The organism is Mesorhizobium sp. LSJC269B00, from assembly GCF_000502815.1.
GTDB lineage: Bacteria > Pseudomonadota > Alphaproteobacteria > Rhizobiales > Rhizobiaceae > Mesorhizobium.
The window spans coordinates 113,885-229,227 of sequence record NZ_AYVN01000004.1 but is presented as its reverse complement, the minus strand read 5'-3'; the positions used below and the strand labels follow the sequence as shown (position 1 = coordinate 229,227).

98 protein-coding genes and 4 pseudogenes (2 of these 102 running past the window's edge) are annotated in these 115,343 nt (G+C 61.5%); 37 read left to right on the top strand and 65 right to left on the bottom strand.

Annotated features, from left to right (window positions below):
* Positions 1-436, top strand: the 3' portion of a protein-coding gene (locus X771_RS152905) for an AraC family transcriptional regulator (RefSeq protein ID WP_023687918.1). The gene continues 452 nt to the left of window position 1, outside the view; the window shows 436 of its 888 coding nt (coding positions 453-888); its start codon lies beyond the left edge, outside the window; its stop codon occupies positions 434-436.
* Positions 437-543: 107 nt separating this feature from the next.
* Positions 544-2,190, top strand: coding sequence for an acetolactate synthase large subunit (locus X771_RS152910; RefSeq protein ID WP_023687917.1), 1,647 nt, complete (start codon positions 544-546; stop codon positions 2,188-2,190).
* A 29-nt stretch (positions 2,191-2,219) separates the two neighbouring features.
* Here X771_RS152910 and X771_RS152915 read toward each other — a convergent pair whose 3' ends face one another.
* The 6 genes from X771_RS152915 to X771_RS152940 all read right to left on the bottom strand — a co-directional run bounded on the left by X771_RS152915 (position 2,220) and on the right by X771_RS152940 (position 11,210).
* The gene (locus X771_RS152915) at positions 2,220-3,590 is read right to left on the bottom strand and encodes an alpha-glucosidase/alpha-galactosidase (RefSeq protein WP_023687916.1); all 1,371 of its coding nucleotides are present in this window, start codon (positions 3,588-3,590) and stop codon (positions 2,220-2,222) included.
* Between the two features lie 21 nt (positions 3,591-3,611).
* Positions 3,612-5,279, bottom strand: a complete 1,668-nt coding sequence (locus tag X771_RS152920; protein ID WP_023687915.1) for an ABC transporter ATP-binding protein — start codon at positions 5,277-5,279, stop codon at positions 3,612-3,614.
* Positions 5,280-5,289: 10 nt separating this feature from the next.
* Positions 5,290-6,426, bottom strand: coding sequence for an ABC transporter permease (locus tag X771_RS152925; RefSeq protein WP_023687914.1), 1,137 nt, complete (start codon positions 6,424-6,426; stop codon positions 5,290-5,292).
* Positions 6,427-7,434: an ABC transporter permease gene (locus X771_RS152930; protein WP_023687913.1), complete on the bottom strand. Its 1,008-nt coding sequence runs from the start codon at positions 7,432-7,434 to the stop codon at positions 6,427-6,429. It abuts the gene before it with no gap.
* A gap of 99 nt (positions 7,435-7,533) precedes the next feature.
* Entirely contained in the window at positions 7,534-9,645 is a 2,112-nt protein-coding gene (locus X771_RS152935) for an ABC transporter substrate-binding protein (RefSeq protein WP_023687912.1), read from the bottom strand.
* Between the two features lie 98 nt (positions 9,646-9,743).
* Positions 9,744-11,210: an alpha-glucosidase/alpha-galactosidase gene (locus X771_RS152940; protein ID WP_023687911.1), complete on the bottom strand. Its 1,467-nt coding sequence runs from the start codon at positions 11,208-11,210 to the stop codon at positions 9,744-9,746.
* Positions 11,211-11,423: 213 nt separating this feature from the next.
* Between X771_RS152940 and X771_RS152950 the strand changes: the two genes are divergently transcribed.
* Positions 11,424-12,299 carry an AraC family transcriptional regulator gene (locus X771_RS152950; protein ID WP_023687910.1) on the top strand — a complete coding sequence of 292 codons (876 nt, stop codon included), beginning with the start codon at positions 11,424-11,426 and terminating at the stop codon, positions 12,297-12,299.
* 2 nt (positions 12,300-12,301) lie between these two features.
* Here X771_RS152950 and ugpC read toward each other — a convergent pair whose 3' ends face one another.
* The 7 genes from ugpC to X771_RS152985 form a co-directional block, all read right to left on the bottom strand.
* Positions 12,302-13,369: a sn-glycerol-3-phosphate ABC transporter ATP-binding protein UgpC gene (gene ugpC, locus X771_RS152955; RefSeq protein ID WP_023687909.1), complete on the bottom strand. Its 1,068-nt coding sequence runs from the start codon at positions 13,367-13,369 to the stop codon at positions 12,302-12,304.
* A 3-nt stretch (positions 13,370-13,372) separates the two neighbouring features.
* Complete coding sequence (locus tag X771_RS152960) at positions 13,373-14,221, bottom strand: carbohydrate ABC transporter permease (protein ID WP_023687908.1); 849 nt, start codon at positions 14,219-14,221, stop codon at positions 13,373-13,375.
* The gene (locus X771_RS152965; protein ID WP_023687907.1) at positions 14,221-15,144 is read right to left on the bottom strand and encodes a sugar ABC transporter permease; all 924 of its coding nucleotides are present in this window, start codon (positions 15,142-15,144) and stop codon (positions 14,221-14,223) included. Before X771_RS152965 ends, X771_RS152960 begins: the two co-directional genes overlap by 1 nt.
* 268 nt (positions 15,145-15,412) lie before the next feature.
* A complete protein-coding gene (locus tag X771_RS152970) occupies positions 15,413-16,690 on the bottom strand; it encodes a sugar ABC transporter substrate-binding protein (RefSeq protein ID WP_023687906.1) in 1,278 nt (425 codons plus the stop codon).
* A gap of 26 nt (positions 16,691-16,716) precedes the next feature.
* On the bottom strand, positions 16,717-17,913 hold the full coding sequence (locus X771_RS152975) for a PLP-dependent transferase (protein WP_023687905.1): 1,197 nt from the start codon (positions 17,911-17,913) through the stop codon (positions 16,717-16,719).
* Positions 17,910-18,644 carry a FadR/GntR family transcriptional regulator gene (locus X771_RS152980; protein WP_023668124.1) on the bottom strand — a complete coding sequence of 245 codons (735 nt, stop codon included), beginning with the start codon at positions 18,642-18,644 and terminating at the stop codon, positions 17,910-17,912. Before X771_RS152980 ends, X771_RS152975 begins: the two co-directional genes overlap by 4 nt.
* A gap of 121 nt (positions 18,645-18,765) precedes the next feature.
* Complete coding sequence (locus X771_RS152985; RefSeq protein ID WP_023687904.1) at positions 18,766-19,473, bottom strand: DJ-1/PfpI family protein; 708 nt, start codon at positions 19,471-19,473, stop codon at positions 18,766-18,768.
* A gap of 88 nt (positions 19,474-19,561) precedes the next feature.
* Here X771_RS152985 and X771_RS152990 point away from each other — a divergent pair, with 88 nt between their 5' ends.
* Entirely contained in the window at positions 19,562-20,509 is a 948-nt protein-coding gene (locus tag X771_RS152990; protein ID WP_023687903.1) for a GlxA family transcriptional regulator, read from the top strand.
* A gap of 62 nt (positions 20,510-20,571) precedes the next feature.
* Here X771_RS152990 and X771_RS152995 read toward each other — a convergent pair whose 3' ends face one another.
* The 4 genes from X771_RS152995 to X771_RS153010 all read right to left on the bottom strand — a co-directional run bounded on the left by X771_RS152995 (position 20,572) and on the right by X771_RS153010 (position 24,909).
* Entirely contained in the window at positions 20,572-21,351 is a 780-nt protein-coding gene (locus X771_RS152995; protein WP_023687902.1) for an SDR family oxidoreductase, read from the bottom strand.
* A 24-nt stretch (positions 21,352-21,375) separates the two neighbouring features.
* Positions 21,376-22,326: an L-arabinose ABC transporter permease AraH gene (gene araH, locus X771_RS153000; RefSeq protein ID WP_023687901.1), complete on the bottom strand. Its 951-nt coding sequence runs from the start codon at positions 22,324-22,326 to the stop codon at positions 21,376-21,378.
* A gap of 11 nt (positions 22,327-22,337) precedes the next feature.
* The gene (gene araG / locus X771_RS153005) at positions 22,338-23,849 is read right to left on the bottom strand and encodes an L-arabinose ABC transporter ATP-binding protein AraG (RefSeq protein ID WP_023687900.1); all 1,512 of its coding nucleotides are present in this window, start codon (positions 23,847-23,849) and stop codon (positions 22,338-22,340) included.
* 70 nt (positions 23,850-23,919) lie between these two features.
* A complete protein-coding gene (locus tag X771_RS153010) occupies positions 23,920-24,909 on the bottom strand; it encodes an arabinose ABC transporter substrate-binding protein (protein ID WP_023668118.1) in 990 nt (329 codons plus the stop codon).
* 245 nt (positions 24,910-25,154) lie between these two features.
* On the opposite strand from X771_RS153010, the gene X771_RS153015 reads away from it, so the two are divergent.
* Entirely contained in the window at positions 25,155-25,844 is a 690-nt protein-coding gene (locus tag X771_RS153015) for a FadR/GntR family transcriptional regulator (protein ID WP_245259915.1), read from the top strand.
* Between the two features lie 7 nt (positions 25,845-25,851).
* The gene (dgoD, locus tag X771_RS153020) at positions 25,852-27,000 is read left to right on the top strand and encodes a galactonate dehydratase (protein ID WP_023687898.1); all 1,149 of its coding nucleotides are present in this window, start codon (positions 25,852-25,854) and stop codon (positions 26,998-27,000) included.
* Positions 27,001-27,355: 355 nt separating this feature from the next.
* Here the strand turns inward: dgoD and X771_RS153030 are convergent, their stop codons facing one another.
* From X771_RS153030 to uxuA, 5 genes are all read right to left on the bottom strand, one after another.
* Entirely contained in the window at positions 27,356-29,008 is a 1,653-nt protein-coding gene (locus X771_RS153030; RefSeq protein ID WP_023687896.1) for an FAD-binding dehydrogenase, read from the bottom strand.
* A gap of 1,774 nt (positions 29,009-30,782) precedes the next feature.
* Complete coding sequence (locus X771_RS153040; protein ID WP_031199743.1) at positions 30,783-31,955, bottom strand: alanine racemase; 1,173 nt, start codon at positions 31,953-31,955, stop codon at positions 30,783-30,785.
* Positions 31,952-33,241, bottom strand: coding sequence for a D-arabinono-1,4-lactone oxidase (locus tag X771_RS153045; RefSeq protein ID WP_023687893.1), 1,290 nt, complete (start codon positions 33,239-33,241; stop codon positions 31,952-31,954). Before X771_RS153045 ends, X771_RS153040 begins: the two co-directional genes overlap by 4 nt.
* A gap of 194 nt (positions 33,242-33,435) precedes the next feature.
* A complete protein-coding gene (locus X771_RS1000000168100; protein WP_156033774.1) occupies positions 33,436-33,813 on the bottom strand; it encodes a hypothetical protein in 378 nt (125 codons plus the stop codon).
* Positions 33,814-34,121: 308 nt separating this feature from the next.
* The gene (gene uxuA / locus X771_RS153050) at positions 34,122-35,306 is read right to left on the bottom strand and encodes a mannonate dehydratase (protein WP_023687892.1); all 1,185 of its coding nucleotides are present in this window, start codon (positions 35,304-35,306) and stop codon (positions 34,122-34,124) included.
* An 82-nt stretch (positions 35,307-35,388) separates the two neighbouring features.
* Here uxuA and X771_RS153055 point away from each other — a divergent pair, with 82 nt between their 5' ends.
* On the top strand, positions 35,389-36,174 hold the full coding sequence (locus X771_RS153055) for a glucose 1-dehydrogenase (protein WP_023687891.1): 786 nt from the start codon (positions 35,389-35,391) through the stop codon (positions 36,172-36,174).
* Positions 36,175-37,239: 1,065 nt separating this feature from the next.
* On the opposite strand, the gene X771_RS153060 is transcribed toward X771_RS153055, so the two are convergent.
* Positions 37,240-38,769, bottom strand: coding sequence for an MDR family MFS transporter (locus X771_RS153060; protein ID WP_023696271.1), 1,530 nt, complete (start codon positions 38,767-38,769; stop codon positions 37,240-37,242).
* Positions 38,770-38,894: 125 nt separating this feature from the next.
* Here X771_RS153060 and X771_RS1000000168785 point away from each other — a divergent pair, with 125 nt between their 5' ends.
* From X771_RS1000000168785 to gspG, 6 genes are all read left to right on the top strand, one after another.
* Positions 38,895-39,536 carry an RHS repeat-associated core domain-containing protein gene (locus tag X771_RS1000000168785; RefSeq protein ID WP_084566757.1) on the top strand — a complete coding sequence of 214 codons (642 nt, stop codon included), beginning with the start codon at positions 38,895-38,897 and terminating at the stop codon, positions 39,534-39,536.
* Positions 39,537-40,011: 475 nt separating this feature from the next.
* Positions 40,012-40,251: a hypothetical protein gene (locus X771_RS153075; RefSeq protein WP_023696274.1), complete on the top strand. Its 240-nt coding sequence runs from the start codon at positions 40,012-40,014 to the stop codon at positions 40,249-40,251.
* Positions 40,251-40,664: an Imm70 family immunity protein gene (locus X771_RS153080; protein WP_023687886.1), complete on the top strand. Its 414-nt coding sequence runs from the start codon at positions 40,251-40,253 to the stop codon at positions 40,662-40,664. The genes X771_RS153075 and X771_RS153080 overlap by 1 nt, the downstream gene beginning before the upstream one ends.
* A gap of 303 nt (positions 40,665-40,967) precedes the next feature.
* Positions 40,968-43,094, top strand: coding sequence for a type II secretion system secretin GspD (gspD, locus tag X771_RS153085; RefSeq protein ID WP_023687885.1), 2,127 nt, complete (start codon positions 40,968-40,970; stop codon positions 43,092-43,094).
* Positions 43,091-43,594, top strand: a complete 504-nt coding sequence (locus tag X771_RS153090; RefSeq protein WP_023687884.1) for an A24 family peptidase — start codon at positions 43,091-43,093, stop codon at positions 43,592-43,594. The genes gspD and X771_RS153090 overlap by 4 nt, the downstream gene beginning before the upstream one ends.
* Complete coding sequence (gene gspG / locus X771_RS153095; RefSeq protein ID WP_023696276.1) at positions 43,594-44,040, top strand: type II secretion system major pseudopilin GspG; 447 nt, start codon at positions 43,594-43,596, stop codon at positions 44,038-44,040. The genes X771_RS153090 and gspG overlap by 1 nt, the downstream gene beginning before the upstream one ends.
* A gap of 46 nt (positions 44,041-44,086) precedes the next feature.
* Here gspG and X771_RS153100 read toward each other — a convergent pair whose 3' ends face one another.
* The 18 genes and pseudogenes from X771_RS153100 to X771_RS153185 form a co-directional block, all read right to left on the bottom strand.
* Entirely contained in the window at positions 44,087-44,797 is a 711-nt protein-coding gene (locus X771_RS153100) for a type II secretion system protein GspJ (protein ID WP_023687882.1), read from the bottom strand.
* Entirely contained in the window at positions 44,794-45,141 is a 348-nt protein-coding gene (locus X771_RS153105) for a type II secretion system protein (protein WP_023687881.1), read from the bottom strand. Before X771_RS153105 ends, X771_RS153100 begins: the two co-directional genes overlap by 4 nt.
* A complete protein-coding gene (locus X771_RS153110; protein WP_023687880.1) occupies positions 45,123-45,593 on the bottom strand; it encodes a GspH/FimT family pseudopilin in 471 nt (156 codons plus the stop codon). The genes X771_RS153105 and X771_RS153110 overlap by 19 nt, the downstream gene beginning before the upstream one ends.
* Complete coding sequence (locus X771_RS153115) at positions 45,590-46,807, bottom strand: type II secretion system F family protein (RefSeq protein ID WP_023687879.1); 1,218 nt, start codon at positions 46,805-46,807, stop codon at positions 45,590-45,592. Before X771_RS153115 ends, X771_RS153110 begins: the two co-directional genes overlap by 4 nt.
* A complete protein-coding gene (locus X771_RS153120; protein WP_023687878.1) occupies positions 46,807-48,450 on the bottom strand; it encodes a GspE/PulE family protein in 1,644 nt (547 codons plus the stop codon). The genes X771_RS153115 and X771_RS153120 overlap by 1 nt, the downstream gene beginning before the upstream one ends.
* Positions 48,447-49,634 (bottom strand): general secretion pathway protein GspK, encoded by a 1,188-nt coding sequence (locus X771_RS153125; protein ID WP_245262582.1) that lies wholly within the window; start codon positions 49,632-49,634, stop codon positions 48,447-48,449. Before X771_RS153125 ends, X771_RS153120 begins: the two co-directional genes overlap by 4 nt.
* The gene (locus tag X771_RS153130; RefSeq protein WP_023687876.1) at positions 49,631-50,194 is read right to left on the bottom strand and encodes a hypothetical protein; all 564 of its coding nucleotides are present in this window, start codon (positions 50,192-50,194) and stop codon (positions 49,631-49,633) included. The genes X771_RS153125 and X771_RS153130 overlap by 4 nt, the downstream gene beginning before the upstream one ends.
* Entirely contained in the window at positions 50,191-50,784 is a 594-nt protein-coding gene (gene gspM, locus X771_RS153135) for a type II secretion system protein GspM (RefSeq protein ID WP_023687875.1), read from the bottom strand. Before gspM ends, X771_RS153130 begins: the two co-directional genes overlap by 4 nt.
* Positions 50,785-50,786: 2 nt before the next feature.
* Positions 50,787-51,845 carry a PilN domain-containing protein gene (locus X771_RS153140; protein WP_023687874.1) on the bottom strand — a complete coding sequence of 353 codons (1,059 nt, stop codon included), beginning with the start codon at positions 51,843-51,845 and terminating at the stop codon, positions 50,787-50,789.
* 519 nt (positions 51,846-52,364) lie between these two features.
* Complete coding sequence (locus X771_RS1000000168090; protein WP_023696285.1) at positions 52,365-53,117, bottom strand: hypothetical protein; 753 nt, start codon at positions 53,115-53,117, stop codon at positions 52,365-52,367.
* A complete protein-coding gene (locus X771_RS153150) occupies positions 53,117-56,809 on the bottom strand; it encodes an RHS repeat-associated core domain-containing protein (protein WP_245262574.1) in 3,693 nt (1,230 codons plus the stop codon). Before X771_RS153150 ends, X771_RS1000000168090 begins: the two co-directional genes overlap by 1 nt.
* A gap of 325 nt (positions 56,810-57,134) precedes the next feature.
* Positions 57,135-57,302 (bottom strand): annotated as a pseudogene (locus tag X771_RS1000000169175) (VCBS repeat-containing protein); the annotation flags it as partial.
* Positions 57,303-59,647: 2,345 nt separating this feature from the next.
* Positions 59,648-59,998 (bottom strand): annotated as a pseudogene (locus tag X771_RS01000000164935) (hypothetical protein); the annotation flags it as partial.
* 71 nt (positions 59,999-60,069) lie between these two features.
* On the bottom strand, positions 60,070-61,272 hold the full coding sequence (locus X771_RS153165) for a mandelate racemase/muconate lactonizing enzyme family protein (protein WP_023687869.1): 1,203 nt from the start codon (positions 61,270-61,272) through the stop codon (positions 60,070-60,072).
* An 8-nt stretch (positions 61,273-61,280) separates the two neighbouring features.
* A complete protein-coding gene (locus X771_RS153170) occupies positions 61,281-61,607 on the bottom strand; it encodes an NIPSNAP family protein (protein ID WP_023687868.1) in 327 nt (108 codons plus the stop codon).
* Positions 61,608-61,666: 59 nt separating this feature from the next.
* On the bottom strand, positions 61,667-63,025 hold the full coding sequence (locus tag X771_RS153175; RefSeq protein WP_023687867.1) for a mandelate racemase/muconate lactonizing enzyme family protein: 1,359 nt from the start codon (positions 63,023-63,025) through the stop codon (positions 61,667-61,669).
* A gap of 56 nt (positions 63,026-63,081) precedes the next feature.
* Positions 63,082-64,248: a mandelate racemase/muconate lactonizing enzyme family protein gene (locus X771_RS153180; protein WP_023687866.1), complete on the bottom strand. Its 1,167-nt coding sequence runs from the start codon at positions 64,246-64,248 to the stop codon at positions 63,082-63,084.
* A gap of 54 nt (positions 64,249-64,302) precedes the next feature.
* Complete coding sequence (locus X771_RS153185; RefSeq protein WP_023681193.1) at positions 64,303-65,013, bottom strand: GntR family transcriptional regulator; 711 nt, start codon at positions 65,011-65,013, stop codon at positions 64,303-64,305.
* Positions 65,014-65,218: 205 nt separating this feature from the next.
* On the opposite strand from X771_RS153185, the gene X771_RS153190 reads away from it, so the two are divergent.
* The 6 genes from X771_RS153190 to X771_RS153215 all read left to right on the top strand — a co-directional run bounded on the left by X771_RS153190 (position 65,219) and on the right by X771_RS153215 (position 71,842).
* The gene (locus X771_RS153190) at positions 65,219-66,697 is read left to right on the top strand and encodes a sugar ABC transporter substrate-binding protein (protein WP_031202596.1); all 1,479 of its coding nucleotides are present in this window, start codon (positions 65,219-65,221) and stop codon (positions 66,695-66,697) included.
* An 81-nt stretch (positions 66,698-66,778) separates the two neighbouring features.
* The gene (locus X771_RS153195) at positions 66,779-67,738 is read left to right on the top strand and encodes a sugar ABC transporter permease (RefSeq protein ID WP_023681191.1); all 960 of its coding nucleotides are present in this window, start codon (positions 66,779-66,781) and stop codon (positions 67,736-67,738) included.
* Positions 67,735-68,625 carry a carbohydrate ABC transporter permease gene (locus X771_RS153200; protein ID WP_023687864.1) on the top strand — a complete coding sequence of 297 codons (891 nt, stop codon included), beginning with the start codon at positions 67,735-67,737 and terminating at the stop codon, positions 68,623-68,625. Before X771_RS153195 ends, X771_RS153200 begins: the two co-directional genes overlap by 4 nt.
* Before the next feature lie 124 nt (positions 68,626-68,749).
* Positions 68,750-69,847 carry an ABC transporter ATP-binding protein gene (locus tag X771_RS153205; RefSeq protein ID WP_023687862.1) on the top strand — a complete coding sequence of 366 codons (1,098 nt, stop codon included), beginning with the start codon at positions 68,750-68,752 and terminating at the stop codon, positions 69,845-69,847.
* A gap of 31 nt (positions 69,848-69,878) precedes the next feature.
* On the top strand, positions 69,879-71,042 hold the full coding sequence (locus tag X771_RS153210) for a mandelate racemase/muconate lactonizing enzyme family protein (RefSeq protein WP_023687861.1): 1,164 nt from the start codon (positions 69,879-69,881) through the stop codon (positions 71,040-71,042).
* Positions 71,043-71,065: 23 nt separating this feature from the next.
* Positions 71,066-71,842 (top strand): ribonuclease activity regulator RraA, encoded by a 777-nt coding sequence (locus X771_RS153215; RefSeq protein ID WP_023687860.1) that lies wholly within the window; start codon positions 71,066-71,068, stop codon positions 71,840-71,842.
* 39 nt (positions 71,843-71,881) lie between these two features.
* Here the strand turns inward: X771_RS153215 and X771_RS153220 are convergent, their stop codons facing one another.
* The gene (locus tag X771_RS153220) at positions 71,882-72,979 is read right to left on the bottom strand and encodes a DUF930 domain-containing protein (RefSeq protein ID WP_023687859.1); all 1,098 of its coding nucleotides are present in this window, start codon (positions 72,977-72,979) and stop codon (positions 71,882-71,884) included.
* Positions 72,980-73,511: 532 nt separating this feature from the next.
* On the opposite strand from X771_RS153220, the gene X771_RS153225 reads away from it, so the two are divergent.
* From X771_RS153225 to X771_RS1000000169725, 7 genes are all read left to right on the top strand, one after another.
* The gene (locus X771_RS153225) at positions 73,512-74,381 is read left to right on the top strand and encodes a LysR family transcriptional regulator (protein ID WP_023687858.1); all 870 of its coding nucleotides are present in this window, start codon (positions 73,512-73,514) and stop codon (positions 74,379-74,381) included.
* Positions 74,382-74,698: 317 nt separating this feature from the next.
* Positions 74,699-75,679 carry a cell division protein FtsZ gene (ftsZ, locus tag X771_RS0133860; RefSeq protein ID WP_023702103.1) on the top strand — a complete coding sequence of 327 codons (981 nt, stop codon included), beginning with the start codon at positions 74,699-74,701 and terminating at the stop codon, positions 75,677-75,679.
* Between the two features lie 453 nt (positions 75,680-76,132).
* A complete protein-coding gene (locus tag X771_RS153230; protein ID WP_023687857.1) occupies positions 76,133-76,774 on the top strand; it encodes a hypothetical protein in 642 nt (213 codons plus the stop codon).
* A gap of 183 nt (positions 76,775-76,957) precedes the next feature.
* Positions 76,958-77,929, top strand: coding sequence for an SDR family oxidoreductase (locus tag X771_RS153235; protein ID WP_023687856.1), 972 nt, complete (start codon positions 76,958-76,960; stop codon positions 77,927-77,929).
* Between the two features lie 263 nt (positions 77,930-78,192).
* Positions 78,193-78,510 (top strand): hypothetical protein, encoded by a 318-nt coding sequence (locus tag X771_RS153245; RefSeq protein ID WP_023687854.1) that lies wholly within the window; start codon positions 78,193-78,195, stop codon positions 78,508-78,510.
* 26 nt (positions 78,511-78,536) lie between these two features.
* Positions 78,537-78,728 (top strand): hypothetical protein, encoded by a 192-nt coding sequence (locus X771_RS153250; protein ID WP_023687853.1) that lies wholly within the window; start codon positions 78,537-78,539, stop codon positions 78,726-78,728.
* Positions 78,715-79,149 carry a GFA family protein gene (locus X771_RS1000000169725; protein ID WP_348524277.1) on the top strand — a complete coding sequence of 145 codons (435 nt, stop codon included), beginning with the start codon at positions 78,715-78,717 and terminating at the stop codon, positions 79,147-79,149. Before X771_RS153250 ends, X771_RS1000000169725 begins: the two co-directional genes overlap by 14 nt.
* 125 nt (positions 79,150-79,274) lie before the next feature.
* On the opposite strand, the gene X771_RS153255 is transcribed toward X771_RS1000000169725, so the two are convergent.
* The 4 genes and pseudogenes from X771_RS153255 to X771_RS153260 form a co-directional block, all read right to left on the bottom strand.
* A complete protein-coding gene (locus tag X771_RS153255) occupies positions 79,275-81,350 on the bottom strand; it encodes a response regulator (RefSeq protein ID WP_023687852.1) in 2,076 nt (691 codons plus the stop codon).
* Positions 81,351-81,360: 10 nt separating this feature from the next.
* Positions 81,361-87,190 (bottom strand): annotated as a pseudogene (locus tag X771_RS1000000169170) (HAMP domain-containing protein).
* Positions 87,191-87,373: 183 nt separating this feature from the next.
* Entirely contained in the window at positions 87,374-87,508 is a 135-nt protein-coding gene (locus tag X771_RS1000000169720; protein ID WP_280790991.1) for a hypothetical protein, read from the bottom strand.
* Positions 87,509-87,957: 449 nt separating this feature from the next.
* The gene (locus tag X771_RS153260) at positions 87,958-88,578 is read right to left on the bottom strand and encodes an isochorismatase family cysteine hydrolase (protein WP_023687850.1); all 621 of its coding nucleotides are present in this window, start codon (positions 88,576-88,578) and stop codon (positions 87,958-87,960) included.
* Between the two features lie 2 nt (positions 88,579-88,580).
* Here X771_RS153260 and X771_RS1000000169870 point away from each other — a divergent pair, with 2 nt between their 5' ends.
* Entirely contained in the window at positions 88,581-90,125 is a 1,545-nt protein-coding gene (locus tag X771_RS1000000169870) for a Ku protein (RefSeq protein WP_348524523.1), read from the top strand.
* Between the two features lie 656 nt (positions 90,126-90,781).
* Here the strand turns inward: X771_RS1000000169870 and X771_RS153275 are convergent.
* From X771_RS153275 to X771_RS0133845, 5 genes are all read right to left on the bottom strand, one after another.
* Positions 90,782-91,828: an ATP-dependent DNA ligase gene (locus tag X771_RS153275; protein ID WP_023696313.1), complete on the bottom strand. Its 1,047-nt coding sequence runs from the start codon at positions 91,826-91,828 to the stop codon at positions 90,782-90,784.
* A 128-nt stretch (positions 91,829-91,956) separates the two neighbouring features.
* On the bottom strand, positions 91,957-92,463 hold the full coding sequence (locus X771_RS153280) for a ferritin-like domain-containing protein (protein ID WP_023668075.1): 507 nt from the start codon (positions 92,461-92,463) through the stop codon (positions 91,957-91,959).
* A gap of 330 nt (positions 92,464-92,793) precedes the next feature.
* The gene (locus X771_RS153285; protein WP_023681173.1) at positions 92,794-93,213 is read right to left on the bottom strand and encodes an HD domain-containing protein; all 420 of its coding nucleotides are present in this window, start codon (positions 93,211-93,213) and stop codon (positions 92,794-92,796) included.
* 40 nt (positions 93,214-93,253) lie between these two features.
* Complete coding sequence (locus tag X771_RS153290; protein WP_023681172.1) at positions 93,254-93,664, bottom strand: DUF427 domain-containing protein; 411 nt, start codon at positions 93,662-93,664, stop codon at positions 93,254-93,256.
* A gap of 626 nt (positions 93,665-94,290) precedes the next feature.
* The gene (locus X771_RS0133845) at positions 94,291-94,611 is read right to left on the bottom strand and encodes a hypothetical protein (protein ID WP_023807304.1); all 321 of its coding nucleotides are present in this window, start codon (positions 94,609-94,611) and stop codon (positions 94,291-94,293) included.
* Positions 94,612-94,813: 202 nt separating this feature from the next.
* On the opposite strand from X771_RS0133845, the gene X771_RS0133840 reads away from it, so the two are divergent.
* Complete coding sequence (locus X771_RS0133840; RefSeq protein ID WP_023681170.1) at positions 94,814-95,389, top strand: GNAT family N-acetyltransferase; 576 nt, start codon at positions 94,814-94,816, stop codon at positions 95,387-95,389.
* A 79-nt stretch (positions 95,390-95,468) separates the two neighbouring features.
* On the opposite strand, the gene X771_RS153300 is transcribed toward X771_RS0133840, so the two are convergent.
* The 4 genes from X771_RS153300 to X771_RS153315 are packed head-to-tail and all read right to left on the bottom strand — an operon-like array spanning position 95,469 to position 97,841.
* Positions 95,469-95,801 carry a hypothetical protein gene (locus X771_RS153300; RefSeq protein WP_023681169.1) on the bottom strand — a complete coding sequence of 111 codons (333 nt, stop codon included), beginning with the start codon at positions 95,799-95,801 and terminating at the stop codon, positions 95,469-95,471.
* A 2-nt stretch (positions 95,802-95,803) separates the two neighbouring features.
* Positions 95,804-96,163, bottom strand: a complete 360-nt coding sequence (locus X771_RS153305; protein ID WP_023668067.1) for a hypothetical protein — start codon at positions 96,161-96,163, stop codon at positions 95,804-95,806.
* The gene (locus tag X771_RS153310; RefSeq protein ID WP_023668066.1) at positions 96,163-97,383 is read right to left on the bottom strand and encodes a divalent metal cation transporter; all 1,221 of its coding nucleotides are present in this window, start codon (positions 97,381-97,383) and stop codon (positions 96,163-96,165) included. The genes X771_RS153305 and X771_RS153310 overlap by 1 nt, the downstream gene beginning before the upstream one ends.
* The gene (locus X771_RS153315; RefSeq protein ID WP_245262569.1) at positions 97,380-97,841 is read right to left on the bottom strand and encodes a hypothetical protein; all 462 of its coding nucleotides are present in this window, start codon (positions 97,839-97,841) and stop codon (positions 97,380-97,382) included. Before X771_RS153315 ends, X771_RS153310 begins: the two co-directional genes overlap by 4 nt.
* A gap of 528 nt (positions 97,842-98,369) precedes the next feature.
* Here X771_RS153315 and X771_RS153320 point away from each other — a divergent pair.
* From X771_RS153320 to X771_RS153325, 3 genes and pseudogenes are all read left to right on the top strand, one after another.
* A complete protein-coding gene (locus tag X771_RS153320; RefSeq protein WP_023687846.1) occupies positions 98,370-99,155 on the top strand; it encodes an SDR family NAD(P)-dependent oxidoreductase in 786 nt (261 codons plus the stop codon).
* Between the two features lie 605 nt (positions 99,156-99,760).
* Positions 99,761-100,163: pseudogene (locus X771_RS1000000165885) on the top strand (SDR family NAD(P)-dependent oxidoreductase); the annotation flags it as partial.
* 90 nt (positions 100,164-100,253) lie between these two features.
* Positions 100,254-100,499 (top strand): hypothetical protein, encoded by a 246-nt coding sequence (locus tag X771_RS153325; protein WP_023687844.1) that lies wholly within the window; start codon positions 100,254-100,256, stop codon positions 100,497-100,499.
* A 191-nt stretch (positions 100,500-100,690) separates the two neighbouring features.
* Here the strand turns inward: X771_RS153325 and X771_RS0133830 are convergent, their stop codons facing one another.
* Together X771_RS0133830 and X771_RS153330 are read right to left on the bottom strand one after the other, a co-directional pair.
* Positions 100,691-101,107, bottom strand: a complete 417-nt coding sequence (locus X771_RS0133830) for a response regulator (protein ID WP_023696326.1) — start codon at positions 101,105-101,107, stop codon at positions 100,691-100,693.
* Positions 101,104-104,211: a CheR family methyltransferase gene (locus tag X771_RS153330; protein WP_023687842.1), complete on the bottom strand. Its 3,108-nt coding sequence runs from the start codon at positions 104,209-104,211 to the stop codon at positions 101,104-101,106. The genes X771_RS0133830 and X771_RS153330 overlap by 4 nt, the downstream gene beginning before the upstream one ends.
* A 146-nt stretch (positions 104,212-104,357) precedes the next feature.
* Here X771_RS153330 and X771_RS153335 point away from each other — a divergent pair, with 146 nt between their 5' ends.
* Positions 104,358-104,924 carry a response regulator gene (locus X771_RS153335; RefSeq protein WP_023668059.1) on the top strand — a complete coding sequence of 189 codons (567 nt, stop codon included), beginning with the start codon at positions 104,358-104,360 and terminating at the stop codon, positions 104,922-104,924.
* Positions 104,925-104,926: 2 nt separating this feature from the next.
* On the top strand, positions 104,927-105,217 hold the full coding sequence (locus X771_RS1000000168080; RefSeq protein WP_031197822.1) for a hypothetical protein: 291 nt from the start codon (positions 104,927-104,929) through the stop codon (positions 105,215-105,217).
* Positions 105,218-105,443: 226 nt separating this feature from the next.
* Here X771_RS1000000168080 and X771_RS153340 read toward each other — a convergent pair whose 3' ends face one another.
* The 4 genes from X771_RS153340 to X771_RS153350 form a co-directional block, all read right to left on the bottom strand.
* Entirely contained in the window at positions 105,444-105,707 is a 264-nt protein-coding gene (locus X771_RS153340; RefSeq protein WP_023681159.1) for a hypothetical protein, read from the bottom strand.
* Positions 105,708-106,046: 339 nt separating this feature from the next.
* Entirely contained in the window at positions 106,047-106,211 is a 165-nt protein-coding gene (locus tag X771_RS1000000168775) for a hypothetical protein (RefSeq protein WP_023681158.1), read from the bottom strand.
* A 244-nt stretch (positions 106,212-106,455) separates the two neighbouring features.
* The gene (locus tag X771_RS153345; RefSeq protein WP_023687841.1) at positions 106,456-107,949 is read right to left on the bottom strand and encodes a trehalose-6-phosphate synthase; all 1,494 of its coding nucleotides are present in this window, start codon (positions 107,947-107,949) and stop codon (positions 106,456-106,458) included.
* A 286-nt stretch (positions 107,950-108,235) separates the two neighbouring features.
* Positions 108,236-108,460 (bottom strand): hypothetical protein, encoded by a 225-nt coding sequence (locus tag X771_RS153350; protein WP_023687840.1) that lies wholly within the window; start codon positions 108,458-108,460, stop codon positions 108,236-108,238.
* 192 nt (positions 108,461-108,652) lie between these two features.
* On the opposite strand from X771_RS153350, the gene X771_RS153355 reads away from it, so the two are divergent.
* A complete protein-coding gene (locus X771_RS153355) occupies positions 108,653-109,123 on the top strand; it encodes a GFA family protein (protein WP_023687839.1) in 471 nt (156 codons plus the stop codon).
* A gap of 182 nt (positions 109,124-109,305) precedes the next feature.
* A complete protein-coding gene (locus X771_RS153360) occupies positions 109,306-110,190 on the top strand; it encodes an alpha/beta hydrolase (protein ID WP_023687838.1) in 885 nt (294 codons plus the stop codon).
* On the opposite strand, the gene ligD is transcribed toward X771_RS153360, so the two are convergent.
* The 3 genes from ligD to X771_RS1000000168075 form a co-directional block, all read right to left on the bottom strand.
* A complete protein-coding gene (gene ligD, locus X771_RS153365; protein ID WP_023687837.1) occupies positions 110,170-112,812 on the bottom strand; it encodes a DNA ligase D in 2,643 nt (880 codons plus the stop codon). The two genes, X771_RS153360 and ligD, sit on opposite strands and share 21 nt — an antisense overlap.
* Before the next feature lie 165 nt (positions 112,813-112,977).
* On the bottom strand, positions 112,978-113,271 hold the full coding sequence (locus tag X771_RS153370; protein WP_023687836.1) for a hypothetical protein: 294 nt from the start codon (positions 113,269-113,271) through the stop codon (positions 112,978-112,980).
* Entirely contained in the window at positions 113,268-113,492 is a 225-nt protein-coding gene (locus X771_RS1000000168075; RefSeq protein WP_156932538.1) for a hypothetical protein, read from the bottom strand. The genes X771_RS153370 and X771_RS1000000168075 overlap by 4 nt, the downstream gene beginning before the upstream one ends.
* Positions 113,493-113,685: 193 nt before the next feature.
* Between X771_RS1000000168075 and X771_RS153375 the strand changes: the two genes are divergently transcribed.
* On the top strand, positions 113,686-114,678 hold the full coding sequence (locus tag X771_RS153375) for a YihY/virulence factor BrkB family protein (RefSeq protein WP_023687835.1): 993 nt from the start codon (positions 113,686-113,688) through the stop codon (positions 114,676-114,678).
* 67 nt (positions 114,679-114,745) lie between these two features.
* Positions 114,746-115,048 carry a hypothetical protein gene (locus tag X771_RS17815; protein WP_023687834.1) on the top strand — a complete coding sequence of 101 codons (303 nt, stop codon included), beginning with the start codon at positions 114,746-114,748 and terminating at the stop codon, positions 115,046-115,048.
* A 92-nt stretch (positions 115,049-115,140) separates the two neighbouring features.
* Here the strand turns inward: X771_RS17815 and X771_RS153380 are convergent, their stop codons facing one another.
* A protein-coding gene (locus tag X771_RS153380) for a phospholipase D family protein (RefSeq protein WP_023687833.1) crosses the window boundary here: on the bottom strand, positions 115,141-115,343 show its 3' portion. 1,198 nt of this gene lie beyond the right edge of the window; the window shows 203 of its 1,401 coding nt (coding positions 1,199-1,401); its start codon lies beyond the right edge, outside the window — the gene reads right to left on this strand; its stop codon occupies positions 115,141-115,143.

Sequence of the window (115,343 nt, the reverse complement as noted above, 5' to 3'; positions counted from 1 at the left end):
CGACGAAGGTCCCGGCAGCGACGTGGTCATGGCTCGCCTGTCTGGGGCCATCGTCACGCGCGCCTTGCGCTCCGGTCTGGAAAGCATGGACAATCCAGGTTGGCTGAGGGGATTGCAGGACCCCGCGATCGCCAGAGCGCTCGCCACCCTGCATGAAGCCTATGGCCACGACTGGACGATCGAGACCCTGGCACGCGCGGTCGGGCTCTCCAGGGCAACCTTTGCCGCCCGCTTTCGCGATCTCGTCGGCGAAGCGCCCATGGCCTATCTCTTCGGCTGCCGCATGCGGCAGGCCAGCCGGCTGCTGCACGAGGGCAAGAGCCTGGGCCAAGTCGCCGAGGCGGTCGGCTACAGCTCGGAAGCCGCCTTCTCCACCGCCTTCAGGCGCCACGCCGGCGTCTCGCCCGGCCAATTCAGGAAACGGAAGGATCTGTAAGGCAGAGCGATATTGGCGGCGGCCGGGCCTCGCGGTAGGACTTTGCCAGCACTATGTCTGATCATATCCCGACGCGGTTCGCCGCCGCTTTGCCCAGGAGATGCTTCGTGCCCAAAGGTTCTGACCTGCTTGTTGCCGCCCTCGAGAATGAGGGCGTCGATCGCATCTTCGGCATTCCCGGCGAAGAAAACCTGGACGTCGTCGAATCCATCCGCAAATCCTCGATCCAGCTCATCCTCACCCGTCATGAGCAGGCGGCGGCGTTCATGGCCGCCACCCATGGCAGGCTCACCGGCAAGCCAGGTGTGTGCATCACCACGCTGGGACCCGGCGCCCTGAACCTGACGACGGGTGCCGCCTATGCGCTGCTCGGCGCCATGCCGATGATCATGATCACCGGGCAGAAGGGCATCCGCTCGTCGCGCCAGGCCCGCTTCCAGATCGTCGACATCGTCGCCGCGATGAAGCCGTTGACCAAGCTGTCACGTCAGATCATCTCGGCGAAGACCATTCCCGCCGTGGTGCGCGAAGCGTTTCGGATTGCCGAGGAGGAGCGTCCGGGGCCGGTGCATCTGGAACTGCCCGAAGACATCGCGGCCGAGGAGTGCGACGATGTCGCGCTGATCCCGCCGCATCCGGTCGAGCTTCCGCTGGCCAGCCCGCTGGCGCTCGACCGTGCCGCCGAGATGATCATCAAGGCGCAGCGTCCTCTGGCGATGCTGGGCGCCGCCGCGTCGCGGCCGCGCTCGACCTCCGACCTCGCCCAGTTCGTTATCAGGACCGGCATCCCCTATTTCACCACGCAGATGGGCAAGGGCACGGTGCCTGGCGGAACCGAGCTCTACATGGGCACCGCCGCGCTGTCCGAGCGCGACTATGTGCATGAGGCCATCGAACAGGCCGACCTCATCATCACTATCGGCCACGACACGATCGAGAAGCCGCCCTTCATTATGGGCGACAAGGGACCGAAGGTGATCCATGTCGGTTACCAGCCGGCCAATGTCGAGCAGGTCTATTTCCCGCAGACCGAAGTGGTCGGCGACATCGGCGCTTCGCTCAGGCTGCTTGCCGACCGGATCGAGGGCAAGATCCCCAACGCGCAGGCGCTACTGCCGCTGCGCGAAGGGATTTTGAGCCGCATTGCCATCCGCGCCACCGAAGACCGTTTCACGCCGCAGCGCTTGGTGCACGATGTGCGCGCGGTGATGCCGGCCGATGGCATCCTGGCGCTCGACAACGGCATGTACAAGATCTGGTTTGCGCGCAATTACCGCACGCGCGTCGCCAACACTTTGCTGCTCGACAACGCCCTGGCCACGATGGGCGCCGGCCTGCCGTCGGCGATGACGGCGGCGATGCTCTATCCCGGCCGCCGCGTCATGGCGATCTGCGGGGACGGCGGCTTCATGATGAACAGCCAGGAGTGGGAAACCGCCGTCAGGCTGAAGCTCAACCTCGTCGTGCTGATCATCGAGGACAATGCTTTCGGCATGATCCGCTGGAAGCAGGCGGTCGACCAGTTCCCCGATTTCGGCATGACCTTCGGCAATCCCGATTTCGTCAGATATGCCGAGGCCTATGGCGCCAAGGGAACCAGGGTCGGCGCCGTCTCAGAAATACAATCGACGCTTGAACAGGCTTTTGCCGGCGGTGGCGTCCATCTCGTCGTCGTTCCGATCGACTATTCGGAGAACGAGCGCGTGCTGGTCGAGGAACTGCGCCACCGGTTGCCGGCGCCACCGGAGGCCTGACGGTGGAGTAGATACCGCCGCAGCAGCGCTCAGGCGGCCCGGACCTTGGCGCTCCCACGCGCCCAGGCCGGCAGCCAGTCGCCATGTGTCGCCAGCAACTCATCGACCAGCGCCCAGATCTGGTCGAGATCGAGTTCGGCCGCCGTATGCGGGTCCATCATCGCCGCGTGGTAGATGTGCTCGCGGTTTTCGGTCATCAACGCCTGCACCGTCAGTTCCTGCACATTGATGTTGGTGCGTATCAACGCGGTGAGTTGCGGCGGCAGCTCGCCAATATAGGTCGGCTGGATGCCGGAGGCGTCCACCAGGCACGGCACCTCGGCGGCGCAATTGTCCGGCAGCGAGGTGATGCAGCCATTGTTGCGGACATTGCCGTAGATCACCGAAGGCTCCCCGGTCCACACCGAGTTCATGATCGAGGACGCGTATTCCTTCGATTGCTCGACCTCGATGCGGTCGGCCGAGCGATAGGCCTCGGCCTGGCCCTTCCAGCGCTCGATCTGTTCGATGCAGCGCTTGGGATATTCGTCGAGCGGAATGCCGAATTTCTCGATCAGGTCGGGGCGGCCTTCCTTGATGAAATAGGGCGTGTATTCGGCGAAATGCTCGGAGCTTTCGGTGACGAAATAGCCGAGCCGCGTCAGCATCTCGTAGCGCACCTTGTTGGGGCAGCGCGGGTTCCAGCCCGGCTTCGGCGCCCTGCCCTCGCGATAGGCGCGGACCAGGTCCGGATAGAGGTTGCGGTAAGAGCCATCCGGCTGCTGGTGCTCGAACTTCAGGTAGAAGGCCATGTGGTTGATGCCGGCCGAGCGGTAGCGTATCTCGTCGTAGGGAATGTCGAGATCGTGCGCCAGTTCCATCGCCGTGCCTTGCACCGAGTGGCAGAGGCCTACCTGCTTGATCTCAGGGTATTTCTCTGAGATCGCCCAGGTGTTGATCGCCATCGGGTTGACGTATTGCAGCATGATCGCGTCGGGGCAGACGGCCAGCATGTCCTCGCAGATCTTCCACAGATGCGGCACGGTCCGGAGGCCGCGCATGATGCCGCCGACGCCGAGCGTGTCGGCAATGGTCTGGCGCAGGCCGTATTTCTTCGGCACCTCGAAATCGGTGACGGTGCAGGGCTCGTAACCGCCGATCTGGAAGGCGACGACGACGAAGTCGGCGCCGGCGAGCGCCTTGCGTTGGTCGGAATAGGTCTCGGCCTTCGCCTTCACGCCCAGCGTCGCGATCAGCTTGTTGACGACGATGGCGCTCTCTTCCAGCCGCTGCGGATTGATGTCCATCAGCGCGATCGTCGCGCCTGACAGCGATGGGCGCTGCAGCACGTCGCCGACAATGTTCTTCATGAACACGGTCGAACCCGCGCCAATGAAGGTGATCCTGGGATGTCTTGCCACTATTAAACCTCCGGCACTTTGCTACGCCACGTCGAAGGCGGCCCTGACGAGCCGTTCGGTGTAGGCGGTCTTGGGATGGGTGAGGACCTCGTCGACGGGTCCCTGTTCGACGATCTTGCCGTTCTGCATGACGATGACGCGATGGCAGAGCGCGCGCACCACCTTGAGGTCGTGCGAAATGAAGAGATAGCTAAGGCCGCGTTCGTCCTGCAGCTTGCGCAACAAGTCGATGATCTGCGCCTGCACCGAAAGGTCGAGCGCCGATGTCGGTTCATCGAGCAGGATGAATTCGGGCTCCAGCGCGATGGCTCGGGCAATGGCGATGCGCTGCCGCTGGCCGCCGGAAAATTCGTGCGGGAACCGCGACAGGATATCGCCGGGCATGCCGGCGCTGACCAGGGCGTCGCGAACCCGACCGACCCGCTCGCGCCGTGTCGCGCCGATCCTGTTGACGACCAGCCCTTCCTCTATGATCTGGCCGATCGTCATACGCGGGTTAAGCGACGAGAACGGATCCTGAAAAACGACCTGCATGCGCGAGCGCAGCGGCCGCATCCCGGCGCGCGACAGGCCGTGGATCGGCTGGCCGTCGAAGCTGACCTCGCCGCGCTTGGCATCGGTGAGCTTGAGCAAGGCGAGACCGAACGTGGTCTTGCCGGAGCCGGATTCGCCGACCAGCCCCAGTGTTTCGTGGCGGCAAAGTTTCAGGCCGAGATCGTCGACGGCGACCAGTTCGCGCCAGTCCGGCTTCAGGAAGCTGCCATGGCGCAGCATGAAGCAGACGCGCATATCGCGGGCCTCGAGGATGGTGCCGCTGTTTTCCGGCAGCGACTGCGGCTTGCCGTGCGGCTCTGAAGCGAGCAGCCGCTTCGTATAGGCATGCTGCGGGTCGGCGAACAGCCGCTCGGTGACGTTGTGCTCGCACATCTCGCCATGCTGCATGACATAGACATAGTCGGAGAATTTTCGCACCACGGTGAGGTCGTGGGTGATCAGGATGACCGCCATCCTGAGTTCTTTTTGCAGATTGCGGATCAAATTGAGGATCTGCGCCTGCACCGTGACGTCGAGCGCCGTCGTCGGCTCGTCGGCGATCAGCACATCGGGGTCGTTGGCGAGCGCCATGGCGATCATCACGCGCTGGCGCTGCCCGCCCGACATCTGGTGCGGATACTGCTTGATGCGCGCTTCCGGCTCGGGGATCTGGACATGCCGCAAAAGCTCGAGCGCCCGCGCCCAGGCTTGCTTGCGGCTGAGCTTTCGATGCACTCTGATCGCCTCGACGATCTGACTGCCGACCGTATAGATCGGGTTGAGCGAGCTCATCGGCTCCTGGAAGATCATCGAGATGCGATTGCCGCGCAACTTGCGCCGGGCGCTCTCGGGGAATTTCAGTATGTCCTGCCCGCAATAGTGGATGGTGGATTTCGGCGACACGGTGGCCCGCTTCGACAAGAGCCCCATGAGGGCGCGCGCCGTCACCGACTTGCCGGAACCGGACTCGCCGACGATGGCGATCGTCTCGCCGCGATAGAGCTGGAACGAGACATCCTTCACTGCGTCGACGACGCCGTGCTCGACCTTGAAGGCGACCTCGATGTTGCGGGCATCGATGATGGGTTGGTCGTGGCGGCCGGCATGGTCGAGCCGGACGGCTGGTGCGAAGGTGGCTGCGAGCGCTACGGTCATCCCGGCCACCTCAATAGGGATCGACGGCATCGCGCAGGCCGTCGCCCAGCGCGTTGAAGGCAAAGACGGTGATCAGCACGAAGCCGACCGGCGACAGGATCCACGGATAGGTGCCGATGACCGAATAGGTAGCCGTGTCCTGCAGCATCAGCCCCCATGAGATCAGCGGCGGTTTCACGGCGAAGCCGAGGAAGCCGAGAAAGGCTTCGAGCAGCACCACCGTCGGGATGGCGATCGTCACGGCGACGATGACGTGGCTCATCACATTGGGAAAAATGTGCTGCATGATGATACGCATGTCGGTGGCGCCAACCGCCATGGCAGCGCGCACATAGTCGATCCGCGCCAGCGCCAGCGTCTTGCCGCGCACCTCGCGCGACATCTGCGCCCAGCCCAGCGCCGACATGACGATGATGACGAAGGCGAGGAAGACGTTGGTCGGCGCGGTCACCGGGATCAGCGTCGTCAGCGCAAGATAGAGCGGCAATTGCGGGAAGGCGAGCACCAGCTCGACGAAGCGCTGCATCCAGACGTCGAAGCGGCCGCCGAAATAGCCCGAGACCATGCCGACCGTGGTGCCGATGACGGTGATGATGAACACCACCGTCAGCGCTATCATCAGCGAGACGCGCGAGCCCTGGATGGCGCGCGACAACACATCCCGGCCGAATTTGTCGGTGCCGAGAAAATGCACCGGCTGGCCGTCGGCCGAAGCGAAGAAATGCCGGTTGGCGGGGATCAGTCCAAGCAGCCGGTAGTCGGCGCCCTTGACGAAGAAGCCGAGCAGGCGCGGATGCTCGTAATCCGGCCCGACGACCGGCTGGAAGGTGACCGGGTCGAGGTCAGCAGAATCCGCCAGCGCATAGACCCGCGGCTGGAGCACGAAATTCCCGTCTCTGTCGTGAAAACTCATCACTTGCGGCGGGGCGAAAGCGACATCGGTCACCTTGGGGTCCATCGGCGCGAAGAAATCGGCGAACAGCGCCATCAGCACCAGAAGCACGACCAGGATCAGCCCGGCCATGCCGGTCCAGGAGCGCCTCAGCCGGCGCCAGACCAGCGCCATATAGCTCTCATTGCCGCGTGGGGTCGCAATCGCGGTTGCTTCAGCCGGGGGCGGCGGCGGGGATGGGTCGCGCGCCAGCATCTAGCTCTCCCTGTACTGGCGTACGCGCGGATCGAGCAGCGCGAGCAGCATGTCGGCGATGATGTTGCCGACGATCAGCGTTGCCGACAGCACCATCATGAAGGTCGCCGTGACATAAACGTCGCCGACCGCCATCGAGCCGACGATGGCGGGCCCGACCGTCGGCAGCGCAAAGATGATCGCCGTCTCGATCTCGCCGGTCAGCATGTAGGGCAGCACCACGCCCTGATACATGATGAGCGGGTGCAGTGCGTTGGGCACGGCATGGCGCATGACGACGGCGCTGCCGGTCAGGCCCTTGGCCTTGGCCGTCTCGACATATTGCGCGTTCAGCGTATCGAGCAGATTGCCGCGCATGACGCGCATATTGTAGGCGAGCCCGCCGAAGGTGGCGATCGCCACCACCGGCCAGACATGCTTGACGAGGTCGGCGAATTTCGCCCACGACCACGGCGCGCCGCCATATTGCGGCGAGAAGAAGCTGCCGATCTCCGACACGTTGAACTGGAAGACCAGGAGATAGACGATGATCAGCGCCATCAGGAAGCGCGGCACCGTCATGCCGAGGAAGGAGATGGCCGACAGCACCGAGTCAATCCATGTGTATTGCCTCGTCGCCGCCCAGATGCCGAAGGTGATGCCGAGCACCGAGGCCAGCAGATGGCAGACCAGCGCCAGCAGCAGCGTGCGCGGCAGCCGCTCGCCGACCACTGCGGCGACCGGCTTGTTGTAATAGAGGCTGTAGCCGAAATCGCCGCGGGTGATGATGCCGGCGACCCAGTTCAGGTACTGGACGGGCAGCGGTTTATCGAGGCCGTGCTCGACCCTATAGGCCTGCGCCTGCGCGTCGGCTTCGGCAAAAGACGCCCCGCCCTGGTTGATGAGCTGCGAGCGGATATAGTCGGCATAGTCGCCCGGCGGCGCCTGGATGATGGCAAAGGTGACCAGGCTCAGGATGACCATGACCGGCACCGCCGATGCTATGCGCATGGCCAGGAATCGCAGCATCGGACCGTTTCTCCTCCTTGGATCTAATCTGTTGCCGCTGACCTTACTCCGTCCCGGCCGCGCGCGCAGCGCGGCCGGGCGTCAGCCAGGGGAGGAAACTCAGTTCGTCGGACCCTTGTCGCCGGGCTTGCCGGGAAGCTGGTCGGGAAAGAGTTCGTATTTCTGCTGCTTGTCGGCGGCGACGAAGACGCGTTCGCGCACGATCGAATCCTCGGCCCAGTTGAACATGAAGATCGGCGTTCCCTGCGGGATGTTGGAGAAGCGCTTGTTGATGATCAGGGCGCCGGGATATTCGGTCAGTCCGATATTGTAGACATGCTCCGTCGAGATCTTCTGGAACGTCTTCATCAGGCTGGCGCGCTCGTCATTGTCTGACGAGGAGACGAACTTGTTGACGATGTCGACAAGCTCCTTTTCGAACGGCATCAGGTCGACCACGCCGCTTTCGGGCGCGCGGTGATCCCAGCTGGTCTTGGGTCCGACGGGCGCGAGTTGCACGGTATTCTGCACGACGGAAGTCAGCTCCTGCTCGTTGCGCCTGATCAGCCAGTCGAAGCGGCCGGAATATTGCGAGGCATCACGCTGGGTGCCGTTGAGGCCGTTGAGCACGACCCTGATGCCAAGCTTTTCCATCTGGCCGACGACGCCTTCGGCGAGGCTCTTGTCAGTGCCGTAGTCATTGTTGACCAGCATCACGATCTCGACATTCTTGCCGCCGGCGGTCCCGGCCGGGAAGTTCACGAAGCCGTCGCCATCCGTATCCTTGAGACCAGCCTTGGCCAGTTCTGCCTTGGCGCCCTCGATGTCGAAGGGATAGTAGACGGTCGAGTTGCGGTCATAGAAGCTGGTGCCCGAGGAAAAGCCACCGGGGTAGATAGCGGTGAACGGCCCCTTGACCAGCGAGTCGCCGAGCGCCTTGCGGTCGAGCGCCATGGTGATGCCCTTGCGGAAGTCCTCATTGCGGTTGAGCTCGCGGATCGCCTGGCCGCGTTCGTCGGGATTGCCCCAGCCATTGGCGGAAAAGTTCATGCGCAGATTGTAGCCGATCAGGCGCGGGCCAAAGGCGAGCCGGGCCGGCGCGTCCTTCTCCGCCGCTCGCTTCAGCGAAGCGACGAAATTCTCCGGCTGCTCGAGGTTGGAGAAGTCGGCGGCCCCTGCCACCGCCTGCACGTCACGGTCGGCCCAGGTCGACAGCTTGTAGTGCAGTTCGTTGAGATAGGGCAGCTGGTTGCCCTTCTCGTCGACCTTCCAGTAGTAGGGATTGCGGCGCAAGACGATGATGTCGTCGGGCCTATACTCCACCGGCACCCAGGCGCCCATCACCGGAATGTTCATATATTCCGGCGGGAACGCGTTCTTGAACTGCTCGTAGGTATTCTTCGAGTACTTCGGATGCTGCGGCTTCAGGATATGCGCTGGGCCGGGGCAGAAGGTGCCGTAGGCCATGGCATAGAGATACTGTTTGGGGAAAGCGTCCTTGAAGGTCCACTCGACGGTGTAATCGTCGACCTTCTTCAGCGTCGTGCCGACACCGAAGGTTTCCGCTGTGGCGCCGTTCAACGGCGAGACATTGGGGTCGACGACCTCATCGTCCCAGTAGAACATGACATCGTCGGCATTGAAGGCAACGCCGTCAGACCATTTGGCGCCTTCGACCAGGTGCATGGTCAGCGTGTGGCCATCCTTCGACCAGTCCCAGCTCCTGGCGAGGTTGGGCAGCGGCTCGGTGTCCTTGGCCTCGACCTGGAACAAAGGCGCGGTGCGCGTCAGGCATTCCGAAAGGCCGATGTCGATGCCGCCCCATCCTTGGGTCTGGCCGGCGCCATAATTCCAGCCTTCCGGCCGGCCGCCAATGACGTGGCGCATGGTGTCGCCATAAACGCCGATGCCGTCCGGCATGTTGCCGGTCTTGAACACCAGCGGCTCCTTCGGCAGGCGATCCTTGACCGGCGGCAGCTTGCCAGTCTTGACGTATTTCTCGGTGACCCACTCGGGCTCGTGATATTCGGGCAGCGCCTTGAACTCCAGGATGGAATCGCGGGCGACGTATTTGATCTTGCCCTCGGCGGGAAACGCCGCCGGCGCCGGCGGCGTGGTCGGCTCGGACGCGTATGCACTGCCAAGCGCCAATGCCGAGACGCTCAGCGCCAGCCCGGCGAGAATGCCAATTCTTCGCCCGGCGAGAATGCCAATTCCACGAAAGTTCCTCATTGTGTTCCTCCCAGATGTTTCGACGTCTGCTGCTGCCCGCATCTATTCATGACGGCTGATTGGCGAACCGGCCTCCCGCTGTCCGCCTGCCAGCATTCTCAGCCGGCCTGTTTCAGGGCCGTTTTTTCGGCGCGCAGTTCCTCGATCGAGCGCACTTTGCGCCGCGCCGCACCCGCCCAGTCGCGGGTTTTCACCATCGATTTCGAAAGCCGCTCCTTGGCGGCCGGCACGGCATCGGCGTATTGCGGTAGCCAACGCGCCTGGGCGACGACCATCTCGTCGACCATCTGCCAGACCTCTTCCGGCGTCGACACCGCACCCACCAGCGGATCGTGCAGCACCGCGAGCTTGAGCAGGTCAATGTCGCCCGTAACAGCCGCATGCACCGACATCCGCTGAACGTTGATCGAAGCCATGCAGGTGGCCGCGCAGGCTTCCGGCAGCGTGATGCCTGACGCCATGTTGATGCCGAAGCGATCGACGAAACCGGGCGATTCGATGATCGCGTCCTGCGGCAGATTGGTGATGATGCCGGTGTTCTTGACGTTGAAGTGGCCGCGATAGACGCGGTTCGTCTCCAGCGCTTCGAGAATATGGCTGGCATGCTCGTTCGAGCGCTTCGATACGTCGAGCGGCTTCGACGCCGCTTCGAGGAATTGCGGATATTCCGTCTCGAACCAGTTGCGGGTTTCCGTGGAGTAGCGAAGATAGCCGCCGGTCTCGCCATGGATCCAATCGGACATGTCGATCCAGCGGGTGATTTCGTCCGGCCGCTTGCGATACCAGGGCAGATATTCGGAGAGATGACCGTTGCTTTCGGTGGAGTAGACGCCGAAGCGCTTCAGCACGTCGATGCGCAGCTTTTCCTGCTGCGAATAGACCGGATGCGCCTCGAAGGCAGCCACCAGTTCGTCCTTGCCGATCTTGCGGCCGTTGAGCCGCAAATCGATGAACCAGGTTTGGTGGTTGATACCGGAGCAGACATAATCGAGTTCGCTGTGCGACTTGGCGCCGAGCACTTCGGCGATCTGTTCGGCGCCGTGCTGGACACCGTGGCAGAGGCCGACCGTATCGACCTTGCCATATTCGATCGCCGCCCAGGTGTTCATCGCCATCGGGTTGGCATAGTTGAGGAATTTGGCGCCTGGCTCGGCGACCTCCAATATATCCTTGCAGAAGTCGAGGATGACCGGGATGTTGCGCTGGCCGTAGAGGATGCCCCCGGCGCAAATCGTGTCACCGACGCACTGGTCGATGCCGTATTTCAAGGGAATGCGGATATCGTCGGCATAGGCTTCGAGCCCGCCCACCCGCACGCAGCTGATGACGTAGCGCGCGCCTTCCAGCGCCTTGCGGCGGTCGGTCGTCGCCGTCACCCTGGTCGGCAGCTTGTTGGCCTCGACGATGCGGTCGAGGATCGCCTTGATCATTTGCAGATTGTGTTCGCTGAGATCGGTCAGCGCGAATTCGATGTCGCTGAATTCCGGGACGCACAAAATATCGGTGAACAGCTTCTTGGTGAAGCCCACGCTGCCGGCGCCGATAATAGCGATTTTGAAACTCATCACCTCACCTCGATGCATTCGAATGCCGGGTAAGGAGCAACAGGAAAGGGAATGGCGGCTCGCCTCGGCGCGCATGCCATTCGAGCCGGAATTCCGGCTCGTTCTCCTCCCCGCCCGCTCCTCGACCGCGGGTCTTTCGCGTTCTCAGGATTTGGATTATGCCGTTATTCCAGGGCGCGGCCAGAGAACGATTATGCTTTCGAGGGTAATTTTGTGCTGCATGATCTGATCGCCAACGGACAGTTGATGCGCACCATCTCGCTGCCGCGCGGCCGCCAGCGCCTGCATGCCATGCCAACCAGCACCGGCTATGAAGTACGCGAGGGCGTGACCTATGACTGGGATGGGCGCAAGCGCGGCCAGACACCGTTCACCGTGCTGCAGCACACGATCAGCGGCACCGGCCAGCTGCGCTACGAGAACCGCAACTACCGCCTGCAGGCCAACGACACGCTGCTGGTGCTGGTGCCACACAACCATCGCTACTGGCTGGAGAAGGGCGACCGCTGGGAATATTTCTGGATCTCGATGAATGGCGAGGAGGCGCTGCGCGTCCACAAATCCATACTCAGCGTCTCCGGCCCGGTGTTTCGGCTGCAGCCGGAGACGATCGATCATCTCGCCGATTGCAGCCTGCGCCTGATCAAGGGCGGCGCTTCGCCTGGCGCTGCTTCGGCAATCGCCTATGAGGCGGCGATGGCGCTTTACGACGATGTCTTCGGCTCGCACGCCTTCACTGAGAAACAGAGCGTCATGCAGCCGGTCATCGATCATATCAACGCCAATCTCGACAAGCCCTTGCCCGTGGCCGAGCTCGTCCAGATCAGCGGCCTCAGCCGCGCCCATTTCTCGCGCTGCTTCGCCGAGAGCGAAGGCGTTCCGCCGGCCGAGTTCGTGCTGCAGCAGCGGCTGCAGCGGGCGGCGAAGCTGCTAACCAAAGCCGATTTCCTGCCGGTCAAGGAGGTCGCCATCCTGTGCGGCTTCGAGGACGCCAACTATTTCTCGAAAGTCTTCCGCCGGCTCTACGGCATCAACCCGACGCAGTTCCGCACCACCGGCATGTATGCCAGCCTGGGCAGCCTTCGATAGGATTACCCGATGCGGTTGCCACTTGCGGGATCGAACAGATGCAGCGCCGCCGGATCGGCAGACAGCCGCACCTTATCGCCAGGCCGGATAGTGCTGCGTCCCATGACGAAGACACAAACCAGCTGGTTGGCGAGCCGGACATAGAACTGCGTCGACAGGCCGAGCGGCTCGACCACCTCGACCTCTGCCCTGAGCGGACCATCGTCGGCAAGCTGGATGTGCTCCGGCCGTAGCCCGACAGTAAGCACATCGCCATCCTTCAACGGCAAGCCATCAGGCAACCGCAGCTTCTGGCCGTCGGCCAGCACCGCGTCCACCTTGCCGCCCTTGGCCACTGTCGCCGGAAAGAAATTCATGCCGGGCGAGCCGATGAAGCCGGCCACAAAAGTATTGATCGGCCGATCGTAGAGTTCGAGCGGATGGCCGACCTGCTGCACATAGCCGTCATGCATGACGACGATGCGGTCGGCCATAGTCATGGCTTCGATCTGGTCGTGGGTGACATAGACCGATGTGGTCTTGAGCTGCTGGTGCAGCGCCTTGATCTCGGCGCGCATATGCACGCGCAATTTGGCGTCGAGATTGCTGAGCGGCTCGTCGAACAGAAACACTTTGGGATCGCGCACGATGGCGCGGCCCATGGCGACGCGCTGGCGCTGGCCGCCGGACAGTTGCCTGGGCAGACGGCCGAGGAAACTGTCGAGGCCGAGGCGCTTGGCCGCCGCCCCTACCCTGCCGTCGATCGTCGTCTTCTCCGCCTTCTTCAAAAGCAGGCTGAAACCCATATTCGACGACACATCCATGTGCGGATAGAGCGCGTAGGACTGGAACACCATGGCAATATCGCGGTCCTTCGGCGCGACATCGTTGACCAGCCGATCGCCGATATGGATCTCGCCGCCCGACACCTCCTCCAGCCCGGCAATCATGCGCAAAAGGGTCGACTTGCCGCAGCCGGACGGGCCGACCAGCACGACGAACTCGCCATCGGCGATCTCGAGGTCGACGCCGTGCAGGATGCGCAGCGAACCGTAATCCTTCTCGACGTTTTGCAGCGTGACGGAAGCCATCGATTATCCTTTGACCGCGCCGGCGGTGAGGCCGGTGACGAGATAGCGTTGCAGGAAGGCGAAGAAGATGCAGACCGGGATCAGCGCCAGGATCGACGCCGCCATCATCTGCCCCCAGTCCACGGCGAACTTGCCGATATAGGTGAGCAGGCCGACGGCAAAGGTCTTCTGGTCGTCGCTGGAGATCAGCATCAGCGCGAACAGCAATTCGCTCCAGGCGGCGGTGAAGACGAAGCCGAGCGTGGCGCCCATGCCGGGCAAGGTCAGCGGCACGATCACCTTGCGCATCGCCTGCGCCCGCGTGCAGCCGTCGATCATCGCCGCTTCCTCCAGATCCTTCGGAATGCCGTCGAAGAAGGACTGCATTAGAAAGGTGGCGAAGGCGGTGTTGAAGGCGGTGTAGATGATGATCAGACCAACCAGACTGTTGGTCAGGCCAAGCTCGCCCATGACGCGGTAGATCGGCGGAATGACCATCACCAGCGGGAAGGTTTGCGTCAGCAAAAGCATGATCGCCAGCGTTGCCTTGCCGCGAAAGGTGAAGCGCGACATGGCGTAGCCGGCGAGCGTGGCGATGACTGTCACCAGGGCCGCCGTCGACACCGAGACGATAACGCTGTTGAGGAAATAGCGGGGGAAGTCAGAGGCTTCCAGGACAGTGATGAAGTTGCGGAAGGAGGTCTGCGACGGCCACAGCGTGATGCCCTCGGAATAGAGCAGCCGCTCCGGCGTTACCGAAATCTTCAGCGTCCAGAAGATCGGAAACAGCGCAAAGATCATATAGGCGGCAATCGCCGCGTAGAGGCCGATGCCGCTGAAGATGCGCGAGGAGGTGGAGCGTCCGGCAATCATCAGACGTGCCTCACCAGCAAGCGGCGGATGGCGATCAGCGCGATCGCATAGGCGATCAGCAAGATCAAGAGCAGCACCGCCACCGCGGAGGCATAGCCCTTGTCCAGCGACTTGAAGGCACTGACATAGATGTAGACCGGCACCGTGCTGGTCGAGCCTGCCGGCCCGCCCTCGGTCATGACGAAGATCAGATCGGCGAAGGTCGCGATCCAGATCGTACGCAGCATGACGGTGATGACGATGGTCGGCGCCAGGAACGGCAGCGTCACCTTGGTGAAGCGCTGCCAAGGCGAAGCGCCGTCGATTGCGGCCGCCTCATGCAGTTCCGACGGGATCGACTTCAGCGCCGCCAGCAGCGTGATGGCGAAGAACGGAATGCCGAACCAGATGTTGGCGATGATCGGCCCCCACATGGCGGTCGCCGGATCGGACAGCACATTGGTCGGCTCGGCCTTCAGCCCGAGCGTGAAGAGCCAATGCGGCAGTGGTCCGATGATCGGATTGAACAGCCACGCCCAGGTCAGGCCCGACAGGAAAGATGGCACCGCCCAGGGCAGGAACACCACCGCCTGCACGAACTTGCGCCCGACAAACGGTTTGTCGAGCAGCAACGCCAGACCCAGGCCGAGGAAGAACTGGAAGAACAGGCTGGCGACGGTCCACCAGAGCGTGTTGACCAGCGCCTGCCCCAGCACCTGGTCGGTCAGCATCGCCTGATACTGGCCGAGGCCGACATATTCGGATTTGAAGGCGGAGAACTTCCGGAACGAATAGCTGATGCCGATGATCAGCGGCACCAGCAGCACCACGACCAGCAGAACGATCGCCGGGCTGAGATAAAGCCAGGGCTCGATTGCTGCATGCGTCAGCCGCTTCTTTCGCGGTCGGCCTGCGGATCGTATTTCGGGTACGGCGTAGGTCATTGGCTTCTGGATCGTCTCCTGGAGGAGCGGATTGGCAACAAGCGTCGCCGTTCATTGGGGAACAGATGCCGGTCCACCCTCCGTAGCTGCAGCACAGCTGCTGCGGAGGACGGGCAGGCAGATGAGGGGCGGCGCCAGCCTTGGGGTGCTCGAGCTGCCCCTCATCCGGGCCTGTCTGTGCATGTCGTTGTCCCAAAACCGCTACGCACTTTTGGGCGACATGCATTCGGGCCACCTTCTCCCCGTAAACGGGGAGAAGGTGGAAGAACTACTTCTTGTTCTTGGCCAGCCAGTCCTGCTGTTCCTTGGTCAGGAACGCGGCCCATTGATCGGCAACGTCCTTGGCCGACTTCTGGCCGAGCAGCACTTCCTGGAAATTCTTGATCGCCACCTGGTCGACGAAATTGCCGAGGTTCTCCAGATGTGTCGGCGGCGTCACCATTTCATATTTGGAAGCGTCGCTGAGTTCGGTGAACCAGCCTTTGAACTGCTCGGTCTTGAAGTGGGCATCCTGGTCGGCGCCATTGTGGATCGGCACGACGCCGACTTCCTTGGCCCATTCGAGATTGTCCTTGGGCGACAACAGCGTCGCCATCAGCTTCCAGGCATCGTCCTTGTGCTGCGAGTTGGCGAACATCGCCCAGCCGGCATAGCCCAGCGTCGGATAGGATTTGCCGCTTGGCCCCACAGGCAGCGGCGCCACTGCAAAATCGTCGGCACTCATCTTGTCGGCAATGCCGATCAGCGCATCCGGATCCTGGTTGAGCATGGCGCAGGTGCCGGAATAGAAGCCGGTGACGGTCTCGTTAAAGCCCCAGCTCACCGCATCCTTGGGCGCCAGCCCGTCCTTGTACATGTCGGCCAGCATCTGCAGGCCCTTGACCGAGCCCTCCTCGTTGATGGTCGAGGTGCCGTCCTCGTTGAAGTAGCCGCCCTTGCCAGCGGCGATGTTCATGAACATGTGCATGCCGTTGAAGGCGCCCGGCCCACCGCGCAGGCAATAGCCGTACTTGCCTGGAATGGCGGAGATCTTCTTGGAGTCGGCGATGAAGTCGTCGAGTGTCGCCGGCGGGCCGTCGAGACCGGCCTCCTTGAACAACTTCTTGTTCCAGAACAGCGCATTCACATAGTAGCCGTACGGGATCATGAACTGGGTGTTGTTGACGGTCGAGCCGAATTGCTTGGCGCGGTCGCCCAGCGTCTTGGCGTCGTCCCATTTGGCCATGTAAGGGCCGAGATCCTCGAGCTGGCCGTTGGTGGCGTACAGGCCCATCCAGCGCTCCGGCATCTCGACGATGTCGGGCGTATCGCCGGCCTGCACCATGGTGAGGAATTTCTCGAAAGCCTGCCCCCAGGGCAGCGAGACCACCTCGACCTTGACGCCGGCATTGGCGGCCTCGAACTCGGCAATCTGCTTCTTCAGGAATTCGGTGCGCTGCGGGCTGGTGATGACCTCGACCAGCTTGAGGGTGGTATCGGCCAGCGCGCCGCTGGCGGACATCGCCAGGCCGGCAGCGGTGGCAAGCATGATGCTCAGTCGTTTCATGTTCAGAACTCCCATTTTGAACCCAGTCATTTTTTTGCTTTGTCGAAGGCCTGGCCGATGTCGGCCCAGAGGTCTTCGACGCTTTCCAATCCGACATTGAAGCGGATGGTTCGCGGGCTGACGCCGAAGCGCGCCATCGAATTGAGACCCGGTGTCTGCTCGAGCGAGGCCTTTGCCGGCACGACCAGGCTTTCATGACCGCCCCAGCTGACGCCGATGCGGAAAAATTTCAGCGCATCGACGAAAGCGGGAATGTCGACATCCTCCGTCACCTCGAAGGAGAACAGCCCGGCATAGCCGGCAAGCGTCTTCTTGCCGGGATGGTTGGAATAGGCGGGATGATTGACCCGCTCGACCTTGTCATGCGCCTTCAAGCGCTCGGCGATGATGAGCCCGCTCTTCATGTGATGCGGCAGTCTCAGCGGCAGCGTGCGCAGGCCGCGCAACAGCAGCCAGCCCTCGAAGGGCGACAGCTTTGCGCCGAGCTGCGAATAGGTCTGGTCGTTGATATGCTTGATGTGAGCGGCCGAGCCAGCCACCACGCCGGCGACGGTGTCGCTGTGACCGCCGAGATATTTCGAGGCGGAATGCAGCACCAGATCGACGCCGTGCAGGATCGGCTTCTGGAACACCGGCGTGGCCCAGGAATTGTCGATGGTGGTGACGATGCCCTGCTCGTTCGCCAGCCGCGTCAGATGCTCGAGATCCTGCAGCTCGAACATCATCGAGGTCGGGCTTTCCAGATAGAGCAGTTTCGCACCGGGAAGTGCCGCGGCCACCGCATCCGGATCGGAGCCGTCGACATAGTCGACCTTGATATGCAGGCGCGGGAACAACCGCTCGAACAGTCGGTAGGCGTCGCCATAGCAGTTGCGTACCGCAAGGATGCGTTCGCCTGCGCCGACGAAAGCCAGCAACGTCGCGCTGATCGCAGCCATGCCGCTCGAAAAACCACGTGCGGCTTCAGCACCTTCAAGCGCTGCGACGCGTGACTCGAATTCCATCACTGTCGGGTTGTCGCCGCGCGAATAGATCGGCTGCTTCCTGCGCCCGGCAAAGGTATCGGCCATGTCGGCATAGCTGGCGAAGGTGAACAGCGAGGTCTGGTAGATCGGCGGCACCACCGCATTGCCGGGGAACGGGTCGTCATGCGCCAGAAGCGTCGCCGCCTCGGCGAGATAGTCGCTGCCGGAAATGCCTGGGTCGAAGCTGTGCTCGTTCATGTGCGGACCGAAAGTTTGAGGTTGGCGGCGCCGCGCTTCAAATCGTCCTCGACCGTGGCGATCAGCTTCAGCGCTTCGGCCCGGGCGCCTTCCGGGTCGTGCGCGGCGATGCAATCGAACATGGTGCGGTGGTAGGGAAAGCTGGCATGGCCGAAATCGCGCACGCCGAGCGGATGTTCCCAGAAGCGGTGGAACAGCTCGTGCATGGCGGCGATGATCTGCTCGAACAGCGGATTGCCGCAGGCGCGGTAGATCGCCTGATGGAATTCCCAGTCCTCTTCCGACGACATGCCGGCTCGGCTGAGAAACTCTTCTTCCATGATGTCGAGCTTGCGCTCGATCTCGGCGAGGTCGTCCTTGTCGGCGCGAATGGCGCAAAGGGCGGCGGCTTCCGCTTCCAGCGCGCGGCGGATTTCCAGCGTGCGCATCAGGCCGGTGAAATCATTGCCGCCGGCAAGCGTCAGCGGCATGTGCAGCATGTCAAGCGAGACGGCGGCCTTGAGATAGGTGCCCGAGCCCTGCCGGCGCTCGACCAGGCCAAGCCCTTCCCAGCGCGTCAGCGCCTCGCGCACCGTGTTGCGGCTGACCTTCAGACGCTCAGCGAGGATGCGTTCGGTCGGCAGCCTCTCACCGGGTTCCAGCTTCTCGCGCATGACGAAGCCGGCCAACGCCTTCAGCACCGCGTCGTCGCGGGCCGTCGTCTGGATCGGCGGAAGGCTGAATTCGGTCACCGGGGCTATTACCGAAGTGGTTCAATGGTCCAACCAATTTCTGCACAGACGAAGGGACCTGTCAACAGTGGAAACGCAGCGAGGCCGAAGGGCCAGGGGATGCACCTTCGGCCTTGCTGCTTCAGCCGTGGATGCGCGCCGGCGCAGCGGCGGCGCGAGCCTCGCGCCAGCGAGCGAAGATTGCCTCGCGAACCCGCCTCGAACCAGAGAGGCGCTTTTTTGCCTGCGCCAGCACCGCAGGCGACGCCTCGGCGGGCGTGCCGGACCGAAAGGGAGGAGCCGGGGCGTATTCGAGCGAGAGCTGCACGATCTCGGCCTCCTCCTGTCCAAGCAGCCTCGCAACCAGCGCCAGGCCGAAGTCGATCCCCGAAGTGACGCCGCCGGCGGTGATGAGCTTGCCGTCTTCGACGATACGCTCGTCGACCGGGATCGCTCCGAACTCCTCAAGGAAATCATGCGCATACCAGTGCGTGGTCGCGCGCTTGCCCCTCAGCAGTCCGGCCGCCCCAAGCACCAGGGCACCGCTGCAAACGGAGGTGATGTAGCGCACCTGCCCCGCGCGCTCCCACACGAAATCGAGGACTGTCTGGTCCTCCAGCAGCGCGTTGACCCCGGCCCCGCCAGGAATGCACAGCACGTCGAGGGGCCGGCAATCGTCAAAGGTCGCCGTCGGGGTGAGGGAGAGGTGCGTCGACGACATCACCGGGTTGCGATCCTTCCAGATCAGTTCCACCTCGGCATCCTTGGCCGATGCCAGGACTTCGTATGGGCCGGTGAGGTCGAGTTGTTGGACGTCGGGGAATACGAGGATGCCGAAACGAAGGGGCATGGAAATCTCCGTGGGTTGACTTCGGGCAATCTACGGCATCATGGTTTGGCACGATTGCCATTCACCCCTCGTTTCAGGCCAAAACCCGATGCGCCGTATCGAAGTGCTTGCCTATCCCGACATCCAGCTCCTCGACGTCAGCGGACCGCTCCAGGTCTTTGCCAGCGCCAACGACTTCAAGCGGCAGGCGGGCGAGCCGGCCCCCTACGAGGTCGTGGTCGTCGCCGCCTCGCCCCGGATAAGGACCTCGGCCGGTCTGGTGCTGGAGGCCACGGCGCTGCCAACCCACGGAGGTGAGATCGACACGCTGCTTGTCCCCGGCGGATGGGGCGTCAACGCGGCCTGCGACGATGCCCAGCTGGTCGAATGGATTGCCAGCCGCTCGCGCGATGCCACGCGAAGCGCTTCCGTCTGCAGCGGCGCCATGCTGCTGGCGACGGCTGGCCTGCTCGACGGCCGCCGCGCGGTGACCCATTGGGGACGCTGCGCGGAGTTCGCCCGGCGCTTTCCCGCGGTCCGCCTCGAACCCGATCCGATCTTCATCCGCGACGGCAATGTCTGGACATCCGCCGGCGTAACGGCGGGGATCGATCTCGCCCTCTCCCTTGTCGAGGCCGACCTTGGCCGGCACACGGCGCTTGCCGTGGCGCGCGAATTGGTGGTCTTCCTGAAACGTCCCGGTGGCCAGGCGCAGTTCAGCCAAACCCTCAAGCTGCAGCAAGGCGACGGGCGCTTCGACCGGCTGCATGGCTGGATCCTCGAAAATCTGGCCGGCGACCTGTCGCTCACGCAGTTGGCCGACCACGCCAATATGAGCCCGCGCAGCTTCTCGCGGCGCTATCGCGAGGCCACGGGCCGGACACCCGCCCGCGCGATCGAGGAGATCCGGATCGAGGCGGCGCGACGGATGCTGGAGCGGGGCCAGCCCGTCAACCAGACGGCCCGCCGCTGCGGTTTCGGCTCGGAAGAAACCATGCGGCGCGGTTTTTTGCGCGTGCTGGGCACCAATCCGCGCGCCTATCGCGAGCGTTTCTGATCGCGAGGGCTTGCGCCATTAAGCCGGCGGTCGACGCCGTAGAAATAGAGCCTCTCCAGCGTTCAGGCGGGATGCTGTAGCTGGCTGAGCCCGCCATCGACGACGAGGGTCGCCGCGTTCATGAACGGGCACTCCTCAGAAATCATGAACACAGCGGCCAGCGCGATCTCGCGCGCCGAGGCGATGCGGCCGCCGGGATGCAGCGCCAGCGTCCTGGCGCGCGCCGCAACCGAATCGGCAAAACTGTTCCAATAGTCGGTCGCCTTCTGCGTCTCGACATAACCGGGCGCCAGCGCGTTCACGCGCACGCCCTGCCCGGCATATTCCAGCGCCAGCGATTTGGTCAGCCCAAGCAGCGCGTGCTTGGCCACGGGATAAGGGAAGGTATGAGGGATGATGGTGAAGCTGTGCGTCGAGGCGATGTTGAGGATCGCGCCACCGCCATTTGCGATCATTCCTGGCAGCACCGCCTTGCTGCAATTCCAGGCGCCCTTGACGTTGACGTCGAAATTGCGATTCCACTCCTCCTCGGTCGCCTCGAGCGGCGTCGAGAACACATTCATCCCCGCATTGTTGATCAGCGCGTTGATCGGCCCGATCGCGTCGGTCGCCCGGCTGACGGCAGCGGCAATCGCGGCCCCGTCGCTGATGTCGGCTGCGGTATGTCCGACATGGCCCTGCGGTGCGGCAAGGCCGGCGACCGTTTTGTCCAGCAGCGCGCCGTCGCGATCGACCAGGAACAGTTTTGCCCCTTCGGCCAGGCAGGCCCCGGCGATGGCAAGCCCGATGCCTTGCGCGGCGCCGGTGAGGAAGATGCGTTTGCCGGACAGGCGCTCAGCCATGGCTGTCACTCCACTGCAAGATGGTCAGCGCCGGCCCAGTGCCGACGAACGCAGATTGTCGAGCAAAACGGCAAGCAGCAGGATCACGCCGCGCACAATGTACTGGTAGAAGGCTGGGATGTTGAGCAGGTTCATGGCGTTTTCGGCAATGCCCATGATCAGCACGCCGACGATGACGCCCGACATGGTGGCGCGGCCGCCGGCAAGCGAGACGCCGCCGAGCACGCAGGCCGAGATGACCGAGAGTTCAAGCCCGACCGCCGCATTGGGCTGGCCCGACGTGATGCGCGAGGCCAAAAGGATGCCGGCGATGCCACAGACCACGCCTTGCAGAGCAAAGATCCAGATGCGCGTCCAGTCGACATTGACGCCGGCCAGGCGCGAGGCCTCCGGGTTGCCGCCGATGGCCAGCGTGTTCTTGCCGAAGACGGTACGATTGAGGACAAAACCGAAGATGCAGAACAGCACGGCCAGGACCCAGACCGGCGTCGGAATGCCGAACAGCTTGGATAGCGCCAGCTGGTAGAAATCCGGGCTGTTGATGCCGACGGCGCGGCCATCGGATGCGATCAGCGCAAGGCCGCGCACGATCTGCATGGTGGCAAGCGTCGTGATCAGCGCGTTGATGCGGAATTTGGCGATGACGACGCCATTGATGAAGCCGACGAAGGCGCCGCAGGCGATTGCCGCGAGAAGCCCGAGCAGGATCGAACCGGTATAGTTCGACGCCATTACCGCGACCATGCCGGCAAAGGCGACGATGGAGCCGACCGAGAGGTCGAAGTCACGCGCGGCAAGGCAGAACATCATCGTGCAGGCGACAATGCCGACGGTGACCACCGACTGCAGCAGGCCGAGCATGTTGCGGTCGGTGAGGAAGTTCGGCACCAGCAGCGACACCAGCACGAAGGCGACGATGAAGATGACGACGAGGCCCTGTTCGCCGAGCAGGATCTTCTTCAACTGATCGGTCATGGTAAAGATCCTCAGGATGCGATCGCGTCGGGGGTTTTCTGATCGGGAAGAGCAGCGGCCAGGATCGCTTTTTCGGCGAACTGGTCGCGGGCGAGTTCGGCGCTGATGCGCCCGCCGCACATCACCAGGATGCGGTCGCAAATGCCCATCACTTCCGGCAGTTCGGACGAGACGACGACGATCGCCATGCCGTCTTCGGCAAGCTGGTAGAGCAACTCGTAGATTTCCGCTTTGGCGCCAACATCGATACCGCGTGTCGGCTCGTCGACGATAAGCACGCGCACGCCCTGCTCCGACAGCCAGCGGCCGAGAATGACCTTCTGCTGGTTGCCACCGGAGAGGTTGATGATGTCCTGCTTGCGCGACGGCGTGCGCACCTTGAGCTTCTTGATGAAGGTCTCGGCGGTGGCGATCTCGCTAGCGCGGTTCAAGATTCCGAAGCGTGTGTGATGACGCCGCGACGAGATGTTGATGTTCTCCTCGATCGAGCGGCCCTGGATGATGCCGTCATGCTTGCGGTCTTCCGAGCACAAAACGATCCCGGCGCGGATCGCGTCATGCGGATCGGTGGCATGCACGACCTTGCCATCAATGGTAATGGTGCCACCTGAGCGCGGGTCGGCGCCGAACACCAGCCGCATCAGTTCCGAGCGCCCCGCGCCGATCAGGCCGAAGAAGCCGACGATCTCGCCCGCCCTCGCCTCGAAGCTGGCGGGCGTCGTCAGTTTTACTCCGCAAACAGCGTCGACCTTCAGCCGGACATCGCCGGCCGGGCGTGGGCGAAACCCCCAGATATCGGAGATTTCGCGGCCGACCATTTCGGCGACGACCTGGTCGCGTGTGACGTTTTTCAGCGACGCATGGTGCGCCGCGAGCTTGCCGTCGCGCAGCACGGTCAGGCTGTCGCAGAGGCGGAACACTTCGTCCAGCCGGTGCGAGACATAGATGATGACCTTGCCCTCGCCGCGCAGGCGGTCGATCAGGGCAAACAGGATTTCGCTTTCGCGCGACGACAATGACGAGGTCGGCTCGTCCAGAGCGATGACGCGCGCGTCGAGCATGATCGCCTTGGCGATCTCGACCATCTGCCGTTCGCCGATGGACAGCGTCTTGACCTTGCGGCTGATGTCGATGTCGATGCCCGCCGATTTCAGCTTGGCGCCAACATCGTCCAGCATCCTGGCACGGGCGATGATGCCGGCGTTGGCGGGGAAGCGGCCGAGGCTGAGGTTTTCGGCAACAGTGAGCTCAGGGACCAGCTGCAGTTCCTGGTGGATGACGATGACGCCATTGTCGAATGCATCCCTCGTCGATGAATAGGCCTGGACCTTGCCGTCGATGCTGATTGCGCCGTCATCGGCATGCTGGTCGCCCGACAGGATCTTGATCAGCGTGGATTTGCCGGCGCCGTTCTCGCCCATCAGGCCGTGCACGACGCCCTTGTCGACGCTGAACGAGACGCCGGACAGCGCCTTGACGCCCGGATAGGTCTTGGTGATTTCCGAGAAGTCGAGAAAGGACATGGGGCGCCTATCCTTTTGCGATGCCAAACAGGCGGCGACTGTGAGCCGCCGCCTGTTTGTACAGGGAGGATTATTCGATGCCGAGACCCTTGCGGACCGTCTGGTAGTCGTCGCGCTTGGCCAGCGCCCCGGCGGTCAGGATGAGCTTCTCGGGTTCCTTGTTGTTGGCGACCCAGTCATACATGTTGAGCGCAGTCTCGTAGCCGTGACGCTTCGGCGAGATGATCACCGTGCCGACGAAGCCGGTGGCGGTCGGCTTCTTGAACTCGTTGATCGCCGAATCCGCGCCGCCAATGCCGACGCCGATCACGTTTTCGGCCGGGATGCCGACGCTTTCGGAAGCGCGCACGGCGCCGAGAACGGCTTCGTCGTTGAGACCGAAGGAGACCCACTTCTTGATGTCGGCATGGGCGTTGAGTACCACCGTCGCCGCATTGAGCGCAGCCTCGGTATCGGTCTTGGCCTGCGGCGCGTCAAAGATGTTTTCGGCCTTGAAGCCGTTGGCCTTCAGCACCGAAATGGCGCCTTCGACCCGGTCGACGGCGGTCGGCAACTGATCATAGGAGACGCGGATGGCGCCGACCTCGTCGGCCTTCCAGCCGCGCGCCTTCATTTCGTCGACGATCGCCTGGCCGACGGCCTCGCCGATCTTGGTCGCCGAAATGCCCATATGCGGCACGTCTTCCAGCGCCTTCCCGTCTGCGCCGACCAGACGGTCATCAACCGTCATCAGCTTGAGATTGTTGGCGGCGGCCTTGGCGACGATGCCGGGGCCGAGCTTCACATCAGGCGTGCAGACGATGAAGCCTTGCGCGCCCTGCGCGCCGAGATTGTCGATCGCCGACATCAGCTTCTCACCGTCCTCGGCGCCGATCTTGACCAGGGTAAAACCCTTCTCCTTGGCGGCCTGGTCGGCGAACTTCCATTCGTCCTGGAACCACGGCTCCTCGGGCTGTTTGACGATAAAACCTATCTTGGTGTCCTGAGCATATGCAGCGATGGTCGTGACGGACAGCACGGCAAGGGCGCCCGCGACGAGCGCGGTCTTCAGAAGTCGCATGATTACCTCCCAGCGATGGCCGGGCGCTCAGCCCGGATGCAGAGTCTCTAATTCTTTTTATCATACTCGTCAATTGATCTGGTATGATAATTGAGCTACATGCTCTGACCAGGGATCGCTGGCGTAAATCCTCCGCATCCGGTAAGGCCGGAGACGCGAGATCAGTGGTTTCGCCGCCTTGGAGGAGGGCTGAGGTGACCGACACTTCGAAGAAGGCATCAGGCGACACCCGCCGCCCGCGCGTCATGCCCGATGTGACCAAGGCGCTTGCCTCAGACATCTTTTCCGGACGTTATCCCGCCGGCTCGTCTCTGCCGACCGAAAACGAACTCGGCGTCGAATATGGCGTCAGCCGCACCGTCATCCGCGAGGCGCTGAAGGTGCTGGCCGCCAAGGGGCTGGTGCTGTCGCGGCCGCGCATCGGCACGGTTGTATGTGAACAGGACAACTGGAACATCATCGACCCGCAGGTGCTGGCCTGGCACGCGCCGCATGCGCTGGACGACAAATTGTTCGACGCCATCCTCGAAACGCGCCGCGCCATCGAACCTCTGGTAGCTGAACTGGCGGCGACTCGTGCGACGCTGCAGGAGATCGCCGATCTCGAAGCCGCCTGGCGCGGCATGGCCAATGCCGGCGAGGATCTCGCCGCCTTCTCGCGCTCGGACATCACCTTCCACCAGATCGTCTATGCCGCGAGCCACAACCCGATCTTCCGCCAGATCGGCAATCTGATCGACACCGGGCTGAAATTCTCGCTTGAAGCAACGGCGACCATTTCGCTCGCCCGGCGCATGGAAGCAGTGGCGGCGCACCGTGAGGTGGTGGAGGCACTGCGCATGCGCGATGCCGCGGCGGCGCGTGCGGCGGCAGGCCGGATCCTCGACCTTGCGGCGCGCGACCTGGTCAGCGCCAAGAAACTCAAGAACAACTGAGACCAGCATGAAAATCATCTCGCTCACCACCTACATCGTCCCGCCGCGCTGGCTGTTCCTGAAGATCGAGACCGATGCCGGCGTCACCGGCTGGGGCGAGCCTGTCGTCGAAGGCCGTGCGCTGACGGTCGAGGCAGCGGTCAAGGAACTCGGCGATTATCTCGTCGGCAAGGACCCGCGCCTGATCGAGGACCATTGGACGGTGATGCATCGCGGCGGCTTCTACCGCGGCGGGCCGATCCTGATGAGCGCCATTGCCGGCATCGACCAGGCGCTGTGGGACATCAAGGGCAAGGCGCTCGGCGTCCCGGTGCATGAACTGCTCGGCGGCAAATTGCGCGACAGCATCAAGGTCTATTCCTGGATCGGCGGCGATCGGCCGGCGGAAGTGGCCGCGGGCGCCAGGGAAGTGGTGGCGCGCGGCTTCCAGGCGCTGAAGATGAATGGCACCGAGGAACTGCAGATCGTCGACAGCCATGACAGAATAGATGCGGCTGTCGAACGAGTCGCCATGGTGCGCGAGGCCGTTGGGTCCAACATTGGCATCGCCGTCGATTTCCACGGCCGCGTGCATCGGCCGATGGCGCGCATGCTGGTTAAGGAGCTCGAACCCTACCGGCTGATGTTCATCGAGGAGCCGGTGCTCAGCGAAAACCGCGAGGCGCTGAAGGAGATCGCAGCGCTGGGCTCGACGCCGATCGCGCTCGGCGAGCGTCTTTACAGCCGCTGGGATTTCAAGTCGGTGTTCGAGCAAGGCGCCGTCGATATCATCCAGCCGGACCTGTCGCATGCCGGCGGCATCACCGAATGCCGCAAGATCGCGGCGATGGCCGAGGCCTATGACATTGCGGTGGCGCCACACTGCCCGCTCGGGCCGATCGCGCTTGCCGCCTGCCTGCAGCTCGATGCCGTCAGCTACAACTGCTTCATCCAGGAACAGAGCCTCGGCATCCACTACAACGCCGCAAACGATTTGCTCGATTATGCCGCCAACAAGGACGTCTTTCGCTACGAGGATGGCTATGTCGCAATCCCCGATGGTCCCGGCCTCGGCGTCGAGATCGACGAGGACTACGTCAAGGAAAGGGCCAAGGAAGGCCACCGCTGGCGCAACCCGGTCTGGCGTCACAAGGACGGCTCCTTCGCCGAGTGGTAGCCCGGCCGACCTTGCGGCCAGGCCTTCAGGACCTCGAGCTCAATTTCGCGGTGGCGCCAGCGTAACGCAGGCCTCTGATGTGCCGCAGCGCCGAGCACCAGCGCATGGGAACCGTCGGCGCCGGCAAGCCGCAACTGGCTGACCGCCTGGGTTGCGGCAAGCAGCGGCGTCAAAATTCTCGACGCATGGCAAGAGAAGGATCGGCAAGTAAATGCAACCGGAAACATATTTTAACTAGCAGTGGTTGCTTGCAAACATCACGCCGTTTGATGACATCCGATCGAAAGCAGTCGCTATCCATGGGACATGGCGGATGTCCTGTTCTTATCGACCTTTTCTTGGCCCGCCAGCCGCGTCACCTGCCCGCGGCGTGCCGGCCTGCGTTCCTGCCGGAGAAGATGCAGCTCCCGAGAAATGTCCCTTCCAGCGCATTGTAGCCGTGATAGCCGCCGCCACCGCCGCCGGCCACCTCGCCAGCCGCATAGAGCCCGGCAATGGGTTCGCCATTGCCGTCGAGAACCTGCGAATTGAGATTGGTGTGCAGGCCGCCAAGCGTTTTGCGCGTCAGGATGTTGAGGCGCACCGCGATCAGCGGCCCGTGCCTGGGATCGAGTATCTTGTGCGGCTTGGTCACCCGGAAGATCTTGTCGCCAATGTAGTTGCGGGCGCCGCGGACGGCTGTGACCTGCGCATCCTTGGTATAGGCATGGTCGACCTCGCGATCGCGCGCCACGATCTGCGCCTTGAGCCGGTCGTAGTCGAGCAGATTGTCGCCTGACAGCGCGTTCATGCCGGCGACCAAGTCGGCCAGGTTGTCGCGGACGACGAAGTCCTCGCCCTTTTCCAGGAACGCTGCCACCGATGGTGGCGCCTTGCCGCCGCGCCGGTTCTTCAGCACGGCCCGCCAATCCTTGGCCGTAAAGTCTAGGTTTTGCTCCGAACCCGACAGCACGAACTCCTTCGAAGCGATCGTCTTGCTCAGCACGAACCAGGAATAATCGTGTCCCGTCGACAGGATACGCTTCAAGGTGCCGAGCGAATCGAAGCTCGGGAAGAACGGCGCCTCCATGCGTTGTCCCAGAGCATCGAACCATAGCGGCGACGGCGCCGACAGGATGCGGATGCCGTGGTTCGGCCAGATCGGATTCCAGTTCTTGATCCCCTCGACATAGTGCCACATGCGGTCGGCGTTGATGACGGCCCCGCCGGCGTCCTGGGTGATCGCCACCATGCGGCCGTCGACATGGTGCGGCACGCCGGCAACCATACGCTTCGGCGCTGGCCCCAGCCGCCCGACCGGCCAGACCTTGCGAACCAACTCATGATTGCCGCCGATGCCGCCGGAGGTGACGATCACGACACCGGCCGAAAGGTCGAAATCGCCGACGGCCGTGCGGCTCGACTGCTTGCCGCGCTCGACATCGGATGCCTCCAGGATTTCGCCCGCGACGCCGGTGACCGCGCCGTTGGTCTTGATCAGCCGGCTGACCTGATGACGGAATTTCAAAGTGATCAGCCCTTTGGCGACGTGCTCGCGCACGCGCCTTTCGAACGGCGCGACCACGCCCGGCCCAGTGCCCCATGTCAGGTGGAAGCGCGGCACTGAATTGCCGTGGCCATTGGCCAGCGCGCCGCCGCGCTCGGCCCAGCCGACCACCGGCCACCAGCGCATGCCCATGGCGTAGAGCCACGGCCGCATCTCGCCGGCGGCGAAATCGACATAGGCTTCCGCCACTTTCCTTGGCCAATGGTCCTCGGGCCGGTCGAACTGGGCAGAACCCAGCCAATCCTGCCAGGCGAGGTCGCGGCTGTCCTTGATGCGCAGGCGGCGCTGCTCGGGCGTGTTGACCAAAAACAGGCCGCCGAGCGACCAGAATGCCTGGCCGCCGAGAAAACCGCCACCCTCTTGCTCGACGATGATCACGCGCTTGCCGGCATCGCCGAGTTCCGCGGCTGCGGCCAGGCCGGCCAGCCCGCCGCCAACGATGATTGCGTCCGCGTCAGCCATTGTCGTAGCTCCTGTGCCGGCTTTTGTTTTCGAGATCGGATGCTCGTTGCTAGCCGCGCAGCGCGTTCCAGATGATGCGCGGCAGCTTCAGGAGGCTCGGCTGGTAGTTGAACTCGGTGATCAGGCGGCCGACCATGTGTGCCCTTTTGTGGGTCAGGAACCAGGCCGGCTTCGGCATGATGCGGAACGGCGCTTCGAGCACGCTGCGCTCCGGTCTGTCGAACAAATAGGTGTTGTGGACGACGCCGATGCCGCTCTGCACATCGTCGAGCGTGTGGCCAGGGAAAGCACCCCAGGTCGGGCGCAGCAGCGCGAACAGAACGCCGCTCCAGGAATTGATGCCGATGCCGCCATAGCGCAGTTCGGCAATGATTTCCTCGAAGCGCTGCCGGCCGATCTCGGCGATCGTCCTGGAATGGATGAGGATGTTGGCGGCAAGCGTGCCGTGCAGCTTTTCATTGGCGTAGGCGACAGCGGCGCGCAGATAGGATTCCGCATTGCCCGCCGGCAGCCGCATGACGCTGAGCGCCGGCGCGAACACCTCGGCATTTTCGAGATAGGCGTCCGTGCCCGGCCGGAACGGCACCACAACGCAGGCGGGCCCGCCAGGCCGCTCGAATTTTTGTGCCGTGTCGGCGTGCGCCTCGAAGGCGGCGAGGCGCTCGGTCGCGCCGGGATAATAGGCCGGGCGCGACGGGGCTTTCTGCATCACCTTTTCGAGTGCTGCCAAAAGCGCATCGGATTTGCCCCAGCCTTCGGGCAACACGAGCATTTGGCAGGCGATGCAGTTGAAACCGGAATTGTTGAGCTTTTGAGTAGCGATCAGTTCGGCGTGGTAGGTGATATCGGCATCCGACCACGGACCGGGCACCACGATGGTGGGTGCCACGCCGCCAAGCTCCGAGGTGATACGCCGGCTGTTGCGCGGCGTGCCCGCCGCCTTGTTCTTGCGGCCCTCCTCGCCAGGCCCCCAGACGATCGCGTCATGCGAAGCGGCGGCACCGGTGATGTGGATGTCGTCGACGAGATCGTGGTTGCACAGATACGCGCCGACATCGGCGCCGCCGCGCACGATGCGCAGCGCACCGAATTCGATCAGCGGCCGCAGCGCCGGCCGCAGGAAATCGATCAGATAGTCGTTGACCGGGTTCATCTTGAGCAGAACCACCTGGTGCTCGACCAAAAGCTTGTGCAGGCAGTCGAGCGGCGCGATCGAGGCGACATTGCCGGCGCCGAGCACGAGGCCGATCTTGCCCTTGCGGCTGGTGCGCGGCGCGTCATAGGCCGATGCGGTGTTTGCGGCCAGGTTCGCCTTGGTCACGCCGGGCTGCATCCAGATCTCGGCCTTCAGCCCGGTGAACAACACCTTGTCCCAGAGCGAATTCGGAACCACCGTCACCGCCACCTGTCCGCTGGGCAAGGTGCGGACCGGCAGTCTGTCGAGGAACTTCTTGCCCTCCATCAGGCTCAGCGTGTGGATGAACTGGTTGCAGCCATCCATCAGCGCCGCCGGGCCAGCCAGCCATTCCTCACCTTCCAGCGGCGAGCCGGTCGGGATGCCCTTCTTGCGCGTCGCGGTTAGATCGGAAGAGCACACGTCTGAACTCCAGTCACCAGATCATCTNTGAGCGCGAGGTCGAGTTCGGCTGCCCATTCAGGCTGCACGGGCTGGGTTTTGACTGCCTTGGCAACCATCCTATCCTCCTCCACTTCGATCTCTTTGTTTGACGCAATTCCTGTGGGAAAACCGCTTCACACTTTTCCTGGAATTGCTCTACGAAAACGGCAGTGCGGCCCATTGCTCGACGAATTTCCCGCCGGAATAGACCTGGATCGAACCGAACTGCTGTAGCACGAATTCGCTCTGCGTCGGACGCAGGAAGGCGTAGTCGTCAGGCCCGACATTGACGTTGTCGGGCAGCGCCATGAATTGCTGATTGGTCGAAAAGCCGAACGTCTTGTCGGTCTTCATCCCCACGGGATGGACGGGCTTCGCCATCCATTTTCCGCCATAGAGAAAACAGCCGCGCCGCGGCAACAGCCCGAGCTTCTGCAGCAGCCAGGAGCGCTGGTCGAGGCCCGGCGCCTGGACATCGACCACTTTCAGGATCGGCGTCGCGATGAATGCGGCAGGCCACAATTGGCTGAGGCTCGGCACATCGAAATCGGTCGGCAGCATAAAAGCCGATCCGATGGACAATTCATTGGCGCCGACCCAGCTGTCATAGAGCAATGCGGTGCTGCTGCCGCCAAGATTGAGGATCTTGCGCTGGTCGGCGGCAAGGCAAGCGACATACTGGCGAAACAGGCTGATCGCCTTGACGCGCGCCTTGGCCGGTCCTCCCAGCAGTTTGGGGATATGGCCGATATGCGCCTCGTAGGCCATGACGCCTTCGCATTTCAGCCGCGGGTAATTCGCCAACGCGGAAACTGCCCGGGCCAGTGAGTCGGGATCGCTGATACCGCCGCGATGAAGGCCGACATCGACCTCGAAGCAGACGCGCAGCTCGCGGTCGAGCTCGGCGGCAAGCGAGCCATAGGCGGCCAGCCGCTCCTCGGTATCGATCAGCCAGACGATGCGCGACGTAGCTTCGCCGAGCCCGGCGAGAACGCCCTTCGTCAGCGCGTGCCTGGCGCCGGCAACCGGCATCGGCTTGCCCAACAGGAGATCGACTTGGGGAAACATTTTCAGCATCTCGGCGCTGATCGGCAGATGAAAGGTCATCAGCCTGTCGGTCGCAAACGCCGCGCGGATATAGTCGATCAGCGGCAGGCATGGCAGCGACTTGTCGACGAGGCGCAGATCGAGGCCCGTGGCGAACTTCGCCTTGATCGCAGCGATGTTGTGATCGAGCCGGTCGAGATCGAGCACCAGGCAAGGCTGAAAGATCCCGGCTGCCCTGAGCGCGCCCGACATTTCCGCGAAATAGGTGTCGGTCAGGCTCATGCCGCGACGCCGAGCAGCCTGGCAATATAGGGCGACACGAAGCGGTTGTCCGGGTCCATCTCGCGGCGGACCGCCATCGCATCGTTCCAGCGCGGATAGAGCGCGCTCAATTCCCTTGATGTCAGGCTGTGCATCTTGCCCCAATGCGGGCGGCCGCCGCGCTTCCTGAAGATCGGCTCGGCGGCGTTGAAGAACGCCATCGGATCGCGCTCGACGCCGTGATGGATGGCGATGGAACAGGTTGGGCGCTTGTAGAAGGGGCTGAGCCAGACATTGTCGGGCGCGACGACGCGCACCTCCATCGGAAAATAGACCTCTGGAAACCGCGTCTCGAGCAGCGCAATGATTTCGCTGAGTGCGGCCGCCCCTTCCTCGAACGGCAGGTGGTATTCCATCTCGTTGAACTTGACGTTGCGCTCGGAGGTGAAGACCTTCAGCCACTCCTCGACATAATCCTCGGCCGGCACCTTGGCGAAGGCCGAGCCGATGAGACGGCGGCGCAGCCAAGGGAGCCAGCTGAGATAGTCGCGCAGTTTTCTCAGCGTCGTCACCGCATCGTCGTCTTCCGTCGGCGGACGCACCGTCGCCGGCGCCTCGGTGATGTCGCTGGCAATCAGCAGCGCCTGGCCGGAAAACGGCACATAGTAGAACTCGGCCGAACGATGCGCCGTCATGGTGCTTTCGAATTGCGCAAGCACATCGGCGATCGGCGCCGTCCAGCGGCGGTGCCGCATCCGGTAACTCGCCACGTTGCGGATCGTCACTTCGGTGACGGCGCCGAAAGCGCCGAGCGAAGCGCCCATGGCTTCGATCATGTCGGGGCTCTTGGCACGGTCGAACTCTTTCACGGCGCCACGCCCGTCGACGATCTGCATCGCCTCGAGCTGGGTATGGTAAGCGCCGAGCGTGATGCCCGAGCCGTGGGTGGCGGTGCCCAGCGCCCCGCCGAACGCCTGCTTGTCGATGTCGCCCATGTTCGGCAGCGCCTGGCCGACGCCGTGCAACAGCTTTGCCAGCGCGCCGATCTTGGTGCCGGCGCCGACCCGTGCTGTCAGCCTTTCGGGATCGTGCGACCTCAGGCCCTCGAAGCGATCAAGCGACAGGATCGTCCCGTCATTCTTGACCAGAGGCGTGAAGGAATGGCCCGTGCCAGCGAATCGAACTGGTCCCGGCGCGTTGCGAATGGCACCACTCAGCTCATCGAGACTCTGCGGTTCGGCAAAAGCCTGCGGCGTGGCCGTGACATAGCCCGACCAATTGCTCCACTGGCTGATAGCCTCTCCCAAAATTGCCTCCCTGGGACGCCGGCTTTGCCGGTCTTTCTCCTAGCGCTGAATAATATGATACATACTCAGCTTTTCGGATATGATACATTGTCAGCTTTCTGTCAACCTGGCAATCGGAGGTGTCTTGTGTGGTCCCGTGTTCAAGTGCATGGCCTTTGGCCATGATTGGGCGCATTCCGATAGTGAGATTATCTCTAGGCAATTAAAAGGACAAACAAGGACACAAATATAATTAAAACAATCTGCTTAAATCTCACCACAAGAGCTTTGCGCTCATCCCGTTTTATTCTGATTTTTGTTTCATGTTCGTCATACTTTATATATCCATAAAACATGCAGCATGCTAACAAAACCAAAAAAATACCTCTCCTACCATGGCTTTCTCGGAAGTCACTGCTGCCAAACGCAACCACCCATCCGCCAATTCCGTAAATAACCAATGTTGAAGTGAATAAAACGAAAAGCATCGAGAAAACGTATAGTTTCTTTAACGCATTCCGACGACCGTCGTGCCCATCCATCACTACAGTTCCTTTGCTTGCACGAACGTAAATCAATACTGCATTATTCATGATTCATACTTGATTTCCGAGTACCCCTCTAGCTCACCTCGGGGCAACGGAACTTCACTACACAATAGCACGCCGCCAGGTCGTGGGGCGAACGGCTAGGTTCCTCGTCCGTCAGCGAGCCGCGCGCCGTACTAAGGGCCGTGCAAATCCATGAGGGCAACCGGCTGTATCACGAGCCTCACCGCGACCGGGCGATCGTGATCGAGCGTGGTATCTGATTGTCATCGGACGACATTCCGCGCCGGCCGCATTATCTACAGCGACGCACGCTGAGCCGGCGTCGGCATTGAACGCAGTTCGTTGCCCCTTCAAGCCAGCCCAAACGTTTCCACGGCCCGCATGATGCCGCGCAATTCGGCCAAACCCTTCAGGCGGCCGATCAGCGAGTAGCCGGGATTGATCCTTGTCTTGCCGATATCGTCGGCGAGCAGGTGGCCATGGTCCGGCCGCATCGGGATTTGCCAGTCGGCTCGGCCCTCCTTGCGGCGGCGCGCCTCCTCCTGCATCAGCGCCAGGATGACATGCGCCATGTCGGTGCCGCCTTCGAGATGCTCGGCCTCGTAGAACGAGCCGTCATCCTCGATGGTGATGTTGCGCAGATGGGCGAAGTGGATGCGGTCGCCGAATTCCTTGACCATGGCGACGATGTCGTTGTCGGCGCGCGTGCCGTAGGACCCGGTGCAGAACGTCAGCCCATTGGCCTGGCTGTCGACGGCATTGAGAATGAAACGCGCATCCTCGGCGGTCGAAACGACGCGCGGCAGGCCGTAGAGCGAAAACGGCGGATCGTCGGGGTGGATACACATGCGCACCCCCTCCTCTTCCGCCACCGGAATGATCTCGCGCAGGAACCACGCGAGGTTGCCGCGCAACTCCTTCGGCCCGATTCCGTCATAGTCCGCAAGCGCCTCGCGAAAACTGTCGCGGTCATACTTGCGCTCTGTAGCCGGCAGGCCGGCGATCAGATTGCGCTCGATCTGGTCCATCTTCTCTGGCGACAATTCCTTCAGCCGCGCTTCCGCTTGCGCAATACGCGCCGGCGTATAGCTGTCAGCACCGTTCTTGCGCTTCAGCACGAACAGATCGTAGGCGGCGAAATCAACGGCATCAAAACGCAGGGCGTAGCCTGTCGTCGGCAGACGGTAGGCTAGATCGGTGCGGGTCCAGTCCACCACCGGCATGAAATTGTAGCAGATCGTGGCGATGCCGGCCCTGGCCAGCGCGCGGATCGAATCGCGGTAATAGCCGGCATAGCGCTCGCGTTCCTGCGCGCCGATCTTGAAGGAATTATGGACCGGAATGCTCTCGACGACCGACCAGGTCAGTCCTGCTTCCTGGATAATGCGCTTGCGCTCCAGCACTTCGGCCTCAGGCCACGCCCGGCCGTCATAGATATGGTGGAGCGCCGAGACCACGCCGGTGGCGCCCGCCTGCTTGACATGATCGAGCGTCACCGGATCATCGGGCCCATACCAGCGCCAGCATTGTTCCATTTCGGCTTTCCTTCTGCGACAGGTTGGCAACTTATTGTTGGACCCCGATGGGAGTCGATAGAAAATGGAGGAGTTTTTAGAAATGACGGATTTCGACGGCAAGGTCGCCCTGGTGACCGGGACGACCGGAATCGGCCTGGCAACCGCCACACGCCTTGCGGCCGGTGGCGCCGCAATCATCGCCTGCGGCATCGACCGCGCCGCCAACGCGGCGATGAAAGCGCAACTAGAAAGTGCTGGTGCCGCGGTGCTGGTCATCGACACCGATGTGTCCGTCTCCGATCAGGTGCGCGACGCGGTCGCGGCTGGCGTCGCGAAGTTCGGCGGCCTGGATGTCATCGTCAATTCAGCCGCCGTCCATCCCTATGGCACGGCGACGACCACCGACTGGGAAAGCTGGAACCGAACGATGACGGTCAATGTCGGCTCGATCTACCTGACCGCGCATTTCGGCATTCCGGAAATGATCAAGCGCGGAGGCGGCGCCATCGTCAACGTCGCCTCGGTGCAGGGCTTTGCCTGCCAGCAGAACGTCGCCGCCTATGCCACGACCAAGGGCGCCATCCACACGCTGACGCGCTCGCTGGCGCTCGACTACGCGGCATCAGGCATCCGCGTCAATTCGGTCAGCCCGGGCTCGATCCGCACGCCGATCCTGGAGAAGGCTGCGCGCGGTGACGGCGGCAGCGATGCCGATGTCGAAGAGGCCTACAAGCGCTTCGGCGCGGCGCATCCGCTCGGCCGCATCGGCGAACCGGAGGAAGTGGCGGAACTCATCGCCTTCCTTTGCTCGTCGAAGGCCGGCTTCTGCACCGGCGCGGACTACAGGATTGATGGCGGACTGACCGCCGGCATCGGCGTCAGATAGAGCACTGATCGTGCTCTGCACGCTTGCCGGCGATCTCGAGCGCTATGTACCGCCTCTATAGCTTCCACGTCCGCCTGGCATTGCCCGAAAGCAGCTTCGCCCGTTCGTCGGGACTGGCTCCCGCGATCAGCGCATGCGTCGCTGTCACCCAGGTCGCAAGGCCACCGCCAAGCGTGCACACCGGCCAGTCGCTGCCCCACACGACGCGGTCCCAGCCGAAGCAGCCGATCGTGTGCTCGACATAGGGGCGCAAGGTCTCGACGGTCCATGAGCCGGCATCGGCATAGGCGACGACACCGGAGATCTTGCCGATGACATTGGGACGCCGCGCGATCTCGGTCATATGCTCGCGCCACGGATNGGAGTTCAGACGTGTGCTCTTCCGATCTTGGCGACGACACCGGAGATCTTGCCGATGACATTGGGACGCCGCGCGATCTCGGTCATATGCTCGCGCCACGGATGTTCCGCACTGGCCTTGATGTCGGGCACGCCGCAATGGTCGAGCACGAACTGCACATCCGGCGCCAGATCGGCGAGCGCAACCGCCCTTGGAATCTGATGCGGCAGGACGACGAGGTCGAAGGTCAGGCCGGTGCCGGCAAGCCGCTTGATGTTTTCGCGAAACAGCGCGCTGTCCGAAAGCTCGTCCGGCATGACATGCAGCACGCGGCGGAACCCCTTGACGAAGGGATCGGCCTGCTGGCGCCCGAGATAGGCGGCGAAGCCGGCCTCCTCCGGGCGGCAGGAGGCGATCGCCCCGCGCAACAGACTGCCCTTCTCCAGCGACTGCGCCTTCACATGGCTGGTCTCGGCCTGGATGTCGGCTTCATCGACGTCGACCTCCATATGCAGCGCGGCCTCGATACCGGCGCGGCGGGCCTGGATCGCATATTCTGCGTGCGGGAAATCGCGGTTGAGCGCCGGCTCGCGGCTGAGCCAGGGATAGCGCAGCGCCGACAGGTCGATCAGGTGCAGATGAGTGTCGATGATCATGGCTGTCCTCCTCGGTGATTTCAGATCATCGCCAAATGCCTAAACCCAGCGCATGACACAAGCTTTGGCTCAGGCCCGCTTCGGGATCTCTTTGTCCTCGAGCAGCAGCGTCAGCCCCATGGCGACGAAATAGAGCGCCGCCACCCAGATGAACATCACGTTGAAGCCACTGGAGTAATGGTCGAGCACCACTTCGCGGATCGCGCCCGGCAGGCTCGATGCGAGGTGCGGCGTCAACCCGTTCAGGCCACCCGGCAGCAGGGCGGCGGCGTCTGCAGGAAGCTCGGCTGTCTGCCGGTTCAGCGCCCAGATCATCACCGCGCCGTTCAGCGCCAGACCCAGCGATGCTCCGAGCGTCCGCGCCTGGGTGATCAGCGACGTCACCGCGCCGATATCCTGCAGCGGTGCCGCCGCCTGGATCGCCACGATCAGCACCTGGAACTGCAGGCCCATGCTGATGCCGAACACAGCCATCATCGTTGCCAGCACCCAGATCGGCGTGTGCTGGTTGGTGAGGACAAAGCCCAGCATCAGAAACCCGCCAATAGCCATGGCGACCACCGGCATCCATTTGTAGCGTCCGGTTGCGGCAATTACCCGCCCGGCGACGATCGAGATGACCATCGATGTCAGCGACGCCGGCAGGAACAGGAAGCCGACTTCGGCCGGGCTGAGACCCGTCAGCGTCTGCATGTAGAGGGCGAAATAGAAGAACATGCCCAGCGTCACCGTTCCGGCGACCAGCGACACGCCCGAGACGATGCTGACCGTCGAATTGCCGAACAGCCGCAACGGCACGATCGGCTCTTCGGCCCGGCGCTCCACCATGATGAACAAGGTGATGGCGACCAGCGCGAGGAGTGGCAATACGAAGGTGAGCAGGTCCGGCCCGCTGGGGTCGAGCACGTGATAGCCCCAATAAACGACCGCCGTTGTGCCGATGGCGAGCAGCGCGCCGCCGAGATAGTCGATGCGGTGCCGTTTTTCGTTGAACCGGCTGCGCATGGCGAAGGCCAGCACCGCCAGCACGATGATGCCTATCGGCAGATTGACCAGGAACACCCAGCGCCAGCCGAACAGGCTGGTGATGTAGCCGCCGGCCAACGGGCCGAGCACTGATGACAGCGCGAACACCGCCGAACTGTAGCCCTGATATTTCGCGCGGTCGCGCGGCGAAAACAGTTCGCCGATCATGGCGAAGGCCGAGACCATCAGGCCGCCGCCGCCGATGCCTTGCAGCACGCGCGCGGCGATGAGGCTCTCCATCGACCATGCCATGCCGCAGACCAGCGAGCCCAGCAGGAACAGGCCGATCGCCGTCAGCACGACATTCTTGCGGCCATACATGTCGCCGAGCTTGCCGTAGAATGGCGAGACCGCGGCGGTCGAGAGCAGGTAGGCGGCACCGACCCAGCCGAACAAATGCAGATTGCCGAGTTCGCCGGCAATGGTGGGCAAGGCGGTGACGACGATCTGCATGTCGATGGTTGCCATGAACATGGCGATCAGCGCGCCGAAATAGACGATCAAGGTCGTAAGGTCGGGCCTGACTTGGGCCTCCACGGGCGCTGTGTCCGGCAGCGTCTGCTCGACAGTCATCGGTGTCTCCGTAGCTTGGGGCGCGATTTATGTGCCCACAGCCGAGAGGTGTCAAATAGGCGAAAACGCCATGCCTGGAGGCATTCCGTCCGGCTAACGGGAAGAGCCTTAGCGGACGTGCAGCCGTGGATGATGGTCGTCGCGACCAGTTCCGCGGGGTCGTGTGCAATCGGGTCGACGATGCTGTCGATGAAGGCAGTGTGATCGAGCGCCAGCGTCGTCAGATTGTGGCTCTCCACCGTGAACACCTGGCCTCGGTGCGCATGGTCACCGACATCTCGGGCAACACTGTCGAAGGCAATAGCTACGCCATATACGGCGAAAGCCTCAACACCGGCTTCCATACCCAAAAGGGCTATATCGGCGAGCGCTTCGATGCCGAGACCGGGCTGCTGTATCTCAATGCCAGGTACATGGATCCGGTGCTTGGACGGTTCATCTCGCCGGATGACTGGGATCCGACTAAGGAAGGCGTTGGCACCAACAGATATGCTTACGCATGCAATGATCCGATCAATAGGGGGGACAATAATGGCCACATAGCACCCCTCATTTGGGCTGCTGCGATCCTCGGTGCATATTTCATGAGTGTCGAGCCTGCAAATGCTCCTGCACCAACGGATACGGCTAAAAGTGTCAGCGGTGGCCAATTGATAGCAAACATGGCAATGGGAGCTGCCACACCACTACTTGCGGCAAAAGCACCATTTTTGACAATGTCAGCGGCGGCAAGGTGGCCACGTGCTTTCCGAATTGGCTGCCGCTGAAACAGGCCTTTTTGCACCAGGAGCAGCCACGGTTGCTGGAGTAGGAGCAACAGCCGCTGCAACAAGTGTTGCTTCGCTTCGAGGGGGGGGGTTACTCACGAAGCCGAACGGCTAGCGCAGTTAGGTCTTACCAAGAACAATGCCGGTTGGAGGCCAAACCAAGCTGATTTCGACAGCGCGGCGTTCAAAGTCATTGTGGGAGACGCAAAGTTTAGCCGGGGCGGATTGCCAAAGGGAACGATCTTTGACGGCATGAAGGTTGGAAATTTCGAGATCAAGGGAGGGCTTAGCATGCTGGATTCGACCTACCAACTTAGGCTCCAAACGTATCGATCGCTGAAAACGAACATGCCTCTTACGATCGAGACGACGCGGCCCATCAACCCTACCTTCCAGAACTGGCTAAACCGGTGGGGTGTTTTGGTTCCGAGACAGAAGTGATAGGCATGCGAAGGGATGGGCTGTGGAATTTATGATGACGAAGTGGCATGTTGCGAGGGGCGCGCGCGCCGATGCCGAAATAAATAATAAAATCTTTCTGATCAAAAACGTCTCTGAAATGAGGGCAACTTATCAGGTCAGACTTCTCCTTTATCGAGCTGTGCAGGAAGGTACGCGGTTGGTTTTAGACCTTCCAAAAGAATGCAAGTTGAGCGCCAATTTGAAGGCCTTGGCTAAAGAGCATCGCCGTAATTTTGAAATCACGAGAACCTGATGGGACTATATCTAGCTGTCTTTGATGGCGATGAGGAGCTGGATGGGGTTGAGGTAGGCTCGTATGCTGACTTCGAAACGTTCCGCTCTAAGGTTGCGACGCACGTAGAACAGGGCGTCGCAGGATCGCGGTGTCCAACACTGATGGTTCATTCTGACAGTGACGGACAATGGTCGCCCGAAGAGGCAGCTCTATTGCAAGCGGAGCTATTGTTGATCACCGATAGCTTCTTGAAGCTGCCCCCTGAGCCTCTTGGGGATGGTTGGAAACCAGAAGTAGCCCAGATGTTTGGGCTTCGGCCGAACAGCCTTTATGACTGTTTTTTTGATGTAGACGGCGAGCCTCTCTTGGACCGTCTGATTGGCTTGGCTCAACTGAGTACGCAGCGGAATCTTCCGATTTTGTTCCAATGAGGATGAGAGCCCGGATGACGACTTCAACCTTAACTGGCGAGGCACCCCGGTCCGCCGCAGGCAGACCGATCTGGCTTTCAGCCGTAACTTGAAGCCACCGCTTTTCAGGCGGTGGAGCATTAACTCGATCCCGCTGGTGCTCAATGCGCTGACCGACGCGCTCTCGGTTCTGCAGGAGAAACCCAACCCCCGGTCGCACCCACCCCCCACCACCAACCCTGTGGATAGACTCCAAATCCCCCCATCAATCCAAGCACTCAACCTCAGGACGTCCTAAACTAAGGCCCTTGGGGAATCGGGTGTATGTCAATCGGGTCAAGCAATCGCGTCGTATTGTGCCTGTTGCTTGCACTTGCCGGCTGCAATTCCACGCCGGGCAAGGACTTTTTCACCGAGACTATCGACAGCCTGCACGCCAAGAACTCGCCCTTGCGGGCGGGATACACCGGACCATCCACCGTCACCTCGGCCGCGAGCGCCGGGCAGCGCTTCAACGGCGCGCAGTATCAGGGGTCCGGCCAGTTCGTCTCGTCCAGCGCCCCCGTCACCCAGGTAACGACTGACGGCTCGGGCCAGTTCGAGCTCAACCTGGTCAGTGCGCCGATCGCCGATGCGGCCAAGGCGGTGCTGGGTGACGCGCTGCACCTCAACTACATCGTCGACCCGCGCGTGCAGGGCACGGTGACGCTGCAGACCTCGCAGCCGGTGTCGAAGGATGCACTGGTCGACATACTGGAATCAGCACTTGCGGTGAATGGCGCGGGCATCACCAAGCGCGCCGGCACCTACCAGGTCGTGCCGCTGTCCGAGATCATGTCCAACACACCGCCGGTCAGCGTGCCCTCGGTGTCGCCTTCGGGGCCCGGCGTCAAGGTGCAGGTGCTGCAGCTGCAATATATCGCCGCCGACGAGATGAAGACCATTCTCGAGCCGATCACCCGCCAGGGCTCGGTGCTGCGGGTCGATTCCACCCGCAACCTGATCACCGTCGCCGGCAATGACAGCGACCTCAATGCCATCCGCGAGGCGGTGTCGGTGTTCGATGTCGACTGGATGCGCGGCATGTCGGTGGCGCTGCATCCGCTGAAGACCTCGAAGCCGGAAGCCGTCGCCGCGGAACTCGATTCCATCTTCGGCACCAAGGACGGGCCGGGCGCCAAGCTCATCCAGTTCATCCCCAACGACCGGCTGAATTCGGTGCTGGTGATCACCTCGCGCCCGGCCTATCTCGCGCGCGCCGCCAGCTGGATCAACAAGCTCGACAGGCTGGCGGAGTCCAACGAGGACCAGCTCTTCGTCTACCAGATACAGAACCGCCCGGCCAAGGAACTGGCCGCTGTGCTGAGCTCGGTTCTCGGCACCTCGGTCAAGACCGAGGGCGGCGCGGACGGCTCGAACGTGTCGCCCGACCAGACGCCGATCGCCATGCAGTCGGACGGCATTACCCCGGTGCCGTTGACCGGGCCGTCGCCTTCGATGCCGCAGCAGGACGGACAGCCGCCCGCCCACGCCACCGTCGTCGCCGACATCGAAAACAACGCGCTGCTGATCCAGACCACGGCGCGCGACTATGAGCGCATCGAGCAGATCCTGACCAAGGTCGACATCTTGCCGACGCAGGTCATGCTGGAAGCGGTCATTGCCGAAGTCACGCTCAACGACGAGCTGAAATACGGCCTGCGCTGGTTCTTCGAGAATGGCGGCACGAAGGTATCGGTGACCGACGTGGCCAAGGCGGCTGCCGCCGCCACTTTGCCGGGTTTCAACTGGAGTTATGCCACCGACAACATACAGGTGACGCTGAATGCGCTGTCCTCGATCACCGATGTCAACGTCATTTCGGCGCCGACCATCATGGCGCTGAACAACCAGAAGGCGATCTTGCAGGTCGGCGACCAGGTGCCGATCCTGACCCAGCAATCGCAGGATACCGGCAGCGGCACGGCGCCGATCATCAACTCGGTGCAGATGAAGGACACCGGCGTCATCCTGACGGTGACGCCGCGCATCAACAATGCGGGCCGGGTGATGCTCGACATTCAGCAGGAGGTCAGCAACGTTGCCGAGACGAAGAGCTCCGGCATCGATTCACCGACCATACAGCAGCGCAAGATCCAGACCCGCGTGCTGGTCAATGACGGCGAAAGCCTGGCGCTGGGCGGCCTCATCCAGCAGAACAACAGTGTCGGCCGCACGCAGGTGCCAATTCTCGGCGACATCCCCATTATCGGCAACGCGTTCAAACAGAAAAACGACAAGATTGTGCGTACCGAACTGATCATCTTCATCCGGCCGCATGTCGTGCGCGACATCAACGAGGCCCGCGAAGTGACCGACGAATTCCGCGGCAAGATTAGCCTGCAGACGCCGATCCAGAAACGCCGCGGCGGCACCAAGCTGCAGCAGGATTTGAAGAGGCTGGCCTATTGATCGCGGCTGCGCACCCATCGCTCCTGCTGGCTGCCACGTTCGCCCTGGCGGCAATTCTCGCCGCCATTTCGATCGCCGATTTCCGCCGCCAGATCATCCCGGACGGGTTGAACCTGGCGCTGGCCGCCGTCGGCCTAGGCTATCAGGTGGCGGCAGCCGGGGCGGACGGCCTGCCGTTGCATCTCCTGTTTGCCGCAGCGACCTTCGCCGCCGCCTGGCTGCTGCGGCGCGGGCACTTCCTGATGACCGGCCGGATCGGGCTTGGCCTCGGCGACGTCAAGATGCTGGCCGCCGCCGCATGCTGGATCGACCCGTTGCTTCTGCCGGTGTTGCTGTTCATCGCCAGCGCCACCGCGCTGCTGTTCGTTGGTGGCCAGGTGGTAGCGAGCGGTCCGGCAGCCGCGCGGGCCCGCATTGCCTTCGGCCCGTTTATCACCATCGGCCTCGGCGCCAGCTGGGTGCTGGAACAATTCGCCGGTTTGAACATGGGACTGCTCTGATGATCATGCTGCGCTTTAAGCAAGCTTCCGAAAAATCCGGCCGCGACACCAGCGAAAGCGGGTTCACGCTGGTCGAGCTTCTGGTCGTTCTCGCCATCATTGCCTTGATCGCGACGCTCGCCGCGCCTCAGGTGTTGCGCTATCTCGGCTCAGCGCGGACCAACGCCGCCAAGGCGCAGATCCGCAACATCGAAAGCGCGCTCGAACTCTATTATGTCGACAACGCGAAATACCCGACCGACGAAGAAGGGCTCGCCGCCCTGGTCACACAGCCGGCCAGCGAAGCGCGCTGGAACGGCCCCTATCTCAAGGGCGGCCTGAAGGATCCCTGGGGCAAGCCCTATTCCTACGAGGTGAAGGCCGATGCGAGCGGCGTCGTCATCCGCACGCTTGGCAAGGACGGCAAGCCCGACGGCACCGGCGAGGACCAGGACATCACCAACTGATGCCCGCCAACTGAAGCGAGACGGGACGCGTTATGGGTCAGGCTCTTCAGCTCACCGGCGGCGGCACGGCGGTTGCCAGATCGAGGCGGGCAAAGCCCGTCGACGAGTAGGTCGCGCCGTCCCTCGCCACCGAGATGGTGAACCGCACGGCAGCAGGCAGACGCCGTGGAGCGGACCAGCTCGCCGACCATGACGGGACTTTGGCCGAGGCGTCGAGATATTCGAACCTTACCGCGCTGACGCCGGCGATCAGCAGCACCGGTTGGCCTCCAGTCGATTTGGCGGCATCGCTGCCGCGTCGGATTTTCTGCACGATGGTCAGGTCACTTCCAAGCGAAACGGCGACCTCGCGCAAGGCTGAGGATTTGAAGCCGATGGCCTGAACGGCGTTGAACTCGATGCGCGCGCCGGTGCCGCTGAGATAAAGCACCATGTCGGGCGTCGACTGCGACAACGGCAGCGGCTCGGCGCTGCCGATCGCCGTTTCGAGAAACCGCGCCGCGGCATCGACCTCCATCTGCATCTCGGTCGTCTTCTGGATCCGCATCATGGTCCGCGCCTGTCCGAGAAAGACGATCATCAGCGCGGAGATCACGCCGATCATCGCCAGTCCGACCAGCACGTCGATCAGCGCGAAGCCTTCGACCGATGCCGATGATTTGGGGCGCCGGTCGGTCCCGAATATTTGCTTGAGAACACGCTGCCCGGATGGCCGGCCCCCACGACGCGCATGGGCTTGGACCAGCCGCCGGATCATTGCCGATCCTTCGCGGGCACGAAGGTCAGGAACGGCTGGCCGGCGCCGTTACTCCTGCCAATGACGACGGCAACCATCTTCGTCTTCGACACCACGATCGGGCGCGTCTGCAACTGCCAGCCGGATCGCCTGCTGTCCGTTCCGGCCTCGTACTCCGACAGCATGATGCGCGCGGCCCTCGCCGCTTCGATCTGCGCCTTGGCGATGGCGATGCTGCGGCTGGCCAGCACGATCGACTGGCTGGCGATGCCGAGCACCAGCGCCAGGATCGTCATGGCGACGATCATTTCCAGGATCGAAAACCCGTCTTCGGACGAAGGCTCTGTCACGGCAATGCCCGCCATGTCGGAAGTCCGGTCAGCCAGTTGACCGCAATGCGCGCGGTCCGCGCCTTTTGCTGCAGCGAAATATCCATGCCCGACGCGCTGCCGTCGGGCAGGAAAGTCAGCACCGTTTGCCGTCCGGCGACGACGGTCTCCTGGCCGGTAACGACCGTCAGTTTGACGTCATCCGGCAATGCGAAAACATCGCGCTCGCCAAAGCGAATGGTGCGGGCGCCGAGATCGACGAGGACCTCTCTCGGCCGCGCGGTGGCAATGGCCGAGGTGCGCGACAGGCGCAGCCGCATGGTGATCTCGCCGGCCAGCGTCTCCAGGCTCTTGCTGCGGTAGTGGCTGACCAGCCCGGGTGCGGCGATGGCCGCCATGAGCGCCATGATCGCCAGCACCACCAGCATTTCGACCAGGGTGAATCCGGCCTCCGCCTGCTGGCTGGCTTTCGCGGCGGCGGCGGTCATTGCAGCGCCAGATCGTTGATCGAGAGGATCGTGGTCATCACCGAAATGACCAGGCTGCCGACGAGGAAGCCAAGCGAAATCGTCAGCGCCGGCGTCAGCAGCTTCAGCACCGTGTCGATCCGCCGCGTCAGCGTCAGCTGCAGCATTTTCGCGGCGCGATCCAGCACCACCGGCAGCGCGTTCGCCTCTTCGCCGAGCGACACCAGCGACATCGTCGCATGATCGAAAATCCCCGCCTTGACGACCGCGCCGTGCAGGCGGGCGCCGTTGGCGACATTGTCCTCGATCGAGGCAAAGCTTGCTGCCAGCGAGCTCTGCCTCGACACATTGGCGGCGAGCCCAAGCGCCTCGGTCATCGCCACGCCATTGCCGAGCAGCAAGGCCAGCGTTTCAAGGTAGCGCGCGATGACGGCATCCCTGACCAGCGCGCCGATCAGCGGTATCTTCAACACCGCGTGCGAGAACTGTTTTCTGGCGCCGGCAGAGCGAGACAGCACGAGATAGGACAAAAGGCCGAGCACTGCCGCCAGCGGGAAGACGAAGGGGTAGTCGCGGAACACCGTGCCGAAGACCGACAGCATCTTCATGGTGAACGGCTTGGGCGCGGATGAGCCCTCGAAGATCGGCTCCAGCGCCGGCACCAGCACGGTCGCCAGAATGACCAGCGCCCCGCTCATCACCGAAAGCAGAAAGGCCGGATAGGCCAGTGCCTCGCAGATTGCCGCGCGGCGCTTGGCGGTGGCCTCGAACGTGTCGGCCAGCCGCTGGCAGATATAGGCCATCTTGCCGCTGCGCTCACCGCTGGCGAGAAGTGCCGCGACATCGGAGGTGATGCCCGGCAGGGCGGCAAAGGCCTCGGCGATCGGCCGCCCGCCCGTGGTGAGATCGAGCACCGATTGCAGCTGCTGGCGCCGTTGGCGGTTCGCCTCGCCGGCGATGACCGCGCCGAGGGCGCGGTCGACGGTGAAGCCGGCGTTGAGCAGCACCGACAGCTCGGAAAACAGCCGGCTGAGATCGACCTTCCGGGTAAAGGTCAGCGCGCTTCGCCCCGGCAGGCGCAACTGCGGTCTGTCGCTGCTTACCGGGGCGAGGTGATAGGAACGGCGCCCTTGCTGCGCCAGCTTGCGGGCGGCCTCCTGCTTGGTCGAGGCATCGAGGACGCCGCTCTCCGTGCTGCCGTCGACGAGATAGGCGCGATAGGCAAAGGCCGGCATCAGCCATCCCCCGCGAGATCGATGACGCGGCGGACCTCGTCCATCGTGGTAACCCCGGAGCGGGCAAGCGCTGTGGCATGGACCGACATCGGCACCAGATCGTCTTGCGCGGCTATGCGGCCGATCTCCATTTCGCCGGCGCCCTGGTCGATCAGTTCGGCAATGCGCGGCGAAACCTGCAGCATTTCGTAGGTCACCGTGCGCCCGCTATAGCCCGAGCCATTGCAGGTGCGGCAGGGCGACCCGGCCTGCTCGAGGCCGTGGCAGGCCGGACAGACATGGCGCAGCAGCCGCTGCGCGATGACGCCGCGGATCGTCGCGCCCAGCAGGTAACCATCGATGCCCATGTCGCGCAGCCGCGTCAACGCGCCGGCCGCGCTGTTGGTGTGCAGCGTCGAGAACACCAGATGCCCGGTCAGCGCCGCCTGCACCGCGACCTGCGCCGTCTCGCGGTCGCGGATTTCGCCGAGCAGGATGATGTCGGGGTCCTGGCGCAGGATCGACCGCAGGGCCGCGGCAAAGTCGAGGTCGATCGCCGGATTGACCTGCAGCTGGGTGATCCCGGCCATGCGGTATTCCACCGGATCCTCGACGGTGAAGATCTTGACGTCGGGCCGCGACCGTTCGGCCAGGATCGAATAGAGCGTCGTCGTCTTGCCGCTGCCGGTCGGCCCGGTGATCAGCACGATGCCATTGGCCGATTGCGACATGGAGCGGATCTTGGCTTGCGCGGCACTGTCGAAGCCAAGCTTTTCCAGCTTCAGCTCGACACCGGCGCGGTCGAGAATGCGCAGCACGATGGCTTCGCCATGGATGGACGGGATGACAGAGACGCGCAAATCGATATCTCTGCCGCGCACGGCGATGCGCATGCGCCCGTCCTGCGGCAGGCGGCGTTCGGCAATGTTGAGCCGCGACAGGATTTTTATGCGCGTGGAAATGCCCGACAGCATCGCGATTGAGGCGGTGTCGACGGTGGACAGCATGCCGTCATGGCGGAAGCGGATGCGGACATGGTCCTCGAGCGGCTCGATGTGAATGTCGGTGGCCCTGGCGTCGACCGCCTTGTGGATGGTTTCGGCGACGAAGCGCACGATCGGCGCCTCGCGGGCGAAATCCTTCAGCCGCTCGAGATCATCAGGACCGAAATCCATGATCTCGCCGGCACTGCCGCCATTCGACGCCGCCGCCAGGGCCGACTGCTCGACACGGTCGATGCATTCGGCGATCACGCGCCTCGGCAGAATGCGCAGCGCCAGCGTCCGCTCATAGTGGAAGGCAAGCGCATCGATGGTTGCCGACGAGAACGGATCGGCGACGGCGACAACCAGCCGCTCGGTATCCATCTGCAGCGGCAGGATGGCGTTTTCCCGGAGATAGGCCAGCGGCACGCCGGCCAGCATTTCGGCGCTGACCTGCTCGGGGACCTCCACCGGCGTCGGCGCTCCGAGATAGCGGCTGAGGCTGTTGGCGAGCTCCTGTTCGCCGATCAGCCCGAGTTCGGTCATCACCGTATCGAAGGGGTGGCCGGATGTTCGCGATGCACCGAGTGCGCGCTGCGCGGCATGCGCGGTCAGCACTTTCTCGCCTTCGAGGAAGGTGAGAAACGCCTCGATCCCCTTGGCCTGCGCTGCGGCGTTCATGCGCTCCACCTCGTCAGCAACTGCGCGGCGTCAGCCCCGAACAGCATCTCGCAGCCGGCGGTGGCCGCGGCTGGCGGCTGTGCAGTGGCATCGCCGGCCGGGCTGCGCGAGACACGCGCGAATGGCACTGGGCCTGCCTGGGATTTCTCGATGATGAAGCCGGCCTCGCCTGCGATGCCGGAGCCGTCCCGCCTGACAACAATTTCAACCGTATAGGCCGATACATCGGTCGCGCCCGCAACGACCGATGCGTTGGGGCCGCCGACAAGAACAGCGCGAAGCCGGCGCGGCGCGCGGTCGGCGCTGACCGTGCCGCGCTTGGAGTTGACGGTGAAAATCCCCTGCAGGTTGCGCAGCGGGATCGCCGCAAGCGCGGAAAACTCCTGCAGTTCGGATACCGATTCGAACGGCGCCTCTTTGTCCTCAGGCGGCCCGACCGGGCTTCTGGCCTGCGGCAGGCCGGCGAACAGTTTGGCGCTGTCGCGAAACCGGATCGCGGCCTTTGCCAGTTCGTCCGCCATCTGCTGCTCGAAGCCGAGCGCGGCAAAGCCCAGCCCCAGCAGGCGGTCGTCAGCGGCATTGAGATCGATCAGCCCACCATGATCCTGGACGCGCAGGACAAAGCTGTAGCCTCCCGACCGGCACGCGGCCGGCGTCGAATCCAGCGGCAGCTTTTCCGTGACCTGCTCCGCGGTCAATTCGCTCGCCACCACATTGCCGAGCCCCTCGGCAAGCAGCGACAACCGCTCCTGCTCCAGCTCGTTGTTGGCGATCATCAGCCGCGTTTTGGCGGTGACGGCGAAGGGAACGACGATGGCCGAGACGATCAGCATGAACACCAGTACAGCAACCAGCGAAAAGCCGGCGCTGGCGCTGTCGTCCCCTACGGCTGGGAGAGCTTTGCGCTTTACGAATACCCCCGCCCTTGATCCCTCCCCACAAGGAGGAGCAGGGCAAACGCATATGGCGCTCCCCCACTCCGTCTCGGCTTCGCCGAGCCACCTCTCCCCCACATTCGTGGGGGAAGAGGAAATGCTAACCACCGAGGTCGCAGCCTCGAAAGGCTTGGGTTTCCTCTCCCCCATGGACATGGGGGAGAGGTGGCCGCGCAGCGGCCGGAGTGGGGGGCTGGCGTCGCCATACGCGATTGCCCTGCCAACCTCAGCAAACATGCGCCCGCTCATAGTTCCGGCTCAGGTGGCGGGGGCGGCGGCGGGGCCGGCGGCGGGTTCGTCCATGGCGGATGCAGCGGGATGCGCGCCACCTTGCCGTCGCGCTCCAGCACGGCCTGGTCCTTGTCGATCACTGACACCGTCCAGCCGTCGACGGTCTCGCCACTGGCATACCAGAGCGCTTCATCTTTGCCGGCGACGCGCAACAGCGCTTTTCCCGCTCCGCCCTGAATGCTGATGCCGAGCAGCGATGGCGCGGCCGCCGGCGCGACGTCCACCGGCGGAGGCGCCTGTTCGACAGGTGCCACGGCAACCTCCACCGGCAGCGGCGCTGGCGGTGGCGGTATGATCTTGCGCCGCATCGGCGTGAACAGCGGCCGCTGGAACGTCTCGCTGAAATCGCCGGCCTCGGGAAATTGCAGCGCGCCCGCAGCAGATGCCGGGCCGCCATCATGCCCCTTGCCGGAGGCAATCGGCGAGATGTCGACCGGCGTGTTGTAGAGCGCGACATTGACCAGCACGAGAACCGCGATACCCCCCGCAATCGCCAGGCCCGCAAACTTCCCGCTCATGGCTTGACCCCGCCGGGCGCAGCTTGCGTCTGCAGCGGGCCGTAAAACAGGATCTCGGCAGACAGCTCAGGGTCGCCCATCCGTCCCGCGGCAGGGCTGACATCGGTGGTGCGCAGCGTCGCCTCGCGGATGAACAGCACCGGCAGCGAGGTTTCGAGGGCGAGCACGGCGTTGTGGATGCCTTCCAGCGGCCCCGACAGATTGACCCGCAGCCCGATGAAATCGACGCCGCCTTCACTCAGCACCGGGGCGTTGCCGGCCGACAGCACGCTGACGCCATTGGCGGCAGCGATGGCGTTCAGCCGCTTCTGCAGCGCACCGCGAATGATCGCCTCGCTCTCGCCGGTGAGGAATTCGGGATTGGCCGCTTCCACCGGGCCGGTGTCGCCGTCGAGGCGCTTGGCCAGCGCCGCCACGTTTTGCAGCTGGCCGAGCAGCGCGCGCTTGTCCTCGATCCCGGCCCGCGCCGAGGCGACGCTGTCCAACGCCGCGAACACCAGCCAGGCACAGAGACACGCCGCAACCGCTGCCAGCGCCAGCGCGATCAGGCGGCGCAGCGGCGGGCTGGTGTTGAGGATGGCGGAGAGCATCGTCAGAGCGCTCCGATCTTGGCCGAAATGGTGAAATGTTCGCCGTCCTGTCCGGGCACCTTAACCACGGGCGAGGCGAATTCGGGCGCCGAAAACAGCGGCGAGGCATCGATCGGCTGGATCAGTTCGGCCGCCGAGGTGGCAAAGCCGGTGATGGTCAGATCGTCGCCCTTGGCCGAGAGATCGGTGAGCCAGGCCGTGTCGGGAAGCAGATGCGTGAGTTCGGCCCAGACCCGCACCAGCGACGCCGTCGTCTTCTTCTCCTGGCGGATTTTCTCGACCCGCTCGATGCCGGCCTGGCGCTTCTGCAGCGACGCGCGTGCCGTCTTGGCCAACACCTGCGCATCCGCAATCTGCGCGTCCAGTTCGCCATCGGCCTGCCAGATCAGCCAATGCGCGTGGACGAAGGTGATCAGCAGCGCTGCCGCCAGCGCCGAACAGGCGGCGATCCAGGTGCTGCGCTTGCGCCGGTCGCGCGCCGTCGGCGGCCAGATGGCGGCCAGGCTGAGCGGATCGGCGCGCAGCGTCTCTCCGGGCTGCGCCAGCGACAGGCTGCGCACCGAACCGCCGGCGCGGCGCACCGCATCCAGCACCGCGGCAAGCGTCTTGCCCTTGACGACGTGGTAGGTGCTGTCTTGCCTGGCAGGCCTAGCCCCGGCATCCCTGGCAAACACGACATGCACCTGCGCCGGATCGAGCGGCGTCGCGGCCAGAAGGTCGAGCTCGGCCATGTCGCGCGCCTGCCGGACCGGCAGAAGCCGCGGCGCCAGCTGCCGGGTCAGGAACAGCCCCGGCTGGATCACGACATCGAAGCGCGGCCGCCTGACCCGGCCCCCGCCCTGCAGCAGCGCCAGGATCTCATCCGAAGAGGCGGTCAGCGCCAGCGGGATCGACTGAAACTCCGGCGCCCCGGCCTCGCGCACACGAATGCCGTCATCCGCCAGGCTGACGATCCAGTCGCCGCTAGAAGCTTGCTTTTTTCTAGGCGAAAGCCGCGCCCCTCGCAGCTCCTCGAGCCACCAGTCCCGGAAATCCAGACATTGCGCACTCAATGCCGCCACGCCCCACCCTGCCCCGGTTGATTCTAAGCCGAGGGTTTTCGCACTGAGATTACAGGGGCTGGTGTGACGGGGATATCAGCGAGATTGCGGAGGGCTGATTAGCCACAGCTTTTGTTGGCTTGGTGTGAACGCCGCAGGCAATCAGGGTCGGCCGGAGTCAGGATCAGATGCACATGGTTAGGCATCAGGCACCATGCCCAGATACCGACATCGGCAAGCCGGCAATGCGCCGCCCGTAGGTTCTTGTAGAGCGCATAATCTTTCGCCGTGAAAAACACCTTGGCGCACCCGTTGCCACGCTGGGTGACGTGATGCGGCAGACGACTATACGGGCAAGACGGGACATGGGGTTGACCTGAGCACAGGTGTTATCGGATAGGCAACAAAAAGTGCACTGTCACCGTAATCCTGTCACCGTAGTTCCCGGTAATTCCTAGAGTGCGCTGTCAGCGTAATTCGCCACCTCCCTAAACAATGGTGAGCAGGGAACAGTTTACCCCCGCAGGTGAGCCATTGCTTTTATCTTTCGGTTCTTAAAACCTCATGCCGAGCGAGATACCAGCGAACGGGTTCCGTCTGGTATCCCATATCGAAAACCTGCTGCATCCGCTCCATGCAGCCCGTCTCGTCGCCCGAAACTCGGCGCAACGCGCCATCGTGGAACAGTGCAACTCCGAGCGCTAACTTGATTGAACGATTGCTATCAGCAGCCCGAAAGGCCGCAGCCAGGTTTCGCTCCTTCGTCGCACCTTCCAGCGCATCCTCGAAGGCGATCTCTCCCAGCATTTGTTTCACGGTCTGAACCGGGTAGCGGAACAGCGTCGGGCGCTTGTTGTATTTAACGTTCAGCTTGCGTAGGTATTCAAACGCGTAGTCGCGGGTGGCATCGTCACCCGTCGTCAGGGCCATGTAGTGCAGGACAAGTCCGAAGGTCGCACCACCAGCCAGGTCGGGCGCCATGCCTATTGATCGATCCACAATGCCAGCACACAGCTCACGAGTGAGCTCGATCGCCCGAGCGCGATCATCAAGACACCAATAAGCTGCGCTTATTTGTAGTTGTTGCCCTGGAGCATCCGGAGTGTTCTTCTTCTGATAGGAATCTACTTGGTATAGAAGAGGAAGCGCTGCTGTATAATCTCCTGTCCCGCAATAGGATTTTGCCAATCCATCGATCCACCCGATATCATTCGGCTCTGCAACGATTATCTCTCTAAATGCTCTGACCGCTTCGTCAAAGCGACCCGCTAAAAGGAGATCAAGTGCTGACATTAGAAATCAAACCCTCCTCGGATATTCCCGTTAGCATCATAGGTTACCGCGCGGACGGAAGACGGGTTGTAGCCCCAACGCCCCACCTGGCTGCTGAAGGCTCGCAGCCCGCTAGCGGTATTCGGCTTAATCTCGATATGCTCAAAGCCAAGCTGCTTCGCGTAGCTGGGATCAACCGACAAATCCACACCTTTCAGACCAGGAGCAGTTCGATCAATGATACCTGTCACACCCTGAGCTTCTAGTTTCCCACGCAGCATCGCTCCAACAGCGATGTGCGCCTCATCGCCAAACGGTGTTGTCCCAAACTTGAGGCCCACTGATGGAGTATAGCTCCCGATAATTGCTCCTCCTTCCCTAATCGCCAGTTTACCACCAAATACCTCGGCGCCGAGTAGTGCGCCTGCTCTGATAGGCGCACCACCCGGTATTGCCGCAAACACCTCGTCACGAGTTTCCACCTTTCCTGAAGCGCTCAATTCAGCCTGGCGCTGCACCTCATCAGCAACCCTAGAATTCAAACGTTCGTACGGATCTTTGTGGAGATCGAAGAAACCACCACGGTGCATTCTTATGGCTTCGGCACGCTTCTCAAGTGCCCTCTGCTCTGCTCTGTCCTTTGCGGCTTTGTCAGATGACGGTGTCGCGGCAACATGGCCGTTGTTGTCTGCCTTATTCACCGGATCATTCTGAGCATACGCATATCGATTGGTGCCAACACCCTCTTTCGTCGGATCCCAATCATCGGGTGAGATGAAACGCCCGAGCACCGGATCCATGTAGCGTGCGTTGAGATAGAGCAGCCCGGTCTCGGGATCGAAGCGCTCGCCGATATAGCTCTTCTGCGTCTGGAAGCCGGTGTTGAGACGCTCGCCATAGGTGGCGTAGTTGGTGGCCTCGGCGATATTGCCTGAGGCATCGGTAACCATGCGCACCGAGGCCAGGTGGTCGCGGTGCAGGAAGGCCTTTGTCGTGCCGGTCACCTTGATGTCGGGATGCGGATATCTGGTGTATATCTCTGCGCCCGGCGTCGCCGGATTGATCTCGACCGAAGCGTCGGGATAGAGCGTGGTGGCGAAGGCCGAGGCCTTCTTCACCCGCGCACCGTCGGGACCGTAGCTGAGGTTGACGGTGTTGGCGGCCAGCGTGACGGTCTTCAGCCGGTTGGCTTCGTCCCAGGTCAGCGTACGACTGCCATCGGAGGTCAGATTGCCATTGGCGTCATAGGTCATGGCATTGGCGCCGACCGTGACCGGCGCATGCGGACGAGCCGCGCTCGCCGAGGGATAGACATAGGTGCCGGCCACACGCGAGCGTGAGGTCAGATTGTCGTTGGCGGCATAGACGAATTGCTCGCTGAGCACGGCGTTGCCCAGGTTGGTGCTCCAGATCAGCCGGTCGGCATTGTCGTAGCCATAATTCCAGCTGTCGGAGGGTGTCCGCCCCGTGATGGTGGTGATGCGGCCGAGTGCGTCGCGCGCATACTGATCGTCGAGCAGGACGGTGGCGCCCTTGGACGTGGTGACGCGCGTCAGCCAGCGGCGGGTCGGCGAATAGGTGAAGGCAGTCTTCACGCCATTCGCGTAGGTGATCTCCCTGGTCTGCCCATCGGCCTCATAGAGCGTCGAGGTGATGAAGCCCGGGGCGGAGACGAGCCTGTTGCCGGCGCTGTATTGCAGGCGGTGGTCCCAGTCGCCGAACCACAGCTCGCCCGGCTTGTAATTCTTCAGGATGGTCTGGCCGGACCCGTCGTGGATATCGACCGTGGTGTGCATCAGGCCGGCAATGGTCGTGTCGTGCCAGCCGAGCTTGCCAAACCCGTCATAACTGTAGCTGTGCGTCGTTGTCGCGTTGGTCGAGGTGGTGAGCTGGCCGATATTGTACCAATAGCTTGGAGCCGCCTGGTCATAGGTGTTCTGGGTGAGCACAACTGGGCTGCCACCCGGCGCCGTTGCCGTCTTCAGCGTCAGCCGGTCCATCTGGTCGTAGCTGAGCGTCGTGACCGTGCCCCTGGCATCGGTCTGGCTGACCAGCCGGTTGGCGGCATCGTAGGTGTAGGACCATGTGCCGAGATCGGGATCGGACGCCGTCAGCCGATTGCCGACCATGTCGTAGGTGTAGGTCCAGTTTGAGCCGCCGGGATCGGTGACGCCGATCAGGCGGCCGAGCACGTCGTAGGTGCGAGTTTCCGCAAGCTGAAGTCCCGCGAAGTCGCGAGCCACGCCCGCGACATCGCCGCGGGTCGACCAAGCTGTCTTGGTCTGATGACCAAGCTCGTCGGTCGTCGTCACGGCGTTCAGCCGCGGCGTCGTGGTCGCGGCGGTGGCTAGTTCGTTGAGGTAGCTGCGCTGGCTTGTGTCAGGATTGACGGTCTTCACCGGCCGGTCGGCCCAGTCGTAGCTGTTGGTGGTCCATTGCGCGGTCTCGCCGACAAAGCGCGGGAAGGCGGTGCGCAGGACATTGCCGCGCAGATCGTAGTCGGTCTCGGCAATGCGTTTGGCGCCCGCCGCCGTCTCTCCGGGGGTTTCGACACGATAGACCCGGCCGAGCCCGTCATAGTAGGAGCGGGTGAAGTCTTCGCCGGCGCCATTGGGCAACGGCGTGTATTTGACCAGCGCCTGGGTCGCCGGATTGCCCTCGTTCTCGAAGCGCGCCTTGGCATAGGCGCCGGTGACGCTCTGCGAGACCTGGTAGAGGCGACAGAACGGATCATAGGTGAAGGTTTTGACCAGGCCGTTGAAGTCGGTCTTCGTCGCCAGCAGGCCGCAGGTGGTATTGTAGGTGGCCGTCGAGACAAAGCGCGTGTCGGCTGTTTGCCCGCCCGTCGCAAAATACTTCGGCGCGCGTTCCGTTACCGGATAGAGGTGATAGGTCGCGTCGTAGTCCCACTCGGTCTTGTGGCCGAGACTGTCGGCGGCAGAGACCTTGTTGCCATAGGTATCATACGCAAAATACTGGCTGACGGTCTTGCCCGTAGTGACATCGCTGAAGGTCTGTACCCACGTCAGGTTACCTTTGGTCGGCACCGCCCAGACATCGGTGCTGCCATCATAGTAATTGTGCTTGTAGCTGACATAGGGGTCGGTGCTGGTCAGCCCGGCATGCGTGCGCTCGGCAATCAAGGCCGAGACGATATAAGCGCTGGTGTTGGGCGAAAAGAAACGCTCCGTCCAGGTCTCGTCGCCGCTGACATCGGTGCGACCATAGTCCTTCATGCTGATGATGTTGTTGTAAGCATCAAACCAGCGCTGGACCCGCAAGGTGCGGCTGATGTTCTCGGTCAGCGTCGTATCGGTCGCCGTGTTTTGCACCGTATAGGGTTTTGCCGCCGTGTTGACGACGTACGTCTCGGCCACCTGTTTGTGCACGGTGCCGGCACCATCCTTCCACACCGTCAGCGACGGCAGGCCGTAGCTCGCCAGATCCTGCCGGTAGGTGGTCTCGATCTTCGACGGCGCCGTCTCGCCATTGGCAAGCGGTTTTGTCTCGACGATCGACGCAAAGCCCAGGAACTTGCGCGCCGCCGGATCGTATTTGCCGCCGGCATAGGCGTACATGCTCACCGCCGTCTGGCCCCGGCCATCGCTGACCGACAGCTTCGTCACCGCGTGCACGACCTGCGGCAGGTAATTGTTCGCCCAGGTCGAGGAAGGCGAATACTCGACCGCAACCGTGCCGCCGAGCTCCGTCACAATCTGCTTCAACAGGTTCGGATTGCCGGTGCCGGCATTCGAGATGAACATGCTGCTGTAGTTGGTGAAGTCCGGCAGGCCGTCGCCGTTGANTCGGATTGCCGGTGCCGGCATTCGAGATGAACATGCTGCTGTAGTTGGTGAAGTCCGGCAGGCCGTCGCCGTTGAAATCGCCGATGACCGTACCTGCTTTCGCTGTCGCAGGCAGCGTGAACTGTACCGGCGTCATCGCCGTCGAAGACGGGCGAAGCGAGAAAATCCTGACCGTGTCGACCCTCCACTGCTGCGGGAGGTTCAGCGCGCCGTCTATGGTGATGACATCCGTGCGCCCGTCATTGTCGAAGTCACGCAGGATGGCAGATGTTCCCGACATCGAGGAAATCGAGTAACTCTTGAAGCCGACGCCCGTCGATAGCCAGACCGCGACGCCGCTACCGCCGAAGCGGAAAACATCCGTTGCCCCGTCGCCATTGAGATCGGCAAACACACACATGCCGGAGGTTTGAGATTCCTGTGCCGGGCAGCTGATACTGAAGGATGGTCCGCTTTTCTGCCAGACGCCGCTCGAAAGCGTTCCCTTCCGTGCCGTTCCGCCGCTACCCCAAAAGAATGGCTGCTGTTTGCCGTTGCCCAGGAAGTCGCCGACACCGATTACTGTTCTGGGTTCACCGCCACCGACGTGATTGGCGGTGTCAATGCCATCGCCATCACCGTCTGCGATGACTGAGGGACGGGGTGAAGATCCGGACGGAATATCCGGGAGTCCATCGCAAACGGCCTGATAGCCTGCTGGAGGAGATGGATCGCAATTCGCCTTTGTCAACGCAAGCAGAGTATCTGTGATTCCAATCGACTGGGTGCGCGACGTGGTTACATGGCCAGTGGCTCCATTCATCGTGCTAGTCGTTATCGAAAAGCCAAAATCTTCCGTCGATTTTGTCGCAATAAAGCGACCGGGCTGAGCAAAGATGCCGACGTCATCGTCAGGACTATTCGTGATTGAATGTGCGGCTATCGTCAATGAATTCGAGCCGGCAGGAGCACCGGTAGGGCCAAAACGGTATGTGTTTTCGTAAAATGTTTTGGTTGTCGTAGTGTCGCCCTCATGTCCTCCCGAATGTCTGGTCGTCGTCTGATCAGATTCTCCGAATACTTCGTCGCGGCCATCGAAGTTCAAGTCTCCAACGCTTTGCGGATGTGATCCGGGTAATGTCTGAGATCCGTAAATTGGCGCATTGATCGTTGAATAAACGCCATCAGTGTTCTGATAAACCATTTGGCCGAGCGACTTCGACGATCCGCCAGAGATCGTGCCGTCGGGTACAACGGTCGCATCGGTGCCGTAACGGGTGACGGCGGTGAGCCGTGAGGTGTTGGAAAACGGCGCCTGGTCGTAGGTCAGCTTGTAGGCACTGCGCAGCACGTTGCTGGTCCAGACACTGATCGACTTGATGCGTAGGGTCGTCTCGGAGATGTCGCGCCCATTGCCCATCAGGATCGTATCGGGCCGCGTCTCGTAATGAAACCCGATCACCGTTCCATTGTAGGTGATCGTAGTGGGATAACAGACCGGGCTGGCACAGGCATAACTGTAGGCAACGCTGTTGCCGTTGGTGTCGGTGACCGAGGTCAGCAGCCAGCGATAGCTCATCGCCAGGTCATAGGCCGGCGTGCCGGCGGTCGGCGTCAGATTGGCAACCGCCGCCACCGAGCGGAACGTCGAGACGGTCCCGTCACGATCCGTCACCTTCCACTCGTTTGTGGTGCTGTTCAGCGCAATGCGCCGATAGCTCTCATTCTCCGTCGCATGCGTGCCACCTGTGGCGCAGGACGGCGAAATCATGCCGGCAACGCAGGCCACCATCGCCCGGCCGTCAAGCAGATAGATGTCGTTGGCGTCGAAGGCCGGCATGCCGTAACCGGGCGTTGCGCGTTCGATCACGTCGAAGCCGTCGAGGCCCCAGGCATAGCCCAACCAGCCCTGGTAGAGGTCACCGATCTTGGTCTTGCGTGAAGAGTTGTAGTTGAGCGCAATCTGCGGCTCGATGCCGTGGAAGTCCGGAACATCGATGCCGATGCCATAACCCAGATTACCGTTGCCGCCAGCCTTGGGCAGGTCCACCTTCGGCGTACCGATCGCCTCGGGATCGCCGCTGTCGGTTGCCGTGGCTGCCTCAGTAGCCGCCACGGCCGCTGCCGGCTCCTCCGGCGCTGCTTCCGTATCGGTCTCCTTGGCCGCCTTGCCTTTTGTATCGGTCGGCTTCGTATCGGCAGCCTTGGTGTCGCTCGCCTCGCCGTCGGTTGCCTTGGCATCCGCCGGCTTGGCGCCAACCTTGGCCGCCGCATCAGGGCTGCCCGTCGCCGCGTCACCTGTCGCGCCTGTCGCCGGGGCGGGCTTGGCGGAGCCGCCGCCCAGCGCGGCGCCGCCATTGCCGAAACCGCTGCTGGCTGGCGCCCCGGGCGAGGCGCTCTGCGCAAAGGCCTCTATTCCTGCGCCACCTCTAATATAAGAAAGTGAAGATATATCCGCGCCGAAGACGCCAGCGGCAAACATAGCCGCGCCAAAAAGCAACCGCTTCATTGAATCCCCCTAGCCAGTTGCTTGACGCTACTCCTGCTTGACTTGGTTTATACGACGGCGACCCGTCACAACCCAGATATCCACAGCTTTATTTTGCACGCATGGGTTGCGCATGGAGCCCCATGCGCCCCTGCCAGCGGAGCGACCGCATAACGGCGCTCCCCTCAGTGTCTTGACGTTGCCTAGCCAGGGCGGCCACCCGCATACGTCGTAAGTGTGCCTGCTCACCGTCAAGCTCTGCAGGGTCTCCCCGTCCCTCAGACCGTCTTATTCGCCCCTATATTCGCCGCCTGCTTCGCTCCCATCCCAAGCAGCAAATTGTCGTCGGAGAGTTCGTCTCCGCGCGCCTGCCGGAACAGGTTCAGCATGTCGTCGAGGCTCTTGCGCTGGTCGCCGGCAATGTCGAACACGATGGTGCCTTCGTGCAGCATGACGGTGCGGGTGCCGTGATCGAGCGCGTCGCGCATCGAATGGGTGACCATCAGCGCCGTCAGTTTCTGCTCCTCGACGATCTTGCGTGTGAGGTCGAGCACGAAGGCCGCCGTGCGCGGATCAAGCGCTGCGGTGTGCTCGTCCAGCAGCAGGATCTTCATGCCGGTCAGCGTCGCTGACCGCCTGGCGCTGGCCGCCGGGCTTCGACGATGACGCTCAGGATGACGCTCAGGCCGCATTGGATCTTTTATTGGTCGAAGAAACCGGCGTCCTCTTCCGCCAGGTATTTCTTCGCGCCTTCGGCATCGATGTCGACGCCAAGGCCCGGAGCTTCGAGCAGGTCGATCATCGAGTCTTTCACGATCTGCCCCTTGGGCAGGCCGATGACGATGTCCTCCCACCAGGGATCGGAGGCGCTGGGATATTCGAAGGCGATGTAGTTGGCCGGCAGCGTGGCGCAGACATTGATCAGCGCGCCTAGGCCCAGCAGACCGTTCGCCGTGCCGTGCGGCGCCATCATGATCGAGTGCATATAGGCATGCTCGGCCACCCATTTGAGCTCGGCGATACCGCCTATATCGGCGGGGTCCGGACCGATGACGCGCACAGCCTGTGTTTCGATCAGTTCCTTGAAATTATGGCGCAGATAAATCTGTTCGCCCGTGTGGATCGGGGTGTCCGTCGATGTCGTGAGTTCGCGGTAGGCCTGCGGATTGACCCACGGCACGTAGTCGCCGGTCAGCATATCCTCCAGCCACATCAGATTGTATTTTTCGACGGCCCGCGCGAAACGGATGGCGTCAGGCAGGAACCAACCGGGGCCGCAATCCAACGCCAGCGAGACCTTATCGCCGAGCACCTCCTTCATGGCGATGACGCATTCGATCATATGCGCCATGCCGCGCTCGCTGATCTGCCCCTGGTCCATCGCGCCGTGATAGGTCGGCGGCTGGCGCACGCCATAGTGGAAGTCGGGAACGCTGGTCTTCATGTTGGAATGGAAGGAGATGCCTTGCTTGACCATGAAGAAACCTTCCGGCCGCTCCATCATCCATTTGACGTCGGCCGCGTAATCCTCCGGCCTGTCCCCGGTGCGCTTCTTGCGGATGGAACCGTTATAGACCCGCACCTTGTCGCGCACCTTGCCGCCGAGCAGTTTGTAGACCGGGACGCCGGCGGCCTTGCCGGCGATGTCCCAGAGAGCATGCTCGATAGCGCTGACGGCGGCGCCATAAGGCTTGAACGAGCCCCGCTGCCGGATTTTGAGCATCACGCGCTCGACGTCGGTCGGGTCCTCGCCGATCAGCGCGTCGCGGAAATGCAGGACCCAGGGCTTGAGGTAAGGCTTGGTGTATTCGACCTCGCCGAGGCCATGGAGGCCTTCGTCGGTGACGATGCGGACGATGGGATGCTTGCCGATGACGGCGCAGCGCAGATCGGTGATTTTCATGATGTCCTCTATTTCACCGACGAGAAGGCGGTTGGCGCGAGAAACTGGCTGGAAATATTGGCCAGGATCGGGCCATCGCGCTCGGACTCGTCGCGGACCTTGAGCCAGGCCGGATCGGTGGTGAAGGCCTTCCATTTCACTTCGCGCTCGGCAAGGGATTCCCAGGCGACGAAATAGGTCAGTCGATTGCTGCTTTCGCCGACCACCGTGGTGAAGAACCCGGCCTGGCGGATGCCGTGTCTATCCCACAGCGCCAAGGTATGGTCGTTGAAACGCTTGAGCAGCGCTGGCAGCCGGCCCGGCAGGCAGTCGTAAATGCGAAGTTCGTAGATCATGGTCGATCCTTCTGTTCATCTCTCCCCCAAAGGGATCTCCCCAAGGGAGAGGTATAGAGTCAGCTCCAGGTGCGGTCCCAGGAATATTCATCGTCCCAATGATCCGTCGGTTGCCAGATGCCGGTGACGCCGGGCTGCAGGTGCTGGCTGATCACTTCGTCGACGACGTCGTCGATGCCCAGGCCCGGCTTGTCGGGTACGGTGATGAAGCCGTCCTTGACCAGCGGCTTGGGCAGGCCAGTGACGATATCGTCCCACCAGTCGACCTCGACGCTGTGGTATTCGAGCGCCATGAAGTTTTCCGTCGCTACCGCGACATGCGCGGCGGCCATTGCCGCGATCGGGCTTTCCGCCATGTGAATGGCCATGGCGACGCCATGCTCCTGCGCCGCGTCGCCGATCTTCTTGGTCTCGAGAATGCCGCCGGTGGTCAGCAGATCCGGATGGATGACCGAGATGCCGGCGTTGAGCAGCGGCTCGAAGCCTTCCTTGAGGTAGATGTCCTCACCGGTGCAGATCGGCACCGACGTCGCCTGCTGCAACTGCCGATACTGCTCGGTGTACTGCCAGGGGATCACGTCCTCGAGCCAGGCCGGTGCGTATTTCTCGATCCGCCGGGCCAGACGGATGCCGTCCTGCAGCGAGATGTGGCCGACATGGTCGATGGCGAGCGGAACCTCGTAGCCGATCACCTCGCGGACCTCGTGGATATATTGGTCGAGCAGGTCGATGCCCTTTTCGGTGAAGTGGAGGCCGGTGAAGGGATGCGGCACGTTATGCGCATCATAGGCGGCATTACGCGCCCGGCGCTCGGCCAGCGTGCGTGCCGGACCGCGCGCGGCATGGCTGCGGAAACCGTCGAGCACGCCGGCCGGCGCCACCACTGCGCCCGATATGTGCGAAATCTGCGCCAGACCGAGATCCATCTTGAGGAAGGTGAAACCGAGATCCATCCGCGCCTTGAGCCGCTTTCCGGTCTCGGTGCCGCTGGGCTTGTCCGCGTCGGTGTCGCAATAGACACGCACCTTGTCGCGAAACCGTCCTCCCAGCATCTGGTAGATCGGCACGCCATACGCCTTGCCGGCGAGGTCCCAAAGCGCGATCTCGATTGCGGAGACACCGCCACCTTGCCGCCCATGGCCGCCAAATTGTTTGATACGGCGGAACAGCCGGTCGACGTCGCAAGGGTTCTCGCCCAGCAACCGGCTCTTCAGCATCAGCGCATAGGTCGCGCTGGCGCCGTCGCGCACTTCGCCCAGGCCGACAATGCCCTGGTTGGTGTAGATCTTGACCAGCGCGGAGGTGAACGGCGCGCCGACGATCTCGGCAACGCGCAGGTCGGTGATGCGCAGGTCGCTCGGCCTGGAGTTCGTATTTACCCGATTGAGCGCCTCGCCGGCGCTACCCGTCTTTGCCATGGCTTATCCTCGTTCTGATTGGTGGCGCCCCGCACCCCCGGCCTGCATAAGCGTTGCTAGCCAAGCTCTATCTCGTGGGCCTGCAGGTAGTCTCGGTTAATCTCGACACCGAGACCCGGCTTCGACGCCAGCTTGAGGCTGCCGTTCGAGACATCGAGTGGCTCGTCGATGAGGTGATTGTATTTATCGAGATTCCACTGCGACGTTTCGAGCTTGTAGAAGTTGGGAACCGTCATCATCACCTGCGCTCCCGCAACCACGTTGATCGGTCCCGCGGCGTCATGGGGCGAGACCGGGATATAGTACGCTTCGCAAAGGGCGGAAATCTTCTTCAGTTCGGTAATGCCGCCGGTCCAGGTAACGTCCGGCATGATGTAGTCCGCAAGCCTGTTCTCGAGCACCGGCACGAAATCCCACTTGGTGTGGCCGCGCTCGCCCCACGAGATAGCGGCGCTGACCTTCTCACGCACCTGCTTGAGGGCATTGAGGCTCTCGGGCGGACAAGGCTCCTCGAACCAGTCGATCTGGCCGGCTTCCTCGAGGCTCCGGCAGAGGCGAATGGCGGTGGGGACGTCGAAGCGGCCATGCGCATCGATGAGAATGTCGACATCGGGCCCCGCCGTTTCGCGGATCAGAGCCGTCAACTCGGCGGCCTCGCGCTCGTCCTTGCGGGTCATGCTGCCATCGAGGTAGCCGTCCCGCTGTTCGCGCGCCAAGCCATCGGCGGTGCGACCCTGGTGGGGGAAAGGATCGAACTTCAGCCCGGTGTGCCCGGATTCGACGATGTCTCGAATTTCGCGGACCACAGCCTCCTTGCTGGTAAACTTGGCCTGGTTGGGATGGGTATAGAGCGCGATTTCATCGCGCACCGGTCCGCCCAGCAGCTCGTAGATCGGCTTGCCTAGAACTTTGCCGCGAATGTCCCAGAGCGCTATGTCGATAGCGCTCACGCATTCGACTGCGGCGCCGCGGCTGCCCATATAGGTGAAGCTGCGGAAAATCTTGTGCCAGAGATGCTCGATGCGCGCCGGATCCTCACCTGTGATGGCAACACCGATCTGCCGCAGGATCGTGCAGAGCGCGCGGTTGGCGAGCCTTGTGGTGGTGGTGATTTCCCCCCAGCCACTCACCCCTTCGTCGGTCGTCACCTCGACGAACAGGAACTCTCCCCAATAGGAAGCATCGGACTTGATCAGCCACGGCCGAACGCTCGTGATTTTCATCTCTCAACTACCTCTGTCTGATGGCCGGACCAATGATTTTCTGGGCTGGAAATTCTATCCGGCCCGAGCGGCGTTGCGCGCACGCATCTGTTCGAGAACGTGCCGGCCGGAACCCTCGACATGGCGGGCAATGAGTTCGGCCGCCTCGTCGGCATTTCCGGCTTTGATATGCGCGATGAGCTCGCGGTGTTCACGCATGATGGCGGCCCGCCGCGCGAGCGTGAAATTGAAACGCCGGCTCACGGCTCGCAGCACTTCGCGATGCTTCCACCAAAGCTCGGCGGCATGGCGGTTGTAGTGGCGCTGGTACATTACGGTGTGGAAGGCGGTATCCAGTTCACTGTGCCGCAATGTGTCGGTGAAGTTGTTCTCTTCGATCAGAGCCTGGATGCGTTCGAGTTCGGCGATGTCCTCGCCGGTCGCCATGTTCACGAACCATCGCGTCAGGGCCGGCTCGATCAGGACTCCGATCTCGTAGATATCCCGGACAAAATCCTGGTCTATGGGCCGGACGCGCGCGCCACGGTTGGCGACAAAGGTGACGAAGCCCTCCCCTCGCAACAGCTGCAGCGCCTCGCGTACGGGGTTGGTCGAGGTGCCGTGACGCCGGGCGAGATCGGTAACCACAAGTCGTTCGTTGGCGGCGAGCCGTCCCTCGATGATGTCTTCCCGGATCAGTTCATAAAGCGAGGCGCCCTCGCTGGACGCCCCGATGGGATCAATCCCCACGGGTGGCTCTGCTTTGAAATCGCTTGTTTCGGCCAAAGCCGGCTCCCCCGATTAGTACATCACATGCTCGATATCATACACGGGTTTTGCAAACAATGTACGATCGGGTGCGTTGACAGGCAATCCACGATCTGAAAACGTACCAGATGATCGAAGGGATACATTAAGCAGAAGGACGCATCCCGCACGGTCGGACGAGCCCCTTGGCGCACAGCGGCATGGGAGAATCTGGGAGGATACTATGACGAGGATTACACTCGGCGGTGCCGTCCTGCGCGGCACTGTCTTCACTGCTTTGATGGCGTCGCTCATGTCGGGATCGGCGCTGGGTGCGCCGCCGGTCGATTTGAGCAAGTGGTCGCCGGAATATGTGCGCTCCATCGCCGGCACACAGGATTTCGACACGGCCGCCGATTGCGGCAAGGTCACCCCGCTCGACTACAAAGGGCGACTGACCTTCTGGTATCAGGGCGTGTTCGAGGGCGACCCCGACCTGCTGCGTCAGTACTACAAGGATTTCTTCGAGACGTTCCGCAAGACCTATCCGAACATCCAGCTCGAGGATCAGGCCCTCACCTACAACGACCTTCTCGACAAATTCCGCACGGCGCTGCTGGGCAACGCCGCGCCGATGGCGGTCCGCCTGCAAATCCTGGGCGGAACCGAGTTCGCCTCGAAGGGTTATCTGCAGCCGCTCAAGCCGGAAGATGTGGGCTATCCCACAGAGGATTTCTGGCCCGGCGCCATGAAGGCGGTAACCTGGGATGGCGTGACCTACGGCATTCCCACCAACAATGAGACGATGGCGTTCATCTGGAACGCCGACATTTTCAAGCGTGCGGGCCTCGATCCGGACAAGGCTCCGGCTACCTGGGACGACGTCGTCAAATATTCCAAGCAGATCCATGACAAGCTCGGCATAGCCGGCTACGGCCTCGTGGCGCGCAAGAACGCCGGCAACACGCCGTACCGCTTCATGCCGCAACTATGGGCCTATGGCGGCGGTGTCTTCGACGAAGCCTCCGCGAACCCGACCTATAAGGAGGTCGAGCTCAATAGCCCGCAGAGCAAGGCGGCGTTGCAAGCCTCCTACGACATGTATGTTCGCGACAAGTCGGTTCCGGTCTCGGCCCTCACCAACCAGCAGGCCGATAACCAGCCCCTGTTCGTCGCCGGCCAACTCGGCATGATGGTCTCGCACCCGTCCGACTATAACGTCATGCTCGACCTGCAGAAGAAGGCAACGGGCGCCGACAAGGACAAGGCGCAGACCGTCATCGACAACATGCGCTATGGCCTGATTCCGACCGGCCCCGACGGCAAGCGGGCCGTCGTGTTTGGCGGCTCGAACATTCACATCCTGAAGCCCGAATATGTCGACGGCGGCAAGGTGGACGAGCCGGCCGCAAAGGCCATCATCTGCATGTGGACGAGCCCTGAATGGTCGTTGAAGATGGCGTATGCCGGCTCGAACCCGGGCAACCTCAACGGCTTCAAGACCAAATGGATGAAGGAACGTCTGGACAACATCAAGTTCCTCGATGTCACCACCTCGATGTTGCCATACGGCATTCCGTTCCCGGCGCTGCCGCAATCCCCCGAGATCATGAATATCATCGTCCCGGACATGCTGCAGAACGCCCTGACCGGAGCGATGACCGTCGACCAGGCAGCGGACGACGCGGCCGAGAAGGTGAAAAACCTGATGGACGGACTCTAGTCCGGGCCTGACCTGCGATCCGACCGGCTGCGCCGATAGTGCGTGCAGCCGGTTTGCTCCGAACAATAAGGGCACGCCATCGTGACGATCGTGACCGGCAAGGCCGAGGCTCGCCGAAGATTGCAACCCGGTAGCTCCGGCGTGCTGCGGAATATCTGGGAGCATCGCGCCGACTACGCTTACGTGCTTCCAGCGATCGCCGTGATGCTCATCGTCATCGCCTATCCGATCTACTACACGGTCGAGCTGTCGTTCTTTAAGACGCCGCCTGGCCTGCAGCTCCGCGACAAGACCTTCATCGGATTGGACAACTACACGGCCATCCTCACCAGTCAGGTGTTCTGGAAAGTTACCCTGAACACCCTGATCTGGACGATCGCATCCACCTTCGTTGCCTTTGCCCTTGGGTTTGCCGCCGCGCTGGCGCTCCACCGCGAGTTTATCGGCCGGGGCGTCCTGCGCGCTATCCTGATCATTCCCTGGGTCATCAGCGCGGTTGCCGCCTCCTATATCTGGAAGTGGATCTACCATTCGGACTTCGGCATCATCGGCGCGGTGCTGGTCGGCCTCGGATTGGCCGACCGGCCGCCGAACTTCATCGACAACGTCAGCACGGTGCTGCCCTCCTTGATCGTCGTCAATATCTGGCGCGAGTTTCCGTTTGCCATGATCATGATGATGGCCGGCTTGCAGACGGTCCCCGACCAGTTGCTGCGCGCCGCGGAAGTTGACGGGGCCAATGCATGGCAGCGTTTCTGGCACGTCACCTTCCCGCATCTGCGCAACGTCTCGACGGTGACGATCCTGTTGCTCGCGGTGGCCAATTTCAATTCCTTCATCATCCCGTGGATCATGACCGGTGGCGGGCCGTCGAACGCGTCGCATATCTGGATCACCCACATCTATGAGCTCGCCTTCGGCCGGCAGCGATGGGGTGTCGCATCGGCCTATTCGGTACTCCTGTTCCTCATGCTGATGGTGCTGGGCTACTTCTACGTTCGTGCGCTGGCCGGCAACGAGCGCAAAGAGGGGAGCGCATGAGCACGATCGTCGCGACAGCCCCTCGAGGTCCGGCCCGGCGCCGCATGCGCATCGACGGATGGCGTTGGGCCGGGCGCATCTTCCTCGTGTTCATGCTGCTTTACACCGCGTTGCCGATGATCTGGATGCTGATCACCTCGATCAAGTCCGGCTTCGCGGCGATGCAGTTCCCGCCGCAATGGTGGCCGGAAGAGCCTACCCTGGCCAGCTACCAGAAGCTGCTCGATCCGCAAAACAGCGTCGGCCAAGACTTCCTGCGTTTTTTCTGGAACAGCCTCTACGTGTCCACGGTCACCACAATCCTTTCGGTGATCGTGGCCGTTCCTGCGGCCTACGCCTTTTCGCGCTTTCGTTTCCCCGGTCGAAACTTCCTGTTCTTCACCGTGCTTTTGCGCAACATGTTCCCGGCGGTGATCTTTCTCGTGCCGCTCTTCATCCTGATGCGCGCGATCGGGCTGGTGAACACCCATGGCTCGCTCATTCTCACCTATCTCACCTTCGGCCTGCCGCTGGCGATCTGGCTGCTCAAGGGCTTTTACGACAACATTCCGGTGCAGCTCGAGCAGGCGGCGCGCATCGATGGGGCGACACGGTTTCAGGCCTTCATCCTGATCGTGATGCCCCTCTCGACGCCCGGAATCATCGCCACCGCGATCTATTCCTTTATTGGCGCCTGGAACGAGTACATCTATGCCTACACCTTCCTTTCCAAGAACGAGCAGTTGACCCTGCCGGTCGGCATACAGCGTTTCTTCTCGGAGAATACGACGGACTTTCCGGGCCTGATGGCGGCCAGCTTCATGATGAGCGTGCCCGTCGTGGTGCTGTTCCTCCTCCTGCAACGATACTTCGTACGCGCCCTTACAGAAGGCGCGGTCAAACACTAGAGCCGGATGATTTCAGGTCTGTTCGACCTGAAATCTGAATCCGCCTCTAAATCAAAGAGATAGAGCATGATGTCGTCCGAAAACCGCTTCACACTTTTCGGCATCATGCCGTAGGGAGTTGCCGATGGCCCACGTGGTCCTGAGAGATCTCGTCAAGACCTATGGCGGCTTCAAAGCTGTCAACGACGTTTCGCTGACGGTCAATGACGGCGAGTTCGTTGCGCTCGTCGGCCCTTCGGGCTGCGGCAAGACAACCACGCTCAATCTTGTCGCGGGATTGATCCCGGTCACATCGGGCGACATCGTCATCGGCGACCGCGTGGTCAACGACCTCGACCCCAAGGACCGGGACATCGCGATGGTGTTCCAGAACTACGCGCTCTACCCGCAGAAATCGGTCTACAAGAACCTGGCGTTCCCGCTGCAGATGCGCAAGCTGCCCAGGGACGAGATCGACAGGAAGGTCAAGGAAGCGGCGCGCGTGCTCGACATGACGCACCTGCTCGAGCGCAAGCCGCGCGAACTTTCAGGCGGGCAGCAGCAACGTGTCGCCTTGGGGCGCGCCCTCGTCCGCGACCCTGCCGTTTTCCTCATGGACGAGCCGCTCTCCAACCTCGACGCCAAACTGCGCGTCCAGATGCGCTCGGAGATCAAGCGCTTCCACCAGGACCTCAAGGCGACCATCATCTATGTCACGCACGACCAGCTCGAAGCCGTGACCATGGCCGACAAGATGGCGGTGATGAACGGCGGCTACCTGTTGCAATACGATTCTCCGGCGCAGGTCTTTGCCCATCCGGTGAACATGTTCGTCGCCAGCTTCATCGGCAGCCCGGCGATGAGCCTTGTTCCACTGGAGGCATCGACAGCAAACGGCAACACTGCGTTGACCGGCGCGGAGGGCTGGAGCCTTGAGCTCTCGCCGCTCAACGCCCGGAAGGTTGCGAAGGCAACGTCGAGGAAAGTCGTGCTCGGCGCACGTCACTCGACCATCAGGCTCCACAAGAGCGCGGTGTCAGGCAGCGTCCCGGCCACGGCCTATACAGTGGAGCCGACCGGAGACGTCACCTTCGTGCAGGCGTTGCTGTCAGGCGCCATCGTCAACATCAGCGTGTCCCCCAACATCGCCGTCGCACCTGACGAGCAGATCTGGCTCGAGTTCGACCAGGAGCGGCTGCATCTGTTCGATGGCGAAACTGAACTGGCCCTCAAGGCCGGCTGAGACAAGACGGGGTTCATTGGGAACGTTGGGGATGACTGAAAAGCTTAAGATCACCGCGATCAAACCCTATCCTGTATGGGTTGGAACGCGTAATCAGATGCTCGTCAAGATCGAGACCGACCAGGGCGTCTTCGGCTGGGGCGAGAGCGGCTTGAGCGGGCGCGAAAAGGCCGTTGCCGGCGCGGTCGAGCATTATCGCGAGTTTCTCATCGGCCGCGACCCGATGCAGATCGGGCGGATCTGGCAGGAGGCATATCGCAGCCAGTACTTCGAGGGCGGGCGCGTTCTGCAGGCGGCGATTTCCGCCATCGACATCGCCCTGCACGACATCAAGGGCAAGGCGCTGGGGGTGCCTGTCTACGAACTGCTGGGCGGCAAGCAGCGCGACTGCATCCCCACCTTCGCCTCGACCGGAGACGAGGCCGAGGGCGACGTCGCCATCGAACGAGCCCGGGAGCTGCGCGCACGGGGGTGGCAGGCGATCCGCTTCTTCCCCGCAGGGCAAAGCAGCAGGGACATCTTCGAACCCCGCGAGTCGATCGGCGCTACCGCGAGCATGCTGAACAAGGCGCGCGAGGCGCTTGGCGACGACGTCGTTCTCGGCATCGACTATCATCATCGGCTGTCGGTGGCAGAGGCGGCGAGCTTCTGCAACAAGCTCGGCCGCGGCGTGCTTGATTTTCTCGAGGAGCCGATCCGCGACGAGACACCTGAAGCCTACGAATCCCTGCGCAGGATGACCGACATTCCCTTTGCCATCGGCGAGGAATTTGCCAGCAAGTGGCAGTTCCTGCCCTACATCGAGCGCGGCATCCATCAGTTCAACCGTCTCGATGTCTGCAATGTCGGCGGGCTCACCGAGGCGATGAAAGTCGCCGGCTGGAGCGAGGCGCACTATGTCGACCTGATGCCGCACAATCCGCTTGGTCCGGTGTGCACGGCCGCGACCCTGCATCTCGCCGCCGCGGTACCCAACTTCGCGTGGCTCGAGACCAGGGAACCCGAGACGAAGCTGGGCTTCGACAATTCCGACTTCTTCCCCGTGCAGCCACGGCTCGACGGTCCCGACTATCCGGTAAGCGACCTGCCGGGGCTCGGCGTCGAGGTCAACGAAGCGGCGGTCCGGGCGGAGGCTTTTCGTTTCTGGGAAGCGCCTCACCTCAGGCGCCGGGACGGGTCTGTTACGAACTGGTAGTTCCATCTCAACCGGAGTCCACAATGACGCATATCCCTGACATCACGCGACCGCCCAAAGACCTCATTGACGCCCTGAGGGAAATCGGCGCCGCGACGGTTGCCGGCGCGCTAGGCCACATGGGTTTCCGCAATCCGCACATGGTCGGTCCGGTGGCGCAGAACCATGGGAAGTCGATCGTCGGGCCGGCGCTGACGCTGCAGTTCCTGCCGCAGCGGCCGGACCTCTTCAGCGAGGGAGAATACGCCGACCCGGAAACGCAACTGCACCGGCACGTGCTCTATCACGCGCAGGAAGGCGATGTGGTCGTCGTCGACGCGCGCGGTGACATGAGCTCGGGCGTCTTCGGCGATATGATGTCGACCTATTTCAAGGGCAGAGGCGGCGCGGGCATCGTCATTGATGGATGCATGCGCGACCGGCCGAATGTGGAAAAGCTCGATCTGCCGCTATGGCTGCGCGGCTGGACGCCCAACTACCATGTGCAAACCAGCATCTATCCGAACGCAGTCAACGTTCCGATCGCCTGCGGCGGTGTCACGGTGATCCCCGGCGACATCATAGTGGCGGACGACGACGGGGCGGTTGTGCTTCCCGTCGCAATGGCCGCAAAGGTGATCGAAGAATCCCAGAAGCATCACGATTGGGAAGAGTTCTCGCGAGAGAAGCTGATGCAGGGCGCACCGCTGCAGCGCTACTATCCGCTGCATGACGATGCCCGCGGCGAATATGAGGAGTGGCGCAAAGCCAATCGTCCGGCGATTGACGCAGGCATTCAAGACGATCCATATGTGCGGTGAAATTCGATGTGCCCCCCGGCAGACTACTGGGGGGCCGTCTCAGCCGGGACCGCGCCGCCGACGAACGTCCCGATCAAGAAAGGCGCTTTCGTCTGGCGAGGCGGCGGCTCCGACACGGAAGGCGAACGACGTGACCCGCGTCGCATTGATGTCGATACCGCACCGAAAGCTCAGATGGTACCATGTCGTTGCCGTGCGGAAAGCGGTGTCTGGGGCGTCAAGAACATTGCCGGCCTTGAGCGGAATGCTTGGGATCAGTTGGGGAGAATAAGAGGCGTCGTTCAACTCTTGCTCAAGAACGCTGGCGCAAAGTCTGGCGGCCCGTTGATCGCGAGGCACGTCGGCCATCGAGTTCGTTGCGAACACATCACCGGTAGCGCCTTGCGAAAAGAGTTTGCGAACGCCCGGAAGGCCCGAATATGGCCGCGGTGTAGCCGAGGCCACGTCGATGGAGTTTGGCTCTTCGGTGATTCCGCGTCCTGACTTCGTAGCCTTTGCGGGGCGGCGTTTCGGCACGTTTTCGGGTCTGGTCCGAGGCGCCTGAGCCGACGCGGGAAGCTCGATCTCACCGTCGTCCCCATGGGCAGCCAAAGGCATTGCGGCCGCGGATGCCTCTTTGTCAGCGGGTGGGGTCGCAGCCTCCTGTTTGTCCGCTTCCGGTTTCTCATTAATCTTGGCTGACTCTGCCGGCTCTCCGGCGTCTGGCGCTGAGGCGGGTTTACTCGCCGCATTCTTTGGCGCGACAGCCGACTGTGGCTCGTTATCCTTGGGCGGCGATGGCGCATTGTCTTGGGCGCTGCCTCCATCCAAGGATTTTTTAGGGCCAGTGTCTTTGTCGCCGAACTGAAAAACAGGCCTCAGGACCTCGATTGGCGGCAGCTTTTCCGGTGCCTGCTTTTCAACCTTCTGCTCCGAAGGATTTCCGGGTTGCGGTGGCCGCGGCGCGGGAGCGGGTTTCGGTTTTGGCTGTTCGGGCGGCGGCACGAGCGCGACGTTCACCGCCCGCTCCTCCTGCGGCTGCTGGGCAGGAACGGGCAGGCCATAGACCAGGAACGCGGTGATGAGCGCATGCAGGACCAGCGATGCGGGCAAGGCCCACAGCAAAGTCCGCCGCCGCTCGGATGTCTCGGTCTTCATCCCTCACGATGTGGAGCGAAACTGCGGCGGCATCAAGCGTGGCAACCGTATTGGCGCATTCAGCCGCAGCTCAGCAGTGAGGAGACGACGCCTGATTGCTTCTCGCCGCCGGCTCCATTCTCTGCATGCCCGCCTCCAATCTCAGCGACGCAGGCTGGCGTCGCGGGCTCGCTCGCGGAGCTCTTCGCGAGAAAGGCCCGCATCCGCCAATATGCTGTCTGGAAGCCGCCTCAAGCTCGCAAGCGTCTGGCGATAGGCAAGCCAGCGGGCGAAACGGTGTCGAAGTTCATGCAACATGATCGTCTCCTTGGCGAGCGGGATACCCACGCTCTTGGATTGCTCGAAAACGCAAAGCAATCGCGCAAAGCGTATGCACGATCGAACGGATTGCGCTGACTGCCTGGCCAACCGAGGTGCCTGTCATTTTCCCGCCAGGGCAGAATTATCAAGCGCTTCCAATGCCTATATACTTGCGCGTGATGGCCGCTTCGCGCTACAGCCACGGTCGCAAGGAGTTTTTCATTTCTGCAAAATGGATATTGGCTGGGACGATCTGAGGTTGTTTCTCGACGTTGCGCGGCTGGGTGGCCTGAGCGCGGCTACGGCAACCACGCGCCTCAGCGCAGCCACACTCGGACGACGCGTCACCGCGCTCGAAAAGCAGATCGGCGAAGCGCTGTTCGTACGGCAGCAGACCGGCTACCGGCTAACCCCGGTCGGTGAAGAACTGCTGCGGCGCACCGAAGACGTCGAAGCAGCAATGCAGTCGCTGACCCGCTGGCGCGAGGGAAACCTGCCCGACCGCATTGTCCGCGTCTCGGCCGGGCCTTGGACCTCGGCCTTCGTTTCGGCCCATATCGGCGAAATCTGGACGGTCGATGACGGCATCAGGGTGGAACTCGTCACCACCACCGACCGGGTCGACATCGGTCGCCGCGCCGCCGATATCGGCATCCGCAGCGAGCGTCCAACCGAACAGTGGCTGGCCGGCCGCCAGAGCGGCAAGGTCGCGTATGCCATTTATTCCGGATGCCACCTGATCAACGGCATCGCTGCCGGCTTGTTCGTCGGCGTCACCGGCGAAGGAGCAAACGTCGCCTCGGCGCGCTGGCTGCAAGCCCATCACGGCGACCGCATCGCCGTGCGAGGCAACAACACCCATTCGGTGCGAGAACTTGTGGCCGCGGGCGCCGGCCTTTCCGTGTTTCCGTGTTTCGTCGGCGACAGCGATCCGCGGCTGGTTCGCGTCGCTCAGCCTATCCCCGAACTCGAAACCGACCAGTGGATCGTCACCCATCATGAGGAACGCCACTCCCCGCCAGTACGAAAGATTGCCGACCGGATTGCCGCTCTGATGCGGGCCCATCAGCCGTTGTTTCGCGGCAAGATGCCGATCCGCTAAGCGTCAGGCGTCGATCGGCCGCCAGATTCTCAAGGTTCTCGCGCGTGAGGCGGGCGCGTGAAGCTTGAAGGGGTTGGATCCCGGATTGTGGATTTTCGCTGGCCAGAAGCCGAGCGAATTCCGGAACATTGGACTAGACCCATTCAAAAGGTCGGCTCATTCAGGCGTATATGATACAAGTCCCACATCTTGTCTTGCCGCAAAGTTCACCCTCTGATTCCCTGTGCCAAGGCGATAGAACCTGATTCTTGCACCTGGCGTGTTCAAGCGGCGCGTTCCGGGAACTTTTTGTCGATCAATTCCAAGGAGACAAGACGATGAGCACCGCGGCAAGGCCCGTCATCTCGGAAATGCGGCCGAAGATAACCGTCATTGGTGTGGGCGGTGGCGGCGGCAACGCGGTCAACAACATGATTGCCGAAAATCTGCAGGGTGCGGAGTTCATCGTCGCCAACACCGATGCCCAGGCACTGACCATGTCGAAAGCATCGCGGCTGATCCAGCTGGGTGCCCATGTCACGGAAGGCCTGGGCGCCGGGTCGCTGCCGGCGGTCGGCCGCGCGGCAGCCGAGGAATCGATCGACGAGATCAGGGACCACCTTGCGGGAACCCATATGTGCTTCGTGACCGCCGGCATGGGAGGCGGAACTGGAACCGGTGCCGCGCCCGTCATAGCGAACGCTGCACGGGCAGCCGGCATCCTGACCGTGGCCGTCGTCACCAAGCCGTTCACCTTCGAAGGGAAGCGCCGCATGCAAGCCGCCGAAGAGGGCATCGAGCAGCTTCGCGAATGCGCCGATACCGTGATCGTTATTCCGAACCAGAACCTCTTCAGGATCGCCGACGCAAAGACGACTTTCGCGGACGCCTTCGCCATGGCTGATCGCGTCCTTTATTCCGGCGTCGGCTGCATAACCGATCTCATCGTCAAGGAGGGGCTGATCAATCTCGACTTCGCCGACGTGAAGTCGGTGATGCGCGACATGGGTCGCGCAATGATGGGTACCGGGGAAGCCACGGGCGAGGACCGCGCCAGGAAGGCCGCCGAAGCGGCGATAGCAAACCCGCTTCTCGACGAAGCCTCGATGATCGGCGCCAAGGGCGTCCTGGTCTCGATCTCGGGCGGCATGGACATGACGCTGTTCGAAGTCGATGAGGCCGCCACCCGCATCCGCGAGGAGGTCGACGCCGACGCCGACATCATCGTCGGCGCCATATTCGACCGGGCACTCGCCGGAAAATTCAGGGTCTCAGTCGTCGCGACAGGATTGCGGCAGGGCCTGGAGATACCGCAGTAGGCAGGATCCGGGCTGCTGATTTATGAGTCTGGTGGACCGTGGTCATGGGCTTCGCCACCGAAAAGTCGGCCCGCAAGCCCGCACCATTGAACTTGCCGGTGAATTTGCGTTGCCGGCCTAGGGACCGAATTCGTTTCGAGGCCGCTGCCATGAATGCGCGCACTCGCATCAGCGCCGCCGCGGAACCGCTCCCAACTGCAACCGCCGCGAATGCGCTTCGACCCAGATCCCCAACAGGAGGCCATACGGATTGACCACGGCAGACATTTCGCCTGCGATATGGCCAGCGTCTGCTGACCACATGATCGGCCCTTTCTGATCGGTGATGCGGGCTCGCTGGATATGGCACAATAAAACCGGCATGGGTCAGACGTCGGGAGCATCCAGTGGCGGCCAGCCTCGCAAGCGCTATATCGAAGAAAAACTCAGGTCGACCCGACAGGAGCATACTCCATGGCTGACACGCCGATACCCGATGCTTCGTTTCTCGCGGCCCTGACGACAGAGCATTTCGTGCAGCAGACAGCGATCAGCACGTCCATAAGTGAAATGGCGTCGCGAACGACCATCTACATTATGTCTCTGTCGAGCGCTCTGGTGGCAACGGGCTTTGTTACGCAGTCCTCCGAGTTCTTCCTGCCGTTTGTCGCGGTTGTGCTGCCATCGGTCTTTTTACTGGGTGCCTTTACCGTCTTGAGGTTGGTCGACATCGCCGCTGAGAACATGCAGGCCCATATCGGCATTGCCCGGATCAGAGCCTACTATCGAACTTTGGGCGACGAGGCTGCCTTCCAGTTTTCCAAGGAATTCGGTCGCTGGCCCGAAAATGACGCCGAACCTTCTCTTCGTACTGGGCCTCTCCTGGCGTACCTGACCACTGCAGCGACTATGATCGCATTCATAAATGCCATCGTCGCTGCGGCCGGCGTTACTCTGCTTGCGTTTCGTGTCGGTGCAGAACTATTGCTCGCGCTGTGTCTTGGTGCCGGAACAGCAATCGGCTTGATGACGATTTTCTATTTATACCAGCGCCTTCGGACGAAAGGCATGGTCCGCATTGCCAAACCCTATGGTTCTGAAAAGAGCGTGCTTTGAGCGGGTAATGAATGTGGTGTTTGTCTGAACGCCACCGGCATGGCAATTCCGATCTTATTGACGACCAATGCTCCACGCCCCTCGCAGGCTGTTCGCAATGGCGAGCCCTTTCGGGATCGAGACATTTCCGCAAACTTTTTTGCCCGGCATGCGTTGTTCCTTCTCCGAGCACAGGAGAAAGCCATGCAGACTAAGTCGCAGACTTCAGCCGAAGCCGCCAAGCAACGCCATATCCAGCGTGGTATCGACGCCAAAGACGAGACGAAGAGCAATGGCAAAATGCAACAAGCGATGCAAGCCGGCGCCCGCAAATATCCCGAGCCACCTTTTCCCGAGCAGCATCAACCCAAACCGGGGCATGAATGGGCGATCGAGCCCGCTCCGCTCTACGATGCGCCTTACTACCTCGGATCGAAAAAACTCGACGACAAGGTAGCGCTTATCACGGGTGGTGATTCCGGCATCGGCCGTTCGGTGGCAGTCTTGTTCGCCCGCGAGGGCGCCGACATTGCGATCGTATACTTGAGTGAAGACAGAGACGCCGAAGCGACCAAAAACGCCGTCGAAAAGGAAGGCCGGCGTTGCATACTGATAAAAGCCGATGTCAGTGAACGCGAGCATTGCCGCAACGCCGTGGCGCTGACGGTCGAAAAATTCGGCAGGATCGACGTGCTGGTCAACAACGCCGCTTTCCAAATCCATTCCAGTGACTTCAACGACCTGACCGAGGAACATTTCGACACGACGCTGAAGACCAATCTTTACGGCTATTTTCATATGGCGCAGGAGAGCGTGCCGCACATGGAGCCGGGCTCCGCGATCATCAATACCGGTTCGGTGACCGGCATCGACGGTTCCAAGCAACTGGTTGACTATTCGATGACCAAGGGCGGCATTCATGCCTTCACGCGAGCGCTTTCGGGCAATCTGATCGGCAAGGGCATCCGGGTAAACGCGGTCGCGCCAGGTCCGGTGTGGACGCCGCTCAACCCTTCGGACAAGGAAGCCGACGACGTCTCGAAATTCGGCGCGGATACGCCGATGAAACGGCCAGCGCAACCGGAAGAACTTGCCCCGGCTTACGTGTTCCTCGCCTCGTCGCATTGCTCGAGTTACATCACGGGAGAGATCCTGCCGGTGGTCGGTGGCTACTGAGGTCGCGGAACGTATTTCATTGCATTGGGCTACCGAGTAGACGGCACGCGACGACGTCGTCTCCAGGGAGACGCTTGCCGCGCTCGATCGCTTCAAGAAACGCGTGATCGGTGCCGTGCGCCGCCGCTACACGGCACCCGCCACGGCTCCGGAGCAATAGCGCTCCGTGTTGGCCGAAATCCTCGCTCGCGTTTTCAATTTTCTGAATTTCCGCTTGGAACTCTCCCGCCGGCATACCGTTCAAACATCATTGGAGAACGACCATGCCACGAGGCGACAAATCGAAATACAGCGACAAACAGGAACGCAAAGCCGACCACATTGCCGCAGGCTATGAGAAGCGCGGTGTTTCCGAGAAGGAATCCGAGCGCCGGGCATGGGCGACCGTCAACAAGGACGATGGCGGCGGCAAGAAAGAAGGCGGCTCGGGTCGTGGTAAACACACCGGACACCCCGCGGCCCACAAGGGTGGGAAAAGCGGCGGCAAGGCATCGGCTTCACGGTCAGCCGCAAGCCGATCGGAATCGGCAAAGAAGGCAGCGGCAACACGCAAGCGGAATGCCGAGCACCATGCCCATTAACTGCCCCGCAACAGGTTCGGAACGCCATGAAACCCAAGCTCGTCAATCAGGTCAGCGGGCAAAGAATTTTCGTCGTGGTGCTCGACCTCGGCGACGAAGGCTTCGCCGCGCTGACCGCCTTCGCAACCGACAAGAACATCGCCGACAAGAACATCGGCAGTGCCTCTTTGACTGCGATCGGAGCGTTCGGCGCCGCCTTGATCGATGTTAATGCGTGAGGTTGGCAAGCGCCTACCCGGCTCCTTGGCCATCAAGGGCGGATGTCTCTGTGGCAGGATCCGATTCAGCGCCGGGATCGAACCGAGGGCTCACTACTGCCACTGCGATATGTGCAGACGAGCGACCGGCAGCGCGTTTGCAGTTCTTGCCTGGATGCCCTGCCAAAGCCTGACCTGGAATTCCGGAACGCCAACATATCGAAGGTCTTCGCCGATCGCACAAAGAGGCTTCTGCCCAGAATGCGGGTCGCCGCTCAGCCTTTGCTACGACGCGTCGCCAACCGAGATCGCGCTGCACGTCGGTACCTTCGATGATCCGGCTCACCTGGTGCCTCGGTACAACTACGGTTCAGCGCAGCGCCTTGGTTGGGTGTGCTGCGGAATAGACCTACCGGACCGCGACACCGAGGAGCGCTGGTAGCGCCGCCTGTTGCGAATGACCTAGATTGCCGATCAGGAATGCGGCCCTTGTCGCCGTGCCCCGAAAGTGCGGTCTCGATCTGCCCGGCCTGCCGACGTGGCCAGACCGTCGACAAGCCCTAAGCGCTAGCCGGTTTTGATCCTTTGGGGGGCCGCATTCTCTATCGCGAGGAAAATCGCTTCGAACAGATCCTCGTCGCGGAAGGGCTTGCCGAGCAAGGGCACGTCGGCCGGCCGATCGGCAATCTCCCGGGCATCGGCATAGCCCGTGATCATGACCGCTGGCCAGTCCGAGCGCAAATTGCGCGCGAAGCGGATCACGTCGACGCCGGATACGAGTGGCATGGCGAAGTCGGTGATAATGACGTCGAACTGGTTGGGAGTGCGCTCCATCATGGCCAGCGCCTCCGCCCCTCCTCCCGCGCAGGTCACCTCGAAACCACGTTGGCGAAGGGACTCGGCGGTCAATTGCCGCAAAACATGGCTGTCGTCGATCAGGAGGATTGATGGGTGCTCCATCCCGGCATCGGCGAACGCTCGTTCAATGTCGGGTTCCACCACAGGATCGACCGGCTGTTCGGTCGATCGTGGCAGCCAGAGTTGCATGGTAGTTCCGCGGTTGACGACGCTTTCTATGCGAAGTGTCCCACCTGACTGCTTCATGAAGCCGTAGACCGTGCTGAGGCCGAGGCCCGTTCCCTTACCGACCGGCTTGGTGGTGAAGAACGGTTCGACGACCTTGGCGACAAGATCGGGAGGTATGCCGGATCCGGTGTCCTTGACGGCGATCATGACATAGTCGCCCGGCGGAATATCCTCTGTTGGCGTCCCGATCGATCGATTCTGCGCATGCACGGTTATTGTCCCGCCAGAGGGCATGGCGTCACGCGCGTTGAAAACCAGATTCATCAAGGCCAATTCAAGTTGGCCTGCATCGACATGCACCGGCCAGATCGTGTCATCGATCTGCCAGTCGAAACGGATCAACCCCCCCAGCACGGGCGCCACCAATCCGTTCATCGTGTCGCCCAGCGCAGCAAGGCGCACCGCTTCCGGCTTCAGGGTCTGGCGCCGCGAGAATGCCAGCATTCGCGCGACAAGGTCAGCGCCTTGTTTTGCAGAACGCCGCGTCAGGTCGAGTACCTGTTGCGCCTGATCATCCAACGTAGCCCGGCGTTCAAGCAGCCCTAACCCACTGAGAATTGCGGCGAGCAGGTTGTTGAAATCATGCGCCAGGCCGCCGGTTAGCTTGCCGATAGCGTCGATGCGCTGGGATTGAAGCAGCTGATCCTCAAGACCGCGCCGCTCGGTGATGTCAAGCAATGTGCCGATAATTTCCGGTTCACGGCCATCTGAGCCGTCCGACATCACGCCCTGGTCGAGAAAGATGCGATACTCGCCATTGGCGCAATGCCAGCGGAACTCGCACGTATAGGAGCCGGTGGTTTTGGCCGCCAGCAGCGCTTGCTTCAATCGCGGCAGGTCGTCGGGATGAACGCGGCTGAGACCGAACTCCGGATCCGATGTCAGGTATTCAGGCGCAAAGCCGGTCAAGCGCTCGACGCCCTCGGTAACAAAGCGCGCCGCGAAGGGTGGCTCGGCTGCCCGAGCATGAAAGCAGACCGGCAACGAATTCAGGATGGCATCCTGCCGTTGCTCGGCGCTGCGCAGCGCGCGTTCGGCCTGAAGCTTGTCCTTGTGCGCCTGCAACGCCTGCGCCAATAGTCCCTGCTCGACCTCCGCCTTGCGCTGGATCTCGAGCGTCTTCTCGTGGAGTTCGACGAAAACCGCGACTTTCGAACGCAGCATGATCGGATCAAATGGCTTGAACACATAGTCGACCGCGCCGGCATCATAGCCGCGCAGCATATGCGCATCCTCCTTGTTGATGGCGGTCAAGAAGATGATTGGGGTGCGCTTGGATTGCTCGCGCTGGCGGATAAGTGCGGCCGTTTCATACCCGTCCAACCCTGGCATGAGGACATCCAGGAGAATGACGGCGAACTCCTCTTTCAGCAGAAAGCGCAGAGCCTCTTCGCCCGATTGGGCGCAGATGACCTCTCCGACAGTCGCGAGCACTTCGCTGATCGCCAGCAGATTGCGCTCATCGTCGTCCACCGCCAGGATGCGGGCTCTTGCCGGCCCTTCGGCAAGAGCTGCCACCTCAAGTTTCCTTACCCTGTTTCTTGCCAGCTTTTGCATCGAACGGCCGTCAGTTCGCTGCCAGGAGAAGTTTTTCCGGGCTCTCGACACGGGATCGGGCACGCCCGATCCAGACACGAAGCAGTGCCAGCAGGAGATCCAGGTCGACGGGTTTGGCGATGTAGTCGGAAGCCCCGGCATCCAGACATTTTTGCCGATCCCCCTTCATCGCCTTTGCGGTGACGGAAATCAGCGGGATATGAGCAATCGCCGGTGTGCCGCGAATCCGCCGCATCGTCTCGTAGCCGTCCATCTCCGGCATCATGATATCGATCAATGCCACGTCGACATCGGGCGCCTGTTCAAGAAGCGCGATGCCATCACGGCCCCGCTCGGCATGCAGAACCTGTATGTCATAGGTCTCCAGAACACTGGTGAGCGAATAGATATTGCGAATGTCGTCGTCGACGATGAGAACTTTCGCCCCGGCGAGATCGGACTTGCCGTTGTGTTCAGTTCCTGCCCAGGCCTCTTGGCGACCTTCTCCCGGCAGCGTTGCCGAAATATGCAGCGCCAATTGAGCGAAGTTCTCCGCCCGCGGTGCTTCCGCCAAGGCCGGGTTCAACGCCAGTACCTGTTCAAGCGCGTCCGGGTGAGGCGTAAAGAACAGCAGCTGCGGCAAGGCTTCGCCGAAGTGGCCGGTGATCTCGTCCAGCGCCTTTGCGTTGTCCTTGGCGGAGCGTCCAAAGCCGAGCACGACGGCATCATAGGAGGCGAGGCCAACGTCTTCTGCATTTGCCGCAACTCGACCGATCGCGGTGACCGACGTTACGCCGTCGCGGATTGCCTCGACCAGCGCCAGACGCCGCTCCGGGTCAGGGTCCACGACCAGAACGCGGCGCTGAACGCGGAGCTTCTTCGAGTGGATATCCTGAAACACCTTCATCAGCTCGTCCGAGGAAACGGGCTTGGTGGAAATGCTGGACGCCCCCTTGCGTGCGAGACTGTCGATGTCTTCGGCACCCGAGATGACATGGATGGGAATTCCCCTCGTCTTCTGGTCATGCCGCAGCAGATCGAAAAGCACCCAGCCATCGATATCCGAAAGCCCGAGATCAAGCGTGATTGCGTCGGGAACGAGCTTGCGGGCCAATGCCAGCGTGCCGGAACCTGCATTCGACAGAACGCCTTTCAGCCCGGCTGACCGGGCGAGGCCGAGCAGCAACCCGCCAAAGGTCGGGTCGTCCTCGACGATCAACACGATCCGATCGGTGGGTAGGATTGAATCGCGGTCGTCGATCAGCTCTGCCGAGGCCGGACTGCTGAGCAGAGCTGTCGCAGTAACCGCCTCCGCCGCCGGAGCCAGGGTCGACTGTACTGTCGTCACGCGGGGGCCGTCGAACGGGATGATGAGGGTAAATGTCGACCCCTTGCCCGGCGTGCTTTCGACCCGCAATTCGCCGCCAAGCAAGCGAGCGATCTCGCGGCTGATCGAGAGCCCAAGGCCGGTGCCGCCATACTTGCGGCTGGTGGTGCCGTCGGCCTGCTGGAAGGCCTCGAAAATCAGCTTCTGTTTGTCTTCTGGAATGCCAATGCCGGTGTCGGTGACGGCGATCGCGAGAGCCTTCACCGGCTGCGTCGCGCCATTGCGGCGGCCGGCCTTTTCAACCCGGAAGTTCAGGCTGACCTCGCCTTCCGAGGTGAATTTGAATGCGTTGGAAAGCAGGTTGAGGACAATCTGCTGCAAGCGTTTCTCATCTGTGCGGACCGTGTCGGGAAGCGCCGGATCGACCTTGATGGTGAAGCCAAGTCCCTTGTCGGCTGCCAGCTGACGAAAAGTTCGTTCCATATGCTGGCGAAGATGCGTCACCGGCATATCGTTGATGTCGATGGAAACAGTGCCCGACTCGATCTTCGACAGATCGAGGATATCGTTGATGAGGCTGAGAAGATCGGTTCCTGCCGAATTGATGGTGCGGGCGAACTCTACCTGTTTTTCGTTGAGGTTGCCGTGCTGGTTGGTCGCCAGCAGGTTTGACAAAATGAGCAGCGAATTGAGCGGCGTGCGCAGTTCGTGGCTCATATTGGCCAGGAACTCGGACTTGTATTTCGACGTGAGTGCCAGTTGCTCGGCTTTCTCCTCCAGCGCGCGTCGCGCCATCTCGATTTCGAGATTCTTGTTTTCGACCTGCTTCTTTTCGTTCTCGAGCAGCTGCGCCTTTTCCTGCAGCTCCTCGTTCGTCGCATGCAGCTCTTCCTGCTTTTTTGTCAGCTCGGTTTGACGCGCTTGCAATTCCGACGTCAGCAGTTGCGACTGCTTGAGCAGGCCCTCCGTGCGCATCGTCGCAGCGATGGTGTTGAGAACGATGCCGACGGATTCCATGAGCTGGTTGAGGAACGACTGGTGTGTGTCACGAAACTCGCCGAACGAGGCGAGCTCGATGACGGCTTTGACTTCATCCTCGAACAGGGCAGGCAGGATGATGACATTGGCTGGCGAGGCGCTGCCAAGACCAGATGTGACCCGAAGGAATTCTGGCGGCACATTGTCCAGCATGATGGCGCGCTTGTCGGCGGCACTTTGCCCAACCAGGCCCTCTCGCAGATCAAGCCGCTGCTTGATGGCAGCTTTGCTCTCGGCGCCATAGGAAGCCGCCAGCTCAAGATAGGATTCCTCCTCGTCGCGATTGGTGACGTAGAACACCCCATACTGGGCGTTCACCAGAGGAGCGAGTTCGGACATGATGAGCCGCGAGACGGTGGCAAGATCGCGCTCGCCTTGCAGCATGCGCGAAAACCGGGCGAGATTGGTCTTCAACCAGTCCTGCTCGGCATTCTTCAGCGTCTGATCCTTCAGATTGCGGATCATTTCGTTGATGTTGTCTTTTAGCGCGGCGACCTCGCCGGACGCTTCGACGCTGATCGAACGGGTAAGATCGCCCTTGGTCACCGCCGTCGAAACCTCGGCGATGGCACGCACCTGGGTGGTCAGATTGGCAGCGAGTTGATTGACGTTGTCGGTGAGGTCGCGCCAGAGGCCGGCGGCACCTGGCACACGCGCCTGACCGCCGAGCTTGCCCTCGATGCCCACCTCACGGGCGACGTTGGTCACCTGGTCGGCAAAGGTGGCAAGCGTCTCGATCATGCCGTTGATGGTGTCGGCCAGCAGGGCGATCTCTCCCTTCGCGTCGACCGTCAGTTTGCGCCTGAGATTGCCTTGCGCGACCGCCGTCACGACATCGGCGATGCCGCGCACCTGATTGGTCAAGTTCGTCGCCATCAGGTTGACGTTGTCGGTCAGGTCCTTCCAGGTACCGGCAACACCTTCGACGCGCGCCTGGCCACCAAGCTTGCCCTCGGTGCCAACCTCACGCGCGACTCGGGTGACCTCGCCGGCGAAGGAGTTCAACTGGTCCACCATGGTGTTGATGGTCGACTTGAGCTCCAGGATTTCGCCCTTCACATCGACGGTGATCTTCTTCGACAGGTCGCCGCGCGCCACGGCGGTCGTGACTTCGGCGATGTTGCGCACCTGGCCGGTCAGGTTGGCCGCCATGGCGTTGACGTTTTCGGTCAGATCCTTCCACNGTGATCTTCTTCGACAGGTCGCCGCGCGCCACGGCGGTCGTGACTTCGGCGATGTTGCGCACCTGGCCGGTCAGATTCTCGGCCATCGAGTTCACATTGTCTGTGAGATCCTTCCACGTGCCGGCAACGCCGCGCACCTGCGCCTGGCCTCCCAACTTGCCTTCCGTGCCGACCTCGCGTGCCACGCGCGTGACTTCCGAAGCGAAGGAATTAAGCTGGTCCACCATTGTGTTGATGGTGTCCTTCAGCTCCAGGATCTCGCCGCGGACATCGACGGTGATCTTCTTCGAAAGGTCCCCGAGCGCCACGGCGGTGGTTACCTCGGCGATGTTGCGCACCTGGCCGGTCAGGTTGGCCGCCATGGCGTTGACGTTTTCGGTCAGATCCTTCCACGTGCCGCCGATGCCGCGCACCTGGGCCTGGCCGCCGAGCTTGCCATCGGAGCCGACCTCGCGCGCCACACGTGTCACTTCCGAAGCGAAGGAATTGAGCTGGTCGACCATCGTGTTGATGACGTCCTTGATCTGCAAGATCTCGCCCAGCGCGTCGACAGTGATCTTCTGGGTCAAGTCGCCGGTCGCGATGGCCGTTGCCACCTTGGACACGTCGCGCAATTGCACCGTCAAATTGCCGGCCATGGCGTTGACGTTGTCGGTCAGATCCTTCCAGGTGCCACCGACGCCTTCGACATGCGCCTGGCCACCAAGCTTGCCTTCCGATCCCACTTCGCGGGCCACACGCGTGACCTCAGAGGCAAAGGAGTTCAGTTGGTCGACCATCGTGTTGACGGTGTCCTTGAGCTCCAGGATCTCGCCTTTGACGTCGACGGTGATCTTCTTCGACAGGTCGCCGCGCGCCACGGCGGTGGTGACTTCTGCGATGTTTCGAACCTGGCCAGTCAGGTTGGCGGCCATGAGATTGACGTTGTCGGTCAAATCCTTCCATGTGCCGCCGACGCCCCTCACCTCTGCCTGGCCGCCCAGCTTGCCTTCGGTGCCGACCTCGCGTGCCACGCGCGTCACTTCCGAGGCAAAGGAGTTCAGTTGGTCGACCATCGTGTTGATGGTGTCCTTGAGTTCCAGGATTTCGCCTTGCACGGCGACCGTGATCTTCTTGGACAGATCGCCCGACGCGACCGCCGTGGTCACCTCGGCGATATTGCGCACCTGACCGGTCAGGTTCTCGGCCATCGAGTTGACGTTGTCGGTGAGGTCCTTCCAGGTGCCGGCGACGCCGCGCACCTGCGCCTGGCCGCCAAGCTTGCCTTCGGTGCCAACCTCGCGTGCCACGCGCGTGACCTCGCCCGCGAATGAATTCAGCTGGTCCACCATCGTGTTTATCGTGGATTTCAGCTCGAGAATCTCGCCCTTCACGTCCACCGTAATCTTCTTCGACAGGTCGCCCAAAGCCACCGCGGTCGTCACTTCGGCGATGTTGCGCACCTGGCCAGTCAGGTTCTCGGCCATGGAATTCACATTGTCGGTCAGATCCTTCCACGTACCACCAACACCCTCAACGCGCGCCTGGCCGCCAAGCTTGCCTTCAGTGCCGACCTCGCGCGCCACGCGCGTCACTTCCGAAGCGAAGGAATTAAGCTGGTCCACCATCGTGTTGATGGTGTTCTTCAGTTCTAGGATTTCGCCCTTGACATCGACTGTGATCTTCTTCGACAGGTCGCCCGACGCGACCGCCGTCGTAACCTCCGCGATGTTGCGCACTTGCCCGGTCAGGTTCGTGGCCATCGCGTTGACGTTGTCGGTCAGATCTTTCCACGTGCCGGCGACGCCCTTGACCCGGGCTTGGCCGCCGAGCTTGCCTTCCGTACCGACCTCGCGCGCCACGCGCGTCACCTCAGAGGCGAAGGAGGCCAACTGGCCGACCATGGTGTTGACGATCTTGCCGATGCGCAGGAATTCGCCGCGCAGCGGTCGGCCATCAATTTCGACCATCATGGTCTGCGAAAGGTCGCCCTTGGCGACGGCGCCGATAACGCGCGCAACCTCAGCCGTTGGCTGAACCATGTCTTCGATGAGATCATTGACTGAACGGACACTGGATTCCCAACTGCCGGTGGCATTGCGAACCCGGCCGCGCTCGCCTATCCGCCCCTCCTTGCCGACGACCCGGCTCAAGCGCTCGAACTCGCGCGTCACTTGGTCGTTGAGGTCAGCGATCTCATTGAAAGTCTCAGCTATCTCAGAATCGAGGCCTTCATAAACATTGTCGATGCGGACGGAGAAATCGCCGCGCCGGAAGGCTTTCAGAGAATTCAGGATGCTTCGACGGTCCAATTGCTTCTTGGATGCCTGCACGGTCACAGCGCCACTCCCAGCCCTATGGATTTATACGGATAAAGTTGCCCCCGCGGCCAATGGTGGATCGCGCCGCAAGACCCCAAACGCGGCATCTTCAATTTTGTTCCATCGTGCCGTGAATTCCAGGCCGACGGTTGCGCCTTGGTTTGAACGCCGGATTTTCATGATGCGGTTGTGGATTTATCGTGCTTCAGCCGACCACGACACGTCATAGCCGTTTGCCATTGCCAGAGAGGCATGAATTGCGTTGCGCAACTCGGAAGGCGAGGCAGCCACCCGGTGGTCGAAGCTCACGGCAATTTTCTTGCCGGACATGGCATGGACCATAAGCCCGACAATTCCTCGTCGTCGCAGCGACACTCAGGAAACTTGCGCGGATTCCATCGACCGCAAACGCCGTCGACACAATGTCGTCAGCGCGATTGCCAGCGACTAGGTTTCAAGGTCAATGACTTCGCTTTTCAGCAAATCACCCTCCCAGCGGAAGGCCGACGGCAGAGGCGCCGGATGTCTCGCAAAGATTGCTAGATGCCGGCATCGAGTCTTCGGCGCTGTATCCTGTCCATTCTATGACGGTTGGCCGCGCTGTCGATAGCTCTGCAAGGCTTTGTACGCTTCCAGACACTGATTCACGCGAGCGAGCAGATCAGGCAATCGTGCCGTTCATATACGTTTTCCGGTTCACTGTAGTGCCGTCCGCCAACTGAAACAGTCCGCCCGACCAGAATGACGATTGTCGGCCCTTTCACTTGAAGCCCCCCAGATCAGCGAGTGAGTTGTGGCCAACACTCCAACACCTCCGCCATGCTGGCCGCCTCAATCTGCTCACTGAAGCGGGAATGGTAGACTTCCATCAGTGCGTCATGGGTCTGGTCGGCAGAGCTGCAGATGGCATCGGTGACGAGAATGACGCGAAAGCCACGATCGATGGCGCCAAGCACGGTCGCGAGAACGCAAACGTCGGTTTCGCCACCGGTGATCACGAGCGCACGCACGCCGGAGCCACTCAGCAGCGCGTCGAGCCGCCCCTCGGTCCAGGGCGAATAGACATGTTTGTCGACCACCGTCGCCGGCGGTACAAATCGTGCAAGTTGAGGCATCAGCTCGATCAGGCGCGGATCGATGTTGGAAAGGGTTACCTCCGCCCACCGACGATAGTAGTTTGCCCACATTCCCGGCGCCTCGCCCGGGCGGGCGGCAGGAATGAAGCGCGTGAACAGGGTACGGCTGGCATGTCTGGCGACCAGTTCTTCGATCGCCGGGACCACCTTTTCAGCCCACGGCACGGGCCAAGGTCCACCCGGCGCAAACAGGCGCTGCATGTCGACGCACAGATGCAGGCCATCGTCGCCTATTGGTCCGTGAATCAATCCTTGGGCGGCCACTGGTGGATTCCGTCGGGTTTGGGTTACTGGCTTGCCTGCCGCGCTGCATCGGCCTCAGCCACATCAACAGTGTAAAGCAATTCACCGTTTTCGTTGGATACCCTCACAAGCCAGCCGGACAGAGCGTCCGTGCCAGGCTGCAGGTCGGCGAGAAGATCGATTGCGCAGCGGATAGCTTCGGACCGGGCCGCCTCAAGGCTCGCCATCCTCGACGGCGGTATGCGTCGGCTGGTTTCGCCATCGCGATACTCAAAGACATATACGTCGCCGGCGCCGTCGCTTGCAGAGGTTATCTCGACCTGGTCGAAATTGCCGTTGCTGCTCGCGTCATATTCATTGGCTGCGAGATCAAAGGTCGCTGTCTGGACCAGGATTGCCTTTGCGCGGGCAAGCACGTCATCTTCAGCTTGTATCCCGACGTTTGCCATGTCCACCGTAACGCAGTCGCCGCCCTCGCCGCAAAATATCACCCGGCGAACCGACTGCCCGTCTGGCGCCCTGGCATTCACCACTTCGGTCCGAACGACTTGCATGACACTCTCCTGCCTGTGTCTGACAATGTTCATGGTGCGCTTTCGGTTCCTGCGGATGCAGGCGCCGGCCCGGCTGTCGAGACCGACAGGACTTCCCCGCCGGACATTGACGTGCACCGAGCCCCCGCCGCAGGAACAATTCGAACGGAAACGCGTTGCCCTAGCTGGAAACGGGATAAGCGCAAAATGGCCGCGCCACGTGCTGCCTGGAAGGGCTTCTTGAAGGTTGGTTCGGTTACTTGCGGCGTGAAGATTGTCGGCGCAACCAGCGAAGCATCCAAGATCCATTTCAAGATTTTGAACCGCAAGGACGGTCTGCCGGTCAGGAGCGTCTACGCCGACGAGGAGACCGGAAAGCTGGTGGATGCAGCGGATCAGGTGAAGGGTTTCGAGATCGAAAAAGACGAATTTCTCCAGATCGAACCTGACGACATAAAGGCGTTGAAGCTGACGTCGAAGCACACGCTCGAAGTCGGCGAATTCGTATCGATTGACGATATCGATACGCGCTATCTCGAGAAGCCCTACTATCTGATCCCGGCCGACGGCGCCGCAATCGAAGCATACGGAGTGATCCGCGATGCCATGAAGAACAAGGGCGTGGCCGCTCGATCCTGCGTGGTGCTCTACCAGCGCGGCCGCGAAGTGCTGATTCAGCCCTATGGCAAGGGCATGGTGATGACCGAGCTTCGCAACCACAACGAAATGGTTTCGGAAAGCACTGTGTTCGATGGATTGGCCAAGCAGAAATACGACCCCGATCTGCTCGAAATCGCCGGCATGCTTATTGACAAAAAAGTGACGACCTTCGATCCCTCGAAATTTGAAGACACCTATGAAGACGCGCTGATCGCCATGATCGATGCAAAGCGCAAAGGCAAGAAGCTGCCGAAGCCCGCACCAAGGCCACAGGAGAATGTCATCAACCTCGCTGAGGTGCTGAAGAAGAGCCTCAAACAGGAAGGGCTGGCGAGATCCACAAAGAGAGCCTCACCGAAACGCAAGACAGCATAGTTGATAACTGCCCAGCCAGAAGGTCCGCACAGCAGCTCCAGCCGCCCTTAATAGCTCGGAACAATTCTCGCGGTTGCCCGTTGGCCACCAAGGACGATGCACCTTATGGCCGAGATCAAGAACGTCGACAGGGCAGTCCTCAAAGAGCCAGAGGCAGCGGATGCCAACATTGCGCTCAAAGGAGCCGGAACGCAGGACTCTGATCGGGCGCCGACAAGCCCCAGGACCGCTGGCCATCGGTAAAAATACATGGGGTGTGAAAAGACCCTTTCGCCTCCAGACGCGGCGACGCGCGACCTGTGGCGGGCCGAACCCCACGCCCAAGCGAAACCCGGAGAATAGATGTGCCCCCCAAACCAGAGCCAACCGAAGAGCCGCCAGTGGATGCGCCGACGTGGACGCCGGACATACGCGAGCCTGAGCCGGATCTTCTTCCCGACGAAGTGCCAGTTCCTAATCCGGACGAGAACCGTGATCCGCCAAAGCGAGGCGTGGTGACAGACTGAACAACGAGTTTGGTCCGGCATCCTCCTGCAAAGGCGTTTATCTCGCCGCCGGGTTCAAGATCGCCAGTGAAATGCGACTGGATTTGGCTGCGCCGAATGCTTGACGGATTTGGTCTCGATGGTGTGGACCTGTCGACGCCTCGCCAATCCTCATTTTCCAAGTATCTGTTCGAACGTGCATTGCTTCGGGCTTTTGTCAGGACGCCATCGCAGAAATTTGGTGCCATGACGGAAACGATCGCCGGTGACATGATCGAACCGCACCTCCGCCACCAGTTCGGGCCGCAATGGCTCCCATTGTCCGCTTCTTTCCGTGCTCCACCGACTGGGACCGCCCGGCGCTTTTCCCGTGAAGCCAGGAGCCGATCGCAAAGCTTCAAGTTGTCGCGTAAGCTTGGCCCTGTCCTCCCGGGCGATCGTCGAAGTGAACCCGACATGGTCGAGTTGCCCCTGGTCATTGTACAGGCCAAGCAACAGGGAGCCGACTTCACGCGAATTCGCCAGGTAGCGGAACCCTCCGACGACACAATCGGCCGTGCGCAGGCGCTTGACTTTGACCATGGCGCGCTCGCCGGGTCGATATTCGTCATCGAGAAGCTTGGCAACGACCCCGTCGGTCGAACCTTGTCCGGATTGGCCAAGCCATCTGCCTGCCGCCGCCAAATCACGCGTCGCCCGAGACAGTTCGAGATCCTTTCGCGCGGCCGACTTTACGAACAGTTCGAGTGCAGCGCGCCGAACCGAGAGCGGCTGCTGCATCAAGGCGCCCTCGGAGGTCGCCAACATGTCAAAGAGGATCAGCTTTGCCGGCGTCGCGACCGACAGTTTCCGGATCCTGCTTTCCGCCGGATGCAGCCGCATCTGCAAGGCGTCGAAAGAAAGAGAGCCTGCAATTTCGATGACGATCTCACCATCGACCACGAACTCTTTTGTTTTCAGTTCATGCAACATCGCGACGACTTCCGGGAAATACCGCCCTAACGGCTTGCCGGATTTTGCACGCAACTCCACGGCCGCGCCGGCTTTAAAGGCCAGGCAGCGAAACCCGTCCCATTTGGGTTCGTATTGCCATCGGCCAGCATCGGCCGGCAACGTGTCGGCAGCCTTTGCTTCCATCGGCGCCGTGCTCAACGCCACGCCGAAAGACGATTTTACACTCGTCGGCAGATCGCGAGAGATGGCAGATTCGCCCGTCATGAAAGTTCCGTGGACAACGATGGAGATCGACTCAACGCAGCACTGGTGCCGGCTTTGGAAAAAATCATGCTCCAACAGGGTTAGGTCATGATGAGATTTCAACCAATCTCATCATGACCTGGGACGGTCTACTCGGCAGCCTGCATGTTGATCTTGCTTTCCGCCATTTCGGTGAGCTTGCGATCGGTCGCCTGCTCTTCTTTCAGATTCTTGGCCAATACGTTGGCGCAGTCACTGCGGCCAAGCTGCTTGGCCCAGGCGATGAGCGTGCCATATCTGGTCATCTCATAGTGTTCGACCGCCTGCGCCGACGCTATCAGCGCCGCGTCTAGAACCTCCTTGTCGTCGACGTCGCCGCTCACATCGTCGGCTTCCTCCAGAATGCCGTCTATCGCCGGGCAGTTGACCTCCTTGGCCTTGACGCCATGCAATTCGAACACCTGTTCGACGCGCTCGATATGGCCTTTGGTCTGCTCGAGGTGTTTTTCGAATCCGGCCTTCAATTGCGGATCGGTTGCCTTGCCGATCATCTTCGGCAGCGCTTTCTCGATCTGCTTTTCGGCGTAATAGATGTCGCGCAGCGTGTGCACGAAGAGATCGTCGAGTGTCTTGATGTCCTTCGAAAAGAAGCCCATGGCCTTACCTTTCATTGTGCAGAAGTTCGGGTTCGGCGGCGGCTTGCCCGCCACCCGCGGAGGCCGGGAACTCGTCCCGGCTTGCTGGTCAACGCACCGGTGCTGGAGGAGTTCCTGATTCCGAGCCGGCCGTTACTCCTTTTCGAGACGCTGCGGTCCATCTCCGGAGGAGCTTTGACCCGATCACACGTTCGATGGTCCAGCGAGGACCCTCAGGCGCACGCCGGCGCGGAAAAACTGACGGCCAGGAGAGCCGAAACGTGCTGTGCGCCGCAAGCTCTCGCAGGCGATGGCTGCTTCGGCAGATGCAATGCCAGCGTCGGGCGCGCACTATTGTCGGGAGAACTCTTGGTCAAGTATGCGAAGGCCCTCTTCATATTTGGCCGCCGACGCTCCGACCTGCCTCGACTGCCAGATGTTGTCCTCCAGATCGGCGCGTTTTACGGGGAGCGCCACTGGGTTCGACGCAGCCCGCCGGACAAAGGCGAAATACTCCTCATCCGGCCTGCGCGACATGGCATCGACCGCCGCGGTAATTGTAGGTCCGAAGCCTGCTTCTTCGAGCTTGGCGCGGGTCCAGCCTTCGCCTTTCTCAAGAACGTCATGAAGGTAGGCAACAGTCTTCTGATCGATTGTCTCGACGGCGTCGACGACACGGCGGCAATGCTCGATGTAGGGCCGCCCGGTCTTATCGCGCTGCGACGCGTGAACCTCCTCCGCAATCTTTGCCGCCTGGTAGAAAATGCTCATCGCGCCTGTCGTTACCGTGATTGTCTCTGCCTGATGAAACCTATTCGACGATATGTGGCGTGTGTCGCTTGTCCTCGGCAGGGTCGACATCGATACGGGCCTTTTCCGGATCGAAAGCGCCGTGACCTGCAATAGCCAGAGCAGCCGCATCGGGCGTTTCGTAGGCCCACATGAAATCGTCGGAAGAACTGCCGACGGCGTGGACACGCCAGTAGCTTGCGGTGCCTTTGAGCGGGCACCAGCTGGTGGTGTCGGTCTTTTCGAAAAGATCGAAATAGATGTCCTCGAAGGGGATATAGAAAACGGGCTCGTGCCCGTCTTCACGCAGGACCTTCGCCCGCTCCGTAGCTGCGACGATGGCGTCGGAAAACCGCACCGTCACCGTGCCGGAAAACGGTTCTATGGCCAATCGGCCAAGGTGGTGTTGTGAAGTTGCGCCTGAAGTTTGCATCTGAATTTCTCCCTGGCGATTACCGCAAGATGCCTGGAGACGAAATGCGCGGCGGCGCTTCAGGTTCCGGCATGTCCGATGAAGCTGAATGGCGGGCCGGACTTAAAGCGCCTACCGCTTGCCGTATCCAGCAGTTCTCGTTGGTAAGGCGCGGTGAAATGCTCGTCCAGCCCATTCGAAGACTTTGGAAGGACGACACGGTCGTCGCTTCCGTTGAGCGTCAGGGCTGGCACCGAAATGATCTTCGCCGCTACTTGCCGGCGGGCGAGTTCGTGGCTGGAGATGCTCCAGCTGTTTGGCCGTCGTCAGCTGCCGCCTCATGTACGGGCTCCGGGGCGGCCTCAGTTGCTGCCAACTGGGCCGCAAGGTCCCTATAGACCTTGTCCCTGCCGCCATCGTGTTTAGCGATCAGGCCAAGTAAGTCATGACGGCTTAGCTTTGCAATCTTCATTAGGAATTCGAATTCGTGCTTCGGAATCGAGGCTGCTAAGCGATCGAGTTTGGCCCGCCGGGTCTCTTTGGACACATGTGCTCCTATGTATCCAGCCATGCGAGGCACGTACTCGAAGGCCCGCCATTGTCTTGATGGCGGGCCTTCGGGCGGCCGAAGCCGCTAGGTCCATCGGCTACTTGTTGCAATTTTGCACGGTCGAGGTCGTTGCGCCACTTGCAGTGTTGTTATCGATGTCATTGCCTGCGGCGTCCTTGCAACGGTCGGTCATGCCGTTCGATTTTGTAGTCGAGTTTGTGGAATTCGGATCGGTTGGCACGGCCGCATTCCCGCTGCCAGTGCCATTGCCAGCGGCGCCGCCGCTGCCGACAGTTCCAGTACCAGTTCCATTACCCGTGCCAGCCGTGCCGCCAGCACCCGTTCCATTTGTCTGCGCCAAGGCGGAACCGGCCAAGGCAATAGTTATCACCGACGCGGCTAGAATTTTCTTCAACATTGGAGTCTCCGTGTTTGAATCGCCGAATTGCGATCGCTTTCCCAACGACAGGTTTTTCTCATTGTTCCCGGCGTAATGGATTGTGATCCGCAGCAGCCTTCGTCGAGGTGGACACTCTTGACGGCGCACGAATTGTGATAAGACCTGACAAGGGCAGGATGGGCTTTGTTCAACACCAAAGCGATATGTTGGGCGCGGCTGCATGCATCCGACGCGGATCGCGATGCGGAATGTGGGCAAGACGGGTTACAACAGAAGCGGCGATCAGAGCTGCGAGCGAACCGGCCGCCTTGATGTTAATCTGACGGTTGAATCTCAAGACCATTCCGACGCAGGAGCAGAACGCATGCCGGCTCGATCCGAAGGATTTACAATCGCTCTGGCTCACAACGGGGATGCACGAACGCAGGCGGCCGCTGCGCTCTATCGACACAACATCGAACAAACCGGAATCGATGACCGGGCAGTGATCGGCGCGGAGCTTACCGACCCCTCCGGAAAGATCTGGGGTGGAATTTGGGGCAGAACGGAACTGGGGCTCCTGTTTCTCGACATGTTCTTCTTGCCTGAAAAATTGCGTGGCCGATCCTATGGATCACAGCTTCTTATGGCGATCGAGGAGGAAGCCGTTAGGCGTGGATGCAAGAGAGCCGTCGTCGAGACGAGCAGTTTCCAGGCGCCTCAATTTTACCGGCATCATGGGTTTGAGGAATTCGGCAAGGTCGAATTCGTTATTCCAGGACACGCCCGCATCTTCCTTCGCAAGAACCTGCAGTAATCTTTGCGGAGGCGCCATCTGCACGAACGGCTGTTCGCCGGCAAAACGCCGGCGCCTTAGCCCTCCCAGCCGTAGCCATCTACTCCCGAAGGTCCTTTTGCCCTTTCCATCCAGGAAGCTCGGTCATCGGGCATAGCAGCCGCGGTCGCGCCGGATCGGAGATATCGAGTTTATCCCAGGGAATGCGGTACAGGCCGTCGCGACGGCGCAGCCGAAACAGGTCGAGCATCGCGATGCCGATGGTCGAAGCCGACAGACGCTCGAACGCGGCGTAGATGCCAACGTGGAATTCAGTAACGACGAGCTCGTCCCCACGCTGTTCGGCGAGAATCTCTTCGATGTGACCGATGCTCTTTCCACGCTGCGAGAGCACGCGTCGCCCGGCAAGATGTTCGAGGTTGACTGTCCTCATCATCACGCTCCTGGGATGCGCCCGATGACATGATCGCGCAACCAGTCCTGCCAGGCGAAAATCGACGTCTCGCCCACCTCGATGTCACATTCGATGTCGAGCCCGTTGTCCTGCACCTTTTTCCACGCAATCCTGTGTGGCTCGGCGTGGCGTTTGCCACCCACCCTCGTCGCCAGTTGCGCCATCCATTCCCCGGGCCGCGCGCCAAGGCGGCGCGCCAAAGTGATGGAGCCGAGTTCTATCGCGACAATCCTTGGTGGTTTGCCCCGCCGCAACTCGGCCACCACTCCGTCGACCTTGCCGATCTTGACCCGCCGGCGGTCGAACACCTGCTTGTCCAGGAGATCACGCATCAATTCCATCATGTGCCTCCGAATATCTGCAGCGGAATCGTCACCACGGCGAGCACGAAGGCAAGCGCGATAATGAAGACAACGGCGGCATTCGAAATGATGCCGTTGCGATGTTCGCCGACATATCGTTCGTCATTCAGCAGGAAGAGAAATGGAACTACCGTCAGCGGAAGGCTCGCCGCCGTTACCGCCATGGAAAAGATGGTCAGCCTCAGTGGGTCGAGGCCAAGCATGATCGGAATGGCGGCCAAAAACAATGATGCCGTATAGACGGCACTGAAGCCCGGATCATCGCGCGGCTTGCGATCCTCACCCCAGGTCCAGCCAAAGCCCTGCGCCACCAGATATGCCTGTTGCAACCCGACTTCGAGTGCGGCGCCGAAACAGGCAATGGCGAGCGAGGCAACGAATAGAACGAACCCCCAGAAGCCGAATATAGGGATCAGCATCAACGGCAGTTGGTGATAGTCGTCCACCTGGTCGATGCCGCGCGTCGCGAGAACGAGAGCAGCGACGATCAACACGCCGATCGAAATGGTCCCACCGAAGGTCATGCCCAGCCCGGCGATGGCACGATTGGCCCCAAGGTGGCTTTCATCCCATTTGTCCTCGATAGCTCCCGAGGAATAGAACATGAAAAGATAAGGCGATATTGACGCGCCGAGAATGCTGGCCGCCATGAACCAGTAATTGATGGCATCGTGAGCCGGCAGCGAAGGCACGGCGCTGCCAGCGACCGCTGTCCAGTCGGGCTTTAACATCACCGCACCAACCACGAAGCACAGCGTCACGAGGCCGAGGACCGAAACGCCTTTCTCGATAAAGCCAAACGTGCCTTTCCACAGCAGCAACCATGCCAGCAACGCCACCGGCAGTGCCCACCACTGGAAGCCTATGCCGGTGGCAAGTTCGAGTGCGATGGCCACACCGCCGATCTCAGCGGACAGCACCATGAAATTGACGAGAAGGACGACGAGCAACGGCCATAGGAAGACGTTGAACCCAAATCTTTCACGAATGCCCTCTGAGATCGTGTGATGGCTCATCGCGGCGAACCGACCGGCCATTTCAACCAAAAAGATGATGCATATGGTGCCGAGAACTATGGCCCAGATTAGCTGGAATCCGAAGGCGGCACCCGCCTGCGCCGCCGTAGCCATCGACCCGACTTCGAGGAAACCTCCGACACTGGTGACGACGCCAAGCGATATTTCCAGAAGCTTCTTCACGGCTTTGGTCCGAAAGCGCTGGTGTAAGCGGCGGCGAGCGAGCGCATGGCCGCCCGAAGATCCTGTTGTGCGCTTTTCACCTCAGCGCGATTGTTCACCCGCAATCCCGCCTCGGCATGCGCCACCGCCACCGACAAACTGTTGACTGCTGCCGTCAGTCCTGCTCGCTCGGCTAGTTCAGCGGTCTCGGCCGATCGAATTTGCGCCTCGACATCGGCCAGCGTTTTTCCGACCGAGTGCAGTGCGGCCGTGGCATAGGCGGACGGTGCCGCTCCCTCCACCCAGGCATCCAGTACCATCGATACGGTCTGTGCCGCGGAGGCCGCGCTTCGTGATTGCTGCGCCACCTGATTGGAAGACGAGCATCCGGCCAACCCGGCTAGCATCAGAAGCAAGCACAGCCAGCCAACCGGAAAATGACGGTCGTTATGGGGTACAGCGCGCGTTGGATGCGCCACGCGGATTTCCTCCCCTGCCCGAACCAACTGCGTCCGGCATCAATGATCTAGAGCGCTCGGAGAGCTCGTCAAACGAAACCGACGACGAGCCTGTGAGGTCGGCTAGTCCAACGTAACAAAACGCTCCATCCCGGACAGCCGTTAAAAGAGGGGGGCCCGCGCTTCTCTTTGGCGCGGAGAAGCGCGGGCAGATCGGGCTGAGGGGATGACCCGATCGCGCAGCATCAACATGGGAGGGCAACAACGCTGCACGGTTCGAACTTCCAACCGGGCCACTTGTTCCAACTTCAACTGATCCGTTCTGAGTACTCAATCCATGCGTTTGGGGGGCCTTTTTGAAGGTAGGCCATGGCGAGTTCTCATGGCGTAGAACGGTTTTTGTCGCAACGGCCCATCCATGAATGCGCGCGACGACCGCGATGACGACCGTCGCCTGACCGTCATGACAGCGCACGATCAATCCAGCCCAAACGCCGCGGAACAATTGTGCCCACTCGTGGTTCCGATGGCACGAAGATGGAGGATCTGATGACGGACGCCAAACTCGCTGTGGTGACCGGCGCCTCGAGTGGCATCGGAAGGGAACTCGCAAAGCTGTGCGCTAAAGACGGCTACGACCTGATCATCGCCGCCGACGAGCCGGCTATCCGGCAGGCGGCAGAGGCACTTGAGACCCACAATGTAACGGTCGAAGCCATTGAGGCCGATCTGGCGACCGTCGAGGGCGCCGATCGGTTGATCTCCCAGGTCGGCGATCGCGATATCGACCTGTTGTTTCTCAATGCGGGACGCGGGCTCGGCAACGGCTTCGTCGACCAGGACTGGCGAAAAGTCCGCCGGATCATCGACACCAATGTCACCGGAACGGTCTATCTGGCGCATGAGCTCGGCGCCAAGATGGCCCGGCGAGGCCGCGGGCGCATCCTGTTCACCGGATCGATCGCCGGCTTCATGCCCGGCACATTCCAGGCCGTCTACAACGGCACGAAGGCGTTCATCGATTCCTTCTCGATCGCGCTCCGCCATGAGCTGAAAGATAGCGGCGTGACGGTCACCGTGCTGATGCCCGGCCCCACGCAGACGCGATTCTTCGAGCGCGCTGAAATGATGGATACCAAGGTCGGCTCCGATGAAAAGGACAATCCGGCCGATGTCGCCAAGACGGGTTACGAGGCGATGATGGCCGGTGATGAACAGGTCGTCAGCGGTTGGAAAAACAAGCTGCAGGTCGCCGCCGCGCATGTCACGCCGGCAGCCACTTTGGCCGAACAGCACCGTAGGATGGCCGAGCCGGGGTCGGCGTCCAGCGACTGAGCCAATATTCGCGTCATCAAAAGGGCTGGCATTCCCAAGGCCGCATGTGCTGCGCGAGGCAATCTATCGCTGCCGCAGGGGCGGCACCATCTCGGTTCCCGGCGTCTGTGTTGGCCTGGTCGATCACATCCCGTTTGGCGGCGATGAATGAGGGACCGGCTTTCCGGATGGGCCAGACGCATACGCGACGCTACCTGGAACCTTTATTGGCGATGGTCCAGAACGGCGAAATCGATCCCTCCTTGTGATTACCCACCGGACCGATCTGAAAGCAGGGCCGGATCTCTACAAGACGTTCCGCCACAATCAGGAGGTTGTGTCAAAGTGGTGATGCGGCCTCACGGCCGAGACGGGCAAAGGCGACCCACACCTCACTGCAATCACAAGGGAACATTCGCGTCGACGGCCGGTTAGGTGCCACTTCCGTAACGGTCACCTGCCGTCAAAGCGAGCCCATGATGAACCACGACCAGCATGACAATGTACCAGATGCAGCGCGTAGACTTGTCGTCGGAAGCATGGCAGGAGGAATTCTCGCCGCTTATGCTTCCACGGCGTCAGCCGATACGGGAACAGTGCCTGCTAAAGCAGGCCCTGCGAGTCCGATGCTCAAACAGAATCCGGTGACGCAATATCCCCAGCCGCCGTTCAAGCCACAGGAACAGAAGTGGCCGGGTTTGGCGAGCAAGATGGTGCCGCGCCCGGATCACGGCGAAACGACCTACAAGGGATCAGGCAGGCTTGCCGGTCGCAAAGCGCTGATAACCGGCGGCGATTCCGGTATTGGTCGTGCGGCGGCGATTGCATTCGCGCGCGAGCGTGCGGACGTTGCTTTCGGCTACCTCCCCGAAGAACAGGAAGACGCCGACGAACTGGTGGACCTAATAAAAGCGGCAGGTCAAAAGGCTTGCCGGCGATATCCGCAATGAGGCCTTTTGCAGAAAGCTGGCCGATGAAGCAGCGACGCCCCTCGGCGGTCTCGACATCCTGGTCAGCAACGCTGCCCGCCTCACTAGAGTCCACGGTCCTCAAAAAGGGCCGCCGAGCCCACCGCTCCTTAGGCGTGGTGGGCTTTCAGACTGTCTACAGGAGGAACCAATGGCTGGCGATGAAATAGAAAGAAGGCGACTGCAGATGTTGATCGAACAATATCTGGAGACCCGTAAGCGACGGCACGATTTCGTGTCGATCGCGAATGCCGAACTCGCGATCAAGGCGGTCATGCCGCATTGCCCGGTGTCAAGCGCAGCGTTGGCAGAGATGATAGCCGCTGGCGCCGTCACTTACGGCCTTGGCGTCCTATTCGACGCGAGGCAAACCGAGGGCGAACTGCCCGTTGTTTGATAGGCTCATCGCCTGACCAATCGTCGCGCGGTCGCCAAGTTTCGCCCAGCGCTGGAATACGCCAGACCGGGAGCATGTCAATCGTGCCGGCCGGATCGCAGGCACCTGCCGGCGACGCCGTCTCGGGCCTGGACCCGAATGTCGTCGCATATCTGGTGAAAAACCAGTGTCTTTGTCCCACGAGAAGTGCGTTACCGGGCTTCTCGTTGGGTTGGCACCGTTCCGCTGTCCTGGTGTCTTGCCAAAGACGTCGGTTGAACACCGAGCATATTTCGCACGGCCTCGACCAGCGCAGCAGCCCATACGGGTTTTGACAGCATCTTGTGATGACGCAAATCTTGCGGGATGTCGGATGCCGTGTACCCACTGACGAAAACAAACGGAATTCCGCGTTGCGCTAGAAGAGGGACAAGGGCAGCGCTGGTCTCGCCGCCGAGACCAATGTCCAGGACCGCGGCAGATATGACTTCACTCTCGATCAGCTTTTTCGCGCGAGCAACGGACGGCACTGGCCCGGCGATGGCGAAGCCGGCCTCTTCCAGAATTGCGCGGTGCTCCTCCGCGACCAGCCATTCATCTTCGACGATAAGGATACGAGATGCAGTCACGTTTCGCTCTCCCGATGATCAAACGGAAACTCAATCCGCAAGCTCAAACCATCGGAACCGAAAGATGTTTCAAAATTTCCGCCAAGCCGATACTCAATTTCGCCTTTTACCAGCGAAAGACCAAATCCCGTCTTCTCAGGTGGAGTGACAGCGGGACCGCCGCTTTCTAACCATTCGAGCTGAAAACCGTGATCCGACGCCGACCAAGTCACGGACACCACGCCGTTTGGCACGGACAAGGCGCCATATTTTCCAGCATTCGTGGCAAGTTCATGGATCACCATGCCAAGCGACAGGCCCTGCTGAGGCTTGAGCCGAATGTCCTCGCCTGTGGTGTTGATGCGTTCCAGCCCGAACGGCTCGACTTCCTGCCGCACGATTTCCTCTACCGAGACCTCTTTCCAGCTTTCGCGCGAGAGCACTCCGTAGGCCCGCGCCATGGCGCGCAGGCGACCGATGAGCGCTTCGGCGAAAGCCTCCGAAGAGGGAGCATTTTTCAGGGTCTGACTGGCAATGCTGACCGTAACGGCCAGCATGTTCTTGACCCGATGATTGAGTTCCGAGATCAATACCCGCTGGTGGGCTTCGGCTTCAGCCATGGTCGTCACATCGACAAAGGTCACCACCACACCTTGGATTTTCCGCACGCTGTCGCGGTAGGGGATCAGCCGCACGAGATAGTGGATGCCGTCGCTATCGCGCGGTAGCTGGTGCTCGATCATCTCGCCGGCCCTGAAAACCTGCGCGATATGGTCGCGCAGGTGCGGATAATCGAGCCGGCTGGCAAGATCGGTAAGCGGTCTTCCGATGTCGGTCGGCAGCAAATTGAAGAACGAAGACGCCGCCGGCGTGAAGCTGCGGATAACCAGCTTGGTATCGAGAAAAACAGTCGCGATCTGTGTGCTCTCGAACAGGTTCTTCAGATCGCTGTTGGCCCGATCGAGATCCTCGATCTTGGAAACCAGTTCGGCATTGATGGTGTTCAATTCCTCATTGAGGGACTGCATTTCTTCCTTGGAGGCCTCAAGCTCCTCATTGGAGGACTGGGCTTCTTCGTTGACCGAGACGAGTTCCTCATTGGAAGATTTCAACTCCTCCAATGCGGTCTCATATTCTTCGATCGTCGATTGCAGGCGCTCGCGCGTATCGCGGAGTTCGCGCTCGAAATCAGCAATCCCGGATGGCTGACGAACCTTTAGAGCCTCCAGCCGCGGCTGCGGCTGGCCCACCGGTTCGAACAGGACGAGAAACAGCGGCTCGCCGCTGCCGCGATCAACCAAGGGCTCGATCGTCAATGTGACGAACTGGACCCGATCTTCATCTTCTTCAATGGCTATCGCTTCGCGCACAACCGTGCGCCGGCCTTCGGCCGCTTCCCGCAAAGCGCCGCGCAGTTCCAGACGCAGGCCGCTGCGTGCCATTGTGAGCAATTGTCTGCTCGGCACCCCTTGCGGCGGCTCGAGATATTTGCCGGTTCTGACCGAGTAATAGACGACATCTCCATCACCATTGATGACGACATGGGCCGGAGCGTAGCGTTCGAGAACATGGGCTTCAACGGTTTGCCTTAGGGAATAAGACAAGCCGCGGCGGGCATGAGTGTCATTGGCGCTGGAAAAATTGCTTGCAGGCGCAGCATTCAACAAGATCGGCAGCCGCGGCGGCGCCGTATGTTCTCGTGCCTTGAATATCCGTTGTTTCTTGTCGACCGGTGCAAACAGATCGGCATGCTGGCTTATGCTCTCGGAGGTGCCAAGGAACAGATAGCCGCCGGGCTTCAGCGAATAGTGGAAGGTCGGAATAACCTGCTTTTGCACATCGGGGCCGAAATAGATCAGCAGGTTCCGGCACGACACCATGTCCATGCGCGAGAAGGGTGGATCGCGGATGACGCTGTGCGCCGAGAAGATGCAGAGATCACGTACGCTCTTGCTCAAGATGAAACTTGTGCCGTCATTGCTGAAGAAGCGTTCGCGACGTTCAGGCGAAACGCCCGCAAGCAATGACTCCGGATAGCGCGCCGAACGTGCGATGCCCAACGCCGCGTCATCGATGTCCGTGGCGAAAATCTGGATGCGCGGCACAGCCGAAAGTGTATCCATATGCTCGCGCATCAGCATTCCGATCGAGAAGACTTCCTCGCCGGTTGCGCAGCCGGGCACCCAGACGCGGATCGTATCGTTGGCGTCCTTGCCTTCGAAAAGTTTGGGGATGACGGTTTCTTCCAGGGTCTTGAAAGCGTCCGTATCGCGGAAGAAATTTGTCACGTTGATCAGCAGGTCGCGAAACAGCGACCGCACTTCCTCCGCATTTGAACGAAGCAACTCTATATAGGCATCGATCGCGGTGTTCTGTGTTATTTGCATGCGTCGCCTGACGCGGCGCAAGAACGTCTTGGCCTTGTAGCCCGAGAAATCATGTCCCGAATGGCTGCGCAGGATCGCGTAGATTTCTTCCTGGCCCTTGCGGAGTTTCAAAGCACTGGCCTTGCCATCGTCAGCTTCAAGCTCGTCGAGCAGTTCAAAGCTGTGGGCAAATTCCATGAGTTTCGCACCCATCTCATCGGCCGGGATGGCGATATCGATCAGACCGGAACTGATCGCGCTGCGCGGCATGTCGGGATTGCTCGGACCCGACTCGTCGGAGAGTTGCGCCAGCGTCAGGCCGCCATGCTCCTTGATTGCCTTGATGCCCAACGTACCGTCGGAATCGCCGCCCGACAGGACGACGCCGACGGCGTATTCGCCCTGATCCTCGGCCAGCGCGCTGAAAAAGATATCGATGGGCTTGCGCTCCCTGGACACCGAATTCGGTTGGCGCAGCTTTAGGCTGGAATTTTCGATGGTGAGGATCGCGTTGTGCGGCATCACATAGACGGTGTCAGGATGGATATCCATTGCATCTTCAGCGACACGAACCGGAATTCCGGTGTAAAGCGCAATCACTTCGTGCAGCAGACTTTCCCGTTCCGGGCTGAGATGCGTGACGATCACGAACGCCATCCCGCTCGAAGACGGCATCCCGCGAAAAAATCCCTCCATGGCGGCAATGCCGCCCGCAGAGGCGCCAATACCGACTATGGGGAACCTCGGCAGCTTTTGCATCAATTGTCCTGCTTCAGTGAAATGCAACGCGGCAGCGCTGATTTCGATCCAATGTGTAAACCGTTCCTGGTCGAATTCCCATCCCGCACCGCCGATAGCCACGGAACCGATGGACGCGACCGCCGTTTAAAGCCCGGAGGGCTGCTATGTTATTAGGCATGCGAATTCTGCTCGTCGAGGACGAATTCTTGCTGGCAAGCGAACTTGCCTCTTATTTCAGCGATTGTGGGGCGACCGTTTTGGGGCCGGTGTCGTCAGTCAGCCGGGCTCGACGATATATCGATTCAGCGGACGGGGCGGTGCTGGACATCGATCTTAACGGTGAGACTGTTTTTCCCCTCGCCGATGAGCTGACGGACAGAGGCATCCCGTTCGTATTCTTCTCCGGAAACGATCAGATCACCCTGCCGGAGCGGTTCCGGTACACCCAAAACCTCTCCAAGCCGGCCGGGTTCAGGACGGTTGCCGGGATCCTCGCCGCGCAATCAACAGCGCTTGGTGAAGACAATGTCTTCCGCGCTCTTCCAAAACTGAGGCTGTCCGCGCGGCTGCTGCTGGGCGACCCACAGGCGGCCGATCGCCTCGTGGAACGCACATTGAAGGCGGCGCTGGAGGAGCGGTTGTCGACGCGGCATGACCTTCCCTTGAGCGAATGGCTCAATACACTCATGGAGGAGGTGCTCCGCAACGACAGGTCTGGCATCATGAATTAAGATTGTCCGATAGTTTGCCGCAGGCCGCCCTGTCGACCGCCCCCGCTACGGTACCCCTCCCCAAGAGCGCTTCGCTTCGTCTTGCAAATACGGCCGCATTCCTGCTAGAAATCCTCGTGGCCAAACCTCCGCAAACCAAACCTGACTCATTCCGCGATCCTGTTGAAGGCGACGCACTCGCAGCGCTGCTCGACGAAATCGCGGAAGAGGAAACACCTGAACGGCTGTTGAAGCTCGCCCTTGAGCTGCAGCAGCAACTGCTGTTGTCAAAGCAGCTGAAAAATCCCAACTGAACGGCCTGCAGCTAGGCATCTTGATTTGCCTCGAGTTCCACGATGGCGTCATCGCCTCGTTCGCCAGACCGATGCTGCTGCGGTAATCTTTCTGCGCTCGATGTGGGCGAAACCCCAGTCTCAATAGCTCAGCGGTTCCTGCGCCCCAGAAGGCCCTGATCCCATCATGACGCCGATGAGACGACCAGGAAGATCAGGGCCAACTTGGGTCGCAGCTCAAGGTCGATCACTGCTGCCCTGGCATCTCGGTATTTTCTTGCGGGTTCTTTTTAACGCCGGGCGCGGGTGATGTCTCGGCGGGGGCATTACCGCCTTGGTTCTGTTCCGGGGTGCGCTTTACTGGCGATGTCTGCCACGATCCGCCTGAAAGGGGTATGAACACAAAGAAGGCTAGCAGGGCGACGAAGATCACAGCCGCAATGACGACGCCCCACCCGAGTACATTTCGGGTGCCACGCTGTTCTTCCTTCCGGGACACATGCTCCGTCATCACTGGACTCCTTTGTGTCATTCGACGAGGTACAAATTTATCGTGCAGATCGACCGCACGGTCTGCTCTTCCCCGACGCGTGCCGCCGGCACAGCCGAAGAAGCTGAAGCTAATCTTCTCCAGCTTTTCGGCTGCCTGGTTTGGCGGCCCGCTTTGGGGCTTTCGGCACTGCCGGTTTCCGCTCGGGTGCAGGCGGATTGATCGCCTCGTGCGCCAAACGGGCTTTGCGCAATCGCGCCGTTTTCTCTTCCCGCGCCTTGCGCTCGGCTTCCATTACGCCTTGTGCGTAGAGGGTGGCTCGTGCGTCTCTGTCGTTTGCGGATCCACTGGCCGCCATAGTCAGCCCTCCGCCTTGTAATTTCTTGCTTCCTTCTTGGCGCCGTCTTTGCCGTGCTCGGCTGCAAGCTCTTTGGCCTGCCCGGGTGACACGTCGGTGGCTTCGGCCAACTTGATTGCCTCTTGTTCAGAGAGATCTCTGTCCTTTCGCGTGGGGTTCTTTGTCATCGCAGATCTCCTATCAGAGCCCAAACGACCGGACCGGCGGTGTGTTCCCTGGAGCCTTCGATAGTCCACCGATTGAGGCGGGCTATCGCGCTTCCGTCAATGAGCGAAAAGTTTTGATGCGGACGACAAGATACATGATCAGCTTCAAGGCCTTTCGAACTGCTCCGGCCAGCCGGGTTAGGGCCGGGCTATGGCCGCGTGGGACGCGTGACACACGGACGGATTCAGGCATCGATGCCAGGCGCTAGTTCTCGCCCGCGAGCGTGGCGAGAAATGACCGCCGCCATTCTGCTGCGTCATTGCGCGTGATGCGCTTGAGCAGTGCACTATGCCTTGCAATTCTTTCCTCAAGCGGCATCGCGAGCGCTTTTGCGATCGCGTCAGCAACCTCGTCGACCGCATACGGGTTCACGATCAAGGATTCGGCAAGTTCTTCGGCCGCACCCGCAAAACGCGACAATACCAGCACTCCGGGATCGGCTTCGTCCTGCGCGGCTATGTATTCCTTGGCGACGAGGTTCATTCCGTCACGCAGGGGCGTGACCAATCCGACCTGGCTAGCGCGCAACAGGCCAGCAAGCCGAGAGCGTGATACGGCACGGTGGATGTAGCGGATCGGGGTCCAAGCCAAATCCGCGTATCTTCCGTTGACCGCGCCGGCGGTTGCCTCAAGCTGGGCCCGGATGTCGGCATAGGCGCTGACCTCCTCGCGCGTCGGCGACGCAATCTGCAAATATGTTGCCGCCCGCTCGTGTTCCGGATGCCTTTCCAAAAGACGCGCGAAAGCCTGCATGCGGCCGGGGAGACCCTTGGAGTAGTCCAGCCGATCGACGCCGATGATTTGCTTGAGGCCCAGAATCTGGCGGCGCATGGAATCAATCTGCACATCCTCCGCCGCCTCATTGGCCATGCGTGCGATTGAATCGACGTCGATGCCTATCGGAAAACACCTCGATAACACCGTGCGGCCGTTCATCTCAGCCGAACCATTGATATCAAAAGTAATGGAGTTGGCCGCCTGCACTGAGCGCCGGAAATTCCCCACGTCCGTTTCGGTCTGGAATCCCACGACGTCATACTGAAGCAGATCATCGATGAGTTCTTCATGGTCGGGCGTGGCTACAAACAGGTCAGGCGGCGGGAAGGGTATGTGAAGAAAGAAACCGATCCGATTCCGGACTCCCAGCCGCCGCAACTGGGCGGCCAAGGGGATAAGGTGGTAGTCGTGAACCCACACCAGGTCGTCGTTGCCCGACAGCAGTCCTGCGAGCGCCTTCGCGAACCGCGCATTGATCTGCCGGTAGGCGTGTAGAAACTCTGCCCGGTGGTTCACCAGGTCGAGTCGGTAATGAAAAAGCGGCCACAGCGTGCTGTTGGCATAGCCATTGTAATAGAGCGAATACTCCTCATAGGGCAGGGTAAGCGCAGCCGTCTCGATCTTTCCCACCCGTTCCAAGCGGATCAGCGGTTCGTCGCTCGCGGCGTAGTCCTGATACTCGGCGCTTGCTCCTAGCCACAGGCCTCCACGCTCGGCCAACGCATCCCCGATGCCTACAGCAAGTCCGCCGGCTTGCGACAGATCGCGAATGTTCCCCAGCCTGTTCGAGACGACAACCAGACGACGCGGGATGGCGCGATCGCCAGTTAGCTCAGCCTCCCCACCTAAGGCGTCGCGCTCAAGGGGATCACCAACCGTTTGCGAGGCCTCGTTGAAAATTTCATCCGGTCGCTGCAACAAGAGCAAATCCTGAGCGTGAAGATCGCTTGGGGAACGGTCCGCGCGTGCGATTGTTCCCGACGTAAGTGTCCAGCCGGATTCGCTGGTTCTCGGCCCGCTCGGGCGCCTTTTTCAGCGGCTCTCGCAGGATCGTCGTCGGACACACCGGTGATGAGACCCCGATCCAGCACGCCGAGCAGCCGCTTTGGCGACGGCCGGACTTACCGCTTTGGTATTCATGCTGCCGGATCCCCTGCCCTGTCATATCAACTCCCCACCTTGGCAAAAGCCCCAAGTGACCAAACCGTCAGTCCACCTCGATTACCTTGCGCGTCGGCTTTCGTTGGCGGGGCGGCTGCTTTGCGGCTACGGGCGCGGGCGGGGTCTGCGTTATCGATGCCTCCAACAACTGTCGCTGTTCTCTAAGCCGCGCCGTCTTGGCTTCCCTGGCATGCCGCTCCGCTTCCAACAGCAACTTGGCTTCTCGATCCGCCCTCTCGATCTTTTCCCTGTCGACGCGTCGTGTTTTCAAGGTCGCCTCCTTTGGTCAGACGGCGAACAAAGTGCGGACCTGAAAAAATGTTCCCAACAAATTAAGGCCTGATCTGCCTCAAATGATATTGACCAGCAGCCCGCCGGTTGCGCGCATCTGCGGCTCTGTGACGTCCAAAGGAACTGCTTGCCGTCCGCGGCGTTACGCCACCACGCTGGCCGGAAGATTACCATGGACGACAAACCCCGAACGACGGTCAGAAAACCGGCCCGGATTGATCAAGGGCATTGCTTTTGCGGAGCCATCACAGCTGAATTCAGTGGCGATCCCTTTTGGATTTGTTTCGACTACGACGATGACTGCCGACGAGCGATCGGCAGCCCACTGACGATCTGGATTGGCTATCGTCCAGATCAGGTCGATTGGCTCGGCTCCAAACCAAAAACATTTTCGAAAACCAGGGGCGTCGTGCGCTCCTTCTGTTCGGAATGTGGCACCTCGATTGGGTACACCGATGAAGGCTTGCCAAATGAGTTCTACATCTCGATCGGATTCATGGACGCGCCCGAGAAGTACCATCCCCAAGCCCAGGCCTATTGGGAAATGCGGCTGCCGTTTATCAGGATGGATGACGGTTTGCCTCGCGTCGAGGGCTACACCCGGGCGCGCGACCCCGCCCTGGGCAATCCCAGAGACCGGTGAGGCAGGAGGCTGGATCTCGGGCGTCGTACCTGCAAGCCAGCGCCAGGGCTGGCGGAACGGCGGCCGAACCATTGGAATGAGAGAGATCTCCAAACGGACAAATGCCCGAAACCAATTTCACCGGCGTGGGTTGAAGATGGACATGCGGGACTTGTTTTCACAGTCTGACGACAAAGAAGCGGATGTTTGAAGGATTCAAGCTAGAGACCGTGGATCTGCCCGAGTCCTCACTGCGAGTCAGGTATGGAGGTTCAGGCCCGCCGCTTCTTTTGCTGCATGGCCATCCTCGGACGCACGTTACCTGGCACCGGGTAGCCCCACTTCTCGCCGCCGACCACACAGTTGTCTGCCCCGATCTGAGGGGCTTTGGCCAGTCCTCGGTACCGGCGGACGCCGTGGACCATGCTGGATCCTCCAAGCGTGCCAAGGCCAGGGACTGCATTGCTCTCATGGGACATCTCGGCTTTCGCCGGTTTGCCATCGCAGGCCATGACCGCGGCAGCTACACAGCGTTCCGAACAGCCATGGATCACCCGTCGGCGATCAGCCATCTGATCGTCATGGACAGCGTCCCTATCCTGGAAGCCCTCGAACGCTGCGACGCCCGCTTTGCGAAGCTCTGGTGGCACTGGTTCTTTTTTGCACAGCCGGACAAGCCCGAACGCGCAATCATGGCCGATCCTGACGCGTGGTATGGCGGCTCAGCCGAGTCCATGGGGGCTGAGGCCTATGTCGACTACAAGGACGCAATCCACGATCCGAATGTTGTTCACGGCATGCTTGAAGACTATCGGGCAGGTCTGGCCATCGATCAATTGCACGATACCGACGACAGGAAAGCTGGTCGCCGGGTCGCGTGCCCGACCTTGGCGCTCTGGTCCGCCCGCGATGACCTTGAGGCACTCTACGGCAACGTGCTCGATGTTTGGCGACCCTGGACCACCGAACTGAAGGGCCAACCGATCGAAAGCGGACATCATATGGCCGAAGAAGCAGCCGAGGCGGTAGCCGCAGCCGTCATGGCGTTCTTGCGCGAACCGACGTCGTCATGCGGCGAGCTTGGCTGAACCGATCCGTTTGATGGCACTGCTGATCGACCGTTCGCCATCGTCGTAGTCAGCCCAGGCGACGGTCTTTTTCAGGTGGCCCGGGACCGTGCGAACGGTGTATTTTTTCGGATCGAGATCCGCCTTCACCTGACTCCAGGTCAGCGGCATGGATACAGTCGCGCCTTCCCTGGCGCGAGGGGAGAGAGGGGCGACGGCTGTCGCCATGCGATCATTCCTGAGATAGTCGAGAAAAATCCGGGATGTCCGCAGCTTCTTGGCCATGTTGACGAGGTAGAGATCCGGGCTGTCTGCCGCCATCTGGATGCAGACGGCCTTTGCGAAGGCCTTGGCCTCGGCCCATGTCGTCTTGCTGCGTTGGGCCGCCAATGGCGTCACGACATGCAAGCCTTTGCCGCCCGTGGTTTTGCAGAAGCTCACCAAGCCCAGATCTTCGAGACGATCGCGCATTTCCTTGGCAGCCGCGACCACCTTCGCAAAAGGGACTTCCGGACCAGGGTCAAGGTCGAAGACAAGTCGGCCAGGCATTTCGGGATGACCCGGCTGGCAATTCCAGGGGTGAAGCTCAAGGCCGCCTATCTGGGCGATCGCGGCCAGACCCTCGACGCGGTCGATTTGCAGATACGGTTTGTGATCGCCGAAGACTTTCACCAGTTCCAGCAGATTGGATGTGCCTGGCATTGCGTGGCGCTGGAAAAACTGCTCGCCAGCGTAGCCATCCGGCGCGCGCACGAGTGAACAGGGACGACCTTTGATATGTCTGATCATCCAGGGGCCAACGGTCTCGAAATATTCTGCAAGATCGAGCTTGTCGACGGGCTGACCGTCGCCGGCATTCGGCCAAAGCGGCTTGTCCGGCTTGGAAATGATGACGCCCATGACAACCGGGCTTTTTCCTGTCTTGCCAGTCACCTTGGCAGGGTCGGCAATCGGCGTCTCTTGAGGATCGGCTGGACGCTCGGCCTCGACGTCTTTTGCGGGCTTGTCTTCACGCAGGCCTTTGAAGGCGGCCTGCCGGATATTGCCACCCCCGGTCCAGCCGGCGAACTCGATTTCCGCGACCAATTCCGGCTTCGTCCAGAAGACGGTTGAATTCCTTTTCGGTGCGCCGTCGCCGGTAAACGGCGACGTCGCGGCTTTCATCTCCTGCAGCCTGGGCATCAGCTGCTTGACCTTTGCCTCGCTGAATCCGGTCCCCACACGGCCGATATAGGCGAAATGTTCACCGCGATTGACGCCGACGAGCAATGACCGGAATTTGCCGTTGGTCGTCGACCAGCCGCCGATGACCACCTCATGCCCGGCGCGGCATTTCGATTTGGCCCAGGTGTCGGTCCTCCCCGAAACATAGGTTGCATCGGCCTTTTTGGAGACAATCCCCTCAAGCGACAGGCGACAGGCAGAACGCAGCACCGCGTCGCCGCCATTGCTGAAGTGCTCGACATAGCGGATGAGATTTTGCGCGCCGCGATCGACTTCGCCGAGCATCTCGCTCAGACGTTCCTTCCGTTGTGAGAGAGGCATCTTTCGCAGATCGACGCCATTTGCGAAGAGCAGGTCAAAAGCAAAGTAGATCAGGTCCTTCGTCCGGCGCTCCGACAGCGCCGCCTGCAGTGCGGCAAAATCGGGCGCGCCGTTCTCGCCAAGCGCTACGATTTCGCCGTCGATGATGACGTTGGGGAGGCTGGCGGCCTCCTTTGCGATGGCGCCAAATTTCTCCGTCCAGTCAAGACCCTTGCGGGTCTTAAGGGCGATGTCCTTGTCTTCCACGCGCAACTGGACGCGATAACCGTCAAACTTGATTTCGTGAACCCAGTTCGTCCCGGCCGGCGGCCGGGAAAGCGTTGCGCAAAGCTGTGGTGGGATGAAGTCGGGCATCTTCGCCGCTGAGGCACCAGCGGCTCGCTTCGGCCGCGGAGCAGGCTTTGCCGACCTGGCGGCGCGCTTGTCGGCATGGCCGCGCTTGCTGTCCCAAACGGCATCCGCATCGGCCAACGATGAACCTTTCATCATGAACGGCTTCGGACCTGCCCCCTTCCCCGCTGCAATCCTCTCCATGCTCCGACCCGAGGCGACGGATCGATCCTGAGCCAGCACCGCATCGCCATTGCCCTCTGTCGCGTATTTGTCGCGGTGTTTGATCAGCAGCCAGTTGGTCCGCTTCCCGCCATTGCGGTCATGCTTCATGCGCACGAGGACGAAGCTTCCATGCAGGCGCTTGCCCTGCAGCGTGAATTTCAGGTCGCCTTTTTCCAACGCCTTTTCGGGAGACATGGCGCCTTCCGGTTCCCAATATCCGCGATCCCACAACTGCACCGTGCCGCCACCATATTGTCCTTTGGGAATTGTGCCTTCGAAGTCGCCGTACTCCAGCGGGTGGTCCTCAACCTCCACGGCAAGTCGTTTGTCGTGAGGATCCAGTGATGGACCTTTGGTCACAGCCCATGATTTGAAGACCCCGCCAAGCTCGAGGCGAAGATCATAGTGCAGCCGCGTGGCCGCGTGTTTTTGGATGACAAACCGAAGTCGATTCGAACCCGCAATCGAGCTTTCGCCGCTGGGCTCTTTCGTCTTCGCGAAGTCCCTTTTGGCCCGGTAGGTTGAAAGCTCGCCCGTTTTCATGGAAGTGCCCCGACTAATGACGCAACGCCGGACTCAACGCAGTGGGTGAGATTTGGTTCGGTTCATGGCCGAGACGGCGCCGATGCTGCTTTTCCGCTTCAGAGTGGCATCGCCGTCAAATGTAGGCCTTCACGGAGATTACACGTCATGTCGTCACCGCTGACGTTAAGGTTCCTTGGTTTGCCCAACCATTTTTGCAAGCTCTGAAAATGGTGGGATGTCCAGTTCGCCTTGCGCGTTGTTTGCGATCTGCAGAAGCCTGATCGGGAAGCAGATCGCGTCACGGTTGGCCGGTGACATGTCTTCGTAGGTCCGCTCGTCACCTGTCATGGACGCCTCTGCCTTTCGCAGGGCGGTATCGATCTCGTCAATTGACAGCAGACCTTTGTGAACGAGCAGGTTGTTGATTGACGCGACCGCCATCATCAACCCTTCAAGCTGAAGATTGGCAACGTTCATGGCTTGACCGTGTTTCCGCTGCCCGGCCTCGCCGGGGCGTTCTGGCCATCGGATTGGTGCGTCTTGTCATCCACCTCATTGACTGGCCGCGTCAGACCGACCCCACTCTTGGGTTTCTTGTTGCCGGCCGCATCCTGAGAGAACGCATCCGAAGGATCAGGACCTGTTCTAGCCGGGTACTTCGTTGCGCCGGTCTCGCGACGGTTTTCATTATCAGGCATTTTTGATCACTCCAATCGGATGACCGATAACCATTACGAGCCCGGCGAGTTCCGGCGCCGCATGGAACATTTCTGGCCGTTCGTGCAGAGACAAGCGGGCGTGTCTCTGCAATCGCGCCTCGCGCACTGGCGGCAGGTCTCGCTTTCGTTGCCCACAGCACTAGGTTCCTCGTTGAGGCAAAAGGAATTCCCCATGCGGGTGGCACGCGAAGCCTGGGTTCTTGGCAAGGAGAGCATCCTCGGATTCATCAACGACAATGCCCTCAGCCACGGTGCGGCGATGGCATTCTATGCCGTTACGTCCCTGGCCCCGATCTTGTTGATCGTTGTTGCGATTGCTGGACTTGTCTTTGGGCATGAAGCAGCTCAACTCGCTCTGTCGGCCGAAATCGCAGGCGTGATGGGATCGCAAACCGGCGACCTTCTGCGCAGCACCATCGAAAGCGCTTCTCACAGAACCGCCGGCACTGTTGCCACTTTGGTGGGCATTGTCACCCTCTTCGTGACAGCCTCAGGGGTGTTTGGCGAAATGCAGCTTTCGCTCAACACAATCTGGAAGATTGAGCCACCACCCATGTCTGTGTCGCGATTGGTGCGGGCGCGGGCGGCCAGCCTGGGTCTGGTTGCAGCGTTAGGATTTCTACTGCTTGTGTCGTTGGCGGCGAGCGCCGCCATTTCCGCACTTGGCGCTGCCATCAACGCCCATCTGCCGTTCGGCACGATCATTCTCGCGTCGATAAACGGCATTGTATCATTCGTGCTGATTTCCGCTCTGTTTGCCGCGATCTTCAAGATCCTGCCGGACCGGTCGCTCGCTTGGCGCGATGTCGCAATTGGCGCGGCAGTTACCGCTTTGCTCTTCACCATCGGCAAGTCGCTGATTGGCTGGTATATCGGAACCAGTGCGATCGCATCCTCCTATGGCGCGGCGGGTGCACTGCTGGTCGTGCTGCTTTGGGTTTACTATTCGTCTGAGATATTCCTGCTCGGCGCCGAGTTCACGCGAGCCTATTCCGTCCGTCTCGGCAGTCGGTCCGACCTTCAACCGATAGTGGAGGCAGAGAGCCCGTCGCGACAGACATCGAACCTTGGACCAACCATCCAGCGCGAGGTGCAGGCCTGGATTGTGATCACGGGTTTGCTGACCTTCGTGGCGACACGGGTCTGGCCATCGCGGCGATCTTAGCTGCTTCCCACCAATTCTGTTTCTTTGGAACGCAACCCGGACACCGGAATTGCATAGGAACAGGAGGTTGCCCACGCCGAAATTTCGCTTTGAGACGACAGTATCCGGCCAGACTACCGCTCTCGAGGAAGAGCTAGCCAGCGCGGAGATGGCCAGTCCGAGAGCAATAGAGATGGCACGCGCGGCAATGGCGGCGGACCCTGGGTCAGGTACCAAGCAATCGGGATCGACTATCAAGGTCTACGATGAAGCCGGATATCTGGTCGCCACAGTCAATTTTTCCGACGTGTTGCCGAGTCATCCGGACGCCGGACAGCATGGGATTGGCGACGCGATTGTCGAAGAACCGGGTGTGATGCGGTCTGGCTGACCCGTGGTAGATCAGGGTTTCACGTTTCGCTCACGCGATTCCCCGGCAGGGCAATTTGCTGAGATCGCGAGGTCCTCGGCCATCGTCGGAGGCTAGAGCTGAGATTCGATCGGGAGGTGACGGACGAAGACCGCCAGGATACGGCGACAAAATCCGGCTTCTGGTTCATGCGTATAGTCCTGAATCTTGCCTTCGCCGCATCCATGCCAATGCAGAACATTGTGCTTCAGTTCGAGCCGATAGCTTGTTTCCGGAGATATTTCCGATTGGAATCGATGCCGCAGCTCGGCGACCA

What these genes read in the sequence shown, in the direction of transcription:
- X771_RS152920 (WP_023687915.1), bottom strand. Translation starts at nt 5,279, where the DNA reads ATGACCGTAGCGCTCGCAGCCACCTTCGCACCAGCCGTCCGGCTCGAC.
- X771_RS152925 (WP_023687914.1), bottom strand. Translation starts at nt 6,426, where the DNA reads ATGCTGGCGCGCGACCCATCCCCGCCGCCGCCCCCGGCTGAAGCAACC.
- X771_RS152930 (WP_023687913.1), bottom strand. Translation starts at nt 7,434, where the DNA reads ATGCTGCGATTCCTGGCCATGCGCATAGCATCGGCGGTGCCGGTCATG.
- X771_RS152935 (WP_023687912.1), bottom strand. Translation starts at nt 9,645, where the DNA reads ATGAGGAACTTTCGTGGAATTGGCATTCTCGCCGGGCGAAGAATTGGC.
- X771_RS152940 (WP_023687911.1), bottom strand. Translation starts at nt 11,210, where the DNA reads ATGAGTTTCAAAATCGCTATTATCGGCGCCGGCAGCGTGGGCTTCACC.
- ugpC (WP_023687909.1), bottom strand. Translation starts at nt 13,369, where the DNA reads ATGGCTTCCGTCACGCTGCAAAACGTCGAGAAGGATTACGGTTCGCTG.
- X771_RS152960 (WP_023687908.1), bottom strand. Translation starts at nt 14,221, where the DNA reads ATGATTGCCGGACGCTCCACCTCCTCGCGCATCTTCAGCGGCATCGGC.
- X771_RS152965 (WP_023687907.1), bottom strand. Translation starts at nt 15,144, where the DNA reads ATGACCTACGCCGTACCCGAAATACGATCCGCAGGCCGACCGCGAAAG.
- X771_RS152970 (WP_023687906.1), bottom strand. Translation starts at nt 16,690, where the DNA reads ATGAAACGACTGAGCATCATGCTTGCCACCGCTGCCGGCCTGGCGATG.
- X771_RS152975 (WP_023687905.1), bottom strand. Translation starts at nt 17,913, where the DNA reads ATGAACGAGCACAGCTTCGACCCAGGCATTTCCGGCAGCGACTATCTC.
- X771_RS152985 (WP_023687904.1), bottom strand. Translation starts at nt 19,473, where the DNA reads ATGCCCCTTCGTTTCGGCATCCTCGTATTCCCCGACGTCCAACAACTC.
- X771_RS152990 (WP_023687903.1), top strand. Translation starts at nt 19,562, where the DNA reads ATGCGCCGTATCGAAGTGCTTGCCTATCCCGACATCCAGCTCCTCGAC.
- X771_RS152995 (WP_023687902.1), bottom strand. Translation starts at nt 21,351, where the DNA reads ATGGCTGAGCGCCTGTCCGGCAAACGCATCTTCCTCACCGGCGCCGCG.
- araH (WP_023687901.1), bottom strand. Translation starts at nt 22,326, where the DNA reads ATGACCGATCAGTTGAAGAAGATCCTGCTCGGCGAACAGGGCCTCGTC.
- araG (WP_023687900.1), bottom strand. Translation starts at nt 23,849, where the DNA reads ATGTCCTTTCTCGACTTCTCGGAAATCACCAAGACCTATCCGGGCGTC.
- X771_RS153010 (WP_023668118.1), bottom strand. Translation starts at nt 24,909, where the DNA reads ATGCGACTTCTGAAGACCGCGCTCGTCGCGGGCGCCCTTGCCGTGCTG.
- X771_RS153015 (WP_245259915.1), top strand. Translation starts at nt 25,155, where the DNA reads ATGCCCGATGTGACCAAGGCGCTTGCCTCAGACATCTTTTCCGGACGT.
- dgoD (WP_023687898.1), top strand. Translation starts at nt 25,852, where the DNA reads ATGAAAATCATCTCGCTCACCACCTACATCGTCCCGCCGCGCTGGCTG.
- X771_RS153030 (WP_023687896.1), bottom strand. Translation starts at nt 29,008, where the DNA reads ATGGCTGACGCGGACGCAATCATCGTTGGCGGCGGGCTGGCCGGCCTG.
- X771_RS153040 (WP_031199743.1), bottom strand. Translation starts at nt 31,955, where the DNA reads ATGAGCCTGACCGACACCTATTTCGCGGAAATGTCGGGCGCGCTCAGG.
- X771_RS1000000168100 (WP_156033774.1), bottom strand. Translation starts at nt 33,813, where the DNA reads ATGAATAATGCAGTATTGATTTACGTTCGTGCAAGCAAAGGAACTGTA.
- uxuA (WP_023687892.1), bottom strand. Translation starts at nt 35,306, where the DNA reads ATGGAACAATGCTGGCGCTGGTATGGGCCCGATGATCCGGTGACGCTC.
- X771_RS153055 (WP_023687891.1), top strand. Translation starts at nt 35,389, where the DNA reads ATGACGGATTTCGACGGCAAGGTCGCCCTGGTGACCGGGACGACCGGA.
- X771_RS153060 (WP_023696271.1), bottom strand. Translation starts at nt 38,769, where the DNA reads ATGACTGTCGAGCAGACGCTGCCGGACACAGCGCCCGTGGAGGCCCAA.
- X771_RS153075 (WP_023696274.1), top strand. Translation starts at nt 40,012, where the DNA reads ATGACGAAGTGGCATGTTGCGAGGGGCGCGCGCGCCGATGCCGAAATA.
- X771_RS153080 (WP_023687886.1), top strand. Translation starts at nt 40,251, where the DNA reads ATGGGACTATATCTAGCTGTCTTTGATGGCGATGAGGAGCTGGATGGG.
- gspD (WP_023687885.1), top strand. Translation starts at nt 40,968, where the DNA reads ATGTCAATCGGGTCAAGCAATCGCGTCGTATTGTGCCTGTTGCTTGCA.
- gspG (WP_023696276.1), top strand. Translation starts at nt 43,594, where the DNA reads ATGATCATGCTGCGCTTTAAGCAAGCTTCCGAAAAATCCGGCCGCGAC.
- X771_RS153100 (WP_023687882.1), bottom strand. Translation starts at nt 44,797, where the DNA reads ATGATCCGGCGGCTGGTCCAAGCCCATGCGCGTCGTGGGGGCCGGCCA.
- X771_RS153105 (WP_023687881.1), bottom strand. Translation starts at nt 45,141, where the DNA reads ATGGCGGGCATTGCCGTGACAGAGCCTTCGTCCGAAGACGGGTTTTCG.
- X771_RS153110 (WP_023687880.1), bottom strand. Translation starts at nt 45,593, where the DNA reads ATGACCGCCGCCGCCGCGAAAGCCAGCCAGCAGGCGGAGGCCGGATTC.
- X771_RS153115 (WP_023687879.1), bottom strand. Translation starts at nt 46,807, where the DNA reads ATGCCGGCCTTTGCCTATCGCGCCTATCTCGTCGACGGCAGCACGGAG.
- X771_RS153120 (WP_023687878.1), bottom strand. Translation starts at nt 48,450, where the DNA reads ATGAACGCCGCAGCGCAGGCCAAGGGGATCGAGGCGTTTCTCACCTTC.
- X771_RS153125 (WP_245262582.1), bottom strand. Translation starts at nt 49,634, where the DNA reads ATGAGCGGGCGCATGTTTGCTGAGGTTGGCAGGGCAATCGCGTATGGC.
- X771_RS153130 (WP_023687876.1), bottom strand. Translation starts at nt 50,194, where the DNA reads ATGAGCGGGAAGTTTGCGGGCCTGGCGATTGCGGGGGGTATCGCGGTT.
- gspM (WP_023687875.1), bottom strand. Translation starts at nt 50,784, where the DNA reads ATGCTCTCCGCCATCCTCAACACCAGCCCGCCGCTGCGCCGCCTGATC.
- X771_RS1000000168090 (WP_023696285.1), bottom strand. Translation starts at nt 53,117, where the DNA reads ATGTCAGCACTTGATCTCCTTTTAGCGGGTCGCTTTGACGAAGCGGTC.
- X771_RS153165 (WP_023687869.1), bottom strand. Translation starts at nt 61,272, where the DNA reads ATGAAAATCACCGATCTGCGCTGCGCCGTCATCGGCAAGCATCCCATC.
- X771_RS153170 (WP_023687868.1), bottom strand. Translation starts at nt 61,607, where the DNA reads ATGATCTACGAACTTCGCATTTACGACTGCCTGCCGGGCCGGCTGCCA.
- X771_RS153175 (WP_023687867.1), bottom strand. Translation starts at nt 63,025, where the DNA reads ATGGCAAAGACGGGTAGCGCCGGCGAGGCGCTCAATCGGGTAAATACG.
- X771_RS153180 (WP_023687866.1), bottom strand. Translation starts at nt 64,248, where the DNA reads ATGAAAATCACGAGCGTTCGGCCGTGGCTGATCAAGTCCGATGCTTCC.
- X771_RS153190 (WP_031202596.1), top strand. Translation starts at nt 65,219, where the DNA reads ATGACGAGGATTACACTCGGCGGTGCCGTCCTGCGCGGCACTGTCTTC.
- X771_RS153200 (WP_023687864.1), top strand. Translation starts at nt 67,735, where the DNA reads ATGAGCACGATCGTCGCGACAGCCCCTCGAGGTCCGGCCCGGCGCCGC.
- X771_RS153205 (WP_023687862.1), top strand. Translation starts at nt 68,750, where the DNA reads ATGGCCCACGTGGTCCTGAGAGATCTCGTCAAGACCTATGGCGGCTTC.
- X771_RS153210 (WP_023687861.1), top strand. Translation starts at nt 69,879, where the DNA reads ATGACTGAAAAGCTTAAGATCACCGCGATCAAACCCTATCCTGTATGG.
- X771_RS153215 (WP_023687860.1), top strand. Translation starts at nt 71,066, where the DNA reads ATGACGCATATCCCTGACATCACGCGACCGCCCAAAGACCTCATTGAC.
- X771_RS153220 (WP_023687859.1), bottom strand. Translation starts at nt 72,979, where the DNA reads ATGAAGACCGAGACATCCGAGCGGCGGCGGACTTTGCTGTGGGCCTTG.
- X771_RS153225 (WP_023687858.1), top strand. Translation starts at nt 73,512, where the DNA reads ATGGATATTGGCTGGGACGATCTGAGGTTGTTTCTCGACGTTGCGCGG.
- ftsZ (WP_023702103.1), top strand. Translation starts at nt 74,699, where the DNA reads ATGAGCACCGCGGCAAGGCCCGTCATCTCGGAAATGCGGCCGAAGATA.
- X771_RS153230 (WP_023687857.1), top strand. Translation starts at nt 76,133, where the DNA reads ATGGCTGACACGCCGATACCCGATGCTTCGTTTCTCGCGGCCCTGACG.
- X771_RS153235 (WP_023687856.1), top strand. Translation starts at nt 76,958, where the DNA reads ATGCAGACTAAGTCGCAGACTTCAGCCGAAGCCGCCAAGCAACGCCAT.
- X771_RS153245 (WP_023687854.1), top strand. Translation starts at nt 78,193, where the DNA reads ATGCCACGAGGCGACAAATCGAAATACAGCGACAAACAGGAACGCAAA.
- X771_RS153250 (WP_023687853.1), top strand. Translation starts at nt 78,537, where the DNA reads ATGAAACCCAAGCTCGTCAATCAGGTCAGCGGGCAAAGAATTTTCGTC.
- X771_RS1000000169725 (WP_348524277.1), top strand. Translation starts at nt 78,715, where the DNA reads ATGTTAATGCGTGAGGTTGGCAAGCGCCTACCCGGCTCCTTGGCCATC.
- X771_RS153255 (WP_023687852.1), bottom strand. Translation starts at nt 81,350, where the DNA reads ATGCAAAAGCTGGCAAGAAACAGGGTAAGGAAACTTGAGGTGGCAGCT.
- X771_RS1000000169720 (WP_280790991.1), bottom strand. Translation starts at nt 87,508, where the DNA reads ATGTCCGGCAAGAAAATTGCCGTGAGCTTCGACCACCGGGTGGCTGCC.
- X771_RS153275 (WP_023696313.1), bottom strand. Translation starts at nt 91,828, where the DNA reads ATGACGGGCGAATCTGCCATCTCTCGCGATCTGCCGACGAGTGTAAAA.
- X771_RS153280 (WP_023668075.1), bottom strand. Translation starts at nt 92,463, where the DNA reads ATGGGCTTCTTTTCGAAGGACATCAAGACACTCGACGATCTCTTCGTG.
- X771_RS153285 (WP_023681173.1), bottom strand. Translation starts at nt 93,213, where the DNA reads ATGAGCATTTTCTACCAGGCGGCAAAGATTGCGGAGGAGGTTCACGCG.
- X771_RS153290 (WP_023681172.1), bottom strand. Translation starts at nt 93,664, where the DNA reads ATGCAAACTTCAGGCGCAACTTCACAACACCACCTTGGCCGATTGGCC.
- X771_RS0133845 (WP_023807304.1), bottom strand. Translation starts at nt 94,611, where the DNA reads ATGTTGAAGAAAATTCTAGCCGCGTCGGTGATAACTATTGCCTTGGCC.
- X771_RS0133840 (WP_023681170.1), top strand. Translation starts at nt 94,814, where the DNA reads ATGCATCCGACGCGGATCGCGATGCGGAATGTGGGCAAGACGGGTTAC.
- X771_RS153300 (WP_023681169.1), bottom strand. Translation starts at nt 95,801, where the DNA reads ATGAGGACAGTCAACCTCGAACATCTTGCCGGGCGACGCGTGCTCTCG.
- X771_RS153305 (WP_023668067.1), bottom strand. Translation starts at nt 96,163, where the DNA reads ATGGAATTGATGCGTGATCTCCTGGACAAGCAGGTGTTCGACCGCCGG.
- X771_RS153320 (WP_023687846.1), top strand. Translation starts at nt 98,370, where the DNA reads ATGACGGACGCCAAACTCGCTGTGGTGACCGGCGCCTCGAGTGGCATC.
- X771_RS153325 (WP_023687844.1), top strand. Translation starts at nt 100,254, where the DNA reads ATGGCTGGCGATGAAATAGAAAGAAGGCGACTGCAGATGTTGATCGAA.
- X771_RS153330 (WP_023687842.1), bottom strand. Translation starts at nt 104,211, where the DNA reads ATGCAAAAGCTGCCGAGGTTCCCCATAGTCGGTATTGGCGCCTCTGCG.
- X771_RS153335 (WP_023668059.1), top strand. Translation starts at nt 104,358, where the DNA reads ATGTTATTAGGCATGCGAATTCTGCTCGTCGAGGACGAATTCTTGCTG.
- X771_RS153340 (WP_023681159.1), bottom strand. Translation starts at nt 105,707, where the DNA reads ATGACGGAGCATGTGTCCCGGAAGGAAGAACAGCGTGGCACCCGAAAT.
- X771_RS1000000168775 (WP_023681158.1), bottom strand. Translation starts at nt 106,211, where the DNA reads ATGACAAAGAACCCCACGCGAAAGGACAGAGATCTCTCTGAACAAGAG.
- X771_RS153355 (WP_023687839.1), top strand. Translation starts at nt 108,653, where the DNA reads ATGGACGACAAACCCCGAACGACGGTCAGAAAACCGGCCCGGATTGAT.
- X771_RS153360 (WP_023687838.1), top strand. Translation starts at nt 109,306, where the DNA reads ATGTTTGAAGGATTCAAGCTAGAGACCGTGGATCTGCCCGAGTCCTCA.
- ligD (WP_023687837.1), bottom strand. Translation starts at nt 112,812, where the DNA reads ATGAAAACGGGCGAGCTTTCAACCTACCGGGCCAAAAGGGACTTCGCG.
- X771_RS153370 (WP_023687836.1), bottom strand. Translation starts at nt 113,271, where the DNA reads ATGAACGTTGCCAATCTTCAGCTTGAAGGGTTGATGATGGCGGTCGCG.
- X771_RS1000000168075 (WP_156932538.1), bottom strand. Translation starts at nt 113,492, where the DNA reads ATGCCTGATAATGAAAACCGTCGCGAGACCGGCGCAACGAAGTACCCG.
- X771_RS153375 (WP_023687835.1), top strand. Translation starts at nt 113,686, where the DNA reads ATGCGGGTGGCACGCGAAGCCTGGGTTCTTGGCAAGGAGAGCATCCTC.